Source organism: Hylemonella sp. GW821-FHT12C09, from assembly GCF_058807395.1.
In genome coordinates this window covers 170,790-282,358 of sequence record NZ_JBXAQQ010000007.1, presented here as the reverse complement: position 1 = coordinate 282,358, position 111,569 = coordinate 170,790, and the positions used below count along the sequence as shown (strand labels likewise).

100 protein-coding genes, 1 tRNA gene, 1 other RNA gene and 3 riboswitches (2 of these 105 cut by a window edge) are annotated in these 111,569 nt (G+C 65.3%); of the genes, 52 read left to right on the top strand and 50 right to left on the bottom strand.

The window, feature by feature from the left end:
- Together AC1RRP_RS13740 and AC1RRP_RS13735 are read right to left on the bottom strand one after the other, a co-directional pair.
- On the bottom strand, positions 1 to 807 hold the 5' portion of the coding sequence (locus tag AC1RRP_RS13740; protein WP_493037040.1) for an MmgE/PrpD family protein. 564 nt of this gene lie to the left of the window's left edge; only the first 807 of its 1,371 coding nucleotides appear in the window; the start codon lies at positions 805 to 807; the stop codon falls past the left edge of the window.
- Between the two features lie 68 nt (positions 808 to 875).
- Complete coding sequence (locus AC1RRP_RS13735; RefSeq protein WP_493037038.1) at positions 876 to 1,841, bottom strand: Bug family tripartite tricarboxylate transporter substrate binding protein; 966 nt, start codon at positions 1,839 to 1,841, stop codon at positions 876 to 878.
- A 208-nt stretch (positions 1,842 to 2,049) separates the two neighbouring features.
- On the opposite strand from AC1RRP_RS13735, the gene egtD reads away from it, so the two are divergent.
- The 3 genes from egtD to selD are packed head-to-tail and all read left to right on the top strand — an operon-like array spanning position 2,050 to position 5,052.
- Positions 2,050 to 3,015: an L-histidine N(alpha)-methyltransferase gene (egtD, locus tag AC1RRP_RS13730; protein WP_493037036.1), complete on the top strand. Its 966-nt coding sequence runs from the start codon at positions 2,050 to 2,052 to the stop codon at positions 3,013 to 3,015.
- Position 3,016: 1 nt separating this feature from the next.
- Positions 3,017 to 3,991, top strand: coding sequence for a selenoneine biosynthesis selenosugar synthase SenB (gene senB, locus AC1RRP_RS13725; RefSeq protein ID WP_493037034.1), 975 nt, complete (start codon positions 3,017 to 3,019; stop codon positions 3,989 to 3,991).
- Positions 3,988 to 5,052 carry a selenide, water dikinase SelD gene (gene selD / locus AC1RRP_RS13720; protein ID WP_493037032.1) on the top strand — a complete coding sequence of 355 codons (1,065 nt, stop codon included), beginning with the start codon at positions 3,988 to 3,990 and terminating at the stop codon, positions 5,050 to 5,052. The genes senB and selD overlap by 4 nt, the downstream gene beginning before the upstream one ends.
- A gap of 12 nt (positions 5,053 to 5,064) precedes the next feature.
- On the opposite strand, the gene AC1RRP_RS13715 is transcribed toward selD, so the two are convergent.
- The 3 genes from AC1RRP_RS13715 to ftsY all read right to left on the bottom strand — a co-directional run bounded on the left by AC1RRP_RS13715 (position 5,065) and on the right by ftsY (position 10,304).
- Positions 5,065 to 6,747, bottom strand: coding sequence for a caspase family protein (locus AC1RRP_RS13715; RefSeq protein WP_493037030.1), 1,683 nt, complete (start codon positions 6,745 to 6,747; stop codon positions 5,065 to 5,067).
- A 105-nt stretch (positions 6,748 to 6,852) separates the two neighbouring features.
- Positions 6,853 to 9,153, bottom strand: coding sequence for a putative bifunctional diguanylate cyclase/phosphodiesterase (locus AC1RRP_RS13710; protein WP_493037028.1), 2,301 nt, complete (start codon positions 9,151 to 9,153; stop codon positions 6,853 to 6,855).
- A gap of 107 nt (positions 9,154 to 9,260) precedes the next feature.
- On the bottom strand, positions 9,261 to 10,304 hold the full coding sequence (gene ftsY / locus AC1RRP_RS13705; protein ID WP_493037026.1) for a signal recognition particle-docking protein FtsY: 1,044 nt from the start codon (positions 10,302 to 10,304) through the stop codon (positions 9,261 to 9,263).
- 29 nt (positions 10,305 to 10,333) lie between these two features.
- Here ftsY and AC1RRP_RS13700 point away from each other — a divergent pair, with 29 nt between their 5' ends.
- The 7 genes from AC1RRP_RS13700 to AC1RRP_RS13670 all read left to right on the top strand — a co-directional run bounded on the left by AC1RRP_RS13700 (position 10,334) and on the right by AC1RRP_RS13670 (position 15,890).
- The gene (locus tag AC1RRP_RS13700; protein ID WP_493037024.1) at positions 10,334 to 11,719 is read left to right on the top strand and encodes a M16 family metallopeptidase; all 1,386 of its coding nucleotides are present in this window, start codon (positions 10,334 to 10,336) and stop codon (positions 11,717 to 11,719) included.
- Positions 11,720 to 11,740: 21 nt separating this feature from the next.
- Positions 11,741 to 13,072: a M16 family metallopeptidase gene (locus AC1RRP_RS13695; RefSeq protein WP_493037022.1), complete on the top strand. Its 1,332-nt coding sequence runs from the start codon at positions 11,741 to 11,743 to the stop codon at positions 13,070 to 13,072.
- On the top strand, positions 13,062 to 13,676 hold the full coding sequence (gene rsmD, locus AC1RRP_RS13690) for a 16S rRNA (guanine(966)-N(2))-methyltransferase RsmD (RefSeq protein ID WP_493037020.1): 615 nt from the start codon (positions 13,062 to 13,064) through the stop codon (positions 13,674 to 13,676). Before AC1RRP_RS13695 ends, rsmD begins: the two co-directional genes overlap by 11 nt.
- Before the next feature lie 113 nt (positions 13,677 to 13,789).
- The gene (locus AC1RRP_RS13685) at positions 13,790 to 14,269 is read left to right on the top strand and encodes a cupin domain-containing protein (protein ID WP_493037018.1); all 480 of its coding nucleotides are present in this window, start codon (positions 13,790 to 13,792) and stop codon (positions 14,267 to 14,269) included.
- 42 nt (positions 14,270 to 14,311) lie between these two features.
- Positions 14,312 to 14,701, top strand: coding sequence for a DUF488 domain-containing protein (locus AC1RRP_RS13680; protein WP_493037016.1), 390 nt, complete (start codon positions 14,312 to 14,314; stop codon positions 14,699 to 14,701).
- Entirely contained in the window at positions 14,698 to 14,889 is a 192-nt protein-coding gene (locus tag AC1RRP_RS13675; protein ID WP_493037014.1) for a hypothetical protein, read from the top strand. The genes AC1RRP_RS13680 and AC1RRP_RS13675 overlap by 4 nt, the downstream gene beginning before the upstream one ends.
- A gap of 59 nt (positions 14,890 to 14,948) precedes the next feature.
- Positions 14,949 to 15,890 (top strand): alpha/beta fold hydrolase, encoded by a 942-nt coding sequence (locus tag AC1RRP_RS13670; RefSeq protein ID WP_493037012.1) that lies wholly within the window; start codon positions 14,949 to 14,951, stop codon positions 15,888 to 15,890.
- An 87-nt stretch (positions 15,891 to 15,977) separates the two neighbouring features.
- On the opposite strand, the gene panC is transcribed toward AC1RRP_RS13670, so the two are convergent.
- From panC to AC1RRP_RS13625, 9 genes are all read right to left on the bottom strand, one after another.
- Positions 15,978 to 16,817, bottom strand: a complete 840-nt coding sequence (panC, locus tag AC1RRP_RS13665) for a pantoate--beta-alanine ligase (RefSeq protein WP_493037010.1) — start codon at positions 16,815 to 16,817, stop codon at positions 15,978 to 15,980.
- A gap of 10 nt (positions 16,818 to 16,827) precedes the next feature.
- A complete protein-coding gene (gene panB, locus AC1RRP_RS13660; protein ID WP_493037008.1) occupies positions 16,828 to 17,718 on the bottom strand; it encodes a 3-methyl-2-oxobutanoate hydroxymethyltransferase in 891 nt (296 codons plus the stop codon).
- 35 nt (positions 17,719 to 17,753) lie between these two features.
- Positions 17,754 to 18,776 carry a biotin synthase BioB gene (gene bioB, locus AC1RRP_RS13655; protein ID WP_493037006.1) on the bottom strand — a complete coding sequence of 341 codons (1,023 nt, stop codon included), beginning with the start codon at positions 18,774 to 18,776 and terminating at the stop codon, positions 17,754 to 17,756.
- A 26-nt stretch (positions 18,777 to 18,802) separates the two neighbouring features.
- On the bottom strand, positions 18,803 to 19,228 hold the full coding sequence (panD, locus tag AC1RRP_RS13650; protein ID WP_493037004.1) for an aspartate 1-decarboxylase: 426 nt from the start codon (positions 19,226 to 19,228) through the stop codon (positions 18,803 to 18,805).
- 23 nt (positions 19,229 to 19,251) lie between these two features.
- Positions 19,252 to 20,835, bottom strand: coding sequence for an L-aspartate oxidase (gene nadB, locus AC1RRP_RS13645; RefSeq protein ID WP_493037002.1), 1,584 nt, complete (start codon positions 20,833 to 20,835; stop codon positions 19,252 to 19,254).
- Positions 20,836 to 20,863: 28 nt separating this feature from the next.
- On the bottom strand, positions 20,864 to 21,721 hold the full coding sequence (locus AC1RRP_RS13640) for a segregation and condensation protein A (RefSeq protein WP_493037000.1): 858 nt from the start codon (positions 21,719 to 21,721) through the stop codon (positions 20,864 to 20,866).
- Between the two features lie 299 nt (positions 21,722 to 22,020).
- Complete coding sequence (locus tag AC1RRP_RS13635) at positions 22,021 to 22,230, bottom strand: DUF3460 family protein (RefSeq protein WP_493036998.1); 210 nt, start codon at positions 22,228 to 22,230, stop codon at positions 22,021 to 22,023.
- 77 nt (positions 22,231 to 22,307) lie between these two features.
- On the bottom strand, positions 22,308 to 23,990 hold the full coding sequence (locus AC1RRP_RS13630) for a SulP family inorganic anion transporter (protein WP_493036996.1): 1,683 nt from the start codon (positions 23,988 to 23,990) through the stop codon (positions 22,308 to 22,310).
- 43 nt (positions 23,991 to 24,033) lie between these two features.
- Positions 24,034 to 24,807, bottom strand: a complete 774-nt coding sequence (locus tag AC1RRP_RS13625; protein WP_493036994.1) for a YoaK family protein — start codon at positions 24,805 to 24,807, stop codon at positions 24,034 to 24,036.
- 261 nt (positions 24,808 to 25,068) lie between these two features.
- On the opposite strand from AC1RRP_RS13625, the gene AC1RRP_RS13620 reads away from it, so the two are divergent.
- Together AC1RRP_RS13620 and AC1RRP_RS13615 are read left to right on the top strand one after the other, a co-directional pair.
- Positions 25,069 to 26,205, top strand: coding sequence for a GGDEF domain-containing protein (locus tag AC1RRP_RS13620; protein ID WP_493036992.1), 1,137 nt, complete (start codon positions 25,069 to 25,071; stop codon positions 26,203 to 26,205).
- A 62-nt stretch (positions 26,206 to 26,267) separates the two neighbouring features.
- A non-coding RNA gene (locus AC1RRP_RS13615) (sX9 sRNA) lies at positions 26,268 to 26,341 on the top strand.
- Between the two features lie 206 nt (positions 26,342 to 26,547).
- Here AC1RRP_RS13615 and AC1RRP_RS13610 read toward each other — a convergent pair.
- From AC1RRP_RS13610 to AC1RRP_RS13600, 3 genes are all read right to left on the bottom strand, one after another.
- A complete protein-coding gene (locus AC1RRP_RS13610) occupies positions 26,548 to 26,967 on the bottom strand; it encodes a hypothetical protein (protein ID WP_493036990.1) in 420 nt (139 codons plus the stop codon).
- Between the two features lie 465 nt (positions 26,968 to 27,432).
- On the bottom strand, positions 27,433 to 29,499 hold the full coding sequence (gene metG, locus AC1RRP_RS13605; RefSeq protein WP_493036988.1) for a methionine--tRNA ligase: 2,067 nt from the start codon (positions 29,497 to 29,499) through the stop codon (positions 27,433 to 27,435).
- Between the two features lie 57 nt (positions 29,500 to 29,556).
- Positions 29,557 to 30,822, bottom strand: a complete 1,266-nt coding sequence (locus tag AC1RRP_RS13600) for a patatin-like phospholipase family protein (protein WP_493036986.1) — start codon at positions 30,820 to 30,822, stop codon at positions 29,557 to 29,559.
- A gap of 134 nt (positions 30,823 to 30,956) precedes the next feature.
- On the opposite strand from AC1RRP_RS13600, the gene apbC reads away from it, so the two are divergent.
- The 10 genes from apbC (at position 30,957) to AC1RRP_RS13550 (ending at position 44,223) form a co-directional block, all read left to right on the top strand.
- A complete protein-coding gene (gene apbC, locus AC1RRP_RS13595) occupies positions 30,957 to 32,048 on the top strand; it encodes an iron-sulfur cluster carrier protein ApbC (protein ID WP_493036984.1) in 1,092 nt (363 codons plus the stop codon).
- A 645-nt stretch (positions 32,049 to 32,693) separates the two neighbouring features.
- Positions 32,694 to 33,647: a LysR family transcriptional regulator gene (locus AC1RRP_RS13590; protein ID WP_493036982.1), complete on the top strand. Its 954-nt coding sequence runs from the start codon at positions 32,694 to 32,696 to the stop codon at positions 33,645 to 33,647.
- Between the two features lie 150 nt (positions 33,648 to 33,797).
- Complete coding sequence (locus AC1RRP_RS13585) at positions 33,798 to 35,624, top strand: NAD(P)H-dependent oxidoreductase subunit E (protein WP_493036980.1); 1,827 nt, start codon at positions 33,798 to 33,800, stop codon at positions 35,622 to 35,624.
- Positions 35,621 to 38,593, top strand: a complete 2,973-nt coding sequence (locus AC1RRP_RS13580; RefSeq protein WP_493036978.1) for a molybdopterin-dependent oxidoreductase — start codon at positions 35,621 to 35,623, stop codon at positions 38,591 to 38,593. The genes AC1RRP_RS13585 and AC1RRP_RS13580 overlap by 4 nt, the downstream gene beginning before the upstream one ends.
- 128 nt (positions 38,594 to 38,721) lie before the next feature.
- Positions 38,722 to 39,072 carry an XRE family transcriptional regulator gene (locus tag AC1RRP_RS13575; RefSeq protein ID WP_493036976.1) on the top strand — a complete coding sequence of 117 codons (351 nt, stop codon included), beginning with the start codon at positions 38,722 to 38,724 and terminating at the stop codon, positions 39,070 to 39,072.
- Complete coding sequence (locus AC1RRP_RS13570) at positions 39,062 to 40,291, top strand: type II toxin-antitoxin system HipA family toxin (protein WP_493036974.1); 1,230 nt, start codon at positions 39,062 to 39,064, stop codon at positions 40,289 to 40,291. Before AC1RRP_RS13575 ends, AC1RRP_RS13570 begins: the two co-directional genes overlap by 11 nt.
- A gap of 80 nt (positions 40,292 to 40,371) precedes the next feature.
- Positions 40,372 to 40,932, top strand: a complete 561-nt coding sequence (locus AC1RRP_RS13565; RefSeq protein WP_493036972.1) for a DUF3305 domain-containing protein — start codon at positions 40,372 to 40,374, stop codon at positions 40,930 to 40,932.
- The gene (locus AC1RRP_RS13560; protein ID WP_493036970.1) at positions 40,925 to 41,554 is read left to right on the top strand and encodes a DUF3306 domain-containing protein; all 630 of its coding nucleotides are present in this window, start codon (positions 40,925 to 40,927) and stop codon (positions 41,552 to 41,554) included. Before AC1RRP_RS13565 ends, AC1RRP_RS13560 begins: the two co-directional genes overlap by 8 nt.
- Positions 41,481 to 43,577 (top strand): 4Fe-4S binding protein, encoded by a 2,097-nt coding sequence (locus tag AC1RRP_RS13555; protein WP_493036968.1) that lies wholly within the window; start codon positions 41,481 to 41,483, stop codon positions 43,575 to 43,577. The genes AC1RRP_RS13560 and AC1RRP_RS13555 overlap by 74 nt, the downstream gene beginning before the upstream one ends.
- 7 nt (positions 43,578 to 43,584) lie before the next feature.
- Complete coding sequence (locus tag AC1RRP_RS13550; RefSeq protein WP_493036966.1) at positions 43,585 to 44,223, top strand: TorD/DmsD family molecular chaperone; 639 nt, start codon at positions 43,585 to 43,587, stop codon at positions 44,221 to 44,223.
- A 19-nt stretch (positions 44,224 to 44,242) separates the two neighbouring features.
- On the opposite strand, the gene AC1RRP_RS13545 is transcribed toward AC1RRP_RS13550, so the two are convergent.
- Both AC1RRP_RS13545 and AC1RRP_RS13540 read right to left on the bottom strand, forming a co-directional pair.
- Positions 44,243 to 46,351 carry a sensor histidine kinase gene (locus AC1RRP_RS13545; protein ID WP_493036964.1) on the bottom strand — a complete coding sequence of 703 codons (2,109 nt, stop codon included), beginning with the start codon at positions 46,349 to 46,351 and terminating at the stop codon, positions 44,243 to 44,245.
- A complete protein-coding gene (locus AC1RRP_RS13540) occupies positions 46,348 to 47,745 on the bottom strand; it encodes a sigma-54-dependent transcriptional regulator (RefSeq protein WP_493036962.1) in 1,398 nt (465 codons plus the stop codon). Before AC1RRP_RS13540 ends, AC1RRP_RS13545 begins: the two co-directional genes overlap by 4 nt.
- Positions 47,746 to 48,175: 430 nt before the next feature.
- Between AC1RRP_RS13540 and AC1RRP_RS13535 the strand changes: the two genes are divergently transcribed.
- The 7 genes from AC1RRP_RS13535 to AC1RRP_RS13505 all read left to right on the top strand — a co-directional run bounded on the left by AC1RRP_RS13535 (position 48,176) and on the right by AC1RRP_RS13505 (position 54,675).
- Positions 48,176 to 48,382 carry a formate dehydrogenase gene (locus tag AC1RRP_RS13535; RefSeq protein WP_493036960.1) on the top strand — a complete coding sequence of 69 codons (207 nt, stop codon included), beginning with the start codon at positions 48,176 to 48,178 and terminating at the stop codon, positions 48,380 to 48,382.
- Positions 48,383 to 48,400: 18 nt separating this feature from the next.
- Positions 48,401 to 51,361 carry a formate dehydrogenase subunit alpha gene (locus tag AC1RRP_RS13530; RefSeq protein WP_493036958.1) on the top strand — a complete coding sequence of 987 codons (2,961 nt, stop codon included), beginning with the start codon at positions 48,401 to 48,403 and terminating at the stop codon, positions 51,359 to 51,361.
- A gap of 11 nt (positions 51,362 to 51,372) precedes the next feature.
- On the top strand, positions 51,373 to 51,996 hold the full coding sequence (gene fdh3B, locus AC1RRP_RS13525; protein WP_493036956.1) for a formate dehydrogenase FDH3 subunit beta: 624 nt from the start codon (positions 51,373 to 51,375) through the stop codon (positions 51,994 to 51,996).
- The gene (locus AC1RRP_RS13520) at positions 51,993 to 52,214 is read left to right on the top strand and encodes a hypothetical protein (protein ID WP_493036954.1); all 222 of its coding nucleotides are present in this window, start codon (positions 51,993 to 51,995) and stop codon (positions 52,212 to 52,214) included. Before fdh3B ends, AC1RRP_RS13520 begins: the two co-directional genes overlap by 4 nt.
- Before the next feature lie 14 nt (positions 52,215 to 52,228).
- Positions 52,229 to 53,401, top strand: a complete 1,173-nt coding sequence (locus AC1RRP_RS13515) for a formate dehydrogenase subunit gamma (RefSeq protein WP_493036952.1) — start codon at positions 52,229 to 52,231, stop codon at positions 53,399 to 53,401.
- 22 nt (positions 53,402 to 53,423) lie between these two features.
- On the top strand, positions 53,424 to 53,756 hold the full coding sequence (locus AC1RRP_RS13510) for a hypothetical protein (RefSeq protein ID WP_493036950.1): 333 nt from the start codon (positions 53,424 to 53,426) through the stop codon (positions 53,754 to 53,756).
- Between the two features lie 70 nt (positions 53,757 to 53,826).
- Positions 53,827 to 54,675 (top strand): formate dehydrogenase accessory sulfurtransferase FdhD, encoded by an 849-nt coding sequence (locus AC1RRP_RS13505; protein ID WP_493036948.1) that lies wholly within the window; start codon positions 53,827 to 53,829, stop codon positions 54,673 to 54,675.
- 398 nt (positions 54,676 to 55,073) lie between these two features.
- Here AC1RRP_RS13505 and AC1RRP_RS13500 read toward each other — a convergent pair whose 3' ends face one another.
- Together AC1RRP_RS13500 and AC1RRP_RS13495 are read right to left on the bottom strand one after the other, a co-directional pair.
- The gene (locus tag AC1RRP_RS13500) at positions 55,074 to 55,631 is read right to left on the bottom strand and encodes a hypothetical protein (protein ID WP_493036946.1); all 558 of its coding nucleotides are present in this window, start codon (positions 55,629 to 55,631) and stop codon (positions 55,074 to 55,076) included.
- A 93-nt stretch (positions 55,632 to 55,724) separates the two neighbouring features.
- A complete protein-coding gene (locus AC1RRP_RS13495; RefSeq protein ID WP_493036944.1) occupies positions 55,725 to 56,201 on the bottom strand; it encodes a hypothetical protein in 477 nt (158 codons plus the stop codon).
- Between the two features lie 481 nt (positions 56,202 to 56,682).
- Between AC1RRP_RS13495 and AC1RRP_RS13490 the strand changes: the two genes are divergently transcribed.
- A complete protein-coding gene (locus AC1RRP_RS13490) occupies positions 56,683 to 59,214 on the top strand; it encodes an ABC transporter permease (RefSeq protein ID WP_493036942.1) in 2,532 nt (843 codons plus the stop codon).
- A gap of 55 nt (positions 59,215 to 59,269) precedes the next feature.
- Complete coding sequence (locus tag AC1RRP_RS13485; protein ID WP_493036940.1) at positions 59,270 to 59,674, top strand: group II truncated hemoglobin; 405 nt, start codon at positions 59,270 to 59,272, stop codon at positions 59,672 to 59,674.
- Between the two features lie 7 nt (positions 59,675 to 59,681).
- On the opposite strand, the gene AC1RRP_RS13480 is transcribed toward AC1RRP_RS13485, so the two are convergent.
- From AC1RRP_RS13480 to radC, 3 genes are all read right to left on the bottom strand, one after another.
- Positions 59,682 to 60,371 carry a hypothetical protein gene (locus AC1RRP_RS13480; RefSeq protein WP_493036938.1) on the bottom strand — a complete coding sequence of 230 codons (690 nt, stop codon included), beginning with the start codon at positions 60,369 to 60,371 and terminating at the stop codon, positions 59,682 to 59,684.
- A gap of 86 nt (positions 60,372 to 60,457) precedes the next feature.
- Positions 60,458 to 61,099, bottom strand: a complete 642-nt coding sequence (locus AC1RRP_RS13475; protein WP_493036936.1) for a Smr/MutS family protein — start codon at positions 61,097 to 61,099, stop codon at positions 60,458 to 60,460.
- The gene (gene radC, locus AC1RRP_RS13470) at positions 61,099 to 61,773 is read right to left on the bottom strand and encodes a RadC family protein (RefSeq protein WP_493036934.1); all 675 of its coding nucleotides are present in this window, start codon (positions 61,771 to 61,773) and stop codon (positions 61,099 to 61,101) included. Before radC ends, AC1RRP_RS13475 begins: the two co-directional genes overlap by 1 nt.
- Positions 61,774 to 61,828: 55 nt before the next feature.
- Between radC and AC1RRP_RS13465 the strand changes: the two genes are divergently transcribed.
- The 6 genes from AC1RRP_RS13465 (at position 61,829) to AC1RRP_RS13440 (ending at position 67,809) form a co-directional block, all read left to right on the top strand.
- Positions 61,829 to 62,278 (top strand): FKBP-type peptidyl-prolyl cis-trans isomerase, encoded by a 450-nt coding sequence (locus AC1RRP_RS13465; RefSeq protein ID WP_493036932.1) that lies wholly within the window; start codon positions 61,829 to 61,831, stop codon positions 62,276 to 62,278.
- 2 nt (positions 62,279 to 62,280) lie between these two features.
- The gene (ispH, locus tag AC1RRP_RS13460) at positions 62,281 to 63,222 is read left to right on the top strand and encodes a 4-hydroxy-3-methylbut-2-enyl diphosphate reductase (protein ID WP_493036930.1); all 942 of its coding nucleotides are present in this window, start codon (positions 62,281 to 62,283) and stop codon (positions 63,220 to 63,222) included.
- A gap of 570 nt (positions 63,223 to 63,792) precedes the next feature.
- The gene (gene serS / locus AC1RRP_RS13455) at positions 63,793 to 65,103 is read left to right on the top strand and encodes a serine--tRNA ligase (protein ID WP_493036928.1); all 1,311 of its coding nucleotides are present in this window, start codon (positions 63,793 to 63,795) and stop codon (positions 65,101 to 65,103) included.
- Positions 65,100 to 65,639, top strand: coding sequence for a peroxiredoxin (locus AC1RRP_RS13450; protein WP_493036926.1), 540 nt, complete (start codon positions 65,100 to 65,102; stop codon positions 65,637 to 65,639). The genes serS and AC1RRP_RS13450 overlap by 4 nt, the downstream gene beginning before the upstream one ends.
- Positions 65,640 to 65,660: 21 nt before the next feature.
- Positions 65,661 to 66,224: a GGDEF domain-containing protein gene (locus tag AC1RRP_RS13445; RefSeq protein WP_493036924.1), complete on the top strand. Its 564-nt coding sequence runs from the start codon at positions 65,661 to 65,663 to the stop codon at positions 66,222 to 66,224.
- Between the two features lie 63 nt (positions 66,225 to 66,287).
- Positions 66,288 to 66,377: riboswitch (glycine riboswitch) on the top strand.
- Positions 66,378 to 66,482: riboswitch (glycine riboswitch) on the top strand.
- 55 nt (positions 66,483 to 66,537) lie between these two features.
- Positions 66,538 to 67,809 carry a D-amino acid dehydrogenase gene (locus tag AC1RRP_RS13440; RefSeq protein ID WP_493036922.1) on the top strand — a complete coding sequence of 424 codons (1,272 nt, stop codon included), beginning with the start codon at positions 66,538 to 66,540 and terminating at the stop codon, positions 67,807 to 67,809.
- A gap of 1 nt (position 67,810) precedes the next feature.
- Here AC1RRP_RS13440 and AC1RRP_RS13435 read toward each other — a convergent pair whose 3' ends face one another.
- Together AC1RRP_RS13435 and AC1RRP_RS13430 are read right to left on the bottom strand one after the other, a co-directional pair.
- Positions 67,811 to 68,077 carry a cupin domain-containing protein gene (locus AC1RRP_RS13435; protein ID WP_493036920.1) on the bottom strand — a complete coding sequence of 89 codons (267 nt, stop codon included), beginning with the start codon at positions 68,075 to 68,077 and terminating at the stop codon, positions 67,811 to 67,813.
- Positions 68,078 to 68,094: 17 nt separating this feature from the next.
- Positions 68,095 to 68,679: a glutathione peroxidase gene (locus AC1RRP_RS13430; RefSeq protein ID WP_493036918.1), complete on the bottom strand. Its 585-nt coding sequence runs from the start codon at positions 68,677 to 68,679 to the stop codon at positions 68,095 to 68,097.
- A 390-nt stretch (positions 68,680 to 69,069) separates the two neighbouring features.
- Here AC1RRP_RS13430 and AC1RRP_RS13425 point away from each other — a divergent pair, with 390 nt between their 5' ends.
- Complete coding sequence (locus tag AC1RRP_RS13425; protein WP_493036916.1) at positions 69,070 to 70,305, top strand: tyrosine-type recombinase/integrase; 1,236 nt, start codon at positions 69,070 to 69,072, stop codon at positions 70,303 to 70,305.
- 1,051 nt (positions 70,306 to 71,356) lie between these two features.
- Here AC1RRP_RS13425 and AC1RRP_RS13420 read toward each other — a convergent pair.
- The 6 genes from AC1RRP_RS13420 to AC1RRP_RS13395 all read right to left on the bottom strand — a co-directional run bounded on the left by AC1RRP_RS13420 (position 71,357) and on the right by AC1RRP_RS13395 (position 75,949).
- Positions 71,357 to 71,575 carry a hypothetical protein gene (locus AC1RRP_RS13420; protein WP_493036914.1) on the bottom strand — a complete coding sequence of 73 codons (219 nt, stop codon included), beginning with the start codon at positions 71,573 to 71,575 and terminating at the stop codon, positions 71,357 to 71,359.
- Positions 71,576 to 71,716: 141 nt separating this feature from the next.
- The gene (locus AC1RRP_RS13415) at positions 71,717 to 71,962 is read right to left on the bottom strand and encodes a hypothetical protein (protein WP_493036912.1); all 246 of its coding nucleotides are present in this window, start codon (positions 71,960 to 71,962) and stop codon (positions 71,717 to 71,719) included.
- A gap of 23 nt (positions 71,963 to 71,985) precedes the next feature.
- Positions 71,986 to 72,240, bottom strand: a complete 255-nt coding sequence (locus tag AC1RRP_RS13410) for a hypothetical protein (protein ID WP_493036910.1) — start codon at positions 72,238 to 72,240, stop codon at positions 71,986 to 71,988.
- Positions 72,241 to 72,554: 314 nt separating this feature from the next.
- Positions 72,555 to 73,448 (bottom strand): arginase family protein, encoded by an 894-nt coding sequence (locus AC1RRP_RS13405; protein ID WP_493036908.1) that lies wholly within the window; start codon positions 73,446 to 73,448, stop codon positions 72,555 to 72,557.
- A gap of 43 nt (positions 73,449 to 73,491) precedes the next feature.
- A complete protein-coding gene (locus AC1RRP_RS13400) occupies positions 73,492 to 75,108 on the bottom strand; it encodes a hypothetical protein (protein ID WP_493036906.1) in 1,617 nt (538 codons plus the stop codon).
- Between the two features lie 385 nt (positions 75,109 to 75,493).
- Positions 75,494 to 75,949 (bottom strand): hypothetical protein, encoded by a 456-nt coding sequence (locus tag AC1RRP_RS13395; RefSeq protein ID WP_493036904.1) that lies wholly within the window; start codon positions 75,947 to 75,949, stop codon positions 75,494 to 75,496.
- A gap of 410 nt (positions 75,950 to 76,359) precedes the next feature.
- Positions 76,360 to 76,438: riboswitch (SAM riboswitch) on the bottom strand.
- 295 nt (positions 76,439 to 76,733) lie between these two features.
- On the opposite strand from AC1RRP_RS13395, the gene AC1RRP_RS13390 reads away from it, so the two are divergent.
- From AC1RRP_RS13390 to AC1RRP_RS13380, 3 genes are read left to right on the top strand one after another with little or no spacing between them, the layout of a single operon-like run.
- Complete coding sequence (locus tag AC1RRP_RS13390) at positions 76,734 to 79,985, top strand: site-specific DNA-methyltransferase (RefSeq protein ID WP_493036902.1); 3,252 nt, start codon at positions 76,734 to 76,736, stop codon at positions 79,983 to 79,985.
- Positions 79,986 to 79,996: 11 nt separating this feature from the next.
- Positions 79,997 to 82,801: a BPTD_3080 family restriction endonuclease gene (locus tag AC1RRP_RS13385; protein ID WP_493036900.1), complete on the top strand. Its 2,805-nt coding sequence runs from the start codon at positions 79,997 to 79,999 to the stop codon at positions 82,799 to 82,801.
- Positions 82,779 to 83,261: a DUF3293 domain-containing protein gene (locus tag AC1RRP_RS13380; protein ID WP_493036898.1), complete on the top strand. Its 483-nt coding sequence runs from the start codon at positions 82,779 to 82,781 to the stop codon at positions 83,259 to 83,261. The genes AC1RRP_RS13385 and AC1RRP_RS13380 overlap by 23 nt, the downstream gene beginning before the upstream one ends.
- Before the next feature lie 341 nt (positions 83,262 to 83,602).
- On the opposite strand, the gene AC1RRP_RS13375 is transcribed toward AC1RRP_RS13380, so the two are convergent.
- The 10 genes from AC1RRP_RS13375 to AC1RRP_RS13330 form a co-directional block, all read right to left on the bottom strand.
- The gene (locus tag AC1RRP_RS13375; protein ID WP_493036896.1) at positions 83,603 to 84,427 is read right to left on the bottom strand and encodes a plasmid recombination protein; all 825 of its coding nucleotides are present in this window, start codon (positions 84,425 to 84,427) and stop codon (positions 83,603 to 83,605) included.
- Between the two features lie 290 nt (positions 84,428 to 84,717).
- Complete coding sequence (locus AC1RRP_RS13370; RefSeq protein WP_493036894.1) at positions 84,718 to 85,044, bottom strand: helix-turn-helix transcriptional regulator; 327 nt, start codon at positions 85,042 to 85,044, stop codon at positions 84,718 to 84,720.
- Between the two features lie 360 nt (positions 85,045 to 85,404).
- Positions 85,405 to 86,073, bottom strand: coding sequence for an ImmA/IrrE family metallo-endopeptidase (locus AC1RRP_RS13365; protein ID WP_493036892.1), 669 nt, complete (start codon positions 86,071 to 86,073; stop codon positions 85,405 to 85,407).
- Positions 86,074 to 86,419: 346 nt separating this feature from the next.
- Positions 86,420 to 86,509 (bottom strand) — tRNA-Ser (locus tag AC1RRP_RS13360).
- A gap of 67 nt (positions 86,510 to 86,576) precedes the next feature.
- Positions 86,577 to 86,873, bottom strand: a complete 297-nt coding sequence (locus AC1RRP_RS13355; protein WP_493036890.1) for a hypothetical protein — start codon at positions 86,871 to 86,873, stop codon at positions 86,577 to 86,579.
- Between the two features lie 88 nt (positions 86,874 to 86,961).
- Positions 86,962 to 88,260: a tryptophan--tRNA ligase gene (locus AC1RRP_RS13350; RefSeq protein WP_493036888.1), complete on the bottom strand. Its 1,299-nt coding sequence runs from the start codon at positions 88,258 to 88,260 to the stop codon at positions 86,962 to 86,964.
- Between the two features lie 74 nt (positions 88,261 to 88,334).
- Positions 88,335 to 89,003 carry a site-2 protease family protein gene (locus AC1RRP_RS13345; RefSeq protein WP_493036886.1) on the bottom strand — a complete coding sequence of 223 codons (669 nt, stop codon included), beginning with the start codon at positions 89,001 to 89,003 and terminating at the stop codon, positions 88,335 to 88,337.
- Between the two features lie 46 nt (positions 89,004 to 89,049).
- Entirely contained in the window at positions 89,050 to 89,676 is a 627-nt protein-coding gene (locus tag AC1RRP_RS13340; protein ID WP_493036884.1) for an L-threonylcarbamoyladenylate synthase, read from the bottom strand.
- A gap of 16 nt (positions 89,677 to 89,692) precedes the next feature.
- Positions 89,693 to 90,583, bottom strand: coding sequence for a DMT family transporter (locus AC1RRP_RS13335; protein WP_493036882.1), 891 nt, complete (start codon positions 90,581 to 90,583; stop codon positions 89,693 to 89,695).
- Positions 90,580 to 91,437: a 3',5'-nucleoside bisphosphate phosphatase gene (locus AC1RRP_RS13330; protein WP_493036880.1), complete on the bottom strand. Its 858-nt coding sequence runs from the start codon at positions 91,435 to 91,437 to the stop codon at positions 90,580 to 90,582. Before AC1RRP_RS13330 ends, AC1RRP_RS13335 begins: the two co-directional genes overlap by 4 nt.
- A 145-nt stretch (positions 91,438 to 91,582) precedes the next feature.
- On the opposite strand from AC1RRP_RS13330, the gene AC1RRP_RS13325 reads away from it, so the two are divergent.
- Positions 91,583 to 92,722, top strand: coding sequence for a GGDEF domain-containing protein (locus AC1RRP_RS13325; protein WP_493036878.1), 1,140 nt, complete (start codon positions 91,583 to 91,585; stop codon positions 92,720 to 92,722).
- 10 nt (positions 92,723 to 92,732) lie between these two features.
- Here AC1RRP_RS13325 and AC1RRP_RS13320 read toward each other — a convergent pair whose 3' ends face one another.
- Positions 92,733 to 94,526 carry a single-stranded-DNA-specific exonuclease RecJ gene (locus AC1RRP_RS13320; RefSeq protein WP_493036876.1) on the bottom strand — a complete coding sequence of 598 codons (1,794 nt, stop codon included), beginning with the start codon at positions 94,524 to 94,526 and terminating at the stop codon, positions 92,733 to 92,735.
- Complete coding sequence (locus AC1RRP_RS13315) at positions 94,523 to 95,443, bottom strand: phosphoglycerate mutase (RefSeq protein WP_493036874.1); 921 nt, start codon at positions 95,441 to 95,443, stop codon at positions 94,523 to 94,525. Before AC1RRP_RS13315 ends, AC1RRP_RS13320 begins: the two co-directional genes overlap by 4 nt.
- A gap of 542 nt (positions 95,444 to 95,985) precedes the next feature.
- Between AC1RRP_RS13315 and AC1RRP_RS13310 the strand changes: the two genes are divergently transcribed.
- Together AC1RRP_RS13310 and lolD are read left to right on the top strand one after the other, a co-directional pair.
- A complete protein-coding gene (locus AC1RRP_RS13310) occupies positions 95,986 to 97,242 on the top strand; it encodes a lipoprotein-releasing ABC transporter permease subunit (RefSeq protein WP_493036872.1) in 1,257 nt (418 codons plus the stop codon).
- Positions 97,243 to 97,443: 201 nt separating this feature from the next.
- Complete coding sequence (gene lolD, locus AC1RRP_RS13305; protein WP_493036870.1) at positions 97,444 to 98,130, top strand: lipoprotein-releasing ABC transporter ATP-binding protein LolD; 687 nt, start codon at positions 97,444 to 97,446, stop codon at positions 98,128 to 98,130.
- A gap of 13 nt (positions 98,131 to 98,143) precedes the next feature.
- Here the strand turns inward: lolD and AC1RRP_RS13300 are convergent, their stop codons facing one another.
- The 6 genes from AC1RRP_RS13300 to AC1RRP_RS13275 form a co-directional block, all read right to left on the bottom strand.
- Positions 98,144 to 98,392 (bottom strand): SHOCT domain-containing protein, encoded by a 249-nt coding sequence (locus AC1RRP_RS13300; protein WP_493036868.1) that lies wholly within the window; start codon positions 98,390 to 98,392, stop codon positions 98,144 to 98,146.
- A gap of 32 nt (positions 98,393 to 98,424) precedes the next feature.
- On the bottom strand, positions 98,425 to 98,973 hold the full coding sequence (locus tag AC1RRP_RS13295; protein ID WP_493036866.1) for a Spy/CpxP family protein refolding chaperone: 549 nt from the start codon (positions 98,971 to 98,973) through the stop codon (positions 98,425 to 98,427).
- A gap of 159 nt (positions 98,974 to 99,132) precedes the next feature.
- The gene (locus AC1RRP_RS13290; RefSeq protein ID WP_493036864.1) at positions 99,133 to 100,173 is read right to left on the bottom strand and encodes a VWA domain-containing protein; all 1,041 of its coding nucleotides are present in this window, start codon (positions 100,171 to 100,173) and stop codon (positions 99,133 to 99,135) included.
- Positions 100,170 to 101,147 carry a DUF58 domain-containing protein gene (locus AC1RRP_RS13285; protein ID WP_493036862.1) on the bottom strand — a complete coding sequence of 326 codons (978 nt, stop codon included), beginning with the start codon at positions 101,145 to 101,147 and terminating at the stop codon, positions 100,170 to 100,172. The genes AC1RRP_RS13290 and AC1RRP_RS13285 overlap by 4 nt, the downstream gene beginning before the upstream one ends.
- A 153-nt stretch (positions 101,148 to 101,300) precedes the next feature.
- A complete protein-coding gene (locus tag AC1RRP_RS13280; RefSeq protein WP_493036860.1) occupies positions 101,301 to 102,308 on the bottom strand; it encodes an AAA family ATPase in 1,008 nt (335 codons plus the stop codon).
- A 21-nt stretch (positions 102,309 to 102,329) separates the two neighbouring features.
- Positions 102,330 to 103,229: a S1C family serine protease gene (locus AC1RRP_RS13275; RefSeq protein WP_493036858.1), complete on the bottom strand. Its 900-nt coding sequence runs from the start codon at positions 103,227 to 103,229 to the stop codon at positions 102,330 to 102,332.
- Positions 103,230 to 103,346: 117 nt separating this feature from the next.
- Here AC1RRP_RS13275 and AC1RRP_RS13270 point away from each other — a divergent pair, with 117 nt between their 5' ends.
- The 8 genes from AC1RRP_RS13270 to AC1RRP_RS13235 form a co-directional block, all read left to right on the top strand.
- Positions 103,347 to 104,201, top strand: a complete 855-nt coding sequence (locus AC1RRP_RS13270) for a TatD family hydrolase (protein WP_493036856.1) — start codon at positions 103,347 to 103,349, stop codon at positions 104,199 to 104,201.
- A complete protein-coding gene (locus tag AC1RRP_RS13265; RefSeq protein ID WP_493036854.1) occupies positions 104,198 to 104,716 on the top strand; it encodes a DNA-deoxyinosine glycosylase in 519 nt (172 codons plus the stop codon). The genes AC1RRP_RS13270 and AC1RRP_RS13265 overlap by 4 nt, the downstream gene beginning before the upstream one ends.
- 538 nt (positions 104,717 to 105,254) lie before the next feature.
- Positions 105,255 to 106,013, top strand: a complete 759-nt coding sequence (locus AC1RRP_RS13260; protein ID WP_493036852.1) for a class I SAM-dependent methyltransferase — start codon at positions 105,255 to 105,257, stop codon at positions 106,011 to 106,013.
- A 6-nt stretch (positions 106,014 to 106,019) separates the two neighbouring features.
- Positions 106,020 to 107,810: a type IV pilus assembly ATPase TfpB gene (tfpB, locus tag AC1RRP_RS13255; protein WP_493036850.1), complete on the top strand. Its 1,791-nt coding sequence runs from the start codon at positions 106,020 to 106,022 to the stop codon at positions 107,808 to 107,810.
- A 232-nt stretch (positions 107,811 to 108,042) separates the two neighbouring features.
- On the top strand, positions 108,043 to 108,492 hold the full coding sequence (locus AC1RRP_RS13250; protein WP_493037098.1) for a tripartite tricarboxylate transporter TctB family protein: 450 nt from the start codon (positions 108,043 to 108,045) through the stop codon (positions 108,490 to 108,492).
- Between the two features lie 13 nt (positions 108,493 to 108,505).
- Positions 108,506 to 110,023: a tripartite tricarboxylate transporter permease gene (locus AC1RRP_RS13245; RefSeq protein ID WP_493036848.1), complete on the top strand. Its 1,518-nt coding sequence runs from the start codon at positions 108,506 to 108,508 to the stop codon at positions 110,021 to 110,023.
- 83 nt (positions 110,024 to 110,106) lie between these two features.
- Complete coding sequence (locus AC1RRP_RS13240) at positions 110,107 to 111,066, top strand: Bug family tripartite tricarboxylate transporter substrate binding protein (RefSeq protein ID WP_493036846.1); 960 nt, start codon at positions 110,107 to 110,109, stop codon at positions 111,064 to 111,066.
- Positions 111,067 to 111,210: 144 nt separating this feature from the next.
- On the top strand, positions 111,211 to 111,569 hold the beginning of the coding sequence (locus tag AC1RRP_RS13235; protein ID WP_493036844.1) for a gamma-glutamyltransferase family protein. The gene runs 1,264 nt beyond the window's last position; the window shows 359 of its 1,623 coding nt (coding positions 1–359); its start codon is at positions 111,211 to 111,213; its stop codon lies beyond the right edge, outside the window.

The window sequence follows — 111,569 nt, the reverse complement described above, 5'->3', positions numbered from 1 at the left end:
CTCGAAGCGCTGGCCCAGCTCATCGCTGATCTCGTTCCAGGCGTACTTGGTGGAGATGGTCTGGATCATGCCGCGCGGGGCCTCCAGCGCCTTGGGGCTGGCCGTGAAACCCTGGCTGGCCAGCAGCGCCGACATCAGGCCGGCACGCGCCGCGCCACCCGGATGGAAGGGCTTGGTCATGGTGCCGAACTGTTCGCGCATGCCCACGGGTTGCGAGGCGGCGATGCCCAGTGCCATGGCGGTCTTGTGCTCGTCCAGGCCCAGCAGGCGCGCGCAGCCGGCGGCCGCGCCCAGCATGCCGGTGGAGCCGGTGATGTGCCAGCCGCGGTCGTAGTGCTCGGGGTACATGGTGTTGCCCACGCGGCAGGACACATCGATGCCCAGCACCAGCGCGTCGATCACGGCGCGACCGGACAGGCCCTTGTGCTCGGCCAGCGCCAGCACGGCCGAGGCCACGGGGCCGGCCGGGTGGATGATGGTCTTGAGGTGGGTGTCGTCGAAGTCGAAGGTGTGCGAGGTGATGCCGTTGACCAGCGCGGCACTGGCCATGTCCACCTTGTCGGCGCGGCCCAGCACGCTGGCCTGTTGCGCCGGTTGCAGCATGGCGACAGCACCGAGTGCGGCGTGCGCCGACTCGTGCTGCGCGGCACCCACGGCGCAACCCAGCCAGTTCATGAAAGTGCGGTGGGCTTCGTGATCCACCGCGTCGCTCCAGCCGCGCGAGGGGTGCGTGGCGACATAGCGGGCCAGGGTCTGGGTGACGGCGGGGGCGTTGTGGTCGGCGGTGACCTGGGTATTGCGGGCCATGGGAAATCTTTGTTTGCTATTAAAAGAGGAGCAACCCGATGTCTGTCGGGTTGCCGGTGGGAAAGGGTTCAGCTGTCGAGCTGGATGTTGCGGTCCTTGGCCAGCCGGGTCCAGCGCGCGATGTCCTCGCGCATGAACTTGGCAAAGGCCTCGGGGCTCATGGGCATGGGCTCGATGGCCTCGATCGAGAGCTTCTCGCGCATGTCCGGGGCCTTGAGCACGGTGTTGAGCGTCTCGTTGAGCTGCTTGACGACGGCGGCCGGCATCTGGGCCGGGCCCACCACGCCGTACCACTGCATGGCGTCGAAGCCCTTGTAGCCCAGCTCGTCCAGCGTTGGCGTGTCCTTGAGCTGCGGGTGGCGCGTGCGGCCGGTCACGGCCAGCGCGCGCACGCGGCCCGAGCGGATGTGCGGCAGCGCCGCGGCCAGGCCCGGGAACATGGCCTGGGTCTGGCCGCCGATCAGGTCGGTGAAGGCCGGTGCCACGCCGCGGTAGGGGATGTGCACCATGAAGGAGTCGATCTGCTGCTTGAACAGCTCCATCGTCAGGTGGGTGAGCGAGCCCGCACCGGCCGAGCCGTAGCTGACCTTGCCCATGTTGGCGCGCAGGTAAGCCACGAACTCCTTGACGTCCTTGGCGGGAATGGCCGCGTTGACCACCAGCACATTGGGTGTGCCGCCGATCATGCCCACGGGGCTGAAGTCCTTGATGGGGTCGTAGGGCAGCTTGCGCGTGGCCGGACTGGTGCCGTGCGTGGCCACATAACCCTGCATCAGGGTGTAGCCGTCGGGCGCGGCCTTGGCCGTGTTCTGGCTGGCGATGACGCCGCCGCCGCCGCCCTGGTTGTCGACCACGAAGGTCTGGTTCAGCACCTTGCCCCAGCGCTCGGTCACGGTGCGGCCCACCATGTCGCTGCCGCCGCCGGCGGACACCGGCACGATGTAGCGGATGGGCTTGTTCGGGTAACTTTGTGCGTGCAGCAGGCCGGGGGCCAGCAGCAGGGGGCTGGCGCCCAGCAGGGTACGGCGTTTCATGAAGGTCTCCTATATCGAAGCAGTGCGTGGAGCCGGCCCGCCCGGCTGGGCTGCGCGTGGTCGGTTCCAGACCAGAATTGTCTACACTTTGAAATCTAGTGTAAACAGCTAGACCGGGCATTGTGCGCCAGGATGGCAGGGGGCGCCAACCGTGGAAACCACAATGCCCGAGGCGCCTGGGGCGGGGCGGCACTGCTATATTGGCCGCATGTCATCCACCGGGCTGCGCCAGCCGCGTTTCATCCAGCTCCACCACGAAGACCGCGCGGCACTGCGCCAGGAGCTGGCCCAGGGCCTGCTGGCCACGCCGGCACGGACCTCGCCCAAGTACCTGTACGACCCGCTGGGTTCGCGCCTGTTCGACGCCATCACCGAGCTGCCCGAGTATTACCCCACGCGCACCGAGGCCGCCTTGCTGGCCGCGCATGGGGCAGCCATCGCCGCGGAAGTGCCCCGGGGCGCCACGCTGGTGGACCTGGGCGCCGGCAACTGCGAGAAGGCGGCGCGCCTGTTCGGCCTGCTGCAGCCGGCGCGTTACGTGGCGGTGGACATCTCGGTGGATTACCTGAACAACGCCCTGCAATGCCTGCAGCGCCAGTTCCCCGCGCTGGACATGCTGGGCGTGGGGCTGGATTTTTCGTCGCAGCTGACGCTTCCGCCCGAGGTGGGCGAGGGCCCGCGCCTGTTGTTCTACCCGGGCTCCAGCATCGGCAACTTCACGCCCGACGAGGCGCTGGGCTTCCTGCGCCAGGTGCGCGCGCAGGCACAGGGCGGCGGCCTGCTGATCGGGGTGGACCTGGTCAAGCCGCGGGAGCTGTTGGAGCCGGCCTACGACGACGCGCTGGGCGTGACGGCCGCCTTCAACAAGAACCTGTTGCTGCACCTCAACCGTCTGCTGGGCAGCGACTTTGCCGTGCACGACTGGTCGCACGTGGCCTTTTTCAACGACACGGCCTCGCGCATCGAGATGCATCTGCAGGCCAGGCGCGAGCTCACCGTGCGCTGGCCCGGCGGCGAGCGCCGTTTTGCCCGGGGCGAGCGTATCCACACCGAGAACTCCTGCAAATACGCCCTGGCCGATTTCCAGGCCCTGCTGGCCGCGGCCGGTTTTGCGCGCGTGCAGGCCTGGACGGATGAGCGTGGCTGGTTTGCCGTGTACTGGGCGCAAGCCTGAAATGGCCGCGCCTCTGGTCCTCATCGTCAGCCCGGCGCTGGCCGACGCCAACAACGGCAACTGGCAGACGGCCTGGCGCTGGTCGCGCCTGCTGGCCGGCCACTACCGCACCCGCATCGTCAAGGCCTGGCAGCCGGGTGAGCATCCCGAGGCCGTCGCCCTGCTGGCGCTGCATGCGCGGCGCAGCGCGGCGTCCATCGCGGCCTGGGCGCAGGCGCAGCCGGGCCGTGGCCTGGCCGTGGTGCTGACGGGTACCGACCTCTACCGCGACATCCATGAGGACGAATCCGCGCAGCGTTCGCTGGCGCTGGCGCAGCGGCTGGTCGTGCTGCAGGAGCAGGGGCCGCTGGCCCTGCCTGCCGGGTGCCGCGGCAAGACGCGCGTGATCTTCCAGTCCACCACGGCGCGCCGGCCGCTGGAGAAGACCGGCCGCCACCTGCGCGCCGTCATGGTGGGCCATCTGCGCGAGGAGAAGTCGCCGCAGACCCTGTTCGAGGCAGCGCAGCTGCTGCGCGCACGGCACGACATCCACATCGACCACATCGGCGAGGCGCTCGATCCTGCGCTGGGCGCACAGGCGCGCGCCACCATGGCCGCCTGTCCCAACTACCGCTGGCTTGGCGGCCTGGCACACGAGGCCACCCGCCGGCACATCCAGCGCGCGCACCTGCTCATCCACGCCAGTCGCATGGAGGGCGGCGCGCACGTGCTCATGGAGGCCATCTGCAGCGGCACGCCGGTGCTGGCCTCGCGCATCGCCGGCAACGTGGGCATGCTCGGCCCGGACTATCCCGGCTACTTCCCCTGCGGTGATGCGGCCGCGCTCGCGCAGCAGCTCCAGGCTTGCCGTGCGGACATGGGGCAGGCATCGAGCATGTTTTCGGCCTTGCAGGCAAAATGTCGCCTTCGCGCGCCGCTGTTTGCGCCGGCTGCCGAACGTGCGGCCCTGCTGGCGCTGCTCCAGGATCTCACATGAACAACATGACCCTCCCCAAGTCCGAACCCCGCCTGACCTCGCTTTCGCACGGCGGTGGCTGCGGCTGCAAGATCGCCCCCGGCGTGCTCTCCGAAATCCTCAAGAGCGGCAGCGGCATGCCGGTGCCGGCCGAACTGCTGGTGGGCATCGAGACTGCCGATGACGCGGCCGTCTACCAGATCAACGACGAGCAGGCCCTGATCGCCACCACCGACTTCTTCATGCCCATCGTCGACGACCCCTTCGACTTCGGCCGTATCGCCGCCACCAATGCCATCTCGGATGTGTACGCCATGGGCGGCAAGCCCATCATGGCGCTGGCGCTCGTCGGCATGCCCATCAGCGTGCTCTCCACCGACACCATCGGCAGGATCCTGGCCGGTGGCCAGGCCGTGTGCAAGGCCGCGGGCATCCCGATTGCCGGCGGCCACACCATCGATTCCGTGGAGCCCATCTATGGCCTGGTGGCCATGGGCCTGGTGCACCCGAAGCGCGTCAAGCGCAACGCCGATGCGCGCGTGGGCGATCGCCTCATCCTGGGCAAGCCGCTGGGCGTGGGCGTGCTCTCGGCCGCGCTGAAGAAGGAAAAGCTCGACGCGGCCGGTTACGCGCAGATGATCGCCACCACCACGAAACTCAACACGCCCGGCCCCGAGCTGGCCGAGCTGGCCGGCGTGCACGCGCTGACCGACGTCACCGGCTTCGGCCTGGCCGGCCACGCCCTGGAGCTGGCCCGCGGCGCCAACTGCACCGTGCAGATCGACTGGAACAAGGTGCCGCTGCTGCACGGTGTGCGCGAGCTGGCCACCCAGGGCATGGTCACGGGCGCTTCTGGCCGCAACTGGGCCGGCTACGGCAGCTCGGTCACGCTGCCGTCCGGTTTCGCGGAGGTCGACCAGGCTCTGCTGACCGACCCGCAGACCAGCGGCGGCCTGCTGGTGAGCTGCGCGCCCGAGAGTGTGGCGCAGGTGCTGGCCACCTTCCGCCAGCATGGCTTCGAGGCCGCGGCCGAGATCGGTGAGATCACCGACGCAGCGCCGGGCCGGCTGGTCATCCGCTGAGGCCCTCCGTCTTCAGCTGGCGCAGTTGCTCTTGATCACGAGGTTGCGTTGGGCCGTGCCGCTCAGGGGCGCGGCACAACGCGCGTCGACGCTGCCCTGGCTCAGCGCCACCAGCTCGAAACGGTCCGTGTTCACGTAGTTGCCGCGGCTGTTGCGGGCAATGTAATCGCGCCGAACGACGGTGTTGAGCCCGGGCACCACCCATAGCGTGTGGCTCAGGCTGGTGCCGTAGGTCCGGTTCCAGCCCTGGGCTTCGATCACGAAGGCGTCGAAGGTTCCCGCCGGTACGGTGATGGTTTCCCGTTTCGTGATCTTGTAATCGAAATTGAAGTCTGACGTGGTTCCATTGACGGTGAGGCGGCCGACGCTGGGCCACTTCTTGCCGATCTGCAATTCCGCCGGGAAGTTTTGCACCGGCGCATTGTATTGAACGGGACCGTACTTGACCGGGTTACCCATCAGGTCGGTCACAAACATGCCGTCGTTCATCTCGACCCGGTCGGCACTGAGGTCCACTTTCGTGACGCGCGCCGTCATCACCCTGACTTGCACTCCGGTCAGGGTATCGCTCTGGCGTATCGTGAAAGTATCGTTCACGGAGAAGCTGCGGCCCAGAGGGTAGCGCCCCGCCGAGTAGGGGTTGTCAGCGGGCGCCATGAAAACTGGCACCGGCAGCCCCGGCCCCAACTTGATGGTGGGTGCGCCGTCAGCTGGGGGGGGGATGGTGGAGGTGGCTTGCGGGCGTGCCTTCTCCATCTCCGCCAGCAGGCGGGACAGGCGTACCTGCACGATCTCCGCAAAACGGCCGTTGGGGAACTTGCGCAGGTAATCGGCGTAGTCGTCGATCTTGCCCGATGACTTGATGCGTCCCCATTCGGCCAGGTCCTCTTCCAGCAGTTTTTCCTGCTCGGCCTCGCTGAGCTTGGACTTGCCGCCGTCGAAAATGAAAACATCGTTTTCGAGCGAGGTGGTCTCCCAGGGGATCTGGGCGCCGTTGGACGCGAGGCGCACGTTGAGGCGCACGCGCTTGAGCGCGTCCTCGATCTTGGTGCCCCGCACCGAGAGTTCACGCAGCAGGTTCTCCGTGTACAGACCGTTCTGGCCTGTCCCGTCAGAGGCGACATTGCCTGGCGAGGTGGCATAGGCCAGCAGGCTGCCCACGGGCGCGTCGAATTGCGACAGGCCTTTTTGCTCAGGTCGGTAACTGCTGCCGAAGGGGTTGTTGCGGCAGGCGTCCAGCATGATGATGAAGGTCTTGCCCCTGGACTTGCCGAACTCGCCGATCAGGTAGTTCAGGTCGATGCAGCTCTGGCGCAGCTGGTCGGCGCTGTCGGCCCTGGCGTCCACCGGCAGCAGGTAGTTGCGCCAGTCGAGCTGGGCGCCGTGGCCGGCGAAATAGAACATCACCAGCTTGGTGTCGGATTTGCGCACTTCGGCGGTGAAGCGTTCGATGGCGGCCATCATGTCGTTGCGCCGCGCGTCCAGGTGCGAGGCCACGGTGAATCCGGCCTGGCCCAGCAGGCCGGCCACGGCCTTGGCGTCGTTGACCGGGTTGGCCAGGGGCGCATCCAGGTAGCCGCTGTTGCCGATGACGAGCGCCTGGCGGGATGGGTCGCTGCTGGCCCAGCCGGTGCCCAGCGTCAGGGCCGGGGGCAGGGCGCCCAGAGTCCTGATGAAATTGCGACGCGTTGTCATGCCATGTCTCCAGATCTTGTGAGGTCGAACGTTAGGGGAAATTATTCAGGGTTTGACGGGGTGCGACAAGCTGCATACACCGCAGTGTGTCGTAGATCGGGGAAATCAGGGCAGGCGTGGTTCCAGGATGGGCCAGCCGGGCTGTTGGGCCAACTGCTCAAAAGCTTCGATGGGCAGCGGCCGGCTGTAGAGATAACCCTGGTAGGCGTGGCAGCCCTGGGCGTGCAGGGCCTGCTGCTGTTCGGCTGTCTCCACCCCTTCGGCCATCACTTCCAGTCCCAGGCTTTCGGCCAGCACGATGACCATGCGCGCGATGGCTGCGTCGTTGGGGTCGTCCAGGATATCGCGCACAAAACCCTGGTCGATCTTGAGCTGGTCCAGCGGCAGGCGCTTGAGGTAGGACAGCGAGGAATAGCCGGTACCGAAATCGTCCAACGAAAAACCGACGCCAAGCGCCTTGAGCAGCGCCATCTTCGCGATCACCTCGTCCACATTGGCGATCAGCAGGTTCTCGGTGATTTCCAGCTTGAGGCGCTGTGCCGGCGCTCGGGTGCGCTCCAGCACACCCAGCACCTGCTGTACGAAGTCTTCCTGCTGGAATTGCCGCGGGCTGACGTTGACCGACAGGGTCAGGTGGGCCATGCCCGGCCTGCCGGCCCAGCGTGCCAGTTGCTGGCAGGCCAGCTCCAGGATGGTGGCACCCAGCGGGATGATGAGCCCCGTTTCCTCCGCCAGCGGTATGAACTCGGCCGGTGCCACCTTGCCCCGTTCCGGCTGCGCCCAGCGCAGCAGCACCTCGACCCCGGACACCAGGCCGCCGCGCTGCACCTGCGGTTGGTAGTACAGCGTGAATTCATTGCGCTGCAGAGCCCTGCGCAGGTCGCGCTCCAGGTCCGCGCGTGCCGCCACCATGGCCTGCATGCGCGGGTCGAAGAAGCGGATGGTGTTGCGGCCGGCTGATTTGGCCTGGTACATGGCCAGGTCGGCCCGCTTGAGCGGTTCCTCGATGTTTTCGTGCTGGGCGCCGAACAGGGTCACGCCGATGCTGGGCGTGCTGGAAAAACTCAGCGGCCCGATCGCGTAGCTTTCGCCCAGCGCTCCCATGATCTTGCGCCCCACGATCTCGGCCTGCGTGGCCGCCTCGATGGCGTTGTTGCTGAGATCTTCCAGCATGACCACGAACTCGTCGCCCCCCAGCCGCGCGACGGTATCACCTTCACGCACACAGTGCACCAGGCGCGCCCCCACCTGTTGCAGCAGCAGGTCGCCCTTGTCGTGGCCATGGGTGTCGTTGAGGGTTTTGAAGTTGTCCAGGTCGATGAAGAGCAGGGCCGCCTGGCGCTGGTGGCGCACGCTGGACGCCATGGCCTGGTCGAGTCGGTCCATCAGCAGGCGGCGGTTGGGCAGGGTGGTCAGGGGGTCGAAGAAGGCCAGGCGCTGGATCTGTTCTTCGGCGGCCTTGCGCTCGGTGATGTCGGTGGTGTAGGCCAGGATGCAGGGCTCGCCGTCGAGCTCGATGCGTTCGCCTGCAATGCTGACGTTGCGCAGCTCGCCGTTGCGGTGGCGCCAGATGGTTTCAAAGTTCAGGGTTCGCCCGTGGCGTCCCAGCATCTCTGCCCACTGCTGCCGTTGCAGCGGATCCACCCACAGGCCGACCTTGATGGCCGTTTGTCCTTCCATCTCGGCCCGGGTCCAGCCGAAATCACGCTGGAAATTGTCGTTGACGGCCAGGATGAGCCCCTCACTGGCCGTGACGATCGAGGCCGCCACCGGACTGGAAGTGAAGGCGGTGGCGAACTTGAGTTCGGACTGCTTGAGAACGGCATTGGCGTGCTGCACCGCATCGAGTTGCCGGCGGTAGGCCCGCACCAGGTAGATCACCATGGCGGCAGCCTGGATGCAGATGAAGATCTGCACGATGCCGTACATGGCCGGCGGGGCCAGCACGACCCGTGGCAACCAGCCCACTGCATCGGCGGCGACCAGGCCGATGGTGCTGGCCACCGTCAACACCGTGGTGATCGCCGCCGCACGGGCGCTGACCAGCCAGCCCAGCAGGAAGATGAGCAGGGGGTGGACGTAGTAGATCGGGGCCTGGATGCCGCCGCGAAATATGGCGATTCCGAGCGTGATGAGCCAGATGCCCGAGACCAGCAGCACGATGGCGGTATGGACCTTGCCCCGTTTGAGCAGCCAGGCCGCGAACAGGGCCAGCACAGACAAGGCAATAGGGCCGTAGGCCCGCGCAATGTGCTCGGGTGTGAACCCGAGGACGGCGGCCACATAGCAGGTCGAGCCGACCACGATGGTCAGGATGGCGTAACGCAGGAAGGCCTGCGTCGGTTGCCAGGACGAGGGACTGGCAGCGAATTCTCCGGGGGCGGTGTCCTTGACGGGCAGGGTCACGATGGCGCAGGTAGGGCGTGGCGGGTCTGGTGACCATTCTGCGCGCACCGCGCGACGGGCTCAAGTCAGGGTAAGCCCCTGCCCTGTACCGTGACGGGTGGACAGGCTCAGTCCAGCAGGGCCTGCGCGAATTCCCGCGCCTTGAAGGTCTCCAGCTCGTCGAGTTGTTCGCCCACGCCGATGAAGTAGACCGGGATGGGCTTTTCGCGTGCGATCGCGGCGAGCACGCCGCCTTTGGCTGTGCCGTCGAGCTTGGTGACGATCAGGCCGGTGAGGCCCAGGGCCTCGTCGAAGGCGCGCACCTGGGCCAGCGCGTTCTGCCCGGTGTTGCCGTCGATCACCAGCAGCACCTCGTGCGGCGCGGCACTGTGGGCCCCCACGCTTGCCACTTCGTGTTCTGCGCTGCCCCCCGAGGGGGCTGTGCCACCTTGGGGCGGCCCGGCGGTGGCACTGTCGGCCTTCGCGATGATGCGCTTGATCTTTTTCAGCTCGTCCATCAGGTGCAGCTGGGTGGGCAGACGCCCGGCCGTGTCGACCAGCACCACGTCCTTGCCGCGGGCCTTGCCCGCGCTGACCGCATCGAAACAGACCGAGGCCGGGTCGCCGCCGGCCTGGTGCACGATCTCCACCGTGTTGCGCTCGGCCCAGACCATGAGCTGCTCGCGCGCGGCAGCGCGGAAGGTGTCGGCTGCGGCCAGCAGCACCGTGGCACCGTCGTTGGAGAGGTGGTGGGTGAGCTTGCCGATGGAGGTGGTCTTGCCCGCGCCGTTGACGCCCGCCACCATGATGACCGTGGGCTGGTGCGCGCCGATGACCAGCGGCTTTTCCAGCGGCGCCAGCAGATCGGCCAGCGCATCGACCAGCAGGCCCTTGACGGCCACCGGCTCGGTGGTCTTGCTCTCCTTCACGCGGCGTTTGAGGTCGTCCAGCAGGAACTGGGTGGCCGCCACCCCGGCGTCGGCCACCAGCAGGGCTTCCTCCAACTGCTCATAGAGCGCATCGTCGATCTGCGTGCCCGTGAAAACGGTGCTGATGCTGGTCCCGGTCTTGCGCAGGCCCGCACGCAGCTTGCCCAGCCAGCCCTGACGCGCCGGTTCCGCGGGGCTGGCAGTGGCTTCAGCAGGGACTTTTTTCTTGAAAAAACTGAACATATGGGGCGTTCTTAGAATCAGAGCATTCTATGAAACGCTACACACCCCTCCTTCTGGCCCTCTTTGCCCTGCTGGTGACCCCGGTCCAGGCGCAGCCACGAGCCCAGCAATACACCCTCGAAAACGGCATGACACTCATCGTCCAGCCCGACCGGCGCGCCCCCACGGCCGTGCACATGGTCTGGGTGCGCGTGGGCTCCATGGACGAGGTGGACGGCAGCAGCGGCGTGGCCCACGTGCTGGAGCATATGCTGTTCAAGGGCACGCGCACGCTCAAGGCCGGCGAGTTCTCGCGCCGTGTGGCGGCGCTGGGCGGGCGCGAGAATGCCTTCACCAGCACGGACTACACCGGTTATTTCCAGCAGATCCCGGCCGCCCGTCTGGAAGACGTGATGAAGCTGGAGGCCGACCGTTTTGCCAACAACCGCTGGGCCGATGCCGAGTTCCAGAAGGAAATCGAGGTGGTCAAGGAAGAGCGCCGCATGCGCACCGAGGACAACCCGCGCGCCCTGCTGTACGAGACGCTGAACGCCACGGCCTACACGGCCTCGCCCTACCGCCGCCCGATCGTCGGCTGGATGAGCGATCTGGACAGCATGACCCCCGACGATGCGCGCGAGTTCTACAGGAAATGGTACGTGCCGGCCAATGCCGTGGTCGTGGTGGTGGGCGACGTGGATGCCGCGCAGGTCAAGCGCCTGGCGGACAAGCACTATGGCCGCATCTCGCCCCGCGCCGTGCCCTCGCGCAAGCCGCGCACCGAACCGTTGCAGGCCGGCCTGCGCCGCGTGGAGGTGAAGGCGCCGGCCGAGCAGGCTTATGTGAGCCTGGCCTACAAGGTGCCGGGCCTGCGCTCGCTGAGCCAGGCCGACCCGGCCAACGATGATGCCCTGGCCCTGACCGTGCTGGCCGCCGTGCTGGATGGCTACAGTGGCGCGCGCCTGGAGCGCGCGCTCACCCAGGGCAGCGACCGCGTGGCCGATAGTGCGGGCGCCAGCAACGGCCTGATGGGCCGCGGCCCGCAGATGTTCGTGCTCGACGGCGTGCCCGCCCCGGGCAAGACGGCCGCCCAGGTGGAGGCTGCACTGCGCGAGCAGGTGGCCCGCGTGGCCCGCGAAGGCATCAGCGCCGCCGAGCTCGAGCGTGTGAAGACCCAATGGATCGCCAGCGAGGTCTACAAGCGCGACTCGCTGTTCAACCAGGCGCGTGAAATCGGCACCTACTGGGCGCTGGGCCTGCCGCTGGACACCAACGATCAGCTGCTGGCCCGCTTGCGCGGTGTCAGCGCAGCCCAGGTGCAGTCCGTGGCCGCGCGATATTTCGGGGAGGACCAGCTCACCGTGGCGCACCTGCTGCCGCAGCCACCCGACCCCAACCGCCCGCGCCGCCAGCCCGCCGCCGGCAGCCGTCACTAAAGGACGGTCATGAAAGCCAAGATGATTGCTATCAAAAACGTAGCTGGTGCCATGCTCTTCGGTCTGGCGGGTCTGGTCCAGGCCGGCATCCCCATCCAGCACTGGACCCAGCCCAGTGGCGCCGGCGTCTGGCTCGTGGAGAGCCCCACCGTGCCGATGGTGGATGTGCGCATCGAGTTCGACGCCGGCGGCCGGCGCGACCCGGCGGCCCAGGCCGGCCTGACGGCGGCGAGCGTGGGCCTGATGAGCAAGGGTATCCGTGCCAACGGCAGCGATCCCGCACTGGATGAGAATGCCCTCGGCGAAGCCTGGGCCGATCTGGGGGCGTCGTTCGGCGGCAGCGATGGCGGCGACCGCGTGAGTTTCTCGCTGCGCTCCTTGACCTACCCCGACCTGCTGGCCCGCGCCGCCGCCCTGGCGGCACGCCAGCTGGCCGAGCCCGCCTACCCCCAGGCCGTGTGGACGCGCGAGCGCGAGCGCACGGTGGCCGCATTGCGCGAAGCCAACACCCGCCCGGCCACCATCGCCGGCCGCACCTTCAACCAGGCCGTGTTCGGCAGCCATCCCTATGGCAACGACAGCAACGAGCAGACCCTGGCGCGCATCAGCGTGGCCGACATGCAGGCCTGGCACACGCGTTACCTCAAGCCCTGCCGCGCCAGGGTGAGCATCGTGGGTGCCGTCACGCGCGCGCAGGCTGACGCACTGGTCACGCAATTGCTCGCGCGCCTGCCCGCCGCTGCCTGCGAAACGCTGCCGCCCGTGGCCGAGGTGCAGCCGCTGAGCGCCGCCGTGGAAAAGCACATCCCCTTCGATTCCGCGCAGGCCCATGTGCTGATCGGCCAGCCCGGTTTCAAACGCGACGACCCGGATTTCTTCACCCTGACTGTTGGCAACTACATCCTGGGGGGTGGCGGTTTTGTCTCGCGCCTGACGGAAGAGGTGCGCGAGAAACGGGCCTTAAGCTACAGCGTCTACAGCTACTTCGCCCCCGGCCTGCACGCCGGCGCCTTCACCATGGGCCTGCAGACCCGGCCCGACCAGGCCGCGCAGGCCGTGCAGGTGGCGCGCGAGGTGCTGCGCCGTTTTGTGACCGACGGCCCCACGCCAGCCGAGCTGGAAGCGGCCAAGGACAACCTGGTGGGCGGTTTTGCCCTGCGCATCGACAACAACCGCAAGCTGCTGGACAACGTCGCCAACATCGCCGCCCACAACCTGCCGCTCGACTACCTCGACACCTGGACCCAGCAGGTGGCCAGGGTGACGGTCGCCGACATCCGGGCCGCCTTTGCACGCAAGCTGCAGCCCGAGCGCATGGTGACCGTGGTGGTGGGAGGCCGTGATGGCAAGTAAGAAACCGGCTGGCAAAACTGCCACGAAGCCCGCGGCCAGGACGCCCGCCCGCCCCGCCGGCGAGGTGCGCATCATCGGCGGCCAGTGGAAACGCAGCAAGCTGCCTGTGGCCGACCAAGCGGGTCTGCGCCCGACGCCTGACCGCGTGCGCGAGACGCTCTTCAACTGGCTGGGCCAGGACCTCACGGGCTGGTCCTGCGTCGATGTGTTTGCCGGCACCGGCGCCCTCGGTTTCGAAGCCGCCTCGCGCGGCGCGCAGGAGGTGACGCTGGTGGAGCAGGACAGCTCCCTGGCAGCGCAACTCCGCAAGAGCAAGGAGCAACTGCAGGCGGGCGCCGTGCAGGTGCAGCGCGGTGAAGGCATCGCGGCGCTGAAGGCCTGGCCCGCCGCCAGTGCCGACCTGGTTTTTCTCGATCCGCCCTTTGACGCGAACCTGTTCGAGCCGGCCCTGCAGGCCGCCGCGCGCGCTGTTGCGCCGGGTGGGTACATCTATCTTGAAGCGCCGAGCGCCTGGGGTGAGGAGCAGTTGACGCTGCTGGGGCTCACGCTGTACCGGCATCTGAAGGCGGGGGCGGTGCACGCGCATCTGCTGCAACGCGGCTGAGCCCGATCAGTGTGGCTGGATAGCCTGTCCGCGAGATTGGTTGGTCGGTTCAGGGGCTGAACTTTGGCCGGCGCGAAGATTGAGATGTAAGACTGGCCCCTTGACGGACACCTATGAGCCAACACATTTACCCTGTCGCGATCCACGCCGCTGCAGCCCCGGCGCGTGTGAAGCCCTCCAACTACCCAGAGCCCTTTGCATCGCGGATGGTCGGCCGGCAGAAACATCCCCTGGGGGATCTTTTTGGCCTGGGCAACTTTGGCGTCAACCTCACGCGCCTGGCGCCCGGCGCCGTTTCGGCGCTGCGGCACGCGCATACCCGACAGGACGAGTTCATCTACATCCTGCAAGGGCACCCCACGCTGCACACCGATGAAGGGCTCACGCCCCTGTCGCCCGGCATGTGCGCGGGTTTCAAGTCGGGGACGGGCAACGGGCACCGCCTGATCAATGACACATCGGAAGAGGTGGTCTACCTTGAAGTCGGTGACCGGACACCCGGCGACCAGGGCAGCTACCCGGACGATGACCTCCAGGCCCTGCTGGTTGATGGGCAGTGGAAGTTCGTGCACAAGGACGGCAGGCCCTATTAGGATGGTGGGTTGCTGCAAGGCGCAGCCAGAGGAGAGCCCACCATGACCGTCCACATCATCCGCCTCGGCAGCCCGCGCCTGCCCCTTGAGGGCACCCGCATCGGCACCGTGCGCCGCCCGCCACGGGGTGTGCCCAAGACCGAGTTCGCGCGCCAGAACTGGTACGACGTCTGGTTTCCCAACCTGGCACCCAGCGTGGAGACCATGAAGCTGGGGCAGGAGGCCGAGACCCCCGCGCAGTGGAAGGCCTTCACCCAGCGTTACCGCAAGGAGATGGGCGCACCCGAGGCCAGCCACGCGCTGGCCCTGCTGGCCGCGCTCTCGCAGCAGAGCCATTTCTCGGTGGGCTGCTACTGCGAGGACGAGGCGCACTGCCACCGCTCCGTGTTGCGTGCGCTGCTGGCCGAGCACGGCGCGCGGGTGGCCCCATGAGCGCACGCGCCGACGCCCTCTTCAAGACTGTGTTGCAGATCGTGGCCATCGCGCTGCTGGGGCTGATCATCGCCATCATCCTGCACAAGGGCTATGGGGATGTGTCGCGCCTGGCCAGCGAGCACTCGGGGGCGGATTTCTGGCGGGCGCTGGCGCGGCATCTCTTCAAGAACCTGTCCGGTGCTTGACAGCGGGGAGGGTGAACAGGCCCTAGACTGCCCCCCAGCCCACTAACTCGACACCCTCCATGAAACTCATCCTGCGCATCCTGGCTTACACCGTCCTGGCCTTCGCCCTGCTGGTGGGCGCCTTCATCGCCTGGTCCTGGGCGCCGGATATTCCGGTGGAGCAGCTCAAGGCCCGCTGGGCTCCGCCGCCTTCGCAGTTCATCGACGTGGACAGCCTGCAGGTGCATGTGCGCGATGAAGGCCCGCGCGTCGACCCGCTGCCCATCGTGCTGGTGCACGGCACCGCGGCCAGCCTGCACACCTGGGAGGGCTGGACCAGCGAGTTGAAGAAAACGCGCCGTGTGATCCGCTTCGATCTGCCCGGTTTCGGCCTGACCGGCCCGAACGCGGCCAACGACTACGCCATGGATGTCTATGTGCGTTTTGTCGCCGCACTGATGGACAAGCTGGGGGTGCAGCGTTTTGTGATCGCCGGCAACTCCCTGGGGGGTGAGGTGGCCTGGGCCGTGGCGCATGCGTTACCGCAGCGCGTGGACCGCCTGATCCTGGTGGACTCCGCGGGTTACCGCATCGAGTCTGTTTCCATCCCCCTGGGGTTCCGCGTGGCCGGCACACCGGGCCTGCGCAGCCTGATGGTCAACGTGCTGCCGCCGGGCCTGATCGAGAAGTCGGTGCGCAACGTCTATGGCGACCCGTCACGCGTCACGCCCGAGCTGGTCGCGCTTTACACCGATATCGCCCGGCGCGAAGGCAACCGGGCCGCATTGCGCAAGCGCCTGTCGCAGCGCGATACCGGGCGCGAGGCGGATATCAAGACGCTGAAGCTGCCCACGCTCATCCTCTGGGGCGGGCAGGACCGGCTGATTCCACCAAGCTATGCACAGCGGTTTGCGGCCGACATTGCTGGTTCGAAGCTGGTGATTTTCGAGCAGCTGGGCCATGTGCCGCAGGAGGAAGATCCGGCGACCACGCTGGCGGCGGTGCAGGCTTTCTTGCGTTGACGCACTCTGGAAGTTTCAGACTTCCAGAGGGTGGTTTCGACTCACAAGCTTGCGGCAAGCGTTGGTCTTCACTGCAACATCGAGGTTTCAGACCTCGATGTTGTCAATCAACCGGGTGGTGCCGAGCTTGGCGGCGCCGAGGACGACGAGGCGGTCTGCGTGGGTCAGGTCTTCGGCCTGCGGCGCTTGCAGGTCGTGACGGCGGCGTACCGTCAGGTAGTCGGGTTTCCAGCCGCGCTGGGCCAGGGTGTGCATGGCATGCTGTTCGATGGCGGCGAGGTTGTGCTCACCCGCGCGCAGCATGGCGATCATGCTCTTGAGCGTGCGCGAGAGCTGCACGGCCTCGGCGCGTTCCGATGCGCTCAGGTAGCCGTTGCGCGAGGACAGGGCCAGGCCGTCCTCGGCGCGCAGCGTCGCCCCGGTCACGATCTCGATGGGCAGGGCCAGCTGGGCCACCATGCGGCGGATCACCATCTGCTGCTGGTAGTCCTTGGCGCCGAACAGGGCCACGCGTGGCTGCACAATGTTGAAGAGCTTGAGCACCACGGTGCACACGCCCGTGAAGAAACCGGGGCGGAAATGGCCTTCAAGAATGTCGGCCAGCTCGGCGGGCGGCTGTACCTTGTAGCCCTGGGTCTCGGGGTAGAGCTCGGCTTCACTGGGCGCGAAGACCACGTCGCAGCCCGCAGCTTCCAGCTTGGCGCAATCGGCATCCAGCGTGCGCGGGTAGGTGCCGAAGTCTTCGTGCGGCAGAAACTGCAGGCGGTTGACGAAGATGCTCACCACCGTCACATCACCCAGGGCCTTGGCCTGCTTGACCAAGGCCATGTGGCCCTCGTGCAGATTGCCCATGGTGGGCACGAAGGCCGGGCGCTTGAAGTTGGCGAGGTACGCGCGCAGTTCGGCGACGGTGTGGATGACTTTCATCGCGGTGTCGTCACCAGGCGTGTTGTGCATTGACCGGGAACGAGCCTTCTTTCACGGCCTTCACATAAGCCTCCATGGCGCCGCGCACGCTGCCGGCGTCGGCCATGAAGTTGTGCACGAACTTGGCCATCTTGCCCAGATTCATGCCCAGCATGTCGTGCAGCACCAGCACCTGGCCCGCGCAGTCCACGCCGGCACCGATGCCGATGGTGGCACAGCGCGGCAATGCTTTCGTGACATCGGCCGAGAGGGCGGCGGGCACCATCTCCAGCACCAGCAGGCTGGCGCCGGCGTCCTGCAGCTCCAGCGCGTGGCGCTTGAGTGTGGCGGCGGCTTCGTCGCCGCGGCCCTGCACACGGTAGCCGCCCAGGGCATGCACGGTTTGCGGCGTCAGGCCGAGGTGGGCGCAGACGGGAATGCCGCGCTCGACCAGGAAGCGCACGATCTCGGCCGTCCAGCCGCCGCCTTCGATCTTGACCATGTGGGCGCCGGCCTGCATCAGCACAGCGGCGTTGCGAAAGGCCTGTTCCTTGGATTCATGGAAGGTGCCGTAGGGCATGTCGCCGATGATCCAGGCCGTGCCCTGCACGCGGCGCACGCCGCGCGTGACGCTCTCCACGTGGTAACGCATGGTCTCCAGCGTCACACCCACGGTGCTGCTCAAGCCCTGGCAGACCATGCCCAGCGAGTCGCCGATCAGGATGCACTCCACACCGGCCGCGTCGGCCGTGGCCGCGAAGGTCGCGTCGTAGGCGGTGAGCATGGTGATCTTTTCGCCGCGCGCGTGCAGCTCCTGCAGTCGCGGCAGGCTGATGGGCTTGCGTGTGGCCGGCGCGCTGGCCGGGGGCAGCGTGCCGTAGGGGGAGGCGCCGTTGTTGGGGGTGGAGGTCGGGGTGCTCACGGTGGTCTCCAGTCTCGGTTGGATGGAAGGGAGGCTCAGGTCTTGCCGGGCGGCTGCTGGGCCGGGCTCATGCCCAGGCGTTGCAGCAGCTGCACATCGGCCTCGGTATCGGGGTTGCCGGTGACCAGCAGCTTGTCGCCGTAGAAGATGGAGTTGGCGCCGGCCAGGAAACACAGGGCCTGGATGGCCTCGCCCATCTGCTGGCGGCCGGCCGACAGGCGCACGCGCGCCTTGGGCATGGTGATACGGGCCACGGCGATCATGCGCACGAACTCGAAGGGATCGAGCGGCGCCTGCTTGGCCAGCGGCGTGCCTTCGACGCGCACCAGGTTGTTGATGGGCACGGATTCGGGGTAGGGGTTGAGGTTGGCCAGCTCGGCGATCAGGCCGGCGCGCTGGCGGTGGTTCTCGCCCATGCCGACGATGCCGCCGGAGCAGACCTTGACACCGGCGCCGCGCACCCGCGCCAGCGTGTCCAGGCGGTCCTGGTAGACGCGGGTGGTGATGATGTCGCCGTAGAAGTCGGGGGCGGTGTCGAGGTTGTGGTTGTAGAAATCCAGCCCGGCCTCGGCCAGTTGCTCGGCGTGGCCTTCGTTGAGCATGCCCAGGGTGGCGCAGGTCTCCATGCCCAGCCCCTTCACGCCGCGCACCAGCTCGGCCACCTTCTCGATGTCGCGGTCCTTGGGCTCGCGCCAGGCTGCGCCCATGCAGAAGCGCGTGGCGCCGGCGTCCTTGGCGCGCCGCGCGGCAAACAGCACCTCCTCCAGCTCCATGAGCTTGGAGGCTTTCACGCCGGTCTCGAAGGAAGCCGATTGTGGGCAGTAGCCGCAGTCTTCGGAGCAGCCGCCGGTCTTGACGGACAGGAGGGTGGCGAACTCGACCTGGGTCGGGTCGAAGTGCTCGCGGTGCACGGTCTGTGCGCGGAACAGCAGCTCGGGGAAGGGCAGCTTGAACAGGGCCTCGATGGCGTCCACGCTCCAGCGCTCGGCCTTGGAGGCCGTGGGCGCGGCCGCTTTCGGGCGGTGCAGGGTGATGGTTTGTTCGGTAGCGGTACTCATGGCAATTCCTTTATCTCGGGCGCAATTCAGGCGCTGTCGCCGCCGTGGTGCTCGGCATGCGCCGGCACATGGGAGGCTTCCTGCACCGGGATGTGGCTGCGCTGTTCCTTGATGCGGTTCTGGTCGTCGACGAAGACCAGCTTGGGCTCGAAGCCCTTGCATTGCTCTTCCGGCACCTGGGCGAAGGCCGCGATGATCAGCAGGTCGCCCACGGCGGCGCGGCGTGCGGCCGAGCCGTTGACCGAGATGATGCCCGAGCCGCGCTCGCCGCGGATGGCGTAGGTGATGAAACGTTCGCCGTTGTTGATGTTCCAGATGTGAACCTGTTCGTTCTCCATCATGTTGGCGGCTTCCAGCAGGTTCTCGTCGATCGCGCAGGAGCCTTCGTAGTGCAGCTCGCAGTCGGTGACGGTGGCGCGGTGGATCTTGGATTTGAGCAGGGTGCGGTACATGGCGTCTTTCTCCTCGCGGCCGCTCAGTGGGCGGGCGGGACCAGGAGGGTAGGTTGGGCGGTGGCGTTGGTCTGCGGGTAATCGCGGCTGAAATGCAGGCCGCGGCTCTCATGGCGCGATTGTGCGCTGCGCACGATCAGGTCGGCAACCTGAACCAGGTTGCGCAGCTCTAGCAGGTCGCGCGTGACATGGAAGCTGGCGTAGTACTCCTGGATCTCCGAGCGCAGCAGCTCGATGCGGTGCGCCGCGCGCTCCAGGCGCTTGTTGGTGCGTACTATGCCCACGTAGTCCCACATGAAGCGGCGCAGCTCGTCCCAGTTGTGCGAGATGACCACGGCCTCGTCGGCGTCGGTCACGCGGCTGTCATCCCAGGCCGGCAGAGGGGGCACGGCGACGGCCGGTTCCTGACTGATGGCCTGGGACGCGGCACGCGCGTAGACCATGCACTCCACCAGCGAGTTGCTCGCCAGGCGGTTGGCGCCGTGCAGGCCGGTGTAGGCGGTCTCGCCCACGGCGTAGAGGCCGGGCAGGTCGGTGCGGCCGTCCAGGTCGGTCACCACGCCGCCGCAGGTGTAGTGGGCAGCTGGCACCACGGGGATGGGCTGCTTGGCCATGTCGATGCCCAGTTCCAGGCAGCGCGCGTAGATGTTGGGGAAATGCTCCAGCAGGAATTCCTTGGGCTGGTGCGAGATGTCGAGGTAGACACAGTCCAGTCCGTGCTTTTTCATCTCGAAGTCGATGGCGCGGGCCACCACGTCGCGCGGCGCCAGCTCGACACGTTCGTCATGCGCGGGCATGAAGCGGGTGCCGTCAGGCAGCAGCAGCTTGCCGCCTTCACCCCGCACCGCTTCGCTGATCAGGTAGGACTTGGCGTGCGGATGGTAGAGGCAGGTGGGATGAAACTGGATGAATTCCATATTGCCCACGCGGCAGCCGGCGCGCCAGGCCGCGGCGATGCCGTCGCCGGTGGCGGTGTCGGGGTTGGTGGTGTAGAGGTAGACCTTGCCGGCGCCGCCCGTGGCCAGGAGGGTGTGCGGTGCGCTGAACGTGTCCACCACGTCGGTGGCCTCGTTGAGCGCGTACAGGCCCAGGCAGCGATGGCCGGGGAGGCCGAGCTTGGGGGCGGTGATCAGGTCCACCAGCATGTGGTGTTCGAACAGGGTGATGTTCGGGGTGGCGCGCACCTTTTTCATCAGCGTGTCCTGCACGGCCGCGCCGGTGGCGTCGGTCACGTGCACGATGCGGCGTTCGCTGTGGCCGCCCTCGCGCGTGAGATGCAGGTGGCCGTCTTCTTGCGAGAAGGGCACGCCCAGGCCTTGCAGCCAGCGGATGCTCTCGGGGGCGTTTTCCACGACGAAGCGCGTGGCCGCCGGGTCGCACAGGCCGGCGCCGGCAATCAGCGTGTCCTGCACGTGCGAGGCCAGCGTGTCGCCTTCGCCCATGACGGCGGCGATGCCTCCCTGGGCCCAGCGGCTGGAGCCGTCGTTGAGTTCACGTTTGGTGATCACCGCCACGCGGTGGGTGCTCGCCAGGTGCAGGGCGGCGCTCAGGCCCGCCAGGCCGCTGCCGACGATGAGGACGTCAAAGGAGTGGGATGCCGGCGACACGGTTGTTCAGGATTGGGGGTGAAAGGGATCAGGCGGGCGAATACGCCAGCCGCACATAGATGGGGGCGAAGACCTCGGCCTGGGTGATCTCGATCAGGCTTTCCTTGGCCAGCTCCAGCAGGGCGATGAAGGTCACCACCAGCACGGGTACGCCCTTGGCGGGGTCGAACAGGTTCTCGAACTCGACGAATTTCTGGCCTTGCAGCTGGCGCAGCACGATGCTCATGTGCTCGCGCACCGAGAGCTCCTCGCGCGAGATCTTGTGGTGCTGCACGAGCCGGGCGCGCTTGAGGATGTCGGCCCAGGCCTCCTGCAGGTCCACCACGTGTACGTCGGGAAAACGCGGCTGCAGCGACTGCTCGATATAGACCTGGGCCTTGAGGAAGTCGCGCCCGTACTGCGGCAGGTTGCCCAGCTGGGCGGCGGCGATCTTGATCTGCTCGTATTCGAGCAGGCGGCGCACCAGCTCGGCGCGCGGGTCCTCGGCCTCTTCGCCCTCGGCCGCCTTCTTGGGCGGCAGCAGCATGCGCGACTTGATCTCGATCAGCATGGCGGCCATCAGCAGGTACTCGGCGGCCAGCTCCAGGTTGCGGTCGCGCACCTGATCCACATAGGTCAGGTACTGGCGCGTGACCGCCGCCATCGGGATGTCGAGGATGTTGAAGTTCTGCTTGCGGATCAGGTAGAGCAGCAGGTCCAGCGGGCCCTCGAAGGCTTCGAGAAAGACCTCCAGCGCATCCGGCGGGATGTACAGGTCCTGCGGCATGGCGAACAGCGGCTCGCCATACAGGCGTGCCACGGCCACGTGGTCCACCACCTGGGGCATGGCTGCGGCGTGCGGGGCCTCGGCGGCCTGCAGGCCGGCGCTGTCGTGGGGGTCGCTCATCTAGGGCCTGTTCACACTCATTTCGCAAGTGCGAACGTGATTAAAACCGCGCCAATCTAGGCGCGCGACGACGCCCAGGCTGGCCGCCTGGGCTAGGAGTGCAACAACGAGTGGCGCGGTTTTAACCACGTTCCCGTCGGGTTGCGGCCAAAAAAGCCATGCGGGGCGTTGCGCGGACTTGCCGGAGATCACTCCGGCGGCGTCCACGCGCCTACCGCATGACTTTTTTGATCCGCAACGCATCTTGTGAAATGAGTGTGAACAGGCCCTACTGCTTTGTGGCGGGCGTGGCCCGGCGCTCACTTGGTGCCGCTGGTCTGGTAGACGTAGGGCTGCTGCTGCACGCGGGCGGACCGGTAGCCCTCCCAGGCCTGACGGTCCACGGACGTGTCCCACAGCAACTCACGGCCCTGGCGCTGGCGGGCTTCCAGGTCGGGCTTCTCGGTCTTGAGCTGGTTGATGAACTGGGTGGCGTCGGACTGGTAGTCAGGGCGGCGGAAGAGGTGCATGGGGCTAAACCTTCTGGTGGGACCGGAACGCAACAGGAACCGGCCATTTTAGCCACTCGGAGCAGGCGCTCCCGGGTTCAGGACGCGGAAGCTGCTGCGAGCCCCTGGCCCAGGTCCGCGCAGACGTCGGACGCCGGCAGCGCCGCCAGCAGGCCGCTGCGCCGGGCGATGTCCAGCGGCTGGTGCTGCAGGCCGCAGAGGATCAGGCGCACGCCATGCTTCTGGCAGCCGCGCGCCAGGTCCAGCAGGGTGTCGGCGCCCGAGGAATCCACGTAGATCAGGTTCTTGAGGTCCAGCACCAGGGCCCGGGCGGGCAACTGCTGCTCCATGTCCTCCACCAGCTTGACGGCTCCGAAAAACAGGGCGCCGTAGAGCCGCCAGGCCCGTACCTGCCCGTCCTGGCCGGCCAGCAGGGGCTGGTCCTGCGCGCTGACGGCCTCGGCGCGGGTCAGGCTGGAGATGCGGTAGATGAAGGTCAGGCAGGCGGCGATCAGGCCCACCTCCACGGCCACCGTCAGGTCCACGATGACGGTCAGGCCGAAAACGGCCAGCAGGGTGATGCGGTAGGGCAGGCGGTACTGGCGCAGCTGCACGAATTCGCGCCATTCGCCCATGTTCCAGGCCACGTAGACCAGGATGGCCGCCAGCGCCGCCAGGGGGATGTGTCGGGCCAGCGGGGCCGCCACCAGCACCACGGCCAGCAGGGTCAGCGCATGCACCATGCCCGCCACCGGGCTGAAGGCGCCGCTCTTGGCGTTGGTGACGGTGCGCGCGATGGTGCCGGTGGCCGGCATGCCGCCGAAGAAGGGCGTGACGAAGTTGGCGATGCCCTGGGCCATCAGTTCCTGGTTGGGGTCGTGGCGGTCTTCGGTCAGGCCGTCGGCGATGCGCGCACACAGCAGCGACTCGATGGCACCCAGCAGGGCCAGCGTGAGCGCCGGCATCAGCAGGAAGCGCACGGTGCTCCAGCTGAATTCGGGCCAGACGAAGGCCGGCAGGCTGGCCGGGATGCCGCCGAAGCGGCTGCCGATGGTCTCGACCGGCAGGTCCAGCATCCGGCTGGCGGCGGTGGCCGCCGCCAGCGCCACGATGGTGCCGGGCACGACGCTGAGCTTGCCCGAGAAAGGCAGTTTTTGCGGGCCCAGGCGTGGCGTGGACCGCTGCCAGGCGATGAGCAGGGCCAGTGTGCCCAGCGCCAGGGCCAGGGCCGCCAGGTTCGTGGTGTGCAGTGCCCGGCCCAGGGCTTCCAGCATGGCGAAGAAGCTCGCCGGCATGCTGGCCAGCTCCAGGCCCAGGAAGTCCTTGACCTGGGACAGCATGATGAGCACGGCGATGCCATTGGTGAAGCCGATCACCACGGCGATGGGGATGAAGCGGATCAGGGTGCCCAGGCGGAACAGGCCCATGAGGAAGAGCAGCACGCCCGACATGGCGGTGGCGATGATCAGGTTGGCCAGGCCGTAGCGCTCCAGGATGCCGTAGACGATGACGATGAAGGCCCCGGCCGGCCCGCCGATCTGCACGCGGCTGCCGCCCAGGGCCGAGATCAGGAAGCCGGCAATGATGGCGGTGAACAGGCCCGCTTCGGGCTTGAGGCCGGAGGCGATGGCAAAGGCCATGGCCAGTGGCAGCGCCACGACCCCGACCGTGAGACCGGCGCCCAGGTCCCGACTGAAGTGGGCTCGCGTGTAGCCGGGCAGCGTGTCCAGCAGCTTGGGGCGGAACGCGGCCAGTGTGCGGGCGGATTCGGCAGCGGACATGGCGAATCAGTGTACGCCTGGCCTGCCGGCCCTCGCCCCTTTCTCAGCCGGGTGTTGCCGGCGGCGCCAGCCGACCGTTGCGCAGGTCATACAGCAGCGGGCCCCAAACCAGCAGGCCGAGCAATACCGCCAGCGGCACGGTGGTGACGTAGCCCCAGAGCTTGAAGCCCAAAGCCCCCAGCACGCCACCAGCAAAGAAGGCGGCGACCAGCGCGAGGTGGATGCGCAGCTTGCGCCGGTTGGCCTGCACCTTGACCGGGGCGGGTGAGCGGTTGAAATAGACCAGCTTGCCCAGTTCGATGCCGATGTCGGTCACCAGGCCCGTCACGTGGGTGGTGCGGATCTCGGCGTTGGAGACCTTGGTGATCACCGCGTTCTGCAGGCCCATGATGTAACAGAGCAGCAGCACCGTCAGCGGCGCGAACAGTTCCGCGTGCAGGTTGATGGCCGCGCCGAAGAGGCCGAACACCAGCAGCAGCGCGGTCTCCAGGGCCAGCGGCCGGGCATAGGCGCTGCGCAACTGGCGCCGGTGGCCCCAGTTGACCATCAGGGCGGTGGTCATGGCGCCGCCCACGAAGGCGGCGATGGCGGCCAGGCTGGCCGCCACCAGGGCGAACTGGCCCAGCACCAGGTGGTCCGCCACCGCGGACAGCAGCCCCGTCATGTGCGAGGTGTACTGCCCGATGGCCAGGAAACCGCCGGCATTGGTAGCCCCGGCGATGAAGCTCAGGCTGATGCCCAGGCGCAGGTTGGCCAGCGGGGAACGGTGGACATCGGTCCACCAGTGCGGGTGGGAGGGCGGCCGGGGACTGGGCATGTGTCCAGTTTAGCGGCAGCACCCGCCCCCTTTTTTCGCCTGGCGGAATGGAATGTGTTGCCCTATGACCCTTTTGGGGGATAGGCAGGCCGCCGCAGCTTGCCTAAAGTTCATTGGCTGCTGTCACAGCCATCAGGCAAAAGGGGCGCACCGGCAAGAGGAGTGCCGGTGTGCCCCCTTTTTCTGGATCATCAGGCAGGCCCGCTCAACTCTTCCCTTCCATCAGGTTCTCCGTTGATGCATCTGGCAGATTTCCTAGGCATGAAAAGCCATCGCCGGCTGACAGTGCTGGGCGTGTTCGTGCTACTGGCGGCGCTCGGCCTGAGCGGCGGCCTGGTCCTGCTGGCGCCCTCCGGCTGGCCGACCGCCCTGGCGGCCATGCTGGGTGGGGTGCTGGTCCTGGGCTTGCTGGTGCTGGGCCGCGCGGTCGTGCGCCATGTGCTCGACGACGAATACGAGCGCCAATCCCTGGAAATGAGCCACCAGTGCCTCCAGGAAGCCATCGAGGCCCTGCCCCTGGGCGTGGCCATCTATGACCAGCATGACCGGCTGGTGCTGTTCAACCGCTCGGCCGCCGAGATGGCGCCCTACCGCTACGGGGGCGAGCTGATCGGCCAGACTTTCGAATCCATGATGCGTCGTGCGCTGGAGAACGGCGCCATTCCCGAGGCCCTGGGCCGCGAGGAAGACTGGCTGCGCGAGCGCCTGGCCGGCCGCGGCCAGCTCAACCGGCCGCTGCTGCGTTCACGCCCCGACGGGCGCTGGATGCACCTGTATGAAATCAGCACGCCTTCGGGCTGCCTGGTGATGGCGCGCCTGGACGTGACCGAACTGGTGCAGAAGAGCATGGCGCTGGAGCGCAGCAACCAGCAGCTGGAGCGGCTGTCGGCCACCGACGGCCTGACCGGCCTGGCCAACCGCCGCCAGTTCGACCAGCACCTCTACACCGAATGGCAGCGCAGCATGCGCAGCCGCCAGCCCATTTCGCTGCTGCTGATCGACATCGACCATTTCAAACGCTACAACGACCGCTACGGCCATCTGGCCGGCGACGCCTGCCTGCGCCAGGTGGCCGGGATCCTCTACGACTGCGCCCAGCGCTCGGGGGAACTGGTGGCGCGCTACGGCGGCGAGGAGTTCGCCCTGCTGCTGCCCGGGGCCGATGCCGAGGCGGCCATGACAGTGGCCCAGCGCTGCATGGACGAGATCGTCCGGGCCGACATGCCGCATGAGGATTCACCGGTGGCCGAGTACCTGACGGTGAGCATCGGCGTGGCCACTGTGGTGGCCGTGCAGGAGCTGGTGGCCGAAAGCCTGGTGCGTTGCGCCGACGAGGCGCTGTACCGGGTCAAGAGCAGTGGGCGGGCGCATTACATCGTCGCCCCTTGCCCCGCCTGAAAACTTGCGAATAAACCTACTGCGCAGCCCTCATGCGGCGTTGGGCGGTGCTCGGAATCCTCACGTACCCAAGTACGTTCCGGTTCCTGTGCTCCGTCCGCCTTGCCTGAGGGCTGCTCGCTACGGTTTCTTCGCAAGTTTTGCTTTGATTATCAGAAGGAGGGCTAGGCCCTGGTGGATGCGACAGACGTATGGAAAATGGCAAGGCCCGACCTCGGTGCGCCTGGGCGTCGAAGCGTAAGACCTCTCCGGTTTGACCGCCAAAAACCTCACCATCCCTGCACTTGAGCCAAAGAAAAAGCCCGCGCATGGCGGGCTGTTTTTGGGCGGAGGAGCTGCTTGTCAGGCTGCCTTTGGCATCGGGATAAGTGGCTCCCTTTGGGGTTTTGCTTTTTCCGCTTCGATCTGCTGCTCCAGGATCTCTTTCAATGCGCCTTTGACAAAACGATGCAGGACATCACGCATCAGCGGCTGATAGCCAACCCCATGAAACCCGGCAATCAACTTGTACTGTTTAATCAGTTCTTTTGGCAGGCGAATGGAGATGGCCTGAAGCTCAAGCGCCTCTTCCAACGCGAGTTCATGCGACTCATCGGCAACTGAGACAAACGCTTCTTCTGCACCCAGTTCGCGACTTTCCCAAGCGCCTTCTGTGTCTTTGATTTTTTTCATAGTCATAACTTTCTCCTTGAGGGCATCAGTAGCATTAAATCGATCCGCCGTGCTTCTGGTAAATCGCCAGTTCAACAGCGTTCGGTTCATAAGCGGTCTTCAAGTAGACAACCCTATTTTTCAGTATATACACAATCTTAAGCAAACGATCTTTGTTCGTCTTAGCTATAAACCAGAGTGTGGGTGGGTTGGTCTTGGTTAGTGCCCTGTCGTCTTGAAGAAGTTTCCCGTTCCTATTCAGAAAACACTGCCGAACTTCAGCGAGCTCAACGGAATGCCGCGTTTTGAGCTTCTCCTGGATGGCAGCGGAAACAACCAAGTTCTTCATAGACGACTTATTGTATATACATCGACACTTATTAACTCGGTATTAACCCCTAAAACCGTGTCGCTATGTTGGATTTGGCGGCTTGAGATCAGCGATCTAACGCCACCTAATTGACGGGGGCGTTGCCATGTCGCGACCTTTGAGGCTGGCGTTTCACCGTGAACTGCATCACCTGGCGGCGCCGGAGATAGCTGTCCCGTCACTACCAGTTCAGCAAACGCAGCGTCTCAACGCACCCGCATGCCCGGCTGCGCGCCCGGCCAGGGGTTGAGCACATAGATGCCGGGTTCGGCCTTCTCGTCGGCGTGGCTGGCGGCGAGCACCATGCCCTCCGACACGCCAAACTTCATCTTGCGCGGGGCCAGGTTGGCGACCATCACCGTGAGCTTGCCCACCAGGTCTGCGGGCTTGTAGGCAGATGCAATGCCGCTGAAGACATTGCGGGTCTTACCTTCACCCGCGTCCAGCGTCAGGCGCAGCAGCTTGGTGGAGCCTTCGACGGGCTCGCAGTTCACGATCTTCGCGATGCGCAGGTCGATCTTGGCGAAGTCGTCGATGCTGATCGTCGGTGCGAGCTCTTCCCCGCCGGGCAACGCTTTCTCGGGCTCGGGCGCAGCCGGGGCTTCAAACAGCGCTTCCAGCTGCTTGATGTCCACGCGCTGCATCAGGTGCTTGTACTCGCCGATGACGTGGCCGCCGCCCAGCGTGCGCGACGCGTCGCTCCACATCAGGGGCTGGACCTGGAGGAAGGTCTCGACCTGGGTGGCCAGCGCCGGCAGCACCGGCTTGAGGTAGATGGTGAGCAGGCGGAAGGCTTCGATGCAGACGGTGCAGACATCGTGCAGGTGGCCGTCCATGCCTTCCTGCTTGGCCAGCTCCCACGGTTTGTTCTGGTCGACATAGGCGTTGACGCGGTCGGCCAGCAGCATGATCTCGCGCAGGGCCTTGCCGTACTCGCGCTCGGCATACAGCTCGGCCAGGTTGGTCGCGCCATCGCGCAGGTGCTGCAGCAGGGCGTCCCCGTCACCCGAGATGTCGCTACCCAACTTGCCGCCGAAGCGTTTGCTCAGGAAACCGGCCGCGCGCGAGGCGATGTTGATGTACTTGCCGACCAGGTCGCTGTTGGCGCGCGCCATGAAGTCGTCGGCGTTGAAGTCGATGTCTTCGTTGCGCCCGCTGAGCTTGGCGGCCAGGTAATAACGCAGCCACTCGGGGTTCATGCCCAGCGCGAGGTACTTGAGCGGGTCCAGTCCGGTACCGCGGCTCTTGCTCATCTTCTCGCCGTTGTTCACGGTCAGGAAACCGTGCACAAAGACCTTGTCCGGTGTCTTGCGGCCGCTGAACTTCAGCATGGCGGGCCAGAACAGGGTGTGGAAGGTGACGATGTCCTTGCCGATGAAATGGACCTGCTCCAGCTGCGGGTCGGCCATATAGGCCTCGTAGTCCTGACCGCGTTTGTCCAGCAGGTTCTTGAGCGAGGCGAGGTAGCCCACGGGCGCGTCCAGCCAGACATAGAAGTACTTGCCCGGCGCGCCGGGGATCTCGATGCCGAAGTAGGGCGCGTCGCGCGAGATGTCCCAGTCGCCCAGGCCTTCGCTCTTGCTGCCGTCCGGGTTGGTACGCACGGTGAACCATTCGCGCACCTTGTTGGCGACTTCGGGCTGCAAGCGGCCGTCCTGCGTCCACTCCTCGAGGAAGGCCACGCAGCGCGGATCGGACAGCTTGAAGAAGAAGTGCTCGGAGCTTTTGAGCACCGGCTTGGCGCCCGACAGGGCCGAATAGGGGTTCTTCAGGTCGGTGGGCGCGTAGACGGCGCCGCAGACCTCGCAGTTGTCGCCATACTGGTCTTTCGCGCCGCACTTGGGGCACTCGCCCTTGATGAAACGGTCCGGCAGGAACATGGCCTTCTCGGGATCGAAGAACTGCTCGACCACCTGGCTGGCGATCAGGCCATTGGCCTTGAGGTCCAGGTAGATCTGCTGCGCCAGCTGGTGGTTCTCCGGGCTGTCGGTCGAGCTCCAGTTGTCGAAGGCGATGTGGAAACCATCCAGGTAGGGCTTGCGGCCGGCGGCGATGTCGGCCACGAAAGCTTGCGGTGTCTTGCCGGCCTTTTCGGCGGCAATCATGATGGGCGCGCCGTGCGTGTCGTCGGCCCCGACGAAGTTCACCTCGTGCCCCAGCATGCGCTGCATCCGCACCCAGATATCGGCCTGGATGTACTCCATGATGTGGCCGATGTGGAAGTTGCCGTTGGCGTAGGGCAGGGCAGTGGTGACGAAGAGCTTGCGGGTCATGGGGGTTTTCCGGAGGGAACCCGTAATTTTAGTCGCCCGGGCCGGGCACGGCCTGGGCTAGACGCGCAGCGGGTCGCGCCGGCGTTCCACACGGGTCTCGGCCGGCACCAGTTCCCAGCCGAAGAAACGGCAGACCTCGTCTTCCTGGCGCAGGGTGTCGGCGTGGCCCAGGGCCATGAGTTCACGTGTGTAGGCGGCTTCGAACAGCAGGTAGCTGGTGAGGGCGCCGCCTTTGATGTCGGCCTTCTTCGAGGACACCCCCAGCCCGCCCAGCAGGCTGCGCACGGCGTGCGGCAGCGCGTCGGCATGCCGGGCGGCGATCTGGTCCAGCCGCTCGGAAGGCGAGATCACCAGCAGCTCCACGGGCTTCAAGGCGCTGGCCTGGCGGGCCTCGCGCGGGATCAGGTTGAGGGTCTGGTTGATGCGCCGGATGCGTTCGATATCCACCGCCAGCGCGTCCAGGAAGATGCTGGACATGGCGTGGCCGGCGATCTGCGCCAGCGATGGGTAGGTGGACGGCGCCGCGCGCGTGAGGGTGTCGCGCGGCTCGCTCATGCGGCCGGCGCCCACCACCAGGATGCGCTCGGACCCCAGGTGGATGGCGGGTGCCACCGGTGCGGTCTGGCGCATGGAGCCGTCGCCGAAGTATTCGGTGCCGCCGTTGATGGGCAGGGCCTTGGCCGGGAAGACGAAGGGGATGGCCGAGGAGGCCAGCAGGTGCTCGTGCGTGATGCGGTCGCGCACGGCCAGGCGCTGCGAGCGCACCCAGGGCTGCAACGCTTCGCAGCCCTCGAAGAAGGTGACGTGGTGGCCCGAGCTGTAGCTCGATGCCGTGACCGCCAGCGCCTGCAGGTGGCCCTGCGCGATCAGGCCGGGCAGGCGTTCCAGCGGCACCATGGTGCGCAGCAGTTCTTCCAGCGGACTGTTGTCCAGCAGCGAGCGCGGCTTGATGCGGCGCCAGCGCGCGATCAGCCAGCCCAGGGAGAGCAGGCTCATCCATCGCGCGCCGCTGCGCAGCACGCTCAGCAGGTCGGCCTCGTAGACCTGGCTGGCCTCGAAGTTCTCCCAGACCGAGACGATGCGCTGCACGGCCTGGTCGAAGTCGTCGGCGCCGCAGGCCAGCGAGGCCGCGTTGATGGCGCCGGCCGAGGTGCCGGTGATGATGGAAAAGGGGCTGGCGGACGGAGCACCGGGAACCCGGGTGCGGCGCAGTTCGGCCAGGGCCTGCAGCACACCCACCTGGTAGGCGGCGCGCGCGCCGCCGCCGGTCAGCAGCAGGCCGATGCGCGGCGGGCTCTTGTCGTCGGGGGCATCGCTGACCATGGGGCCATTATGCGGGGCGTGTCAGCGGCCAGGAGGCGAGGGCTGCTGCGGGAAATCCCGGGGTGTGCAATTTGCCCGCTTCGGCGGGGTTATGTCCGCCAAGGCTAGACTACGCCCTCTTCAGGAGTATTCGAATGGCAGTGACAGAACAGGCGTTGCTGGACGCCCTCAAGGTGGTGGTGGACCCGAACACGGGCAAGGATTTCGTTTCCAGCAAGGCCGTCAAGAACCTGACTGTCCAGGACGGCGACGTTGCCTTCGACATCGAGCTGGGTTACCCGGCCAAGAGCCAGATCCCCGGTTTCCGCAAGGCGCTGATCGCCGCGGCCAAGGGCGTGGCGGGCGTCAACAACGTTTCGGTCAACCTCAATGTGAAGATCGTCGCGCACGCCGTGCAGCGCGGCGTGGCCCTGCTGCCCAAGGTCAAGAACATCGTGGCCGTGGCTTCGGGCAAGGGCGGCGTGGGCAAGAGCACCACGGCCGTCAACCTGGCGTTGGCGCTGGCCGCCGAGGGCGCCAGCGTGGGCATCCTGGATGCCGACATCTATGGCCCCAGCCAGCCCATGATGATGGGCATCGACGGCCGCCCCGAGAGCGACGACGGCAAGACCATGGAGCCGCTGGAGAACTACGGCGTGCAGGTCATGTCCATCGGTTTCCTCGTCGCCCAGGACGAAGCCATGATCTGGCGCGGCCCCATGGCCACCCAGGCCCTGGAGCAACTGCTGCGCCAGACCAACTGGAAGGACCTGGACTACCTGATCGTCGACATGCCCCCGGGCACCGGCGACATCCAGCTCACGCTGAGCCAGCGCGTGCCGATGACCGGCGCGGTCATCGTCACCACACCGCAGGACATCGCACTGCTGGACGCCAAGAAGGGCATCAAGATGTTCGAGAAGGTGGGCGTGCCCATCCTGGGCATCGTGGAGAACATGGCGGTGCACGTCTGCAGCAACTGCGGCCATATCGAGCACATCTTTGGTGTCGACGGCGGCAAGAATATGGCGTCCGAGTACGGCATGGACTACCTGGGCGCCTTGCCGCTGAATATGCAGATCCGCGTGCAGGCCGACAACGGCAAGCCCACCGTGGTGGCCGACCCGGACGGCGAGGTGGCCGGCATCTACAAGGCCGTGGCGCGACAGGTGGCGGTGTCCATTGCGGCCAAGAACAAGGACTTTTCGAACAAGTTTCCGAGCATCAAGATCTCGAAGGAAACCTGAACGGTTTGATCGCCTTTTTTGCTGCGGCCTGTTGAGCCTTTCCTCTTACAGCGTTTCCCTGGCGGGGCTTTTAACAACCCCCCACTCACCCCCCCCGCCCCTCTCTGCCCCCCGCCGGGGGCAGAGAGGGGAGCCTTGATTTGGCTTCTTTGCGCCGGCTACGCTACTACGGAGCGTGAGGGCACCACTGCTTCTTCCTTCCCCGATTGGTGCGCTCACGGTCATAGAGAACTCGCACCGACCGGTACGCCACCGCTGGCGGCTGCGCCGGCCAGCAACGAGACAGGCTGCATAAACGTCTGGCACTTCTCCTGTCTCTCCCACAGCAGGCCGCGCCGCGGCCGCTGTCGTTGGCAAGCACAGGCCCTACCCTTTACTACGACCGCAGGCCAGCAATCCTGGCCCACCAGCCACGGCGGCGACGCCTCGCTCCATAGAAGCGTATCCAAGACACCAACCACCAAATCCAGGCGCCCCTCTCTGCCCCCGGCGGGGGGCACTGAGCAACGGCGTTGCCGTTGCGTGCCCCATACGGGGGTATATGCCCCGCACGCGCGACCGCGCGTGCTAGGGGCGGGGGGAGAGTGGGGAGAGAAAAAGAGTTACGCTTATTGAAACGCCTCTGACAAAAGAATAGAAAAAACCATGAACCTCCTGGTCTCCATGCGTTACCTCGTCGCCCTCGACGAGCACAAGCACTTCGCCCGTGCCGCCCAGGCCTGCTTCGTCACGCAGCCGGCGCTGTCCAACGCCATCCGCGCGCTGGAGGAGGAGTTCGGTTCGTCCATCGTCAAGCGCGGCCGCACTTTCGTCGGTTTCACGCCGGAGGGCGACCGCCTGCTGGACAGTGCGCGTCGCATGCTGCGTGAGGAGGAACTGCTCAAGCAGGACTTGAGCAGTGTCAGCGGCCAGCCGCAGGGACGCCTGTCCGTCGGCGTTGTCCCTTCGGCCGAGCCGGTAGCTGCGCGCTTTGCCGCCATGCTGCAGGTGCGCCATCCCGGCATCAAGCCCGTGGTGCGTTCCATGAGTTCGCAGGAAATCGAGGAGGGGCTGGAGCAGCTCACGCTGGACATGGGGCTGGGCTTCATCGAGCGCGTGCGCCCCGGCGTCGGCAAGCTGCAGACGGTGCCGCAATACACCGAGCACTATTTCCTGGTGCGCAAGGCGGCGCAGCCGCCGGAGCCGGACGCACAGGGCATGCATTTCGGCGCGCCCCTTTCCTGGCAAGAGGCAGCCGCGCTGCCCCTGTGCCTGATGACGTCGGAGATGTACAACCGCCACATCGTGGACGGCGCCTTCGCCAAGGTGGGCGTCAAAGTCCAGCCTGTGCTGGAAACCAATTCCCTGTTGACGCTGGCACTCAGTGCGGTGGGCGGGGCTGTTTCGTGCGTGATGCCTGGCGCGCTGGTGGGCGCAGTGCGCGCCTACCGCGAACTGGAGGCCCGGCCCTTGAACAGTCCCGAAGTGCGTACTCCCATCGGATTCATGTTCCAGACGGCCGAGCGGCATTCCCGCCCCCTGGAGGCGGCCCTGACCCTGGCGCAGGATGCGGCGTGGCTGCGCCATGCCGCCGCGCACAGCGGCCTTTTGCACGCCTGAAGCCGCCTGAGGGCGGTTTTGATCACTTTCAAAGCCATTTGCTGCATTGCGTCATTTAATTTTTGAATGACAACATGTCTCTATGCAATTTGACCGGGGCGGGAGCCGGGCGGACACTGCGCCCATAGTTATGAACCGAGGGACCTTCCCATGAACCATCCAGGCCGCAAAGGCGAAGTCCAGGCTGTGGCCGTCGCCACCGTCGACGACCTGCGTGAACGCATCCGCCGCAAGAGCAAGCTCAAGGGCCGCCAGGCCGACGACAAGTCGCTGGCTGAAGTCATCACCCTGATCGGCGCCAAACCGGCCAACGGCCACCGCCGCGACCTGCTGATCGAGCACCTGCACAAGCTCAACGACGCCTACCGCTGCCTGCACGACCGCCACCTGGTGGCGCTGGCCAAGGAGATGAACATCCCCATGGCCGAGGTCTATGAGGTGGCCACCTTCTACCACCACTTCGAGGTGGTCAAGGGCGATGCGCAGGCGCCGGGCCTCACCGTGCGTGTCTGCGACGGCCTGAGCTGTGAGATGGGCGGCGCCCAGAGCCTGATGGCCAAGCTGCAGACCGCCCTGGGCTCGGACCCGTCCAAGGTGCGCGTGATCCCTGCGCCCTGCGTGGGCCGCTGCGAGCAGGCGCCCGTGGCCGTGGTGCACCAGAACCCCGTGCTGCACGCTACCCCCGAGAGCGTGGCCAAGGCCGTCAAGGCCGCAGCCAGCACGCACCCCAAGTCCAATGGCAAGGCCAGCTTCGAGCCGGCGGCACTGGCGCTCAAGTCGGTGTCGCCCGTGCCCAGCCAGCAGCAGGTCTCGCCCGACTACGTGGGTTTCGACGCCTACAAGGCCAAGGGCGGCTACCAGATGATCGCGGACTTGCTGAACGGCAAGCGCGAGGTCGAGCCCGTCATCAAAGCCATGGAAGACTCGGGCCTGCGTGGTCTGGGTGGCGCCGGTTTCCCGGCCGGCCGCAAGTGGCGCATCGTGCGCGACCAGCCCGCACCGCGCGTGATGGCCGTGAACATCGACGAGGGCGAGCCCGGCACCTTCAAGGACCGCACCTACCTCGAACGTGATCCGCATCGCTTCCTCGAAGGCCTGCTGGTGGCCGCCTATGCCGTGGGCGTGGGCGCCTGCTACATCTATCTGCGTGACGAATACCACGGTGCACGTGCCCTGCTCGAAGCAGAGCTCGCCAAGCTGCAGGCCAACCCGCCTTGCGCGCTGCCTCTGATCGAGCTGCGCCGCGGTGCCGGCGCCTACATCTGCGGCGAAGAGTCCGCCATGATCGAGAGCATCGAGGGCAAGCGCGGCGAACCCCGCATGCGCCCGCCCTACATCGCCCAGGTCGGCCTCTTCGGCCGTCCCACGCTGGAGCACAACTTCGAGACCCTCTACTGGGTGCGTGACATCGTGGAGAAGGGCGCGAGCTGGTTCTCCGGCTTCGGCGCCAACGGGCGCAAGGGCCTGCGCTCTTTCAGCGTCAGCGGCCGGGTCAAGCACCCGGGCGTCAAGCTGGCGCCGGCCGGCATCACCATCCGCGAACTGATCGACCAGTACTGCGGCGGCATGCAGGATGGCCATGAGCTCTATGCCTACCTGCCGGGTGGCGCCTCGGGCGGCATCCTGCCGGCCAGCATGGGCGACATCCCGCTGGACTTCGACACCCTGCAGCCCTATGGCTGCTTCATCGGCTCGGCCGCCGTCATCGTGCTGAGCCAGCACGACACGGCGCGCGAAGCCGCCGTGAACATGATGCGTTTCTTCGCCGACGAGAGCTGCGGCCAGTGCACACCGTGCCGCGTGGGCACGGCCAAGGCCGTCAAGCTCATGGAAGCCAAGACCTGGGACAACGAGACGCTGGAAGACCTGTGCCAGGTCATGGCCGACGCCTCCATCTGCGGCCTGGGTCAGGCCGCGCCCAACCCGATCCGCTGTGTCCAGAAATACTTCCCGCAAGAACTGGGAGCCCAAGCATGAACGCACCCGCCAAGCTCAACGAAGTCACCCCGCAGATCGTCGAGTTCACGCTCGACGGCAAAAAGGCCCAGGCCTACGCCGGTGAAACCATCCTGACCGTGGCCAAGCGCATGGGCATGGAGATCCCGCACCTTTGCTACAAGGAAGGCATGCGCGCCGACGGTAACTGCCGTGCCTGCGTGGTGGAAGTCAAGGGCGAACGCACCCTGGCGCCCAGCTGCTGCCGCAGCGCCACCGCCGGCATGGAGGTGCAGAGCAAGAGCGAACGCGCCGTCAAGAGCCAGAAGATGGTGCTGGAGATGCTGCTGTCCGACATGCCCGACACCGGCTACAAGTGGGACGAAAAGGACGAGGCACTGCAGCACGGCGAGCTGTCGCAGTGGGCCGACCAGGTGGGCGTGACGGTACGCCCCGCTCTGAAGGCCCTGCGCCGCGAGCAGCCCAAAGCCGACATCTCGCACCCGGCCATGGCCGTGAACCTGGATGCCTGTATCCAGTGCAACCGCTGTGTGCGCGCCTGCCGTGAAGAACAGGTCAACGATGTGATCGGCTACGCCATGCGTGGCAGCCACAGCGAGATCGTGTTCGATCTGGGTGATTCCATGGGCGACAGCACCTGTGTAGCCTGCGGCGAGTGCGTGCAGGCCTGCCCCACGGGCGCCCTCATGCCCAAGAGCCGTGTCGGTTCGCAGCAGGTCGACAAGAAGGTCGACTCGGTCTGCCCCTTCTGCGGTGTGGGTTGCCTGATCACCTACAACGTCAAGGACAACAAGATCATCAGCGTGGACGGACGCGACGGTCCGGCCAACCACAACCGCCTGTGCGTCAAGGGCCGCTTCGGTTTCGACTACGCGCACAACCCGCAGCGCCTGACCAAGCCGCTGGTCCGCAAGGCCGGTGTGCCCAAGGACCCGGAGGCCATCGACGAACTGAACCGCCAGATGAGCGAGGATCCATCCATCATCGGTACCATGTTCCGCGAAGCCACGTGGGACGAGGCGCTGGACCTGGCCGGTGGCGGCCTCAAGGCCCTGCGCGACAGGTATGGCCTCAAGGCCCTGGCGGGTTTCGGCTCAGCCAAGGGCAGCAACGAGGAGGCCTATCTCTTCCAGAAGCTGGTGCGCACCGGTTTCGGCAGCAACAACGTGGACCATTGCACCCGCCTGTGCCACGCCTCCAGCGTGGCCGCCCTGCTCGAAGGTGTGGGCTCGGGCGCGGTGTCCAACCAGGTCAATGACGTGGAACACTCCGGTCTCATCTTCGTGATCGGCTCCAACCCCACGGCCAACCACCCGGTGGCCGCCACCTGGATGAAGAACGCCGCCAAGGCCGGCGCCAAGATCGTGCTGGCCGACCCGCGCATCACCGACATCGGCAAACACGCCTGGCGCACCCTGCAGTTCAAGCCCGACACCGACGTGGCCATGCTCAATGCCATGATCTACACGGTGATCGAAGAGGGCCTGGTGGACAAGGACTTCGTGAAGAAGCGCGCCAGCAACTTCGAGGCCCTCAAGACCAACGTCAAGGGCTACAGCCCCGAAGCCATGGAGCCTATCTGCGGCATTCCTGCGCAGAAGCTGCGCGAAGTGGCGCGCGAGTTCGCCACTTCCAAGGCCTCGATGATCCTGTGGGGCATGGGCGTGAGCCAGCACGTGCACGGCACCGACAACGCCCGTTGCCTGATCGCGCTGTGTGCGGTGACCGGTCAGATCGGCAAGCCCGGGTCCGGCCTGCACCCGCTGCGCGGCCAGAACAACGTGCAGGGCGCCAGCGATGCCGGCCTGATCCCCATGATGTTCCCGAACTACCAGCGCGTGGACAACAAGGACGTGCACCAGTGGTTCGAGAAGTTCTGGAACACCAAGCTCGACGACCGCCCCGGATACACCGTCGTGGAGATCATGCACAAGGCCTTGGCCGACGACAGCGATCCGCACAAGATCCACGGCATGTACGTGGAGGGTGAGAACCCCGCCATGAGCGACCCGGACCTGAACCACGCGCGTCACGCGCTGGCCGAGCTCAAGCACCTGGTGGTACAGGACATCTTCATGACCGAGACCGCCTGGCTGGCCGACGTGATCCTGCCCGCCACCGCCTGGCCCGAGAAGACCGGCACCGTTAGCAACACCGACCGCATGGTGCAGATGGGCAAGCAGGCCGTCACGCCCCCGGGCGAGGCCAGGCCGGATCTCTGGATCATCCAGGAAATTGCGTATCGCATGGGCGTGAACTGGAACGGCGTTGACGCCGGGCAGCCCCAAGGCAACGCAGCCCCCTCGGGGGGCAGTGCAGCACGCGCAGCGGCAAACGTGGGGGCCTTTTATGCTGGTGAACACGCCGGTGTCGCAGCCGTCTACGAGGAAATGCGCCAGGCCATGCACGCCGTCATCTCGGGCATCACCTGGGAGCGCCTGGAGAAGGAATCCAGCGTGACCTATCCCTGCCTGAGCGCGGAAGACCCGGGCCAGCCCACCGTCTTCATCGAGGACTTCCCCACGGCCGACGGCAAGGTCAAGCTGGTGCCGGCCGACATCATCCCGGCCAACGAGCGCCCCGATGCCGAGTTCCCCTTCGTGCTCATCACCGGCCGCCAGCTCGAACACTGGCACACCGGCAGCATGACGCGCCGTTCGGGTGTGCTCGATGCCATCGAGCCCATCGCCACCGCCTCCATGTGCGGTGACGACATGAGCGAACTGGGCCTGGCGCCCGGTGACGTGGTGACCGTGGCCTCGCGCCGCGGCCAGGTGGCCATCCACCTGCGCCGTGACGACGGCACGCCGCGCGGCGCCGTGTTCATCCCCTTCGCCTACTACGAGGCGGCGGCCAACCTGATCACCAACGCCGCGTTTGATCCGGTCGCCAAGATTCCGGAGTTCAAGTACTGCGCGGTGGCCATCCGCCGCGGCGGTACACCGGCGGTCACGCAGGGCTTTGGTGCGGCGGAGGCCATGCTGGGCTGAACCGCCTGAAGCCCGCGCCCTCTCCCGAGAGGCTGAATTGAACAGGGGAGCCGGGTGACCGGCTCCCCTTGTTTTATTTATGTATACACAAAATTGCACAAAAAGTCTTTATTTGTTAATCTTGTGTTATGCCTAAGCCATCAACTGCCGTCGAACAGCTGCCAGCCTCCGTGCTACGTGCGCTACAGGTCCTGGGCGAAAACCTGGCGCTGGCGCGCCAGCGCCGTAGCGAATCGCTGCGTGCGCGTGCCAGCCGCATGGGGGTATCCGTGCCCACGCTGTCGCGCATGGAGAAGGGTGACCCGGCGGTGGGCATGGGGGTGTATGCCACGGCGCTCTGGCTCATGGGGCAGCACCAGGCCTTGGCCGACATCGCCGCGCCACGGTATGACCTGGGCGCGCTGGAGCTGGACATCCAGGCCATCAAGGGCCGGCGTTTGTCCCGCAAGGCCCAGGCAGGAGAAGACCATGAGCGCTGATTACCAGCCGCAGGACCGCATGAGCCTCTGGTGGCTGGGCGAACCGGCCGCGCCCAGGCTGGTGGGTATGCTTTTGCTCGCCGACAGCGCGCGCAAGGTGGGTTTGCAGTACGCGCCCGAGTGGCAGGCCCGCGGCTCAGGTGGTTTTGCCCTGAGTGAAGACCTGCCCCTGCAGACCGGCCTCTTTCTGCCGCCGCAGCGCGACATGGCGGCGGGCGCCGTGGACGATGCGCGTCCTGACCGTTGGGGTGAGCGTGTCATCCGCCTGATCGACAGGCCGGCCCGCCTCTCCCTGCTGGAATATCTTTATTTCGCGGGGGATGATCGCGCGGGCGCCCTGGGTGTCTCGCTCGATATGCAGGCCTATCGCCCGCGCGAGCGGGGGGGCGTGCCGGTCTTCGCGGGGCTGGAGCAGATGCACGAGGCCGTGCGGCGCGTGCTGGCCGGCGACAAGGTGCCCGAGGCGCAGGCGCGGCTGCTCCGCCCGGGCGCATCGTTCGGCGGCATGCGGCCCAAATCGCTGATGCAGATGGATGACCAGCAGTGGGTCGTCAAGTTTGCCGACAGTGCAGAGATGGATACGCCGTTGATCGAACATGCGGCCATGCGGCTGGCGCAGCGCTGCGGCATACGCGTTGCCGAGACGCGTGCCTTGCCGGTGGCCGGTGGGCATGCGGTGGCGGTGCGCCGTTTTGACAGGGGGGATAGCCGGCGCCGGCACGTCATCTCGGCCCACGTGGCGCTGCGTGCCGCTGGCGAAGACCTGGGCTACCCGGAACTTTCCCAGCTGCTGCGCCGTCTGGGACGCGCCGAGCAGATCAAGATCCAGCAGGAAGAGCTGTTTCGCCGCATGGTGTTCAACATCCTGATCGACAACACCGACGACCACGAGAAGAACCACGCCCTGCTTCGTGGTGAAGACGGGCACTACGAACTGTCCGAGGCCTACGACATCGTGCCCTCGGCCCAGGGCCTGGGCTATCAGCAGCTGCGCGTGGGGCGCAGTGGCACCGAATCCACGCTGGACAATGCCTTGTCGGAATGCAGGTCCTTCGGCCTGGGGCTCGATGCGGCCGTGACTGTCGTGCGCGAACTCTGCCGCGTGGTGGACGGCTGGCGGGACTTCTTCAGGGCACAGGGGGTGATGCCGCGCGACCTGGAGATGCTGGCGCAATACGTCGAAGGGCCGCGCCTGGCTGGCCAGCGCACGGCCGTCTGAAGACAGGAAACGAGTCGCGACAAATTGTCGCAACGGACTCTTATGCAGGGTCTTTCCTATCCGCTACAGTGGCGGCTGTCATGAACACGAAACAGCCTACTCTTCAAGTCGCCGTCATCATGCGCAAGGTGCGCGTCGCCGGCGCTATGAGCCGCTGGCAGACCTGGCGCTGGGAACTGGCCGATGTGGTGATGCACGAGCCCGCTTTCGGCACCGAACCGCGCCGGCTGCGCCAGGATGAGAACGGTGAGCAGTGGCTGCACCCGAACTTCACGGTGGAACTCTTCCGCGACGACGCCGAGGGCTACTACCTCAACGCCACCACGCCGGCGCCCTGCTGGTTCGTGCTCTGGCGCATGGACGAAGAAGCCACGCTGTCCGACGAACCGATCCCCCGCCCCGCCGCCGTATCGGTGAGTTACCACGACGCCGGCCGCTGGCTCGACGCGCAGGAGACGGTGGAGCAGGTGCCGGCGCCGCCCGAGGTGGTCGCCTGGTTCCAGGCCTTTGCCGACGAGCACTACAAGATCGAACCCAAGAAGCGCAAGCGGCCTGACAGCTTCAAGCCGCTGACCGACCGCTTCGGCAACCCGGCCTCGGTGAGCACGGAGAAGAAGTTCGGCGGGGGCGAGCATGGCTGACGGCTTCCTGGGCCGCTGGGCGCAACGCAAGCAGGCGGTGCGCGAGGGCAAGCCCATCGCAGAGCCGGCCGCACCCGTCGCAACGTCGGCCCCGCAGGTGACTGCGCGCAGTGAATCCGTGGCCGCTGCACCGCAGGCCGCGCCCGTGGTCGAGCCGCCACCACCGCCACCCACGCTGCAGGATGCACGGGCGCTGACGCCGCAGTCCGACTTCAGGCGTTTTGTTGCCACCGATGTGGACCCCGAGGTCAGGAACGCGGCCATGAAGCAGCTGTTCACCGATCCGCACTTCAATGTGATGGACCGCATGGACGTCTACATCGACGACTACTCCATTCCCGACCCGCTGCCGCAATCCATGCTGCGCCAGATGGCCAGCGCGAAATTCCTGAACCTCTTTGATGACGAGGAAGAGAAAGACAAAAAGCCCGGGGCAGGGCTGACCCCTAGCCCGGCGCCTGCTGCGCAAACTGATAATCCACCCACGGTGGCAGCAAACACCGGTTTGCCGTCTCCTGCCGCCACGGCCCACCTGAACGATCAAGACCATGTCGACCCTGATTTGCGACTGCAACAAGACCATGCCGCTGGACCCCAAGGGTCTGGGCGCGGTCCTCAATGAGAACCTGACGCTGCACAGCACGCTGTGCCGGCGCGAAGCCGGCGCCTTCCAGCAGGCGCTGGGCCAGGGCGAGGACGTGGTGGTGGCCTGCACGCAGGAAGCCCGTCTCTTCGGCGAGATCGCCGGGCAGACCGAGGGCGCCAAGGCGGTGCCGATCCGCTTTGTCAACATCCGCGAGACCGGGGGCTGGAGCAAGGACGCAGCGAAAGCCATGCCGAAAATGGCCGCGCTGCTGGCCGCCGCGCGCCAGCCCGATCCCGAGCCCGTGCCCACCGTCACCTACAAGAGCGCCGGGCGCCTGCTCATCATCGGCGCGCTGGACGCTGCGGAGCGCGCGGCCGAGTTGCTGGCCGACACCCTGGACGTCAGCATCTTCAGCACCGGCCCCGGGACGGACGGCGGTCTGCAGGAGCGCCGTTACCCTGTGATGGCCGGCAGGGTCGAGGCGCTCACCGGCTGGCTGGGCGCCTTCGAATTCAAGTGGCAACGCAACAACCCCATCGACCTGGACCTGTGCACGCGCTGTAACGCCTGCATCGATGCCTGCCCGGAAAGTGCGATCGGCTTCGACTATCAAATTGATAGCGACCTGTGCAAATCGCACCGGTCCTGCGTGAAGGTTTGCGGCGTAGCCGGGGCCATCGACTTCACCCGCGAGCCGCAATCCGACAGCGAGACCTACGACCTGGTGCTGGACCTGCGCAGTACGCCGGCCTTCACCCAGCACGCCAAGCCCCAGGGTTATTTCCAGTGGGACGGCCAGAACCAGCGCACGCTCATCGAATTGCGCGGTCTGGTGGGCGAGTTCGAGAAACCCAAGTTCTTCGTCTACAAGCAGAAGCTCTGCGCGCACAGCCGCAACGAGAAAGTGGGCTGCAGTGCCTGCATCGACGTCTGCTCGGCCGCGGCCATCAGCTCGGACTACGAGCACCAGCAGATCAAGGTCAGCCCCAACCTCTGCGTGGGTTGCGGTGCCTGCACCACGGTCTGCCCCAGCGGCGCGCTGACCTTTGCCTATCCGCGTGCGGGTGAGCAGGGCGTCAAGTTCAAGACCCTGCTCTCCACCTATCTGCGTGCCGGCGGCAAGCAGCCCGCGCTGCTGCTGCACAGCCAGCAGGGCGGCACAAAGATGATCGGCGACCTGGGCCGCGCCGCGCGCGTGGACCCGGACATGCGGGGCGTGCCGGCGCGTGTGCTGCCGGTGGCGGTCTGGCACACGGCCTCGCTGGGCCTGGATGTCTGGCTCTCGGCCGTGGCCTATGGGGCCAGCAATGTCTGGGTGCTGATGACGGGCGAGGAAGCACCGCAGTATCTGGAGGCCGTGCGCGCCCAGATGGACGTGGCGCAGGCCATCCTCACCGGCCTGGGCTACAAGGGCGAACACTTCCGCATCCTGCACGCGCGCGATGCGCGCGACCTGGCCGCGCTGGACGCCGATCTGCAACGACCGGCCGGGCAGGGCGTGGCCAAGCCTGCCGGTTTTGCGGTGCAGGCCGACAAGCGCGCCACGCTGGAACTGGCGCTTGACCATCTGCTGACGCACGCGCCGCTGGTCGAACCCAGACCCGAGCTGATCGCCTTGCCCGCGCAGGGCTCGCCGCTGGGCGCGCTGGCCATCAACAAGGACAGCTGCACGATGTGCCTGAGCTGCGTGAACGCCTGCCCGGCCAGCGCGCTGCAGGACAACCCGAACGCGCCGCAGCTCAAGTTCATCGAGAAGAACTGCGTGCAGTGCGGCCTGTGCGTCAAGACCTGCCCTGAAAAGGCGCTGTCGCTGATTCCGCAGCTGCGCCTGACGCCGCAGCGCAAGGAAGCCGTGGTGCTCAACGAGATGCAGCCCTACGCCTGCGTGCGCTGCGGCAAGCCTTTCGGCACGCTCAAGGCCATCGAAGCCATGCTGGGCAAGCTGGCTGGCCACGCCATGTTCCAGGGCGAGGCCCTGGAGCGGCTGAAGATGTGCGGCGACTGCCGCGTGATCGACATCTACAGCAACCCGAACGAATCCAGGATCACCGACCTTTGAGCCGACCATGAGCAATCCATCATCATCCAACGATGCCCTGCTGGCCCAGGGCGGCACGCTTGACGAAGAGACCGCACGTGCCGAGGTCTATGGCCTGCTGGCCGCGCTCTACTACGCGCCGCCCGGTGCCGAGCTGCTGGAGCAGTTGCGGGTGGCCGCCACCGAAGCGCCTGCCGAGGGCGGTTTCCTGGAGGAGCCCTGGCGCGGCCTGGTGAGTGCGGCCCGCGATCTGGACCTGCCGACCGTCACGAGGGAATACAACGCACTGTTCGGCGGCGTCGGCAAGCCTGAGGTCTACCTCTTCGGCTCGCACTACCTGAGCGGCTTCCTCAACGAGAAGCCCCTGGCCAAGCTGCGCGATGACTTGGCCGCCCTGGGCCTGGCGCGTGACGAGACCATGCCCGAGACCGAGGACCACATCGCCTACCTCTGTGAGGTCATGCGCTACCTGATCGCTGGCGACGACGTGGCCGTGGCCAACCTGACCAAGCAGCGCGAGTTTTTCGCTGCCCACCTGCAGCCCTGGGTCAACCCCATGTGCGATGCGATCGAGGGCAACCCCTCGGCGCGTTTCTACGCGGCGCTGGCCGGTTTCACCCGGGCCTTCCTGAGCGTGGAGATGCAGGGCTTCGACATGCTCACCTGAGGCGACGCCTCAGCTTCTTTCAGGCCCGGCGTGCTTCCATCGGCCCCGACGAGGCGTCTTGCGGCGCCAGCGGCTCGGTGAGCAGCCAGACGCGGAAGGTGGCACCTGTGGTGTCTTCACCGAGTTCACGCCGGTTCAGACCCTCGATGCCGCCGCCGTAGCGTTCCACCAGGCCCACGCTGATCCACAGGCCCAGGCCGTTGCCATCGTTCTTGGTGGTGAAGAAGGGGCGGAACAGCCGTTCCTTGACGCGGTCGGTCAAGCCCGCTCCACTGTCGCTGATCTCCAGCAGCACCCCGTTCTTGCCGTCCGCCCGGTTACGCGTACGCAGGCGCAGGCGCCCGCCCTCGGGCATGGCCTGGATGGCGTTGATCATCAGGTTGATCACCACCTGCTGCAGTTCCTGGCGGTTCACGCCGGCGCGCGCCGTGGCCAACAGGTCACGCTCCACCTCGATGCGCGTGCGTGCCAGAAGGTGGGCCACCAACACCAGGGAGTTTTCCAGTGTCTGGTTTACGTCCACCGCTTCCACGTAACCCGCGTATTCGGTGGGGCGCGCATACTGCAGCAGCTGGGTGACGATCAGGCGCATGCGCTCGACTTGCTGGTCCAGCAGGGTGAGTTCAGCACGGACCGGGGTGGCCTGCGCGCCCAGGGTCTCGCGCATCAGGTCCAGGTTGCCCTGGATCACGGCGATGGGGTTGTTGATCTCGTGCGCCACGCTGGCCGTGAGCTGGCCGATGGCAGCCAGCTTCTCCGACTTGACCAGCTGCTGCTGCGCCTGCTGCAGCGAGGCATTGCTCTGCGCCAGCTCGTGCGTGCGCTCGACCACTTTGGCGTCGAGCTCCTCGGCCCAGCGCTGCAGGGCGCGGGTCTTCTCGTCGATCACGTCCAGCAGCTGGTCCAGGTGGCCGGCGAGTGCGCCGATCTCGTCGCGCGCGGTGACCAGGCCCACGCGTGCGCCGGTGTCGCCGTCCTCCACGCGCTGCATGGTCTGGTTCATCTGTTCCAGCGGACGAAAGATGCTGCGCGCCCAGCGCAGCGAAAACAGCGCGGCCAGCACCATCACCACCCCGAAGATACCGACGATGAGTGCCAGCATGCCGTACTTCACGTAGCGGAAGGGCTCTTCCAGGTAGCCCACGTAGAGCATGCCCGTGCGCTCGCCTGCGGCGTCCAGCAGCGGCTCGTAGGCCGAGACGTACCAGTCGTTGACCACAAACGCCCGGTCCAGCCAGGTTTCGCCATGCGTGAGCACAGCCTCGCGCACGGCCTGCGAAACGCGCGTGCCGATGGCACGCTCGTCCTGGAACAGTCGCACATTGGTGGTGATGCGCACGTCGTCCATGAACAGCGTGGCCGTGCCGTGGCTGCCGAAGGGCAGGGAGCCCTCGGGGTAGACGATGCGGTTGATGTGGTCGATGAAGGGCAGGTTCTGGTTCAGCAGCACGCCTCCGCGCAACAGCGCCACGATGGTGCCGTCGGCACCGCGCACGGGCGTGGTGGCCAGCATCACCAGGGCGCGGTCTTCCACGCTGCGTGTGGTGGGAATGGCGCTGCGTGTCGGGATCAGCGGGATGTGGATGCGCGGCGCCAGGTGCGGGGCCAGCGCCAGCAGTTCGGCCGGCTCCAGCCGCGCCAGGCTGGCCTGGTCGGTGCTGACGCGGGCCTGGATGGCCCCCGCCCCATGCGCTGGCGCGCGGATCTCCGTGGACGGAACGGCCGAGGGCAGCCAGTCGGCCGTGATGAGCCGGCCGTCGAGCTGGTAGAGGTTGATGAAGTCGAAGCCCAGGCGCTGGCTCTCGCGTGCCAGCAGGGCCTGTACGGCCGGCAGGTTGCGCCGCTGCAGCGGTTGGTAGAGCGCGTACGAGGCCGCCACCGCGTGGGTGCCGGAGCCCACCTCGGAGAGCACCTGCTCAAAGTAGCCGCGCGCCACGGCCAGGTCGCTGCGCACCTTGGTGATCAGCAGCCGGTCGTAGGCGGCATTGCCCCAGATGAGCAGCGCACCGACCAGCAGGGGCAGCACCACCAGCAGCGGCAGCAGCGCCATGGCCAGCAGCTTGTTGCGGATGGAGTGCGTGAGCCAGCGTGGCGCCAGCGCGGCCGGCAGGCTGGCGAGGAGTCTCACGACAGGGCCCATTCGGCGCAGCGCCGCTCCAGTGTGCGGCGCGAGATGCCCAGCAGCTGCGCGGCCTGCGTCTTGTCACCGTGCACCGAATCGAGCACCGCGCGGATATGCTGCTGCTCCAGGGTGTGCAGGTCGGTCACGCCGCGCTCGGCGCCGCTGTCGGCGGGCGCCTTTGTGGCGCGCTGGCCCATGGTGTAGAGCGCCGAGACATTGAGCGTGCCCAGGATCAGCGAACGTTCGATCAGGTTGCGCAACTCGCGCACATTGCCGGGCCAGTCGTACTGCATCAGGTAGTCCATCTCGGCCGGCGTGATCTGCAGCGGCGCGGCGCCCAGCACGGGGGCGAGCCGGGCGATGAAGTGCTGGACCAGGTCGGGGATGTCGTCCTTGTGCTCGCGCAGGGGCGGCAGCGCCAGTTCCACCACCTGCAAGCGGTAGTAAAGGTCCTTACGAAAGCGTCCTTCGGCCACGGCCTGCTGCAGCGAGCGGTTGGTGGCCGCGATGATGCGCACGTTCATCGTCACCAGTTGCTGGCTGCCGACCGGGCGGATCTTGAGGTCTTCCAGTGCGCGCAGCAGTGTGGCCTGCAGCGGCAGCGGAAGTTCGGCCACCTCGTCGAGGAAGAGCGTGCCGCCCTGCGCGTAATAGAACAGGCCGTCGCGCGCGCGCGTGGCGCCAGAAAACGCGCCCTTGGCATGGCCGAAGAGTTCGCTCTCCATGTGTTCGGGCGAGACCGAGGCGCAATTCACCGGAACGAACGGCCCTTGCGCCCGTGGGCTGAGTGCATGCAGGGCGCGCGCCACCAGCTCCTTGCCCGTGCCCGATTCGCCCTGCAGCAGCACGGTGCTGTTGACCGTGGCGATGCGGCGCACCGAGGCGGAGAGCTCGGTCATCTGCGGCGTATGGCCGACCAGGCCGTTGTCGGCGAACTGGCTGCGCGAGAGCGCATGGCGCAGCACGAAGTTTTCGCGCGCCAGCCGGGCGCTCTCATAACAACGGCGTACCGCGTTGAGGATCTGCGGCACGCGAAAGGGCTTGAGGATGAAGTCCGAGGCGCCGGCACGCAGCGCCTCGATGGCGGTGTCCAGGTCGGCGAAGGCCGTGATCAGGATCACCTGGCCGGTGTAGCCGTGTTCGCGCAGTTCCTTGAGCCAGGCCACGCCGTTCATGCCGGGCAGGGCGATGTCCAGGATGATCAGGTCGACATGGTTGCCGCGCAGCAGCTCGGCGCCTTCTTCCGCACTGCCGGCTTCCATCACGGTCTGGCAGCGCGGTGCCAGGGTCTTGACCAGGAAGTTGCGCATGCCCGGTTCGTCGTCGACGACCAGGATGGACCAGTAAGGCCAGCCGTCTGCCAGCTTGTTTGCGTCGGTAGTGGGGGGCGTTGTGGTCACGGCGAGGCGGGAGAGCTTGCGAGATTCTATCGACCACGGCCGAGTGATTTGGTCGGGTATCAAGGTTTTGATGCACTAACAACAAGTCGCGCGGCGGCTGGCTTGCGAACCATTCCCATCTGCGTGACTTGATGTGCGACAAGTTGTCGCGAAGCTGTCGTCAGCTTGTCGTGTCATCAGGCGATTGTGGCGGTGCAGCAATCGCACAAGCCCTTGATTCATGCGGTGTGCTGCCAGTCTGCCCGAGGGCGAGGAGCGCATCTCTATATCAGTGATCTGTGAATTAAAAAATTTCCCCCGTGTGAGTCGCGCTCAGGGTTGGCGCGTACCGAGGGAGACCTCGCTTGCTGAAACCTCGTGGCGTTGCTAAATTCCAGCGAGTTCAGTTATGTAGTTATGTTCCTAAGTGGAACCTTTCAGGAGACCCAGCATGAGCCAATCCCAAGGGAAATTGTCACGACGCACCCTCTTTGCCGGTGCGGGCACCGCCGGTGCCGTGGCCGCCGTGGCCAGCCTGATGCCGGCTGCCAAGCCGGTCGAGCAGGCTGCCCCAGAACCCAAGGTGGCTCCTGCCAAGGGCGGCGGCTACCACCTGTCCGAACACGTCAAGCACTACTACCAGACCACCCGCCTCTAATCAAAGCTGGAGAGAGACATGTTGCTCACCAAGAAATCCCCGGCGACCGAGACCACGGCTCGTTCGCCCTTTGTGCACAGCCTGCGCCGCGGCCTGTCGCAAGCCCTGCCCACCATGGACCGTCGCGCCTTCCTGCGCCGCTCGGGCCTGGGTCTGGGCGTCGGCCTGGCCGCTTCGCAGCTCACGCTGGTGAAGAAGGCCAACGCCGCCAGCAGCGTCGCCGTCGGCGACGGCAAGATCGAAGTCAAGCGCACGGTCTGCACGCACTGCTCGGTGGGCTGTGCCATTGATGCCGTGGTGGAAAACGGCGTGTGGACGCGCCAGGAGCCGGTGTTCGACTCGCCCATCAACCTGGGCGCGCACTGCGCCAAGGGCGCCTCGATCCGCGAGCACGGCCACGGCGAGTACCGCCTGCGTTACCCGATGAAGCTCGTGAACGGCAAGTACGAGCGCATCAGCTGGGATACCGCCCTCAACGAGATCACCGCCCGCATGATGGAGCTGCGCAAGGCCAGCGGCCCGGACAGCGTCTACTTCGTCGGCTCGTCCAAGCACAGCAACGAGCAGGCCTACCTGATGCGCAAGTTCGTCAGCTTCTGGGGTACCAACAACTGTGACCACCAGGCGCGTATCTGCCACTCCACCACGGTGGCCGGCGTAGCGAACACCTGGGGCTACGGCGCCATGACCAATTCGTACAACGACATGCAGAACAGCAAGGTCGCCCTGTACATCGGCTCCAACGCCGCCGAAGCCCACCCGGTCAGCCTGCTGCACATGCTGCACGCCAAGGAAACCGGCTGCAAGATGATCGTGGTCGATCCGCGCTTCACCCGTACCGCGGCCAAGGCCGACGAGTTCGTCCGCATCCGCTCCGGCTCGGACATCCCCTTCCTGTTCGGCGTGCTGTACCACATCTTCAAGAACGGCTGGGAAGACAAGAAGTACATCAACGACCGCGTCTACGGCATGGAAGACGTCAAGAAGGACGTGCTGGCCAAGTGGACCCCGGCGGCTGTGGAAGAGGCCTGCGGCGTGCCCGAGGCCCAGGTGGCCAAGGTTGCCAAGATGCTGCATGAGAGCCGCCCCGGCACCATCGTCTGGTGCATGGGCCAGACCCAGCACACCATCGGCAACGCCATGGTGCGTGCCTCCTGCATCCTGCAGCTGGCCCTGGGCAACGTCGGCAAGTCCGGCGGCGGCACCAACATCTTCCGCGGCCACGACAACGTGCAGGGTGCGACCGACGTCGGCCCCAACCCGGATTCGCTGCCGGGTTACTACGGCATCGTCGAGGGTTCCTGGAAGCACTTTGCCAACGTCTGGGGCGTGGACTTCGAGTGGATCAAGAAGCAGTTCGCCTCGCCGGGCATGATGACCAAACCCGGCATCACCGTGTCGCGCTGGATCGACGGCGTGCTCGAGAAGAACGAGCTGATCGACCAGGACTCCAACCTGCGCGGCGTTTTCTACTGGGGCCATGCACCCAACTCCCAGACCCGCGGTCTGGAGATGAAGCGTGCCATGGACAAGCTGGACCTGCTGGTGGTGGTGGACCCCTACCCCTCGGCCACGGCCGCCATGGCCGCCATGCCCGGCAAGCCGGAAGACCTCAACCCCAACCGTGCGGTGTACCTGCTGCCGGCGGCCACCCAGTTCGAGACCAGTGGTTCGGCCACTGCTTCCAACCGCTCCATCCAGTGGCGCGAGAAGGTCATCGAGCCGCTGTGGGAGAGCCGCACCGACCACATGATCATGCACCAGCTGGCCGAGAAGCTCGGCTTCGCCAAGGAACTGTCCAAGAACTACAAGATGCAGAAGGTCAAGGGCATGGACGAGCCCATGCCCGAGGACATCCTGCGCGAGATCAACCGCGGCGTCTGGACCATCGGCTACACCGGCCAGAGCCCGGAGCGCCTGAAGGCCCACATGCGCAACATGAACGCCTTCGACGTGAAGACGCTCAAGTGCAAGGGCAAGGTGGTGGACAAGGAAACCGGCTACGACATGTCGGGTGACTACTTCGGCCTGCCCTGGCCCTGCTTCGGCACGCCCGAACTCAAGCACCCGGGTTCGCCCAATCTGTACGACACCAGCAAGCACGTCATGGACGGCGGCGGCAACTTCCGAGCCAACTTCGGCGTCGAGCGCGAAGGCAAGAACCTGCTGGCCGAGGACGGCTCCCACTCCAAGGGCGCCGACATCACCACCGGTTATCCGGAACTCGACCACGTGCTGCTCAAGAAGCTCGGCTGGTGGGGCGAACTCACCGAAGCCGAAGCCAAGGCGGCCGAAGGCAAGAACTGGAAGACCGACTCCTCGGGCGGCATGATCCGCGTGTTCATGCAGAACCACGGTTGCCACCCCTTCGGCAACGCCAAGGCGCGCGCCGTGGTCTGGAACTTCCCGGATCCGGTGCCGCAGCACCGCGAGCCGCTCTACGGTACCAAGCCCGAGCTCATGGCCAAGTACCCGACCCACGACGACAAGAAGGCCTTCTGGCGCCTGCCCACGCTGTACAAGAGCGTGCAGCAGAAGAACGTGGCCGACAAGCTGCATGAGAAGTTCCCGCTCATCATGTCCTCCGGCCGCCTGGTCGAGTACGAGGGCGGCGGCGAGGAGACCCGTTCCAACCCCTGGCTGGCCGAACTGCAGCAGGAGTCCTTCGTGGAAATCAACCCGAAGACGGCGGCCGAGCGCGGCATCCGCAACGGCGAGCGCGTCTGGCTGCACAGCCCGACCGGCGCCAAGCTGAACGTGCAGGCCCTGGTGACCGAGCGTGTCGCCCCCGACACGGTCTGGATGCCCTTCCACTTCTCCGGTCGTTGGCAAGGTGCCGACATGCTGGCCTACTACCCCAAGGGTGCGGCGCCCATCGTGCGCGGCGAAGCGGTCAACACGGCAACGACATATGGTTACGACAGCGTGACCATGATGCAGGAAACCAAGACCACGATCTGCAACATCGAGAAAGCCTGAGGAGTAACGTCATGGCACGAATGAAATTTGTTTGTGACGCCGAGCGCTGCATCGAGTGCAACGGCTGCGTCACCGCCTGCAAGAACGAACACGAAGTCCCCTGGGGTGTGAACCGCCGCCGCGTGGTCACCCTCAACGACGGCGTGCCCGGCGAGAAATCCATCTCGGTGGCCTGCATGCACTGCAGCGACGCACCCTGCATGGCGGTCTGCCCGGTCAACTGCTTTTACCGCACCGACGAGGGTGTGGTGCTGCACGACAAGGACATCTGCATCGGCTGCGGCTACTGCTCCTACGCCTGCCCCTTCGGCGCACCGCAGTTCCCTTCGCAGGGTACCTTCGGTGTGCGCGGCAAGATGGACAAGTGCACCTTCTGCGCTGGCGGCCCCGAGGCCAACGGCAGCCAGTCCGAGTTCGAGAAATACGGGCGCAACCGCCTGGCCGAAGGCAAGCTGCCGGCCTGTGCCGAAATGTGCTCGACCAAGGCCCTGCTCGCCGGTGACGGCGACATGGTGGCCGACATCTTCCGCACCCGCGTGCTGCAACGTGGCAAGGGCGCCGAAGTCTGGGGCTGGGGCACCGCCTACGGCTCACGCCAGGCCGGCCAGCCGGCACCCGCAGGAGCCAAGTCATGAAAACAGCACTGATCATCGTTTCCGCTGCGTTCCTGCTGGCCGCTTGCGGCGAGTCCCCCCAGACCAACGGTGGAGCCAAGCAGGATGCAGGTGCTTACACCGGCACCGGCAAGGCCTATGTCGAACCGGGCTGGAAGTCCGGCGACAAGGCCAGCTGGGAGTCCAAGCTCAAGGCGCGCGGCCAATACGGCCAGAACGAGTACAACCGGGTCAACTGAAGATCGGACGCCTCATGAAAAAAGCGCTTGCAGTGGCCATGCTCATGGCCCTGGGCTGGGCCGCAACGGTCCATGCCCAGCAGGACAAACTGAAGCTTGATGTTCCGCCTGCGAAGACGGCACCGGCCCCCGCCGGTGGCATCAAGGGACAGAACATCTTCGAAGTGAAACCCGATGCCAGCGAGGAGCCGGGTTACGCGACGCAGACCAATGCCGAGCGCACCCAGGTGCAGCCGGGCAACAACGCGCCCGTGTGGCGCCAGGTTGGCGGCGGCGTGACGGGTTACAGCAGTCTGCCCAAGGACCAGGCCCCCGAAGCCGGCAACCTGATCCAGCCCTTCGTGCAGTACCCGGGCTCCATGCTCACCAACGCCGGCGAAGCCTGGCGCCAGGTGCGCAACAAGTGGATCATTCCCTACGGCGGCGCGCTGATCCTGATCGCGCTGGGCGCGGTGGGCATCTTCTACTGGCGCAAGGGCACGCTGCAGCTGCACGGTGCCGAAACCGGTCGCAAGATCGAGCGCTTCACCGCCTTCGAGCGCTCGGCGCACTGGGCCAACGCCATCGCCTTCTCCATCCTGGCGATCTCCGGCATCGTCATGGCCTTCGGCAAGTACTTCCTGCACCCGGTCATCGGGGGCACGCTGTTCGGCTGGCTGACTTATGTGCTGAAGAACCTGCACAACTTCGCCGGCCCGGTGTTTGCCGTCTCGCTGGTGGTCGTCATCGGCACCTTCGTCAAGGACAACCTGCCGCGCAAGGAAGACATCACCTGGCTGGTCAAGGGCGGTGGCCTGCTGTCCGGGCACGAGGTTGCCTCGCACCGTTTCAACGCCGGTGAGAAGGTGCTGTTCTGGGGCGGCGTGTTCGTCCTGGGACTGATCGTCGTGGCCTCGGGCCTGTTCCTGGACAAGCTGGTCCCGGGCATGATCTACGAGCGCGGCAGCATGCAGATTGCGCACATGGTCCACGGCGTGGCCACCGTGCTGATGATGGCCATGTTCATCGGTCACATCTACATGGGCACGCTCGGCATGGCTGGCGCCTACAGCGCCATGAAGACCGGTTATGTTGACGAGACCTGGGCCAAGGAACACCACGAGCTCTGGTACGACGACATCAAGGCCGGCAAGATCCCCGCGCAGCGCACCCAGCCGGCCGCTCCCGGTGCTCCCCTCAAAGCCTGACCCTACAACAAGAGAGGCCCACATGAAATCCATCGCCGTATTCATCGCTGCTTGCGCCCTCAGCGTCTCCGCCCTGGCCAAGCTGCCCGCTCCGAACGACGAAGCCAAGGCCAAGGCCGCCGAGGCGGCCGCCAAGACCGCCCACACCGGCAAGGTCGACGGCTACAAGCTGTGCAAGTCCCAGGACAAGGTCGCTGCCCAATACCGCAAGTCGGGTAAGGCCGGCAAGGACGCCAAGCCCGTGGCCACCGCACCGTGTGCCGACCCTGGCCCCTTTGTCTACAAGCCTGCCACGGCAGCGGCACCCGCTGCAGCAGCGCCTGCGCCGGCAGCTGCAAAAGCCAAGAAATCCTGATCCCCGCGAACCTTGCGGTCTAACGGGCCGGGCTGCAAAGCCCGGCCCGTTTTGTTGTACGCTGCCATCCATGCCCCTGCCCCATCTCACCCGAGCCCAGGCGCCGCTCACGCGCGAAGTCACGGCCCTCAACGAGCACGGTGAGGCCACGCCCCTGTTCATCCCCGCAGAGCGGGCGCTCACCGTCTACGTCGATAAGCGCGAACTCGTCACGCTCATGACCTTGGGCGGCCACCCGGAACTGCTGGTGCTGGGCTTCCTGCGTAACCAGCGCCTGGTGCGTTCGGTGGACGAGATCGAGTCCATCACCGTCGACTGGGACGTGGGTGCCGCCGCCGTCAAGACCCGCGAAGGCATCGCCAATGTGGAGGAGCGCACCGCCAAGCGCGTGGTCACCACCGGCTGCGGCCAGGGCAGCGTCTTCGGCGACATGATGGACGAGGTGGACCAGATCCAGCTGCCCGACGCGCGCCTCACCCAGGCCCAGCTCTACGGCATCGTTAACGCCATCCGCCTGCAGGAGAGCACCTACAAGTCCGCCGGCTCGGTGCATGGCTGCGCCCTGTTCCGCGGCGAGGAGATGCTGCTCTTCGTGGAGGACGTGGGGCGGCACAACGCCATCGACACCATTGCGGGCTGGATGTGGCTGCAGGATGCGTCTTCCATGCAGGGGGATGACAAGGTCTTCTACACCACGGGGCGGCTGACCAGCGAGATGGTGATCAAGTCGGCGCAGATGGGAGTGCCTATCGTTGTGTCGCGTAGCGGGATCACGCAGATGGGGCATGCGGTGGCGGAGCGGGTGGGCTTGTGTGCGATTGGGCGGGCTACTGGCAAGCATTTTTATTGCTATACGGCGGCGCAGCGCTTGGTGTTGCAGCCTGAACTGGCGGGGCCTAAGTTGCGGGCTGCGGCTTAGATTCTTTTTCCCGTTCGGCCTGAGCCTGTCGAAGACCTCTCTTTGAACTAACGCTTCTCTTGCGTGGCAAGCCGGGTCTCGCCCCGGCGGGCGAGTCACCTTTCTTTGCTTCGCCAAAGCAAGGTAACCGAAAGAAAGGCGACCCTGGTGTCTGTGACCCCGGCTGCGCCGGGGCACCCTGCGATGCTCGCGTCAGGCGGGAGCCGCGCAAACTCGCTGCGCTCAAACATGCGCGGCTCTTGATCCGCCTGCCGCTGCGCTTCTCGGCACATACACAAGGGTGGGGGAACCCGGAAACCGAATGCAGAGATGACAAGGGCACGCTGTCGCGTGCCCTTGTATTGTGCGAAGAGTTGGAATGATTGCTGTGGCCTGTCCCTCTAGATAGCATTGATATGCTAAATATCGACCACAGAATTGATAACGCATTTGCTATATGGTGAGCACGTGCAGTGTGTTTTCATGAGAGATAGGATATCCGCGCCGAACTCTCGATTTGAATTCTCTTCGCACCAAGAGCACTCACTGCCATCTCCGGCTGTCATGAGGGTGAACCTCTTTATTCCAAGCTTCCGTGCTTTCTCAAAGTTGTCAATTCTGCTCTTGGTGATTGTTGCGCGGTAGTAGATTTCTTCTAGCGCCGCCTTGGGGTTATCAAGGCGGCGCCCTTCGGCAGACAACACTTCGATGAGCTCTCTTGTGATGGCCAATCTTGTGTTGAGTCCAAGGGATTTTTTCTCTTCAACGGTCAAGCTGTTGCTGGTTTTTGTGATGCTACGGACGTGCAGCAAATGATTCAAAACGGTTTGTTTGCACTCGGCCTTAAAGTACGTCGACTTATCCAGATCTTCCGATAAATATTCGGCTATAGGCTTTTCTTGTGGAGCTGCGGGTAGTGTCTTTTGAGGCTGCGAATCTTTGTTGTCAGAGAAAAGTTGGCGCAACGCGTTGAGCATGGGAAATCCTCAGTAGAACAGGGCATAACGTTGAAGCTACGCGGCTTTTCGCGCAGCGTCCAGCGACTGAAAGGAGCGGGGTTGAGCGCCATGTTAGGCTTTGATTTTTTGTTCAAGCAGAGCCGAAGCAATTGAACCCCATTGCTCTTGTATGGCGATTAGGGCTTTTGCTGATCGTTCAAGGCGATTGCGGTCAATGGTGAAATTCTCAATGCGATGATCTTCCTCTCTGCCGTCAATCTTGCCGATTTCGATTTGATGTTGGTCGTAAGAATTGAGTACACCGTGAACACATACATCTCGAATCTTTACGGTAGTTTTTGTCAGCGCCGTCAAGTTTTCGAGTTCTTTCGCATCAACGATTCCGGTCGGCAAGTTGCTCCCGATGAAGCTCAGTTTGGAAGCAAGCCTAATGGGCTTTGCCTTCTTTGACTGGGTTTGCGCATGGATCAAATGAACGCATTGATCGATGCTCCTCTCCACGGGCGACCAAAACATCGTCAGCGCCCCTATAACGGCAAGCCACGAAGTTAGAAGCTGATGGTCTTCTTCAAGGGGTTGTGCGTTCATAGTGATTCCGTTCAGGTCAACTGCGCGAGGGCAATGTCCAACTTGATGTTGGCCGCGACACTGTGGAATGACATGGACGGATGTTCATTCCGACGCCTCCCTTGCTGCAAGCTAAGTGCTTGTTTTATTTGAAGAATTCGGGTCACTATAGCGCAGGGTGGATGTGTTCCGGTATCCGGTCCCCACCGCCGTGTGCGGAGGCGAGTAGCGCAGGAGCGGGCGGATCAAGGGGCGCGCATGTTTGAGGCGTTAGCCGAGTTTGCGCGCACCCCGCCCGGGCCGAGCAACGCAGTGTGCCCGGAGCGAAGCGCAGGGACGACGCACCCGGCTCGCCTTTCTTTCGGTTACCTTGCTTTGGCGAAGCAAAGAAAGGTGACTCGCCCGCCGGGGCGAGACCCGGCTTGTTGGCGTACCAAGGCAGCAGCCAAGACGAAAACCCTGCACGCGCACAGAGACACAGAAATCCCCTAAGCTCACCCCCATGAACATCACCTTCTGGCAACTCGCCTGGAAAACCCTCTGGCGTGACCTGCGTGCGGGCCAGCTGCGCCTGCTGATCCTGGCGGTCACCCTGGCGGTAGCAGCCCTCACGGCCGTGGGCTTTTTTGCCGACCGGCTCAAGGGCGGCATGCAGCGCGATGCGCGGCAGTTGCTGGGGGGTGATGCGGTCATCGTCAGTGACAACCCCACGCCGGCGGCCCTGCTGGCGCTGGCCCGGTCCAGTGGCTTGCAGGTCTCTGCGTCCCTGAGCTTTCCGACCATGGCGCGTGCGCGTGAGGACCAGGGCGGCGCCACGCGGCTGGTGGCGCTCAAGGCGGTGGAGGCGGGGTACCCCCTGCGCGGTCAACTGACGGTGAGCACGTCCGTGGACGCGCCAGCGCTTGCCACGCGCGACATCCCGGCGCCGGGCGAGGTCTGGGCCGATCCGGCCCTGCTCGACGCGCTGGGGCTCAAGCTGGGCGACCGGCTGCTGCTCGGTGAATCGGCACTGCGCATCACGCGCCTGATCGGCGTGGAGCCCGACCGTGGTGCCGGTTTCATCAACTTCGCGCCGCGTGCCCTGATCCACCAAGCCGACCTGGCGGCCACGCAGCTGATCCAGCCGGCCAGCCGCGTGAGTTACCGGTTGGCCGTGGCGGGTGAGGACAGGGTGGTCAACGCCTTCGTCAAGCAGGCCAACGCGGTGGTCGAACGCGAGCAGCTGCGCGGTGTGCGCATCGAGGCCTTGCAGGGTGGGCGGCCCGAGATGGCGCAGACGTTGGAGCGGGCCGAGAAATTCCTCAACCTCGTGGCCCTGCTGGCGGCGCTGCTGAGCGCGGTGGCCGTGGGCCTGGCGGCGCGCTCCTTCGCGCACAGCCATCTGGACGACTGCGCCATGCTGCGTGTGCTGGGCCTGTCGCAAGCCACCATCGCGCGCAGCCATGCGCTGGAGTTCCTGCTGGTGGGCCTGGCGGGTGGTGTGCTGGGCGTGGCCCTGGGATGGGCGGTGCACCATGTCTTTGTGCTGCTGCTGGCCGGCCTGGTGGACACGGCGCTGCCCGCGCCCGGCCTGTGGCCGGTGTTCTTCGGCCTGGGCATGGGCCTCACGCTCATGCTGGCTTTCGGGCTGCCGCCGGTGCTGCAGCTGGCCCAGGTGCCCGCGCTGCGCGTGATCCGGCGCGACGTGGGCAATCTGCGCCCCATGTCGGTGGGGGTGCTGGCCCTGGGCGTACTCGGTTTTGCCGTGCTGCTGCTGGCCGCCAGCAGCGACCTGAAGCTGGGGCTGATCACCGTGGGTGGTTTTGCCGGCGCGGTGGCGCTCTTTGCGCTGGCCAGCTGGGGTGCGGTGCTGCTGCTGCGGCGGGTGGTGCGCGAGAACACCGCGCCGCGCTGGCTGGTGCTGGCCACGCGCCAGCTCTCGGCGCGGCCCATCTACGCGGTGCTGCAGGTCAGCAGCCTGGCCGTGGGCCTGCTGGCGCTCTTGCTGCTGGTGCTGCTGCGCACCGACCTGATCCGCAGCTGGCGCCAGGCCACGCCGGCCGATGCGCCCAACCGTTTCATCATCAACATCCAGCCCGACCAGGGCGAGGCCTTCCAGCGCCAGCTGCGCGAGGCCGGGGTGAGCGGCTACGACTGGTACCCCATGATCCGTGGCCGCCTGGTGGCCATCAACGACCGCCCCGTGCAGGCGCAGGACTACGAGGACGACCGGGCCCAGCGCCTGGTGGAGCGCGAGTTCAACCTCTCGCACAGCGCGCAGCCGCCGGGCCACAACCCCATCGTCGCCGGCCGCTGGACGGCCGAGGACGCGACGGGCATCAGCATGGAAGAGGGCATCGCCAAAACCCTGAACCTCAAGCTGGGCGACAAGCTGCGCTTCGACATCGCCGGCCTGCAGAAGGACAGCACCATCACCTCGCTGCGCAAGGTGGACTGGGGTTCCATGCGCGCCAACTTTTTCGCGCTGTACCCGGTGAGCCAGATGCCCGACCTGCCGGTCACCTACCTGGCCGCGCTGCGCGCACCGGACAAGACGGGGGCGGGGGCGGGTTTTGACAGCGCCCTGGTGCGCCACTTCCCCAACATCACCGTGGTGGACCTCAGCGCCACCCTGGCTCAGGTGCAGCGTGTGCTGGAGCAGGTCAGCCGCGCGGTGGAGTTCCTCTTCGGCTTCACGCTGGCCGCGGGCCTGGTGGTGCTGTTCGCCGCCGTCACTGCCACGCGCGAGGAGCGCGCGCGTGAATACGCGATCATGCGCGCGGTCGGTGCGGGCAGCGGCCTGCTGCGCCAGGTGCAGCGCGCCGAACTGGCGGGTGTAGGCGCGTTGGCCGGCGCCCTGGCCGCCGTGGTCTCGGCCGTGGTGGGCTGGGCCCTGGCGCGTTATGCGTTCAATTTCGAGTGGACCGTGACCTGGTGGCTGCTGCCCGTGGGGGCCGTCAGCGGCGCGCTGCTGGCCTGGCTGGCGGGCTGGTGGGGCCTGCGCAGCGTGCTGCGTCGCCCGGTGGTGCAGACGCTGCGCCAAGCAGCAACCTGAAAGCTATATATTTGATAGCTGCTGACCGTTTTCGTCCGGCTGGGATAATCCGGTCATGACTTCCGAAGAGAACACCAAACCCGCTACCGCTTTTGAATGGATCGGCGGCGAGGCCAAGGTCCATGCCCTGGTCGAACGCTTCTACGACCTCATGGACCTGGAGCCAGGCTACAAGGAACTGCGCGCCGCGCATGGCAGAGAGTTGACGGATGCGCGGCAGAAACTGGCCTGGTTTCTGACCGGCTGGCTTGGCGGCCCCAACCACTACATCGAACGCTACGGCCATCCGCGCCTGCGCGCGCGCCACATGCCCTTCAAGATCGGCCTGGTCGAGCGCGACCAGTGGCTGGCCTGCATGGACCAGGCCATGGGGGAGGTGGGGGTGGATGAAGAACTGCGCGGCAAGTTGCGCGAGTCCTTCTTCGGGACGGCGGACTGGATGAGAAATACGCCGGGGTAAAAGTTAGTTAGGCCACGTAGACAACGGCGCTTCTACCAACGGTACATTTAACGATTCCTACTGTCTGAAATTTCTTGAGTATCCACTCAATTTCAATTTCTATGTAGCCTTGAGCCTGAAGATGCTGGACTAATTCAGCGCGCCGAATCTCATCTTTTCCATCTAAGCCACGAATTACTTTGAGGGCTAATGTGCGACCGCTCTTCTTGGCGCCCGCAGCCTTTCCCGCAAGGACTTTAACGAGAGCCTTTTCAAAGCGTTTGGTGAAATCGTGCTCACGACATAAGCGATGAAGCTCTGATGACAACGTTTGCTCGGTTTTGTACTGCACACGTCGCTGACCATGAAGGTCAGAGATGATTGGTGAAGTCGTTGATCCATTCTGAGCGGCTTTATGTGCGCTAAGAAAGATGGACTTGGGCACGCCGATTCCCTCTGCGAAGCCGTACTCAAGCGAGACGTTTGCATTTCCCCCTGTCGCGTCGAAGATTGCGTAGCTTGACGACTTGATGCGTTGTTTGATGATCTCAAACAGATCTTTTGCATCTTGCCCATCGTTGCGGCCAACGATAGTGAAATACAGCGGATACTTCTTTTCGAGTCCTTGAATGATGCGGTCGTACTTTGGTCGAACATTCTTCCAAGGTAGTCCAACGAAGATTTGATTCGGGATGAATATGCGTTTCGTAGTCGCCATTTGTCGTTCCTCCTTATGGCCATGTATGGCGGCCAATTCTAGGTAGTTACCAACTCGAACGATATCCCCCAGACGAGGGGTTGTAGTCAACCTACCGGCTGCAGCAACACCACGAGCGCCCCCGCACCCCCCTCAGCCGGCCGCGCCTGCACAAAGGCCAGCACTTCCTTCTTCTGCGCCAGCCAGCTCTGCACGCGGCCCTTGAGCACCGGGGTCTTGCCCGGTGAGCCCAGGCCCTTGCCGTGGACCACCCGCACGCAGCGCAGGCCCTGCTGGTGCGCTTCGCGGATGAACTGGCCCAGGGTTTCGCGGGCGTCTTCGGTGCGCAGGCCGTGCAGGTCGAGCTGGCGCTGGATGGACCACTCGCCGCGGCGCAGCTTGCGCGTGACGTCGGGGCCGATGCCGGGACGGCGATAGCTCAGGTGTTCGTCGGTCTCCAGCAGGGTGCTGATGTCGAATTCGTCGCTCAGGGTTTCCTGCAGCGCGGCCTGTTCATCGAGCTGGTGTTGCAGGGGCCGCGGCTGGGGTTTGGCGCTCTTGAGCTGGGCCTTGGCCGGTTGGGCCAGGGGCTGGACCTTGCCGGCGGCTTGCAGGAAAAGGTCCTTGTCGGCCGTGGCCTGGCGGGCTTGTTTTGCCGCCTCGACCTTGCGCTCAGCCTCTGCCCTGGCCTGGGCTTCGATGGCCTTCTTGACCTGTTTCAGGTCCGCGAGCGATTTCACGGTGACCATCAGATCAGGCCTTTCTCGGCCATGGACAGCGCCAGGCCCGGCGCCACGATGACGTGGTCCAGCACGCGCACGTCCACCAGGGCCAGGGCGGCCTTGAGGGCCTGGGTCAGGGCCTCGTCGGCACGCGAAGGCTGCACCGTGCCGCTGGGATGGTTGTGCGCCAGCACCACGGCGGCGGCGTGGTGGTGCAGGGCGCGCAACACCACTTCGCGCGGGTAGACGCTGGTCTGCGCCAGGGTGCCGCGAAACAGCTCCTCCAGCGCCAGCAGCTTGTGCTGGTTGTCCAGGAAGAGCACGGCAAAACATTCGTGTTTCTTGCTGGCCAGCTGCAGCTGCAGGTAGTCCTTGACGGCCTGGGGCGTGTCCAGCGCGGCGCGCTCGCGCAGCTGTTCGGCCAGGGCGCGGCGGGCCAGTTCCAGCACGGCCACCAGTTCGGCGCGTTTGGCCGGGCCCAGGCCCTTGATGCGTTTCAGGTCGTCGGCCGTGGCGTGCAGCAGGCCGGCCAAACCACCGAAGCCGTCCAACAACTCCTGCGCCAGCTGCAGCACGCCCTTGCCGGCCAGGCCGGTGCGCAGCAGCAAGGCCAGCAGTTCGGCATCGGACAGCGCCCCGGGGCCGCGGGCGAGCAGCTTTTCGCGCGGTCGCGCGTCGGGGGGAAGGTCTTTGAGCGGCATGACGGGGGTCAATTGCAGGTCTTTTTACAATGGAGCCCAGTTTATCGGGACTTCCATGACCACCACCCCTGCCCGGGTCCAGCCCGGCTCCTTCCTCACGCTGCATTACCGCCTGTCCGGGCCGGCCGGCGACCTCGTCAACACCTTCGGCGGCAAGCCGGCCACGCTGACCATCGGCACGGGCGAACTGGCCCCGGCCGTCGAAGGCGCGCTGATCGGCCTGGCGGAGGGGGCGCACACCACGCTGGAGCTGCCTGCGGGGGCCTACGGCGAGCGCAACCCCGACATGCAGCAATGGCTCTCGCGCAAGGAATTGCGCGAGCTGGGCGACCCCAACGAACAGTACGCGGTGGGCGATGTGGTGCAGTTCCCCACGCCCGACCGCAAGGGGCAGTTCGGCGGCGTGGTGCGCCAGCTCGGGGAGGAGGCTGTATTGTTCGACTTCAACCACCCGCTGGCTGGCCAGCCGGTGACCTTTGAAGTGCAACTGATCGGGGTGTTATGACCATGGGTTCGCAGGCAGAAATTCTTTTGGCCGAACCGCGCGGGTTTTGTGCCGGCGTGGACCGCGCCATCGAGATCGTGGAGCGGGCGCTGACCAAGTTCGGCCGCCCGATCTATGTGCGCCACGAGATCGTGCACAACACCTATGTGGTCAACGACCTCAAGGCCAAGGGTGCGATCTTCATCGAGGAGCTGTCCGATGTTCCGCCCGGCGCCACGCTGGTGTTCTCGGCCCACGGCGTGAGCAAGGCCGTGCAGCGCGAGGCCGAAGCCCGCGGTTTCCAGATCTTCGACGCTACCTGCCCACTGGTGACCAAGGTGCACGTGGAAGTGGCCAAGCTGCACAAGGAAGGCTACGAGTTCATCATGATCGGCCACAAGGGCCACCCCGAGGTGGAAGGCACCGTGGGCCAGCTCGATTCCGGCATCCATCTGGTGGAGGACGAGGCCGATGTGGCCTGCGTGCAGCCGGCCCAGACGGCCAAACTGGCCGTGGTGACACAGACCACGCTCTCCGTGGACGACGCGGCCAGCATCATGGCGGCGGTGAAGGCCCGCTTTCCCCAGGTGCGCGAACCCAAGCAGCAGGACATCTGCTACGCCACGCAGAACCGCCAGGACGCTGTCAAGCTGCTGAGCCCGCAGGTGGACGTGGTCATCGTGGTGGGCAGCCCCACGAGCTCCAACAGCAATCGCCTGCGCGAAGTGGCCAAGAAGCTGGGCACCGATGCCTATATGGTGGACAGCGCCGACGAGTTGAAACCCGAGTGGTTCGAGGGCCGGGCCCGTGTGGGCCTGACCGCCGGCGCCTCGGCCCCGGAAATCCTGGTGCAGCAGGTGATCGAACGCATCAGGGCCTTGGGGGCTGTGGCGGTGAGGAAGATGGATGGGATTGAGGAGACGATCAAGTTTCCTTTGCCTAAGGGGTTGAAGCAGGAAGTTTGACTTTCCTCTCTTCCTATTCTTCTTCCGTTTCTTCGTTTCTTCTTCCCCCCCTATCCCCCCAGCCCCCTTCCCACCCCCGCCGGGGCGGGAAGGGGGAGCCAGATTTGAGTTTTGGACTCCGGCCAGGCTTCTATGGAACGAACCGTCGCCACCGTCGCTTCGAGCGGAGACTTCGGGGTGCCGGTCGTAGTGAATGGCGCGGAAGTTGCCTGCCAACGGCGATGGTCGTTCCGACCTACCGCTCTCGAGTCCGAAAGTCCTCGTCTCGTCTCGTCGCTGGCGCGCAGCTGCCAGCTGGAGCCGAACCAGCCCAGTGCCGTTTACTGCGACCGCCTCCAGAAAATGCAGGTGCCCAAACCCAGACCGCGACCTAAACCCCGTAGAAGCGTCGCCGGAGTCCAGAAACAAAATCCAGGCTCCCCTTCCCGCCCCGGCGGGGGTGGGAAGGGGCGGGGGGGATAGGGGGGGACTACAAAAGCCCGCGCAGCGAAAAAGCAGAGAAAAGCAGAGAAAAGACCAAGGAAAAGCGAAGAAAACCAGAGCCAGGAAAACGAAAACTACAATACCCAAATGCTAGACCTCACCCTGCTCCGCAAAGACCTGGACGGCGTGCTGGCGCGCCTGCAGACGCGCAAGAACCCACAGCCCTTCCTGGACGCCGACGCCTTCCGTACCCTGGAAGCCGAACGCAAGACCCTGCAGACCCGTACCGAAGAACTGCAGAACAAGCGCAACACCCTGAGCAAGCAGATCGGTGCGCTCATGGGCCAGGGTAAAAAGGACGAGGCCGAAGCGGCCAAGGCCGAGGTCAATGCGCTCAAGGGCGAACTCGACAGTTCGGCGGCACGCCTGGAGCAACTGCAGGGCGAGATGGCGGCCCTGCTGCTGGCTGTGCCCAACCTGCCGCACGAAAGCGTCCCGGTAGGCAGCGATGAACACGGCAATGTGGTGGCCCGGACCTGGGGCACGCCGAAGAAATTCGATTTCGCGGTCAAGGACCACGTGGACGTGGGCGAACCGCTCGGCCTGGATTTCGACACCGGGACCAAGCTCACCGGTTCGCGCTTCACGGTGATGAAGGGCGGCATCGCCCGCCTGCACCGTGCGTTGGCCCAGTTCATGCTGGACGTGCAGACCCAGGAGCACGGCTATACCGAGTGCTACACACCCTACATCGTCAACGCCGACACGCTGCGAGGCACCGGCCAGCTGCCCAAGTTCGAAGAGGACCTGTTCGCGGCCAAGAAGGGTGGGCAGGAAGGCGCGGCCGAGGACGTGGCGCTCTACCTGATTCCGACCAGCGAGGTCACGCTGACCAACTTCGTGCGCGACGAGATCGTGGCCGAGGCCGATCTGCCCCTCAAGCTCACCGCCCACACCCCCTGTTTCCGTTCCGAGGCGGGCTCTTATGGCCGCGACACGCGTGGCATGATCCGCCAGCACCAGTTCGACAAGGTCGAGATGGTGCAGATCGTGCACCCCGAGAAAAGCTACGCGGCGCTGGAAGAGATGACGGGCCACGCCGAGGCCATCCTCCAGAAGCTGGGCCTGCCCTACCGCGTGATGAGCCTGTGCACCGGCGACATGGGCTTCGGTGCCGCCAAGACCTACGACCTGGAAGTCTGGCTGCCCGCGCAGAACACCTACCGCGAGATCAGCTCGGTCTCCAACTGCGAGGCCTTCCAGGCCCGCCGTCTGCAGGCGCGTTTCAAGAACGCCCAGGGCAAGAACGAACTGCTGCACACCCTGAACGGCTCCGGCCTCGCCGTGGGCCGCACCCTGGTGGCTGTGTTGGAGAACTACCAGCGCGCCGACGGTAGCGTTGAGATCCCCGCTGCCCTGCAGCCCTATATGGGCGGCCTCAAGGAGCTGCGGCCGTGACCTCGCGCCTGCGCCGCGCCCTGTGCCTGCTGCCCGCCAGCGTGGTGCTGCCGGCCGCTCTGGCGCAGGCCGCGGTACCGGAGGCAGGCCAGCCCGCCCCGGACTTTGCGTTGCCCGACCAGCAGGGCAAGACGCGCCGCCTGGCCGACTGGCGCGGCAAGTGGCTGGTGCTCTATTTCTATCCCAAGAACGACACGCCCGGGTGCACCGAAGAGGCTTGCACCTTCCGCGACGACTGGCTGCAGCTGCAGGCCCTGGGTGCCGAGGTGGTGGGCATCAGCGTGGACAGCAGTGCCTCGCACGCGGCCTTTGCGCAGAAATACAAGCTGCCTTTCCCCCTGCTGGCCGACGAGAAGGGCGAGGTCGCCGCGCGCTACGGCACGCTGTCGGACTGGGTGGTCTTCAAATACGCCCGGCGCTACACCTTCGTGATCGACCCACAGGGGCGTTTGGCCAAGGCCTACCGCTCGGTGGACACGGCCAAGCATTCCGCCGAGATCGTGGCCGATCTCAGGCAGCTGCAACAGCCCCGTTGAGCCCGGCCTCCCGGTCAGCCCATGCCCGCCAAGCCCAGCGATCAGAAGCAGCGGGACGCGGCGCAGCCTGCCGCCGGCAGCCCGGATGAGCTGACCGGTGTGATGAGCCGGGCCGGTTTCGACGAGCGGCTGGCGGTGGAATGGGGCCGCGCCCGGCGCGAGCAGACGCCGCTGTCCCTTTTGCTCATCGACATCGATCATTTCCGTGCCTACGTCGACTCGCACGTCGCGACCCTGGGGCCCGACCGCCTGAAGAAGATTGCGGCTGCCCTGGGCCGCGCGGTGTTCCGCCCGGCCGACGTGGTGGCGCGTTATGACGACGACGAGTTCGCCATCCTGCTGCCGGCCGTGCACGAAGTGGGTGCGCGCGTGGTGGCGGCGCGTGTGCGCATGCTCATCAACACCCTGGCCATGCCGCACAGCGGCGGCGAGGGCGGCATCGTCACCGTCAGCATCGGCGTGGCCGCGGTCACACCTGCCGTCGAGGCCGGCCCCGAGGCGCTGGTGGACCTGTGCGTGGCAGCGCTGGAGCAGGCCAAGCGCATGGGGCGCGACAGCATCGTCTCGCAGGACTGGATGGCCTGAGATGCTGAGCGTCGTTCCGGTGCGGCGCCGATCGCGCTAGAATGCAGCCAGGCCCTACGTGGCCAGACCCGATCGGGAGAGACTGCCGCAACTGGCAGCGCCGAAGGAGCAACCGCCCCGGAAACTCTCAGGCAAAAGGACCGATCAGGTGATTTGAACTCTGAAGAGCTGCCGGGATTCGTCGTCCGGCACACCGCAGGAGCAAGCGCAGCCGACACGGCGGCGTGAATCTCTCAGGTACCAAACAGAGGGGGCGTGCATGGCACATGGTGTGTCGCGCACCCCACCCCCATGACGTTTGGAGCCTGATCTCATGAAGTCGATCGCCATCATTGGCGCCGGTATTACCGGCGTCACCACTGCCTACGCCCTGGCCAAACGCGGTTTTGCCGTCACCCTGTTCGAGAAGCACCGTTACGCGGCGATGGAAACATCGTTCGCCAACGGGGGGCAGCTGTCTGCCTCCAACGCCGAGGTCTGGAACCACCCGTCCACCATCCTCAAGGGCCTCAAGTGGATGCTCAAAAGCGATGCGCCGCTGCTGGTCAACCCCAAACCCAGCTGGCACAAGCTGAGCTGGTTTGCCGAGTTCATTGCCAGCATCCCGAACTACCGCAAGAACACCATCGCCACCGCGCAACTGGCCGTGGCGGCGCGCGAGCACCTGTTTGCCTGGGCCGAGGCCGAGGGTGTGGACTTCGACCTGAAGCAGCGCGGTATCCTGCACATCTACCGCGACAGAAAAGGTTTTGACCACGCGGGCGAGGTCTCCAGGCTGCTGGCCGCCGGCGGCCTGCCCCGGCGTGCCGTGACGCCCGAGGAAATGCGCGCCATCGAGCCCACCCTGGCCGGCAGCTACTACGGCGGTTATTACACCGAGAGCGACGCCACCGGCGACATCCACAAGTTCACCGTGGGCCTGGCTGCCGCGGCCGAGCGGCTGGGCGTGCGCACGCTTTATGGGCAGGACGTGCAGCAACTCAGCAGCGACGGGCGCAGCGCCTGCGTCACCGCCAGCGTGGATGGCCTGCCGCAGACGCATCGCTTCGACGGTGTGGTGGTCTGCGCCGGCGTGCTCAGCCGCAGCTTTGCGGCGCAGCTGGGCGACCGCGTCAACGTCTATCCGGTCAAGGGCTACTCCATCACGGTCAACCTGCCCGACGCGCAGAGCCAGGCGGCGGCGCCCATGGTCAGCCTGCTGGACGACGAGACCAAGCTGGTCACCAGCCGCCTGGGCCTGGACCGCTTCCGCGTGGCCGGCACGGCCGAATTCAACGGCTACAACAAGGACATCCGGGCTGACCGGATTCGCCCGCTCATTGACTGGGTGCAGCAATGTTTCCCCGGCGTGAGCACCCGGCAGGTGGTGCCCTGGGCCGGTCTGCGTCCCATGATGCCGGACATGATGCCGCGCGTGGGCCGCGGCCATGCCGCCAATGTGTTCTACAACACGGGCCACGGGCACCTGGGCTGGACACTGTCGGCCGTGACGGCCGACATGGTGGCTGGGGTGGTGCAGCAGGCCTATGCGGGCACGGCGCCGGGCGTGCGTGTGTCGGCTGCGGCGCTGCCGCAGCGGGGCTGAGTTACCTGCGTCCGACCAGGTAGCTCACGCCCTGCGGGCCGTAACGCTCGGTGTGCGGTTCGGCCATGGCGAGGTGAAACACCTCACCGGGCCGGTACCGCTGCTCCAGTCCCTGGCAGACGAGCGTGATCTCGCCGCTGAGGATCAAGGCCTTGGCCTCGAAGGGATGGGTGTGGGTGTCGAGGAAGCCGTTGGGCGCGCGCGTGACGGTGGTGACCTGCTCGAAACCTTGCTCGCGCAGCTGCAGGGCAAAGCGCTCGGGGTCCATGCCGCTGTCTCCGATGCTCAGGGGCGCTGCTGCAGCGCCGCTTCGATGGCCGCCACCAGCGCCTTGCTGCCTGGTTCGACCGAGCTGGCAAAGCTGCTCACGGCCTTGCCATCACGCGCGACCAGGTACTTGTGGAAGTTCCATTGCGGTACGGCCTTGGTGGCCTGGTAGAGCTGGCTATAGAGGGCATTGCGCTTGGGGCCCACGACGCCGGTCTTGTCGAACATGGGGAACTTGACGCCGTAGGTGTTGAAGCAGAGGTCGGCAATCTGCTTGGCATCACCCGGTTCCTGCTGGCCGAAGTCGTTGGACGGAAAGCCCAGGACGACCAGGCCACGCTTCTCGTACTTCGCGTACAGCGCCTCCAGCCCTTCGTACTGTTTCGTGAAACCGCAGTAGCTGGCCGTGTTCACCACCAGCACGACCTTGCCCGCGTACTGGCAGAGGTTTTGCGGGGCGTCGTCCTGCAGGCGGGGGAACTGGTGTTGCAGCAGGGCGGGGCAACTGGCGCCGCTTGCGCTTTGCGCGGAAGACGTCATGGGCAGCAGGGCCGCGGCCAGGGTGGTGGCGAGCAGAAGGAGCGGGTGGCGCAGAAGGTTCATGCGGCCATTCTGGGGGAAGGCGGGAATCCCTGCTGGCGGTGCGGGCACCAGGGTGGGGCGGAGAGGGGGGGCTGCTCGAAATTCGTCTGACGCGAATTCCTCGGGGCTACGCCCCCGCGCTACGCGCGTCCTGAAACAGTCCCCCGGACTGTTTCAGGGCGAACCACGTAGGTTCTCACCCGCCCGCTGCGCCAAAAACAAAGCCCCGCAATGCGGGGCTTGTTCTTGGCGGAGAGGGTGTCCTCCAAAAACAGTCATCTAGAAGCCTCATGCGAACTCTGATTTCTAATATTCTCCTCTGAAAATTGAATTTCTTGATGATTATTGATTTCGTGCTGTATCATCCGGTCTCAAATTTTTTGGTACAAAATTTGGTACATAAAGGATGCAATGCCGATAAAAGCAGAAGAGCTCGGGGCGCTTGGACTCAAGAGGCTGAACAAACCTGGGTTCCATGCCGTGGGCGGTGTCGCTGGGCTGGGTCTGCAGATCGCCCCGTCGGGGAGCAAGAGTTGGGTTCTGCGCGCGACGGTGGGTGGGATGCGCCGCAAGATGGGGCTCGGCGGCTTTCCGGATGTCTCGCTCGCCGCTGCGCGTGACGCCGCTCGCGCGGCGCGCCAGCAAATCAAGGGCGGGGTGGATCCTATCGACCACTCAAAGGCTGCCAGGAAGGCACTGGCAGCCAGCCGCGCCAAGGACGTGACGTTCAGGGCCTGTGCGGAGGCCTATATCGAAGCGCACAAGGCGGCCTGGAAAAACGCCAAGCACGAAGCCCAGTGGCAGAGCACCCTGCAGTCCTACGCCTATCCGGTCGTGGGCGACATGTGGGTGCGGGACGTCAAGCTGGCCCATGTCATGCAGATCCTGGAGCCGATCTGGCAAACCAAGACAGAAACGGCGACCCGGCTTCGCGGCAGGGTCGAGTCCGTTCTGGACTCGGCCATTACCAAAGGGCTGATGGAGGGGCTGAACCCGGCACGCTGGAAGGGCAATCTCAGCACACTTCTGGCAGCGCCCAGCCGTGTGAAGAAGGTGGAGCACTTCAAGGCGCTGCCTATCGGTGAGACCCCGAAGTTCATGGTGCGCCTGCGCAAGCAGGAGGGGATCGGTGCACGGGCGCTGGAGTTTCTGATCCTGACCAATGTCCGGTCGCACAACGTCAGGCATGCAAGCTGGAGCGAGATCGATGAGGTCGGCAAGACCTGGGTGATTCCTGGGGAGGATGTCGAGGGTGGCTCCAAGCAGCGCATGAAGACCGGCGTGAGCCATCGGGTGCCCTTGTCCGGCGACGCCGTTCGTCTGCTGAAAAGTCTGCCCAAGGTCGCCGGCACGGACTTGCTGTTCCCGTCGCCAAGAAAGAGCGCCCCTCTGTCGGACATGGCGATGAACAAAGTCATGCGAGATATGGGCGCGGAAGGCGTCCCCCACGGATTCCGGTCCACCTTCCGGGACTGGGCCGCGGAGAACACCAATTTCTCGCCCGAGGTGACGGAGCGTGCCATGGCGCACAAGGTTGGCGACAAGGTCGAGGCGGCCTACCTGCGGAGCGACGTGTTCGACAAACGGCGCAAGCTGATGCAGCGCTGGGCTGAGCATTGCGCCTCAGCCGAACAGCGCAGTAAATAGGCACACCGCTCGCTAGGCGGCGCGCCCTCGTTGTATGCGCGTCATGCTCTGCTTGACGCATGCGCGCCTAACCACTAACGCAGAACACGTTACAGCTGCGCCCCATCAGGAATCAGCTTCGTGTTGCAATGCTTGCAGAGCCGGGCGTCAGCACGCACAAGTTCCCGGCATTCAGGACAACGGACGTGAGTCTCCGGGGTCGGCCGATCATCTGCAACTACGCCGTCTGGCACAAACTTCAAGAGCTTGATCCCCCACCAGCCCAAAAGCCCTGGAATCGCAAATGCGCCCAATAAGCTCCCGATAGATGGCGCGACGGTCTTCTCCAAAACGGAAATTGCCAACAACATAGCAGCGCCACTCAAAGCCAACAGCACGTAACCTAGAACTCTCATCTGAACTCCCTTTTGTAGTTTGCCTTTGCTGATCGGGCATGCCTTAGCGACAATGCCCACGATTCACATCTATAGACGTCAGTTGATTGCCCGCCGAGTTCAGCATGCTGTATCGAACGGTAGCTCCCGCCTCAAGTAGGGATCGCGTTCTCGCACCTCCGCAAAGCGACTGGATCGCCTCCAGACGTCCTTGAGAGTTGATCTGCGCTAGCAACTCCCGACTCACCGGATAGAGCACCGTGTAATTCATTACGAGCACACCTCCCGGCCTGACAAACAACTTCTCTTGTCGCAAACCCTCACCCCGCATTCGGGGGAGGACTTTATTAACTTCGTCAATATATGGCGCCAAGTATTGCGACAGCTGATCCGGAGTCGCAGGCGAGCTTCCCGCCAAGACTGGCACTGCAACAAAACAGCCCATCGTCGCGAGCATGATCGTTTTAACCACCATATTCGAAGCTGCGTTAAATATTTTCAATTTATTGATCCCTTGTACTAGCTGATATATGTGCTTTGGTGGGCTGCTGCCGTTACGCGGAAAGCAGCCCGTGGTGCCTGGACCGTTCGCGCGTGGTCGCCTGCAGGCAGCGGTTGTCGTTTGCGATTTTTCCCGCTGGGAAATTGGCCAAAGTTAGCAAATTTCAGGTGGAAACTCACCTTCGCGGGCTGACTACCTTGTCGTGCCGGCCGGCCTTGTAAAACAGCCAGGCCACGCCATAGACGATCGGCGGGTAACCGAACATCATCATGAGCGCAGCCAGCTGCAACGGTTCGCGCCAGCCCTCCACAACGAAAGCTGGTAGCAGCATGAAGAAAACAAGCCAGCCTGCCATGGCGAGACCCAAGGCGGTCAGGTGTTGATGCCATTTCATCCCTATGCTCCTTCAATCTTGCGACTTCGACTGCCGGTTCAGTTCGTCGGTCGAGGTGGTATTGGTTAGTCATATCGCGCGCGTCAGCGACGACCTCACCAAGCGTCGCCAGACTGTCCTGAACGGCCCCATCAGCTTCGTTCAGGCCGCCCCTTCGGTCTCGCCGGGCTTGTCCGTAGCTTCGCTCTGCTTGTTGGCCGCGTCCAGCGTCATCTGCGCGATGTCGAACGGTTGGGTTGGCGGCGTAGTGCTCGACCCACTTGCGGGTTTTTGCGTCGACGTCTCGGGCGAGACGTTCGAGCGCCTGCCGAGGAAGATGACCCCTCTGCCGCCCCCGAACACCGTCTCCCCGTTGGCTCTGTCCAGCTTGCGTGTCGTGACCACCATAGCTCTTTCCTTTCAAATCCTGATCACGGCCGATCGCCATCTGCGCTTTTGATAACGGCTCCAGCCATGTCGCCGGCAGCCCGTTGTAGCGCGCCAATCAGCGCCTGGAGATCCGCGCTGTCCAGCGTGACGCTGAACTGGGTCTGTTCTTCATCGGGCTTGCGAGCGTTCAGGTACTGGCTGGAGATGCGGATGTGGCAATGCCCCGGCAACGCGGCAACCGGTTGCGCGTCGATCAGATAGCGAAAGCTATCGGTACTGAGAAAAGTTGTTTTCATGAGTTGCTCCCTTTAAAGTTGAATTGCAAGGTTCCAGTGTCCTGGCGATGGGGTGTCCGGGTCGCCTTCGACAAGAAGTGCTTCCTCAGGTCGAAGCTGCGCATGCGCGGCTCGCAACCTGGAGAAAGCCCCTCGTTGAAAGCACTTTTCATGGTTTGATTTCCCGGTTTCGTTCGGTCAAGGTGGCGTGTCGCCAGCACTGCCACAGCAGATCGATATGCGAGCTGCGATAGCTGCAGCCCGCAGGCGGAGCTTGCTGGGGTGCGAAGCCTTGTTCGACGAGCCAGGCATGGAACTGCTGGCGCAGCTGGCCTCTATCCATGTTGGCGCTCCAGGTAGTGCTGATGACGGATGGCATTGGCCATGTTGGCCTCGGCCATAGTCTGGCGGTGCAGCTCCAGCACAGGGTCTTTGTAGACGTCCTCTCCCGCGGCAGGCTGGTAGCCGCCGGCCAGGTTCCACACCAGCGGTGCCTGCACGTCGCGCATGACCATGCGGTCCCGGCTTCCCATCTCTTCCGTGCTGAGCAGGCCGCCCAGCGGGTCCTTGATGTGCATGTCTGCGCCGGCCTGGTACAGCACGAGGTCCACGCCCAGACTGTTGAGGTCGTCGATGGCCTCACCCAGCCAGTGGAAGAACTCGATCGGCTGGCCCTCGGGGCAGAAGTATTGCCCGGCCGTGTGGTGCACGACGCGCGCCTTGAGTCCGGGGCGGTGGTCCAGGATGTCCTGGGTGCCGTTGCCGTAGTGGAAGTCGCAGTCCAGGATGCCGACGGTGGCGCCGGGGTGGGCCTGGATGAACTTGGCCGCCGCCACCATGAGCCCGTTGAAGGTGCAGTAACCCTCGCTGAAGGCGTAGCCGGCATGGTGGAAGCCCGAGGTGGGTGAGCACACGGACTGCGCGCAGCTGGGGGCATGCAGCGCGGCCGCCACCATGGAGCCCACCGTCCACAGGCAGGCCTGGGCCACGCGGGGGTCGGTGTTGCCGAAGCCGTTGGGCGTGTCGCCTGCAAACACGGCGTCCACATGGGCCGGGTCGTGCACCAGGCACAGGTCATCTCGCGTGACGGGCTGGAAGCTGCGCTGCGGCAGGGGCCGGTAGTGCTGGAGCATCAGCTCCATGAAGCGCGCCGGCTTGGCCGCCGAGGGCGAGAAGGACTCCACGCCGGTGATGGACTGGCGTGGGTCGTAGAAGATGGGGCTGATCATGGATTTTCCTGTTGGAGATAGTGATTGCGATGTGTGCGGCCCATCAGGCGGCGCGGCGCGCCTCATCGTTGGCAGCAGTCTTGGGTGTCTTTTGTTTGCGCCTGGCGTTCTCGATAACTTGGGTCTGCAACTGCTGCAGGCAGTCCTGCAGCATGGCTTGCACCTCATCGCTCAACAGAGAATTGGCGAAGCCAGAGGCACTTCGCAGGCTGACATGGCCGTTGCTGATATCGAATCCTGCCGTAGCCAGAGGCCGCGAGGCAGCCCTGCTGCGCAGAGACACCATCACCATCTTCCTGCTGGCGCATGCGCTGATAAATTTGGCGGCACAGTGGCGCATGGTCCGGGCTTCCTCCCAGATGGCCAGAGCACTGGTCAGCATGACGGGCTCCACATCGCCCTGCAGGGGCTCCAGGGAGTAAGGCAGGTGCCAGGGCTTCAGGTCCCGGACCCGGAGTTGTTCGCGCCGAGCCTGCTCCTCGACCTGTCTGACCAGCCAGCGTGCGCTGGCGCGGCGCAATACCTCGGGCGGGATATCCACCAGAAAGTCAGATGCCCACAGGAAGATGTCATGGGCCCGATCCACGATCAGGGTCCGGCTCGCTTCATCACTTTTTTCCATGAGGTGGCCGATCCTGGCGCACAGCGGAAACAGATCCGCGAGACGGCGCGCATAGTCCAGCTGGGGGCGGTTGGGGTTGCCGCCGATCTGCAGGCAAGCCCGCACGAGTTCGGCGTTGACCGGTTGCTGGGTGCCAAATGCCTGGGCGACCTTCAGGAGATCAATGGCAACCAGGACCGGGTTGCATTCCTCGTCTGAAAAGTTGTAGAACACGAGCAGGTCTTGCATCCACTCCGTGCCATCCTTGCAAAGACGACGCCAGCACGCGGGGCGAACCCCACGAGAGACCAGGGTGGATTTCATCGTTTGCACCGGCTGCGAGTCACCTTCCAACTCTTCAGCGAGCAGGTGGAACAGGGGCAGCAGCTGACGTGCCTCTGAAATGACCCTGGCGTAGCCAGCACGCTGGCGAACGATCTGGTTGTAGGCCAGCAGCCGAACAGGGTTACTCGAATACGAGAGATGGCGGATCTGCCGCGCCAGATCAAGCAGGTCAGGGTCAAGCCCCAGTTCACGCGCAACCTCCGCCCGGACTCGGGCTTGTGTCCTGGCGCTCCACAGCAGGCGGATCAGCTGCCGCGAGGCCCACTGCACATACTGCCGGCACAACTCGACTTTATTGGAATGCCTGGCCCGCAGGGCAAGGAGGGCCCCCAGGCGGAAACCTGACATCCAGCCGTTCCCGTTGGGGATGTTCTCCACACCCACCACGCCATGCTCAAGCATCTCCAGCTCGGGCAGGCCGCCGCTGCTGAAAATCCATTGATACGGATAGACGACGCCGGACGGCCCCCGCTCCAGAACCAGGACCCCCAGGACCTGCACGCGGCGTCTGTCCTTGCGCACCTCGACCTCCACCGGCTGCGTCAGCACGCTCACCAGCCGCTGCTCCCACGCCCGCAGAAGCTCCGGCACGTGAACAGCCGCCAGTTCAGGTGGCGGTTCCCCGATCAGGGTGGGCCTGTGCCCGGCGCCATTTGCCAGCCTCAGGTCTATGGCCGGGCGCAGGCGAGTGAAGTTTCTTCCGATTTGATACATGCGAGGATCTCCTGTTCAGCGCCAGTACGTCGGATGGGTGGCTTTGTTGCGGGGGCTGCGGAGCATCAACGTGAGCCGCCTCCATCACCTCCTGCTTTGCGGTGCGCCGCGTCCAGCGTCATCTGCGCGATGTCGAACGGTTGGGTGGGCGGCGTAGTGCTCGACCCACTTGCGGGTTTTTGCGTCGATGTCTCGGGCGAGGCGTTCGAGCGCCTGCCTAGGAAGATGACCCCCCGTCCGCCCCCGAACACCGTCTCGCCCGGATGTAGCTTCCTGCTGATTGCCGGCATATCGCGTTCCCTCCTAATACTTGTCCCGACCCTGCGGGTCGTATGCATCGTTCGTTGGCGCGAGACCCCGGCCTTCACCAGGGCCTCGCTGCTGTTTAGACCGCCGCAGAGGTCTTCGTCAAACCAAGCTCCCTGCGGCGCTCGGCGATCGGGTCCTTGCGAGCCCGGTGCTTTGCGCCTTTCGGCGCATGGGCCAGGCAGAAGCCCGGCTGGTTGGCAGCCATCCCTTGTGGCGCCGTGCCGGCGTCCAGCCAGATGAAGCTGCGGTTTGCACTCAGGGTGCCCACCTGCACCCGTCCCTCGGCGACCATGATGCTTCTGGCCTGCTGCCCCCTGGGCAGCTTCAGGGCTGCCGTCTGCTCCTGCAGCTTCTTGCGCTGCTCTTGCTGCTGACGGTGACGAAGCAGGTCCCGCTGCGCTTTCTTCACCAGGTCGACACGCTGTTGGCGGTCCAGCGTGTGGTCATTCATGATCCTTGTCACCTTGCGGGCGATCGCTTGCTCGACCGGATCGGTGGACTGGGATTCGATGAAGGTTTGGGTGTTCGACATATCTATTCCTTTCGTAAGCGTCTGAACACACCGCGACGGCTTCTGAACGGCAACAGCCATTCAGCCGCGCCGGATGGCGGCCTGTGCGAGCGCGTTGCAGATGCAACAGGCACACGCAGGCACACCACCGCTGTCGCGGTGAAGCTAAAAGTCGGCTTTTTTCAGAGGGTCAGCGCTGCATACGCTGATGGAATAGATGCAGTGTCATGAAAGCTCTCCAAGTCAATTCAATGTCATACCGAAAAGGCTTCCGGTCCCCCGGAGAGCCGCCTCTTTAGCCAGCATTTATGAGTCGCCCAGGCAATTTGTCGATCAAATCCGGCGACGGCCATTTCTGGCCAGAAAACAAAAAAGCCCGCTTTATCTGTCTTGAACGTCTTGGGTCTTCAAGGACTCAAGGGGCTCAAAATAGCCAAAGCGGGCTGCACGCTTTAGCTGAATATTTAACGTGCCCGCAAGCTGAAAACTCAAATCGGCACAGTCGCTAATGTAGCGGCCCTGGCCTTTGTAGTCAAGAGAGCGGGTCGGGGGATGTTGTCACATTGACACGCCGCGAGGCGGCGGCGCCCTTGCAGATGCCCCCGCACAATGCGGCACGATCTCTCCTGTAAAGCTTGAGGTCGTACGCTTGCTAAAGTCAGTCTTCACGGACGACATCTATTGCACCTCAGGATTTATCGCGCCAAGCGACAACATTGCCACCTGTTCTATCCCCGCGCCTGGCGGAAAGGTCTACCCCTGATCGTGTAATCTCGCAAGTTAGAAAATAAATAAGGAGGCGCCAGTGGCGACGAATCGACAGCAGCGTCTGCAGACCATCCTTCTGCAGCTACTTCCCACCGATCATTCCGCCGTTGGCAACCAGACCCTCTGGCCCCAATTTCAGGCTGCAGCAAATGCGCAAGGCGAAAAGACCGTCACGGAGGACGACTTCTCCTCCGCCCGCGACGCCCTGGTGGAATCCGGCCAAGCCACCAAAGGCAAAGGCCGAGGCGGATCGACCGCCCGCGCGACCACCCAGACGCCTGAGTTTGAACTCAAGGCGGAGTCCGTCACGCCCGATATGCTGACCAGCGACGCCGCCAAGAAGGCCGCAGCCAAACCCCGCCAGGCCAAGACCAGCGGACCGGCCGCGCCGGGTGAACCCCAGGTGTTGAGCTACCGCCACCCAGACCGCCGCAAGAACAACCCGGAAGTGGGCCTGGTCAACGAAGCAAGCGACCCGGAGCAGCCCAAGACCGCTTGGTCTTACGACCCCCATCTGGACCCCGCCCTTCAATTCGACTCTGCCCGCGCCCAGGCGGAGAAGCTGATCGAAGACGCCCTGGCTGGAGACGACCCGGTTGCCATGCGCCACGCCCTTGAAGAGCTGCGCCGCATGAGCAGCCCTTACCTGCAATGGACCGGCAAAGCTGAGCGCACCACGTTTGCCGTGGACACCGTCAGCCTGCACGTGCATGAGCGCATCGACGCCATGAGCATCCTCTCTGCCGTCAGCAAGCGCCAGGGCAAGAAGGGTGACAAGGCGTCGTCGGCCGGCATCCAGCCCAGCCTGTTCGATGCGCCGTTCGAGAGCGTGCCGCTACGTACTGCGCTGGACTTCTACAAGCATGATCGGGGCTGGGCCAACCGCCTGGTGGCAGGCGACAGCCTGCTGGTCATGAACAGCCTGCTCAAGAAGGAGAGTATGGCCGGGCAAGTGCAGATGATCTACATCGACCCGCCATATGGCATCAAGTACGGAAGTAATTTTCAGCCGTTCACTAACAAGCGTGACGTGAAGGACCGCTCAGACGCCGACCTGACGCAAGAGCCTGAGATGATCAAGGCGTTCCGCGACACATGGGAGCTAGGTGTTCATTCATACCTAACGTACTTGCGAGATCGCCTATTGCTTGCGAAGGAGCTGTTAAGCGAGACAGGGAGCGTAATTGTTCAGATCGGTGATGAGAATCTTCATCGTGTGAGACAACTGCTTGACGACGTATTTGGTGCTGAAAATTTTGCCGCGCAAATCGCGTTTAAAGCTACGGATCCGCTCGGCCAGAAAGGTGTTGCAAAGGTCTACGATTACCTGGTCTGGTATGCACGAGATATCTCTCGTATGAAATTTCGCCAAATTTATCGCGAGCGCGACATCACAGACGACAACGAGTATCGGTTCTTTGACCTATCACCCGGAGAGTCGGAGCCAGAGGACAGAAAATCAAAAGCGTTTCTTGAAGCGGTGTACAGACGCAGAAATGCGACCTCTTCTGGATTTACTGAAAGCTGTACGTTCGATCTTCCATTCCAAGGAGGTTCGTTTCCTCCACCAGGCAAGAAGAGCTGGTCGAGCAATCGCGAAGGCATGACGCGAGTAATCAAGGCAAACCGTTTCTTTCTCCTTGGGAAAGACCCGTACTACAAGCAATTTCATAGAGACTTCCCACTGTCTCAGTTTGAAAACTGCTGGACAGACAAGCCTGCTGCCAGAGGGAAGCAATACGTTGTTGAAACAGCTGACAAGTTTGTTGAACGGTGTATTCTCATGACGACTGACCCAGGCGACTTGGTTCTCGACCCGACATGCGGGAGTGGAACGACCGCCTACGTTGCAGAGAAGTGGGGACGTCGCTGGATCACGTGTGACACTTCACGCGTCGCTGTTACGTTGGCCAAGCAGCGACTGATGACTGCCAGTTATGACTATTTCGAGCTACGTTACCCACACGAAGGCTTGAAAGGTGGCTTCATCTACAAGACGGTTCCGCATGTCACACTCAAGTCCATTGCTCAGAATCCGGGAATCGACGCGATCTACGCGCGCATGCGTCCGACAATCGAGTCAGCACTCGGTGCTTTGAATTCAGCGCTGCATCAAGAAGCCCCGCCGTCGCCGTGGACCGTGACCGAGGGCGTACGGAAAGGTCAGCAGATCGTCCTTGGTAAAAATGGGGTGGATCTGCTGGAGTGGGAGGTGCCATTCGACTTCCCGGAGTCCTGGCCTGCCTCGGCGCGTCAAGCATTTGATGACTTCCACACGGCGCGACAGAAGATGCAGGCCGAGATGGACCGCAGCATTGCGACCAATGCTGACAGCGAGACCCTATACGACAAGCCGGAGATCAGTAAGAACAAGCTGCGCATCACTGGCCCCTTCACCGTGGAGGCGGTGCCGTTCCCGACAGTGCTCTCGCTCGATGAGCAGAACGCCCAGGGTTCCCAGATCGAGGCCGATGCCGCTGTAGCGCGCAGCGGAGCCACCAGCCGCCAGCACACCTGGCGCGACGAGCTACTGAAGACAGGCATCCGTGGCAAAGGCGGGCAGCAGCTCAAATTTTCCGAGCTGGAGGTATTGCCAGGCGCAGTTTGCCTGCACGCCAGCGGCCACTTGGACAGCGGAGAGCGGGTGGTAGTGAGCTTTGGCCCGGAGTATGGCGCGCTGGAGCAGCGCCAAGTGGAACATGCCTTGCGTGAGGCAGGCGAATTGTTCCCTTTGCCCAAGATGATTGTGTTCTGCGCTTTCACCTTCGACCCCGAGGCTGCCAAGGACATTGATGCGATGAAAGGCATCACTGCCCTCAAAGCGCAGATGAACACCGACCTGCTGACAGATGACCTGAAGAAGGCCCGCTCCAGCAACCAAAGCTTTTGGCTCATGGGCCAGCCTGATGTGCACTTGCACCCGACGAAGGATGGCAAGTGGCAGGTCGAGGTCAACGGCTTTGACTACTTCGACATGGTCAAGGGCGAACTTGTGTCAGGAGGCAAGGGCAAGATTGCCGCGTGGTCGCTGGACACGGACTACGATGGCCGCAGCCTGTTCCCGCACCAGTTCTTCTTCCCAATGGCAGGCAAGGACGATGGCTGGATGAAGCTGAAGAAGGACATCCGCGCCGAGCTGGACGAGAGCTTGCTCAAGCACTTCACCGGGACGGTCTCCTTGCCGTTTGAGGCCGGCGAAAACCGCATGGTGGCGGTGAAGATCGTGGACGACCGAGGGATTGAGTCGCTCAAGGTGATGAAGCTGGCCGATTCCGGCACTGCGGCCTGAGGAAGAACGGCATGAGCGCGCCTTCTTCACTCATCATCAATTCGCCGTTTGTCGAGCCGCAGCAGTTTTGGGCTGAAAACACCGACCGAACCCTGCGCATCGAGGCGAAGCGCCGCCCGGCTGGCTACGAGATCATCGACACCCGGGAGAACACCCGTCGCCAGGTGCCTATCCCCTTGGTGGACGACATTCGCCAGCGTGTAGCCGATTGGCGCAGCGCGGGCTGGCCAGGCGCCACCGCCGTGACGATAGAGCTGCTGAATCATTGGTGGGATCTGGAGCGAAACTCTGGCCGGCAGTACCCTTTTTACTTCTGCCAGCTAGAGGCCATTGAGACCCTGATCTGGTACACCGAGGCGCAGCCTGAATATCGGCAAGGCATCCATGTGCAGGGGGACGGCGGGCCGTTTGAGCGCCTCTGCAACAAAATGGCCACGGGTGCGGGCAAGACCACGGTGATGGCCATGGTCATCACCTGGCAGGTGCTGAATGCGTTGACTTATCCAAAGTCGCCTCGCAAATACTCCTCGGCCGTCTTCCTGGTTGCACCAGGCTTGACGGTGAAGGACCGGCTGCGCGTACTGCAACCTGGCGACACTGAAAACTATTACGACAGCTTCCTGCTGTGCCCGTCCGAGAGTCTGCGGCAAAAGCTCAACCAGGCCGACATCCTGATCGAGAACTGGCACACCCTGATGCCACTCAAACAGCAGGACCGGTCGGTCGTGAAAAAGGGGGCCGAGGGTGACGAAGCGTTTACCCGCCGCGTGCTGGGCAAGCTGGCGACCTACAAGGACATCGTCGTTATCAACGACGAAGCCCACCACGCCTACCGCACGCCGGCCGACATCAAGATCAGCAAGGCCGAGGCCGATGCCTTGGGCCTAGACCTGGACGAGGCGACCCGCTGGGTGGAGGGGCTGGACCGCATCCATAAGACTCGCCGCATTTCGCGTTGCTTCGACCTGTCTGCCACGCCGTTTGCACCGACGGGGCGGACCAATACCGAAGCTGGCCTGTTCAGTTGGGTGGTCTCAGACTATGGCCTGAACGACGCCATCGAAGCCGGGCTGGTGAAGACTCCCCGCGTCGTTGTACGAGACGACGCCCTGCCGAATGCCCAGACACTGCGGCCCAAGCTTTATCACATCTACCGTGAGCTGGAGGTGGCGGAGGATCTGAACCGCCGTGGTGCCGAGCCGCACGAGCCGCTGCCCACCCTGGTGCAACAGGCGTACACGCTGCTAGGCGCTGACTGGCGCGCCACAGCCCAGGAATGGAAAGCTGCAGGCCACACCTCGCCGCCCGTGCTGTTGACCGTCTGCAACCGCACCGAGACGGCCGCCCGCGTGGAACACTTTTTTTCCACCGGCAAGGCGCACTGGCCGGAGTTGCACAGCCCTAACCGCACACTGCGCGTGGACTCCAAGGTGCTGGAGAAGGCGGAGATTGGCGAGGCCGCTGCGTCCGACAAAGATTACGACCAACGACTGAAGCAGATCGTCGAGTCGGCGGCTATTCCGCAAGATCGCAAGGAACGGCTCCAGGGGCTTAAAAAGGAAGAGCTTCTGCGAGAGCTGGTCGATACGGTGGGCAAGCGCTGGCAGCCCGGCCAAGACCTGCAAAACGTGATCTCGGTGGCCATGCTCTCCGAAGGCTGGGATGCCAAGAACGTAACCCACATCATGGGTTTGCGCGCCTTCACAAGCCAACTGCTGTGCGAACAGGTGATTGGGCGCGGTCTGCGCCGAGTCTCATATGACATGGACGAAAACGGCCTCTATCTGCCGGAGTTCGTCAACGTCTTCGGAGTACCTCTGTCGATCGCCTTGCAGCCAGGTGAAGGTGGCGCCAGCCCTCCTCCGCCCAAGCCAAGCACCCAGATCGAATCACTCACAGCGCGCAACGTCCACGAAATCAAGTGGCCGAACATCCTGCGCGTGGACCAGGTGGTGCGGCCTCAACTGGTGGTGGAGTGGAGCAAGGTCCAGCCTCTGACGATAGACCCGTCCACGATTGCCCTGCACGCCGACATCGCGCCCGCCCTGGGTGGCGCAGCCGACTGGAGCCAGGTCCGCAGCATTGATCTGGAGAAACTGCCCGAAGAGTTCCGGATGCAGCGCATGGTCTTCAAGGCCGCCCAGCGCGCCTTCGAGCGACTGCAAGAGCAGTTTCATGGGCAACGAGAGTACCTTCTGTTTCAGCTGGTCAAACTGGTTGAGCAGTTCCTGAGTTCCGACAAGATCGTAATTCCGTCGCTCTTCCACCAAGATCCACTGCGCAAACGCATCTTGCTGTCTCTGCACATTGACCAGATCACCCAGCACTTGATGCAATATGTGATCGAGCAAAACACGGCGCGCCTAGAGCCCGTTTTTGATGGCGAACGCCCCATCGGTTCAACCCGGGACATGCGGACCTGGTACACCACCAAGGTGACGGAGCCGACCCAGCGCTGCCAGATCAGTCACATCGTTGTGGACAGCAGCTGGGAAAAGTACACAGCCAATCTCGCGGAAGCGCATCCGAAAGTCGCCGCCTGGGTCAAGAACGACCACTTAGGCTTCAACATCTTCTACCTGTGGAACGGGTCTAAGCGCAAGTACATCCCGGACTTCATCATCCGCTATACCTCCGGCAAGCACCTGGTACTGGAGATCAAGGGAGTTGATTCTCCTCAGGATCAGGCCAAGCGAGCAGCCCTGGATCAATGGGTCAAGGCAGTGAACGCACACGGCGGCTTTGGCACCTGGGCGTGGGATGTTGTGGTGGGTGAAGCTGCGGGGATGCGGGATGCGATCGACCGGCATGCCTGAGCTGGCTGGCCGCGACCTCACTGCTCTGACCAGCCCTGAGCAAAGCAGTATCAACCCGAGTCTGCTGCTGGCTTTCCGGGAGACCGATTTCCCGGTGCATGCCAAGCCCCCTTTCGTCCTGAAAATCGGCGTAGCCAGCACACAACTGACCGAGCTATATCTACAGCACAACTGCACCTGCGCTGCCTTTCTGACCGCCTGCAACCCCTACAGCGAGGACGTGGGCGATGCAGAAAATGCAGCGCTTCAGCGCAAACTCAGTCGCGAACTAACAAGCCGTGGCCTGACCTTCATCCCCGGCATAGGCCAAGACAGCCAGGGCCAGTGGCCGGGCGAGCTCAGCTTCCTGATCCTTGGGCTGGGGTTGGAGACTGCCATAGACCTGGGGAATCAATGCTGCCAGAACGCACTGGTGTGGTGTGGCCCGGATGCCATTCCGCAGCTGATCTTGCTGCGCTGACTGTTAACCCCGCTGGTAAGCAAAGTATCCAGCTTGGTATCCGGGCGATGCATGGTTCGTGCCGCGGCCATGGCGTATCCCGTGGACCATCGGGTTGGCGAACGGGCGGCTGATCGGTCTGCCGGCGGGCGCACGTTGTCCTGGTTTTGTCCTTGTTTTGTCACGCTGTGAGCGTGACATTGACCAGATCTCCCCTCCAGATGTGCCAGGCTTGCTGTTCGGCGTGCGGCACATGCAGCCCCTTCTGCTCCGGCCGAGCTGCGCACTGCATGCTTGGCATTTCTGCGAAGGCTACACAGGATAGCTTTCGTCGGTTCCGTAGGCTGCCGCAACGACGAAGGCTATAGCCTTGTCTCAGTGGATGGCAATTTTGAGCCTTTGCCCGGGCTGGTGAAGATCTCTGCCATGGTGCGTCGCTTCCTTCTCGCAATGGCTGGCAGGCCGACATCCACGCCCAGCGCCACCGAAAATGGCACCGGGTCTGCCTCTATGCAGTCACGGATGACCTGCCATGCTGGACTTTGCGTGCAGGGATCGCGGCTTTTGTTCATGCTGGACAGCACTGCATCTGTGAGGATCCGGCGCTGTGCCGCGGTCAAACGCTCGCCCCCTCGGCTCAAGCCGAAGGCATCGGCGACTTCTGCAAAGAAGGAGGCGCGCATCGCCGACAGGTCCTTTATTCGCTTCAGGGTACTACCGACCAATCGACCGCCCACAAGCGGCAGCACCAGCAGGTGGCAATGCCGCGTGGGCTCATCCCGGTGAATCACGCCGCTCAGCAGGTTCTGCTGCCCGAAGCGCTTCGCCGTCCAATCCAGGCAGGCCATGAAGAAGGCCGATTCATCCACCTCGGATCGGGCGGGCAGGCTGAACAACAGCTCGATCGCCTGCACATGATCGCGACGTAATTTGGTCGCATCCACCCCCGCCTGCAACATCAGCTCCGCAGAGAGCGCGACGACGCCCTGTGCGTCGCTAGGGCCGGCAATGACCACGTTCAGGTGCGCCCGGCTCGGGTCAACGTGCGCACGCCCTCCGCGTTCATTCTGCTCATCGCGCAAGTTGTGGCGGGCCGCCTGGGAAAGGGTGCAGGGCTTGCGCCCGCCCAGCTTGGAAAGGCCCACCGACTTGATGCGAATCAGGCCGGAGGCATCAGCGCCGGCCATAGGGCGGTCCCAGGTATTCGCTGGCGAGCGGCAGACCTCTCCACCCCAATCTGGAGCGTCTTGGAACACGAGGAGGCCCGTCCCTGATCGGCATCTGGATGTGCTCCGCAAGGATCTCCAGCCCCAGCCCCTGGCGTTTGACGATGACGCCTGGGCCGCTCGATGTAGCCGTAACTGCACCAAACCCTTTGCACATCATCCACCCGCTGGTGATCTGGCACCTGAGCCCCGGGCTCCCCCGGGGAGACCGGGGACCCATGCTTGAGGAAAATGGCTTGGCTCGAATCCTCTCAGCCATGCTGCGCCGCCAGCTTGCTCGCGAACCGTACTTGCAACCATTGCCGAACCTCACCCCAGCGCCACACGGTGACCCCCACCGACAGCTTGACCGGGCGAGGAAATGCCCCGGATGCCACCATGCGCCAGAGCTGAGCCTTGCTGACACCAACGACGCCCATGCGCTCGCCACGGTTTGCAAGGAACGACTCACGCACGAAGGCCTCGTCGGGAATCGGGCCGGGGAAATTTTGAGTTGCTGCCATTTTTGTCCTTTCGTAATGGCAAGGCCCACGCGGCGAGGTGCTGCCGGGCGGGCCTGAAATGAAGAAGGCCAGCACGTGGCTGGCCTGGTTGTCTGGGGCTGGGGTTAGGTGCTACATGGCATCACCTCCGCGCGGGCAAAGAAAAACCCGCCGCGATTGCTCGGGGCGGGTTGGGTCGATCGTGCCAGCACCCATGGTGACGGCAGCGGTCCGGAAATGAAAAAGCCACCGAGGTGGTGGCTTTAGAAATTTTGGGCGAGCTCATCCATCGAAATGAGCCGCTTGTTTTAATGTGGGGTCTGTCTGTCCCACTTTGTTGCGTGAGGTGAATGTACCCGGGTTAGAGAATCTCTAACTGCATCTAGGCGAATCATGTCGTCCAGCCGCAGGTCAAATGATCTCGGCGCAGCGAAGGCCAATAGCCGCAACTGCTGATCAGTGTACTAGTCCAAGTTCTTGAAGTCGGATCGCCATGGACTTTGGCGAAACATTGAACAGGCTTGCCAGCGACTTGAATTGCTTGCCGTTGAACGATTGCGTGCGGGCAACAGCCAAAGCAAACTCGATGGAACCCGCAGGCAAGCTCTCCAAGTATTGGTAGTCTCGTAAGGACAAGTTGTAGCAAATCGCCCCGGTGTTCGTCATCGGCTCACGCACAGGGAAGTAAGTCCGGAACGCTCCCACGACCAATTTAGGCGGCGCAAGAAAGCAGGCAGCGAAATGATCTGCTTCTTGCTCTATGAGCGGGCGCCCCGGTCCGCCTGGCTGCGTCAACGACCGATCCCTGAATAAAGTCTCTTCAGGGTGGAGTAGGTAGTGGCCAACCTCGTGAGCAGCTGTGAAGCGCAAGGCCTCGAAACTCTGCTTGGACGACAGCATCACCGCCATGTTGTTGCGATCAAGCATTCCTGCAGTTGCTGTGCTCCCGAAACTTCCTAGATGGCTTTCGGGTAGGTATTTCAATCCGAGCAGACGACAAGCTGCCTCGGGGTCGCACATATACAGCCGGTCCGGAGGCGTGTTGGGCCATAGGCGGTTGGCATTCCGCTCAATTTCCGCGAGCAGCTTGCGCGCTTCAAGTTCGATTTGATCAGTCGACCACATGATGTGCCTCGATCGAGTTGGCTGAAAACACTATATGTAGTGTTTGTGAGCATGTCAATACACCATGGGTAGTGTACTGCCGACTATGGCAAATGAATAATTGCCGTTCAGAGCGGGGCTGCTGGGGTTGGTGAGCCTTAGGCTTCCGTCGAGGAAGATTGAGGACCCGAAAACGCAAAAGCCACCTCTACAGGTGGCTTCCAGTGTTCAAGGCAAGGGGGCGGTGAAGGCGCTTCGTCGGCTAGACACCGTCTCAGCGAATCTCAACAAGTCTACCTGCCAAAGGCGCACGGGTTGGTACATTTTCAAGTCCATCAGGCTGGAACCCGCATGAATACTGATGGTCTGGCGGAGAGGGTGGGATTCGAACCCACGGTAGTGTTGCCACTACGCCTGATTTCGAGTCAGGTACATTCGACCACTCTGCCACCTCTCCGGCTTTGTGGAGCGCGTATTGTAGCAGCGTGCCAGAGGCTGTTTGCGGCGCCGGGCCGCCCAGGCGTTCAGGCCCGGGCGGAGGCGGCACGCAGCAGGCGGTGCGATGGGATCTGGCGCGGCAGTGCTGCCGCTTGACCGAGTCCGCGGCGCTTGCGGATCCACGCCATGGGCGTGGTGCTCAGGAACTTGAAGAAGAGCGCGTTGAGCGTCTGATGGTCCAGGCCGCTCCTGGCCATGAGTTCCTGCCAACCTATGGGCTCATCCAGATGGGCTTCGATCCAGGCGCACAGGTCCTCGAAGGTCTGGCGGTGGTCCGACAGGGGGGTTTGCTTGCGCGTGACGGCGGGACGGACGAAAGACATGGCTACAGCACTCCTCTGAGCTGGGGTAGCCGCAGTCTGCAAGAACCGTACCCGCACAGCTCAGAGGGTCACGGTCGCGGGGCAGGGGTCAGTCCCGGGCGGCCAGCAGCTGTTGTAGCGCAGACTCGAGCTCCTGCGTGGTAACCAATTGTTTCACTGGTATCTCTTGGATTACGGAGGCCAGGGGTTCTGCCAGTTCCTGCAGCCGTTTGACCGTCTGCCCGGCCTCCTTGGGGCTGGCAAAACCGCCACTCTGCAGCAGCAGCCTGCCCTGGGCATCCACGAACTTGAAATAGAACTGGCCATCGCTCTCGCGGTATTGTTTGAAGCTGGGCAGCGCGGCGGCCTTGGCCGCCTTGTCCTTTTTCTCGCCCGCCTGGGCACGCAGGTCGCGCAGGCCGACGGCGTGGCGCAGCCTGGTGGTGAAGGGGGTGGCGATCCTGCGGGCCTTGGTCGCGCCGGCTTGTAGCAGTTCTTCGAGGCGCTCGGGGTGGCGCATCAGGGACTCATAGGCCTCACGCTTGGGCGCAATCTCGTGGTCGATGCGCTCGAACAGGATGGTCTTGGCCTCGGCCCAGGCGATGCCGTCGGCATAGGCCTGCCGCAACTGGTCGGTCTCGGCGGGCGTGGCGAAGGCCTGGTAGATCTGGAACAGGGCCGAGCCTTCGGTGTCCTTGGGCTCGCCAGGCGCGCGCGAATCGGTCTTGATGCCGGCGATCAGCTTCCTGAGCTGCTCGCGCGGGGCGAAGAGCGGGATGGTGTTGTCGTAGCTCTTGCTCATCTTGCGTCCGTCCAGACCGGGCAGCGTGGCCACGCTTTCCTCGATCTGCGCCTCGGGCAAGACGAAGTGCTCACCGTAGAGATGGTTGAAGCTGGCGGCGATGTCGCGCGCCATCTCGATGTGCTGGATCTGGTCACGCCCCACGGGCACGCGGTGCGCGTTGAACATCAGGATGTCGGCCGCCATCAGCACCGGGTACATGAAGAGGCCGGCGGTCACGTCGGCATCCTCGTCCGCGCCAGCGGCCTTGTTCTTGTCCACCGAGGCCTTGTAGGCGTGGGCGCGGTTGAGCAGGCCCTTGCCGCAGACGCAGGTCAGGAACCAGGTGAGCTCGGGGATCTCGGGCACGTCGGACTGGCGGTAGAACGTCACGCGCTCGGGGTCCAGGCCGCAGGCGATCCAGCTGGCGGCAATCTCCAGCGTGGAACGCTGGATGCGTGCGGGATCATCCACCTTGATGAGCGCGTGGTAGTCCGCCAGGAAGTAGAAGCTCTCCACCCCGGCGGCGCGGCTGGCGGTGATGGCCGGGCGGATGGCGCCGACGTAGTTGCCCAGATGGGGCGTGCCCGAGGTGGTGATGCCGGTCAGGACGCGGACAGTGCTCATTGGATAACCTTCGTGCTGCGCACTGCGGTGCGAGCTTGCTTGGGACGGCCCGGCGCGGTGCTCATGGCGTGGTGTCAGTGCAGGAGGAGGGACAGGGGCGTGAGCAGGATATCCAGCAGGCCGTAGGTCAGGCCCATGACGGGCTGCATCCACAGCGTGCTGACGATGCCGGTCAGCACCAGGGCCATCACGATGAAAAAGCCCCAGGGCTCGATGCGCGAGACCATGGCCGCCTGCTTCCAGGGCAGCAGGCCGACCAGGATGCGTCCGCCGTCCAGCGGCGGCAGCGGGAAGAGGTTGAAGGCGAACATCACCACGTTGACCAGCACGCCGGCGCGGCCCATCTCCAGGAAGAAACGCTCCTGTACGCCGACGGCCACCAGCAGGTACATCAGCGCGCCCCACAGCAGGGCCTGCAGCAGATTGGCGCCCGGGCCGGCCAGGGCCACCCAGACCATGTCGCGTTTGGGGTGGCGCAGCAGGTCGAAGCGCACCGGCACCGGCTTGGCGTAGCCGAACAGGAAGGCGCCGCTGGTGGCGAAGTACAGCAGCAGCGGCATCAGGATGGTGCCCACCGGGTCGATGTGCTTGATGGGGTTGAGCGTGATGCGACCCATCATGGCGGCCGTGTTGTCGCCGAAATGGCGCGCGGCATAACCGTGGGCGGCCTCGTGCACGGTGATGGCGAACAGCACCGGCAGGGCGTAGATGAGAACGGTTTGAATCAGGTTGGCGGGTTCCACGGGGGTCATTGTCTCAGAGTGCAGGGCGCTGGCGAGGCCGGCGCGGCTAGAGGCCGAGCTCGGCCGGGTCGCCGCGGCCGCGGCGCAGCACCTCGGGCTCGTCGCCGCTGAGGTCGATCACCGTGGTGGGCTCGTGCGGACAGGCACCGGCGTCGATGACGGCGGCCAGCTGGTGCTCGTAGCGCTCGCGGATCTCGTGGGCGTCGTTGAGCGGGTCGGTCTCGCCGGCCGGGATCAGGGTGGTGGCCAGCAGGGGGCCGCCGCTGTGCTGGGCCAGCAGTTCGTGCAGCACCCGGTGCTCGGGTACGCGCAGGCCGATGGTCTTGCGGGAAGGGTGGCTCACCCGGCGCGGTACCTCCTTGGTGGCCTCCAGGATGAAGGTCCAGGGGCCCGGGGTGGCGGCCTTGAGCAGGCGGTACTGGCGGTTGTCCACGCGGGCGTAGCTGGACAGTTCGGCCAGGTCGCGGCAGAGCAGGGTCAGGTGGTGTTTGTCGTCCACGCCGCGGATGCTGCGCATCTTGTCGGCGGCGGCCTTGTCGTCCAGGTGGCAGACCAGGGCGTAGCTGGAATCGGTGGGCACGGCCACCACGCCGCCTTTTTCCAGCAGGGCGGCGGCCTGCTTGAGCAGACGAATCTGCGGGTTCTCGGGGTGGACTTCGAAGTACTGGGCCATGGGTCTGTCTGCCGGTTCACACTTCCATCGGTTCGAGCTTGATGCGGCTTTCCCGCAGGGCCAGCCAGGCGCTGGCGGCGCCGCAGCCGGCGATCAGGATCATGCCCAGCAGGGACCAGCCGTCGGCCATGTGGCCGAAGACGAGCCAGCCCGCGAACATGGCAAAGGCAATCTGCACGTACATCAGCGGCATCAGCGTGGCGGCCGGCGCACGCCGGTAGGCCAGGATGAGCACGAAGTGCCCGATGGTGCCCATGAGGCCCATGAGGCAAAGCGCGGTCCATTCGGGCAGGGTCTGCGGCGTGACCCAGATGAAGGGCAGGGCCAGCGAGGCCAGGATGGCACCGACCCAGCCGGTGTAGAAATGCATGGTCACGCCGTCTTCGGTCCTCACCATCTTGCCGGTCAGGATCTGGAAGGTCGAGTGGGTGGCCACCTGGGCCAGCGGCAGCAGCACGTGCCAACCGAACAGGTCGCCACCGGGCCGGATGATCACGAGTGTGCCCGCGAAGCCGCCCGCCACGAGGACCCAGCGTGTGCGCGAGACATGTTCGCCCAGCAGGGTGGCCGCCAGCAGCGTGACCACCAGCGGCGCGATCATGGCGATGGCCGTGAATTCGCCCACGGGCATGTAGGCCACGCTCAGGAAGGTCAGCAGGCTGGTGGTTGCGAGCAGGGCCCCGCGCAGGACATGCAGGCCCAGGTGCCGCGTATGGAAGATGGCACGCCCACGCTGCGGCAGCATGACGGCCGTGGTCAGCACGGCCTGGAAGATGTAGCGGAACCACAGGCCGAGCAGCACGGGAAGGGTGAGCGAGACGACCTTGGCCGAGGTGTCCAGCGTGGCAAAGCAGGCCAGGGCGGCAAGCGCGAACAGCATGCCGCTCAGGGTGTGGGGATGTCTCATTGCCGGATGCGATCTGCCAGCAGCTCCCACACCGGGGTGAGCTGGCCGGGCAGGAAGGGCAGGGCGCCGAGGTCGGTGTGTGATTCGTCGGGGCTGTGGAAATCGCTGCCGCGCGAGGCGGCCAGGCCGAATTCGCGTGCCATGTCGGCGTATTTGACGTACTCGGCAGCGCTGTGGCTGCCGGTCACCACTTCGACCGCGCGCCCGCCGTGTGTCTTGAATTCGGAGAACAGGGCGTATTCCTCGGTGGGGGTGAAGCCGTAGCGCGCCGGATGGGCGATCACGGCCAAACCGCCGGCATCCCCGATCCAGGTGACCGCGTCGCGCAGCGTGGCCCAGCGGTGCGGCACGAAGCCGGGCTTGCCTTCGGTCAGGTACTTGCGGAAGACTTCGTTGGTCTCGCGACAGATGCCGGCCTCGACCAGATAGCGCGCGAAATGCGTGCGCGAGATCAGCTCGGGGTTGCCGGCGTATTTCAGCGCCCCTTCGTAGGCGCCTTGTATGCCCACCGCTGCCAGGCTGGCCGACATTTCGCGGGCACGCTCGCCGCGCCCGCCGCGTGTCTGGCGCAGGCCCTGCTGCATGCGCGGGTCTTCGGCGTCGAAACCCAGGCCGACGATGTGGACCGTGTGCCCGGCGAAGGTGATGGAGATCTCGGTGCCTGTCAGGTAGGGCAGGCCGTGGGAGCGGGCGGCCGCCATGGCGCGCTGCTGGCCGCCGACCTCGTCGTGGTCGGTCAGGGCCCAGAGTTCGACCCCGTTGGCGTGTGCCCGCGACGCCAGTTCCTCGGGCGTGAGGGTACCGTCGGAGACGACAGAATGGCAATGCAGGTCGGCGTTGAGGATGGAGCTCACTCAGGCATTTTAGGTGCTGGGCCGTTTCCCCGCTGGCCGCGGCGGTGCTGGCACAATGGACACATGCGGTTTCCCACCGATCCTCGATGCGTCTTCTCAATCGGCATCCGGGATGCCGCCCAGCTTTCCAACTGATGTCGTTCACATGCTTTCGCTCGATCTGCGCTCCCTGATCATCATGAGCGGCATCATGGGCCTGCTGCTGGGCGGCATGATGTTCTTCCTGCGCCTGAGCTATCCACGCAGCATCCGCGGGCTCGGCCTGTGGGCTGCCGCACACGCCTGGATCTTCCTGTCCGCCATCCTGTTTGCCGGGCGCGGTTTTCTGCCGGATTTCCTCACCATCGTGGTGGCCAACCTGGTCCTGCTGACCGGCATGGTCTGCTATCACGCGGGTGTCGAGCAGTTCTTCGGGCGGCGCCCGGCCTGGACGCGCTGGATCGCCGCCCTGGTGCTGCTCGCACCTCTGCTGTACTGGTATGCCCTGGTCGAGCCGAGCTACAACGCCCGCCTGGTCCTGGTCTGCCTGGTCTGGGCCAGCATCTTCCTGCACATGTCCTGGGCGATCTGGCACCAGGGCCCCGAGAATTTTTCCACGCGCTTCACGGCCGTGGTGCTGCTGATCCATGCCACGGTGCTGCTGCTGCGCTTTTTCTCGGCCTGGATGCCGCTGGCCGAAGAGGGCCTGCTCACGCCCACGCGGGTGCAGAGCCTCTACGTGGGGTCCAACGCCATCATGCTGCTGGCCCTGGGCATGGGCCTCATCCTCATGGCGGGCGATCGGCTGCGCGCGGAGTTCGAGCACATGGCCTCGCACGACGCGCTGACCAATGTGCTGACACGGCGTGTTTTTCTCGAGGCCTGCGAGCAGGAGCTGGCGCGGTGCCGCCGTCATGGGCGCAGCATGGCCCTGCTGCTGCTGGACGTGGATCACTTCAAGGCCATCAACGACACCCACGGCCACCAGACGGGTGACCGTGTGCTGGTGGACCTCGTGGAGCGCATCGCCTCCCTGCTGCGCCGGCCCGACCAGCTGGCGCGCTTTGGCGGCGAGGAATTCGTGCTGCTGCTGCCGGAGACCAGCCAGGAGGAGGCCGTCACCGTGGCCGAGCGCATCCTGGCCCATGTGGCCGAACCGCGCGATGGCCTGCCACCCATCACGGTGAGCATCGGCGTTGCCACCAATCGGCCCGACGAGGACCAGATCGATACCCTGCTGGCGCGCGCCGACAAGGCGCTCTACAAGGCCAAGGACGAAGGGCGCAACTGCATCGCCCTGGCCTGAGGCCCCCGGTTCAGATCTGGGCGCCTTCGACCAGGAACCGCACGCGCCGCAGGCCCTGCCATTCGTCGGCATCGAGCCGGAAGGCCAGCAGCACGCGCGCAGGCAACGGCTCGGTGTGGCCGAACCAGATGCCGTCCACGGGCTGGCCCTGGTGCTTGAGTTTCAGCGCCAGGTGTTTCTCACCCACCAGGCGTTGCGAAATCACTTCCACCTCTTCGCTGAAGGTCGGCGGCGCAAAACCCTGGCCCCAGACCTCGCGCTGCAGCGTGTCCACCATGTCGGCGCGGCGGTACTCCACGGGCAGGGCACCGTCGGTCTCCAGGCGGCGCGTCAGCGTGGCGGCGTCCAGCCACTCCTGAGCCACCTGGGCCAGGCCCTGTTCGAAGGTGTCGAAGTGCTCCTCGGCAATCGTGCAACCCGCCGCCATGGCGTGGCCGCCGAAACGCAGCAGCACGCCGGGGTAGCGCTTGGCCACCAGGTCCAGCGCGTCGCGCAGATGAAAACCGGGGATGGAGCGGCCCGAGCCCTTGAGCTCGTGTTCCTTGCCCGGGGCCTGGCTGGCCGCGAAGACGAAACTCGGACGGTGCAGCTTGTCCTTGAGGCGTGAGGCCACGATGCCCACCACGCCCTCGTGGAAATCCGGGTCGAACACGCACAGCGCCGGCGGCGGTTCCTCGGTCTCGTCGAACATGGACTCGACGATGGCCATGGCCTGCTCGCGCATCTCGCCCTCGATCTCGCGGCGTTCGCGGTTGATGCCGTCCAGCGTGCGCGCCAGTTCGGCGCCGCGTACCGCATCGTCGGTCAACAGCAGCTCGATGCCCAGCGTCATGTCGGCCAGGCGCCCGGCTGCGTTGATGCGCGGGCCGAGGGCAAAGCCGAAGTCGAAGGTGGTGGCCACGGCGGCCTTGCGCCCGGCCACCTCGAACAGCGCGGCCAGGCCCGGCGGCAGCGCGCCGGCGCGCACGCGTCGCAGGCCCTGCGCCACCAGGCGGCGGTTGTTGGGGTCCAGCTTCACGACGTCGGCCACCGTGCCCAGGGCCACGAGCGGCAGCAGGGCATCGAGCTTCGGTTGGCTTTCGGCCGTGAACACGCCTCGCTGGCGCAGTTCGGCGCGCAAGGCCAGCAGCACGTAGAACATCACGCCCACTCCGGCGATGGACTTGCTCTCGAAGGTGCAGCCTGGCTGGTTGGGGTTCACGATGACCTCGGCCTCGGGGAGGATGACGGCCCCCACGCTCGGCACTGACGTGTCCTCGCTGCCCCCCGAGGGGGCGCTCGCCGTCTTGGGGCGGCCCGGCGACGGCGCGGTCGCGGGCAGGTGGTGGTCCGTCACCAGCACCTGCAGGCCCAGCTCGTTGGCGGTGCGCACGCCCTCCACGCTGGCAATGCCGTTGTCCACGGTGATCAGTACATCGGCGCCACTGTCCTTCACGCGCCGCGCAATCGGCGGCGTCAGGCCGTAGCCGTCCACCACACGGTCGGGCACCAGATAGCTCACGTGTTGCGCGCCCAGCATGCGCAGGCCGCGGATGCCCACCGCGCAGGCGGTGGCGCCATCGCAGTCGTAGTCGGCCACGATGCAGAGCTTCCTGTTCTGGCCTATGGCGTTGGCCAGCAGCGCGGCCGCCTCGGCAGCGCCCTTCATCGTCGCGGGGGGCAGCAGGCGCGCGAGCGCGTCGTCCAGCTCGTCCTTGCCGGTCACGCCGCGCGCGGCGTACAGGCGCGCCAGCAGCGGGTGCACGCCGGCCTGTTCCAGCGCCCAGGCGGCGCGCGGCGGGATGTCGCGGGTAACGATGTTCATGGGAGCACGAGTATGTCAGAGGGCTGCTGCGGTCTGAAACGCTGCAGCAGGCGGGTCCAGGCGCTGCGTGGCGCGGGCGTGTAGCGGCGCGCCTGCAGTTCGCTGCAGAGCGTGAGCGTGACATCCTGGCCCGCGTCCAGCGCAGCGGCCAGCGGCGCGAACTGGGCGTCCTGCCCCTGCCAGGCGTGGGCCCAGGCGGCCCAGTCGCCGCGCACGGCGGGCTGCACCAGCGCATCCAGCACGGTCAGCTTGTGCGCAGGGGCGGGCGCCGCAGCCAGGGCACCGCAGCCGCTGAGCCAGAAGGAGTTGACGGCCAGGGCCCGGCGTTCGGCGCGCGCATCGGTCACGGCGTGGGTGTAGAGCAGCATCTGCATCTCGTTCTGCAGGCGGCGCAGCAGGGGCGAAGCGGGCAGCCAGGCCGCCACGTTGCGGCCGATCACCCGTTCCACCGTTGCGCCACCCAGGCCCCGCAACGGCTCGCCGCTGACCAGCCAGCGCAAGGGCTGTTCATAGTGCAAGGTGAGGCCGTCCTCGGCAAAAAAAGGCGCCATGGCCGCCAGCAGCGCGCGCGCCTCGTCCTCGCGCAGGTCCAGCTCCTGCGGGTCGCGCAGGCTCACGCGGGCCTGGCCCACTTCCCAATGCACGGGGGTCAGGTAGCCCCAGGTCTCGCGGCCCGCGCCGGGCAGTTGCAGCTCGTGCGCGCGCAGCGCGGCCCAGGCCGGCGCCTGGGGGTCCAGGCCACGCGCAGCGGCCAGCAGTTGTTCGTGGGCGCTGAGCGGGCTGTGTTCCGGCAGCTGCAGCAGGGTCTGCGGCGTCATTCGCTGCAACAGTCTCTGCAGCTGCGGGAGCTGCAGCGCGCGCAAGGGCGCGCGTGCGGCCTCATCTTCACTCAGGGCATGGGGGATCAGGAGGTGCATGGGGTGTATTTTCGGCTTCTTTCGCTTGCATGCCTTTTTGCCTGGCGGCGCTTTTGTAACCCCCACTCATCCCCCCGCCCTTCTCTACCCCCGCCGGGGTAGAGAAGGGAGCCTGGATTCGACTGCTTCGCGCCGGTGACGCTTCTAAGGCACGAACCGGCGCTACCACCTCTTTCAGCCGAGACTCTCATGGAGCCGGTCGTAGTCAACGGCTCCGCGGCAGCAGGCCACGAGCGACGGTCGTTCCGACCCGCCGCATCCGAGTCAGAAGCCATCTTTCTCGCCGCTGGCGCGTCGCCGCCAGCCTGGGGAGTGCAAGCCCAGGGCCGTTGACTACGACCGGCTCCCGGAAATGCTGGCCCTCAAGCTCAGTTCGCGACCTCCCGCGCCATAGAAGCGTCGCCGGCGCGAAGCAAGCAAATGAGGCACCCCCTTCCCGCCCCGGCGGGGGTGGGAAGGGGGCTGGGGGGATAGGGGGGGAAGAAAAGGAAGCATCCCGGAGAGGCCGCAACAAGAAACCCAGATAATCCACAACAAGCAAAATGCAAATCCCTTACGAACTCCTCCTCGGCTGGCGCTACACCCGCGCCGGCCGCGCCACCCGGCGTAACGGCTTCATCTCCTTCATCTCGGGCGTGTCCATGCTGGGCATTGCGCTGGGCGTGGCCGCGCTCATCATCGTGCTCAGCGTGATGAACGGCTTCCAGAAGGAAGTGCGCGACCGCATGCTGGGCGTGGTCTCGCACATCGAGATCTTCTCGCCTTATGGTCAGGCCCTGCCCGACGTGGCGAAGACCCTGGCCGAGGTCAAGACCAACCCGCAGGTCATCGGCGCCGCGCCCTTCATCGGCACCCAGGCCCTGCTGGCGCGCGGCGAGGACATGAAAGGCGCCATCGTGCGCGGCATCGACCCGGCGCTCGAAGGTGAGGTGACCGACCTGGCCGCCGGCCTGAAAAACGGCGCACTGGCGCGGCTCATTCCGGGTGAATTCGGCATCGTGCTGGGGCGCGACCTGGCGCGCCAGCTCGGCGTGCAGCTAGGTGACAAGGTCACCCTGGTGGCACCCAGCGGCCAGGTGACCCCGGCAGGCGTGGTGCCGCGCATGAAGCAGATGACGGTGGTGGGCACCTTTGATTCCGGCCACTATGAATACGACGCGGGCCTGGTCATGCTGCACGTGGAAGACGCCGCGCGCATCTTCCGCCTGGAAGGGCCCACGGGCATACGCCTCAAGCTCAAGGACCTGCACCAGGCGCGTGAGGTGGGCGCGCAGCTGGCCGGCACGCTCAGCGGTGAGCTGCTGATCCGCGACTGGACGCGCCAGAACCGCAACTGGTTCGCCGCCGTGCAACTCGAAAAACGCATGATGTTCATCATCCTCACGCTCATCGTGGCCGTGGCCGCCTTCAACCTGGTGAGCACGCTGGTGATGACGGTGACCGACAAGCGCGCCGACATCGCCATCCTGCGCACCCTGGGCGCCAGCCCGGGCAGCATCATGGGCGTCTTCGTGGTGCAGGGCGCCGCGGTGGGTGTGATCGGCACGCTGTCCGGCCTGCTGCTGGGCCTGGGCGTGGCCTTCAACATCGACGTCATCGTGCCCGCGCTGGAAAGCCTGCTGCAGGCCAGCTTCCTGCCCAAGGACATCTACCTCATCAGCCGCATGCCCAGCGAACCTCTGGCCGGCGACATCGTGCCTATTGGTGTGATCTCGCTGGTGCTGGCTTTCGTCGCCACCATCTATCCGAGCTGGCGCGCCAGCCGTGTGAACCCGGCGGAGGCGCTGCGTTATGAATAAATTGGCTCACCCCCAGGCTGCGCGCACTGCGTGTCGCTACGCCAGACGTGCCAGCGCCAGAGGCGCAGGCTCTTCGGTCTGTCCAAGCCTGCACAGGCAGGCTTGGAGCCGCAGCCCTCAGCCCCTTGCAGGGGGCAACACCAGCGGCCCGGCAAAGCCGGTTCCGCGGTGTTCCCCGGTTTCTGTGATTTGGAGTGCGGTATGAGTGGTGTATCTGCCCGCGTTGTCCTGCATGCCACGGGCCTGGACAAGCGCTACACCGAAGGCCGGCTGGACGTGCACGTGCTGCGCGGCGTGGACTTGCAGGTGCACGCCGGTGAGATCCTGGCCGTGGTGGGTGCCTCGGGCTCGGGCAAGAGCACCTTGCTGCATCTGCTGGGCGGGCTCGATGCGCCCACGAGTGGCCGGGTGCAACTCATGGGCCGGGATTTCTCCACGCTCACGCCGGCCGTGCAGGGCCAGCTGCGCAACCAGCATCTGGGTTTTGTCTACCAGTTCCACCACCTGCTGCCCGAGTTCAGCGCGCTGGACAACGTGGCCATGCCGCTGTGGATACGTCGGATGGACCGCGCCCAGGCCGCACAGGTGGCGGCCCGCATGCTGGAAGCCGTGGGCCTGAAAGAGCGCCTGCATCACCGACCGGCCGAACTCTCGGGTGGTGAACGCCAGCGCGTGGCCATCGCGCGTGCCCTGGTTACGCAGCCGGCCTGCGTGCTGGCCGACGAACCCACGGGCAACCTGGACCGTGGCACCGCCGAGGGTGTGTTCGAACTCATGCTCAAGCTGGCGCGCGAGCAGGGCACGGCCTTCATCGTCGTCACACACGACGAGACGCTGGCGGCGCGGTGCCAGCGGACACTGCGGCTGGATCAGGGGCGGCTGGTCTAGGGTCGGGATCGTGTCAGAGAGCGCCCAAGTCGCGGCGCTTCTGTTCGAACTCTTCGCGATCGATTTCGCCGCGAGCGTAACGCTGCGCCAGGATGTCCAGTGCCGAGGTGCCCTCGGTAGGCGGTGCGCGTCGACCGGGCCCGGCGGTCAACCAGCGCAGCAGCACGATCACGACCACGATCAGCAGCGCCCAGAACAGCAGCATGCCGAAGCCCATGCCGAAAAACCACGGACCACCATAACCCCAGTTGCCGTACATCATGAGGATGCTCCGATGTGTTCCACCGCCCGGGCTCAGTCGTCGTCGCCCATCATCCAGCCGCGGCGGTAGCTGCGTAACTGGTCTTTCTGCTCCTTGCTGAGCAGGGCTTCGATGCGGTTGTGGGACTCGATCGAGGCTTCCAGCAGCTGGCGACGCAGGTCGGCGATCTTCATGGACTGTTTGCCGATGGCGGCCGGGTCGCGCTTCTCGGCCGCGAAGAGGTCACGCAGCCGGGCTTGCTCGTCCATCAGCTTGCCCATGGTGTCCCAGTTCTTGCGCCGCGTTTCGTCCCGGATCTGGTTGATGCGGGTCTGCTGCTGTTCGTTCAGGTCCAGCGCTTGCAGGGGGCCGAGGCCCATGCCGCCCATCATCCCGGGCCCATAGCCATAAGCCTGGCCCTGGCCGCGCATCATGCCCGGGCCATAGCGGCCCTGACCGGGGCCGCCGTAGCCGCCCATCATGCCGGGGCCGTAGCTTTCCCGCGGAGATTCGCTGCGCGCGGGCTGGGCCTGCACTTGCGGGACTGCGGTACCGAGTGCAGCCAGTGCGGTCAGCGTCATCAGAATATGCCTGTATTTCATGAGTCGCTCCTTGGAGAGTGGAATGCGGCACATGCGCCGCCTGTGTGCGAAATCGCCACCGCACCAGCATAGGAACTGCTGGTGTGGAATACCAGAGAATTCAGCGCCGGAATGCACCGGTATTGACGGACATCAAGTATCCGTGCCCACCGGCTGGCCTCAGGCGACGCGGTGGTACCAGAGCATCGAGAGGCCGGCGCCGGCCAGCATCAGCACCGCGGCCAGCAGGGCCAGCAGGGCCGAGACCTCGGTTTCCTTCTTCTCCACGCTCAGGCGTGAGCTCAGCGTCTCGTAGACCTTCTTCAGGTCCTCGGCCGTGGCGGCGTGGAAGTACTCGCCCTGGGTGCGGTGGGCGATGGCCTTGAGGGTCTCCTCGTCCAGGCGCACGTGCATGGACCAGCCTTCGAAACCGATGGTCTCGCCGTTCACCGTGCCCACGCCTACGGTGTAGATACGCACGCCGCGGTCGGCGGCCATCTTGGCGGCTTCCATGGAGTCGATGCCGGTGGTGCGCTGACCGTCGGTCAGCAGGATGATGGCGGCCGAGCCGTAGGAGCCGGGCGCCACCGGTATGAACTCCTTGACGGCGGCCGCCGGCTGGTCGATGGAGACACCACGCCAGCGCTCGCGCCCGTAGGTCAGGTTGCCGATGTCGATGCCGGCATCCGGAAACAGCGTGGCCAGCGAGAGCACGATGCCGTTGCCGATGGCGGTGCCGCGCTGCAGCTGGAAGCGGTCGATGGCCGAGACCAGGTCTTCGCGGTTGTGCGTGGGGATCTGCGCGACCTGGGCCGAGCCGGCAAAGGCCACGACGCCCACCTTCACGTTGCGCGGCAGTTCGGTCAGGAAGGCCTTGGCCGCGTTCTGCGAGGCGACCAGCCGGTTGGGCAACACGTCGGCCGCGCGCATGCTGCCCGAGACGTCCATGGCCAGCATGATGGTTTCCTGCTGCGTGGGCAGCACGATCACTGCCAGCGGCCGCGCCGCCGCCAGCAGCAGGGCGGTGATGGCCAGCAGCAGCAGGGCCGGCGGCAGATGGCGCCGCCAGGTGGATTGCTGGCCCATGGCCTGCCTGACCAGGCCCAGGCTGGCGTAGCGCAGCGCCAGCTTGTGCTTGCGCCGCAGCAGCCAGAGGTAGAGCAGCACCAGCAGCGGCACGATCAGCAGCAGGAGCAGCATATGGGGCCAGAGAAAGTTCATGGCGACACCTCCGCAGGGGTGCTGCGCACCAGCCGCAGGTGGGCCGGTGGCGGGGCTGACCGCGCCCGGCTGCGCTGGCGGCGCAGCTCGGCAAAGCGCAACAGGGTGGACACCAGATCGTCGTCGGTGGCCAGCTCCAGCGTGTCCACACCGGCGCGTGCGAGCGTCTGGCGCAGGGCCTCCTCGCGTTGCGCGGCCAGCTGCGCAAAACGCGCGCGAAAGCCCGGGTCGTGCGTGTCCACCAGCAACTGCTCGCCGGTTTCGGCGTCGCGCATGGGCAGCAGGCCCAGGTCGGGCAGTTCCTGTTCCAGCGGGTCGTACAGGCGCACGGCCAGCACCTCATGGCGCAGGGCCAGGCGCGCCAGCGGCTGTTCCCAGCCACCTTCACTGATGAAGTCCGAGAGCACGAAGACCGTGCTGCGCCGGCGCATCAGCGCGGCGCTGTGTTGCAGCAGGTCCTGCAGTCGGGTGACGCCGGGGTAGTTGTTGTTGTCCGGCGCGGCAGGGGTTTGCAAGCGTTGCAGCAGCTGCAGCACGTGGCGCCGACCGCTGCCCGGCGGCAGCACGGCCTGGAGGCCACCGTTGTAGAGCACGGCGCCCACCCGGTTGCCGTGGCGCGTGAGCAGGCGCGCCAGCACCGCCACGAAGTCGGCCAGCACCTCGCGCTTGGCGCGCTCCCCCGAGCCGAAATCCACCGAGGGGCTGAGGTCCAGCAGGAACCAGGCGCTCATCTCGCGGTCTTCGGTGTAGACGCGCACATGCGGCACCTGCAGCCGGGCGGTGACGTTCCAGTCGATGTGGCGCACGTCGTCGCCGGGCTGGTACTCACGCAGGTCGGCCAGGTCCAGGCCGGCGCCGCGCAGCAGGGTGCGGTAGTCGCCCTGCAGCAGGCCGTCGAGCCGGCGCAGCACCGTCCACTCCAGGCGGCGCAGCGACTGCTCGGCGGATTCGGGGGTGGGGTGGGCGTTTTGCATCTCAGAAACTCCAGCCCGCCATTTGCGAGTTGCAACGCATGAGGCGATCCAAGCGGGGAACGCCGTGGAACCGGCTTCGCCGGGCTACTGGCGTTGCCCCATTGAGGGGGGGTGCGGCTACACGTAGTGAGCAAGTAAGGGGGGGGAGCATATTTATGCGGCTTTCGGTTCGTGCTCCAGGACCTTGACCGGCAGCGGTACATGTGCCATGAATTTGTCGATCAGCGCATCGGCGTCCAGCGCTTCGGAGAGCGCTTCGTAGGACAGCACCAGGCGATGGCGCAGCACGTCGTGCGCCAGGTCGCCCACGTCTTCGGGCAGGGCGTAGCTGCGCCCGCGCAGCAGCGCCAAAGCGCGCGCGCCCTCGATGAGGCTGATGGTGGCGCGCGGGCTGGCGCCGTAGCTCAGGTAACGCGTCAGGTCCTTGAGGCCGGCGCGCACGGGTTCGCGCGTGGCGGCCACCAGCTTGACCGCGTACTGCACCAGGGCCGGGTCCACATAGACCTCGCGGCAATGGCGTTGCAGGGCAGCCAGCTGGTCCGTGGTGCTGACGGCGCTCACGGCCACGGCAGCGCCGGTGACACGCTGCACGATGACGAATTCTTCTTCTTCGCTGGGGTAGTCCACCTTCACCTTGAACATGAAACGGTCCACCTGCGCTTCAGGCAGGGGGTAGGTGCCTTCGGTCTCGATGGGGTTCTGCGTGGCCATGACCACAAAGGGGGCGGGCACCGGGTAGCTGGTACCGGCGATGGTCACCTGGTGTTCCTGCATCACCTCCAGCAGCGCGCTCTGCACCTTGGCCGGCGCGCGGTTGATCTCGTCGGCCAGCAGCAGGTTGGCGAAGACCGGACCCAGCGCGGTGCTGAACTCGCCGCTTTTCTGGTTGTAGATGCGGGTGCCCACCAGGTCGGCCGGCACCAGATCGGGCGTGAACTGGATGCGGCGGAACTGCCCCTGCACCACCTGGGCCAGGGTCTTGATGGTCAGGGTCTTGGCCAGGCCGGGCACGCCTTCGACCAGCAGGTGGCCCTGGGCCAGCAGCGCCACCATGACGCGCTCCAGGAAACGGTCCTGCCCGACGACCACGCGCTTGACCTCGTAGAGGATCTGCTCCATGAGGCGGGAGGTCTCGGCAGCGGTGTGGGAGCTCTTGTCCATGAGGGCCTTTCCAGCGTCTGTTCAGAAGGGATGCATGCCGACGGCCGAGGCCGCGTTCTCGATGGGCACGGCAAAGCCGATGCCGATGAAGGTGCGTTGTTCGGACGGGTTGAGGATGGCGGTGACGATGCCGACCACCTCGCCGTCCATGGTGACCAGGGGCCCGCCCGAGTTGCCGGGGTTGGCCGCCGCGTCGAACTGGATCAGGTTGCCGATCTGCTGCTTGCCCTCGTGCGAGCGGAAACTGCGCCCGAGCCCCGAGACCACGCCGCTGGAAACCGAGGGGCCGATGCCGAAGGGAAAACCCACAGCCACCACGCCGTCGCCGGGCTGCAGATCGGCGGTGGAGCGCAGGGTGGCGGCGTGCAGGTCGTCGGGCAGCTTCTGGGCCTGCAGCACGGCCAGGTCGTTGTGGATCTGCGCGCCCGTCATGTGGGCGCCCGATCGGGTGCCGTCATGGAAGGTGAGTTCGATGCGGTTGGCGCCGGCCACCACGTGCAGGTTGGTGAGGATGACGCCGCTGTCGACGATGACCACGCCGCTGCCCAGGCCGTGTTCCTTCTCTTCGCCGTCCTTGTCCGTCACGAAGCCGGCGACGCGCACCACCGAGGGTGCCACGGCGGCAGCGGCCCGGGCGGCCGGGGAGGGCAGGTTGGCCGTCTCCAGCGTCTTGAGCACGGCCGCGTCGATGTCCTTCTGGGTCAGGCGGCGTTGTGGGGTGGCCGGAAAGAAGGTCTGTACCAACAGCGCCAGCAGGGCGGCCAGGGCCAGCCAGCGCCAATGCTGCTCCTGCCAGCGCGGCAGTCGCTCGCGCCAGCGACGAGTGGAAACGAGAGGGGTGTCGTCCGCAGCAGGCAAGGCCGGGTCTGGCGCGGCGGCGGGGCCGCGCGGCGAACGGCTGTACAGGGCAGGCTGGCGCATGCGTACACCTGGGGTGTGAAACCGCCGGGGCGGCGTTGATCAGACGGTAGCACGGCTGGCCGTTTTTTGCATGCGTACCGACCCGCGGCGTACCGCTGTTTGCGGCATCATCCGTTTATGACTGGATGGATCGACACCCATTGCCACCTCGATGCGCCTGAATTCGCCGCCGACGTGGCCGCCGTGCGGGCCCGTGCACGAGAACGGGGCGTGGTGCATTGCGTGCTGCCGGCCGTGCAGGTGCCCCACTTCGCCGACGTGCGCCGCCTGGCCCATGCCTTCGGCGACAGCTATGCCCTGGGCATCCATCCGCTGTACGTCAAACAGGCACAGGACGAGGACCTGGCACGCCTGGACGCCGCCCTGGCCGAGTACCGAGACGACCCACGCCTGGTGGCCGTGGGCGAGATCGGGTTGGACTATTTCGTGCCAGAACTGTCTGAGAGACCGTTGCGCGAGCGCCAGGAACACTTTTATGTGGAGCAGCTCAAGCTGGCCCGCAAGCATGGCCTGCCGGTGATCCTGCACGTGCGCCGATCCGCGGACATGCTGCTCAAGGGCCTGCGCGCCGTGGGGAATGGCAATCCATGGCAGGGCATCGCCCATGCCTTCAACGGCAGCCTGCAGCAAGCCCAGGCCTTCATCGACCTGGGGCTCAAGCTGGGTTTTGGTGGGGCGCTGACCTACGAGCGCGCGCAGAACCTGCGCCGGCTGGCGACCGAGCTACCGCTGGAGGCCATCGTGCTGGAGACCGACGCGCCGGACATGCCGCCGCATTGGCTGTACGCGACGGCAGAGCAGCGAGCGGCGGGGGAAGCGCAGGGGCGCAACGAGCCAGGGGAATTGCCGCGGATTGCGGAGGTGCTGGCTGGATTGCGAGGACTGGACCCGGCAACGCTGGAGCGACAGACGCGCGAGAATTCAAAGGTGGCCTTGCCGCGCCTGCAGGCGGCGAGCGCAGCGTCGGCATGAGTTCTCGACGCCTGCATGGCCTGCCGCCGCTGGTGGGCCCTGGGACCCGACTGCTCGTCCTCGGCAGCTTCCCCGGCATCGCTTCCCTGCGGGCGCAGCAGTACTACGGGCATCCGCAGAACCATTTCTGGAAGATCCTGCAGGCCTTGTGGCCGCAGCATCCTCTGCCTGGACCGGACGCGTATGAGCGGCGTTGTGCCTGGTTGCTGGCACGCGGCGTGGGCGTCTGGGACGTGTACGCGAGTTGCGAACGCGAGGGCAGCCTGGACACGGCCATCCGCAATGCCGAGGTGAACGACTTCGCACGCCTCAAGGCGCACTGCCCGCAGCTGCAGTTGATCGTGCACAACGGGGGTGAGAGCTATAAGCACGCGAAGCGGGTGCGCGGCAGTCTGGGCGTGGACCATTTCCCGCTGGTGAAGCTGCCGTCCACGAGTCCGGCGAACGCGAGCTGGAGCTTTGAGCGCAAGCTGGCGGCCTGGCGGGAGGCGTTTTTGCAGGCGGAGTTGTTGTGATTCGTTAGTTTTTTTGACTGGCGTCGCTTGATCTGCCCCCCACTCATCCCCCCGCCCTTCTCTACCCCCGCCGGGGTAGAGAAGGGAGCCTGGATTTTGCTTTTGGCTTTCTGGCTACGCTTCTAAGGTGAGTGAGGTCGCGATACGGGTTGGAGCGCCTCGATTGCCTGCTAACGGTCGTAGAGAACTCAAAGGAATCTGAAAACCACGGCTGGCTGCTGCGCCAGCCAGCAACGAGACAGGAAGACGCAGCGTAATCTTGCCTCGTGCACGGCAGGCCGCATGCGGCTACCGTTCTGGGCGTAGCGATCAGCCACTTTTGACTACGACCGTAGATCCGAAATTCAGGCGCCCCAAAAGCGGTGGCGGCGTCACGCGTCGTAGAAGCGTAGCCGGCGCGCCCAGGTCAAATCAAGGCCCCCTTCTCTACCCCGGCGGGGGTAGAGAAGGGCGGGGGGATGAGTGGGGGGCAGACCAAGCGACGCAGTCAAAACTCGCAGCCATCGTGCAAAAAAGTCAAAGCGATAATCCTCCCACCTTGACCAAGAAGCACCCCCCCCTCCCCGAAGTCCAGTTCTCCGACGAGGGCCCCATCCGTCATCTCCACCTGGATTCGATCTGGATCCAGGGCTCCATGGACACGCGGGACCCGACGCGCCTGGTGCACGAGTACATCCAGCGCATGATGGCCTGGACCTTGTTCGTCGAGCCCGACACGGTGGCGAAGCGCCAGGCCATGCAGCTGGGCCTGGGGGCGGGGTCGCTCACCAAGTTCTGCGCCAAGGTCCTGCGCATGAAGACCACCGCCATCGAACTCAACCCGCAGGTGTTGCACGCCTGCCGCGGCTGGTTCAAGCTGCCGGCGGACACGGCGCGCATGCAGGTGATCCTGGCCGATGCCGCGCAGGAAATCCAGAAGGCCGAATGGTTTGGCACGGTGGACGCCTTGCAGGTGGACCTGTACGACCACGAGGCCGCCGCGCCGGTGCTCGACAGCGCCGAGTTCTATGCCCATTGCCGCCGCCTGCTGACGGAGGAGGGCTGCATGACGGTCAACCTCTTCGGGCGCTCCTCCAGCTACACGAAGAGCGTGGACAAGATCACCGCTGCCTTCGGCAAGGAGGCCGTCTGGGCCTTCAAGGCGACGCGCGAAGGCAACACCGTGGTGCTGGCCCAGCGCACGCCTTCGCGCCCGACGCGCGCCATGCTTGCCGAGCGGGCCGAAATCATCCAGACTCAGTGGGGCCTGCCGGCGCCCAAATGGCTGCGCGGCTTCAAACCGATTGCTGACCTGTAAACACCCATGAGCGCCCAGCCCAAACTCAAGAGCCTGTCCAAGTCCGAGCACGTGGGGCCGGTGGACTGGCGCCGCCTGGTCGAGTGGCTGCTGGCCGACGGCGTGATCGCCGAGGATGAGGCGCAGCGCACCATCGCGCGCTGCTCGCAGGCCGAGAGCGCCCAGCATCCGCTGCTGCGCCTGGCCAGCGTCTCGATCCGTCGTGCCGTGGACCACAAGCCCCTGGACGTGGAAAGCCTCACGCAGTGGCTGGCCGGGCGGGCCGGGCTGGATTACCTGCGCATTGACCCGCTCAAGGTCGACGTGGGCAAGGTGGCCGACGCCATGAGTGCGGCCTACGCCGAGCGGCACCGCGTGCTGCCGGTGCAGGTGCTGCCCACCGAGGTGGTGGTGGCCACGGCCGAGCCCTACATCACCGATTGGGTGGGTGAGGTGGAGCGCCAGACCCGCCGCAGCGTGCGACGTGTGATCGCCAGCCCGGGCGAGATCACGCGTTACACCGCCGAGTTCTTTGCCCTGGCCAAGTCGGTGCGTTCGGCCATGAAGTCGGGCAGCGGCAATACCGGCTCCAGCTTCGAGCAGCTGGTGGAGCTGGGCAAGAGCAACAAGCAGCTCGACGCCAACGACCAGAGCGTGGTGCAGGTGGTGGACTGGCTGTGGCAGTACGCCTTCGACCAGCGCGCCAGTGACATCCACCTGGAGCCACGGCGCGAGCAGGGCGTGATCCGTTTCCGCATCGACGGCGTGCTGCACCCGGTCTACCAGATGCCCATGGGCGTGCTCACCGCCATGACGGCGCGCATCAAGCTGCTGGGCCGCATGGACGTGGTCGAGAAACGCCGTCCGCAGGACGGCCGCATCAAGACGCGCAACCCTGGCGGCGACGAGGTGGAGATGCGGATTTCCACCCTGCCCACGGCCTTCGGCGAGAAGATGGTCATGCGCATCTTCGACCCGGACACCACGGTCAAGGACCTGGCCGAGCTGGGGTTCAGCCCGCACGACGCGCAGCGCTGGGAGGCGCTGGTCAAGCGGCCGCACGGCATCATCCTCGTCACCGGCCCCACCGGCTCGGGCAAGACCACCACGCTGTACTCCACGCTGAAGCGCGTGGCCACGGAGGAGGTCAACGTCAGCACGGTGGAAGACCCGATCGAAATGATCGAGCCGGCCTTCAACCAGACCCAGGTGCAGCCGCAGCTGGACTTCGGTTTCCCCGAGGGCCTGCGCGCGCTGATGCGGCAGGACCCGGACATCATCATGGTGGGCGAAATCCGCGACCTGGAAACCGCCGAGATGGCGGTGCAGGCCGCGCTGACCGGCCACCTGGTCTTCTCCACCCTGCACACCAACGACGCGCCATCGGCCATCACACGGCTGATGGAGCTGGGCATCCCGCCCTACCTGCTCAATGCCACCGTGCTGGGTGTGCTGGCGCAGCGCCTGGTGCGTACCCTGTGCGCGCAGTGCAAGGTGCGCGACGAGGCGGCCACCAGGGAGCACCTGGCCGAGATGGTCAAGCCCTGGAACATCAGCGGCGGCTACAAGCCCTTCAAGCCGGTGGGCTGCGTGGACTGCCGCATGACGGGTTTCCAGGGACGCATGGGCCTGTACGAGCTGTTGGTCATCTCCGAAGCCTTCAAGGACAGGGTCAGCAAGGAGCCCAACATCGAAGCGCTCAAGCGCCAGGCCGTGGCCGACGGCATGCGCCCGCTGCGCCTGGCCGGTGCACTGCGCGTGGCCGAGGGGCTGACGGTGATCGATGAGGTGCTCGGCGCCACGCCGCCGCTCACCTGAGTCAGGCCGCTGCCTGACCTGCGCCTGACCGGTGCACCGCTACGGCGCACACCGGTCCTCAACCTAGGGTATTCCCTGCTGGCTGCCCCGTGCTACCGGGGGAGGCATAGGTGTAATCCACATCCGGCATGAGCGTTATTCCGGGGCAGAATCCCGTGTGTTTCGGGCGCGGCCCGTAGGAGACAATTTCGTGAGATTCATCAAGAGTGAAAAAGATTTTTACTCCGGCCTGATGTTCACCATCGTGGGTGGTGCATTTGCCATCGGGGCAACCACCTACAACATCGGCACGGGCGCCCGCATGGGCCCCGGTTACTTCCCGCTGCTGCTGGGCATCATCCTGGCCGCCCTGGGTGCGCTGATCATGTTTCAGGGCGTGGTGTCCAAGTCGGAAACGGGCGACAAGCTGGGCGGCATGGCCTGGCGCCCGCTGCTTTACATCATTGGCGCCAACGTGCTCTTCGGCATCCTGCTCGGCGGCCTGCCCAAGTTTGGTATCCCCGCCATGGGCCTGATCGCTGCCATCTACGGGCTCACCATCACGGCCAGCCTGGCCGGCGACGTGTTCAAGCTGCGCGAAGTGCTGATCCTGGCCACCATCCTGGCGGTTGTCAGCTATGGTGCGTTCGTGAAACTGCTCAACCTGCAGTTCCAGGTCTGGCCTGCTTTCATCACGGGTTGAGGAGTACAAGACCATGGAATTCGAACTTTTCAACAACCTTGCGCTGGGTTTCGGTGTCGCCTTCACCTTCCAGAACCTGCTGTATGCCTTCATTGGCTGTCTCCTGGGCACGCTGATCGGCGTGCTGCCGGGCGTGGGCCCGGTGGCCACCATTGCGATGCTGCTGCCGGCCACCTATGCGCTGCCGCCGGTGGCTGCGCTGATCATGCTGGGCGGCATCTACTATGGCGCCCAGTATGGCGGCTCCACCACCGCCATTCTGGTGAATCTGCCGGGTGAATCATCCTCGGTGGTGACCGTGATCGACGGTTACCAGATGGCGCGCAAGGGCCGCGCCGGTCCGGCGCTTGCTGCGGCCGGCATGGGTTCCTTCTTTGCCGGTTGCGTGGGCACGCTGATCCTGGCCGCTTTCGCGGCGCCGCTGACGGAAGTCGCCTTCAAGTTCGGTCCGGCCGAGTATTTCTCGCTGATGGTGCTGGGCCTGATCGGCGCCGTGGTGCTGGCCTCGGGCTCGCTGCTCAAGGCCGTTGCCATGATCATCCTGGGCCTGCTGCTGGGGCTGGTCGGCACCGACGTGAACTCGGGTGTGGCGCGTTACTCCTTCGACATCCCGGAGTTGACCGATGGCATCGGCTTCATCGTGATCGCCATGGGTGTGTTCGGCTACGGCGAGATCATCGCGAATCTCTCGCACCCCGAGGACAAACGCGAGGTGTTCACCTCCAACATCACCCACATCTATCCGTCCAAGGAAGACTTCAAGCGCATGGTCCCGGCGGTGCTGCGTGGCACGGCCCTGGGCTCGATGCTGGGCATCCTGCCCGGCGGCGGCGCGCTGCTGTCGGCCTTTGCGGCCTATTCCATCGAGAAAAAGACCAAGCTCAAGCCGGGCGAGGTGCCTTTCGGCCAGGGCAATATCCGCGGCGTGGCCGCGCCCGAAGCCGCCAACAACGCCGGTGCGCAGACCTCCTTCATCCCGTTGCTGACGCTGGGCATTCCCCCCAATCCGGTGATGGCGCTGATGGTCGGTGCCATGACCATCCACAACATCCAGCCCGGCCCGCAGGTGATGACCAGCAACCCCGAGCTGTTCTGGGGCCTGATCGCTTCCATGTGGATCGGCAACCTCATGCTGATCGTCCTGAACCTGCCGCTGATCGGCATCTGGATCAAGCTGCTGTCCGTGCCCTATCGCTGGCTGTTCCCTGCCATCGTGCTGTTCTGCGCGGTGGGCGTCTACTCCACCAACAACAACACCTGGGACGTGTGGATGGTGGCCATGTTCGGCGTGATCGGTTACGGCTTCATCAAGCTGGGGGTCGAACCCGCCCCGCTGCTGCTGGGCCTCATCCTGGGGCCGATGATGGAAGAGAACCTGCGTCGCGCGCTGCTGCTGTCGCGTGGTGACTGGAGCGTGCTGGTCACGCGTCCCCTGTCGGCTGGCCTGCTGGCTGCGGCGCTGTTGCTGCTCATCATCGTGACGCTGCCATCGATCAAGTCCAAGCGCGAGGAAGCGTTCGTCGAGGACTGAGTTTTCAGCCCTTCCCCGACCAGAACGGCACCCATGGGTGCCGTTCTTGCCTTTCCGGAACCCCCTTCAGAGGAGCGACCCAGATGAAGTTCAAAACCCTGCTCGGCCTGCTGGCCGTCGGTCTGAGCCTGTCGGTCTCGGCCCAGACCTGGCCGGCCAAGCCGGTGCGCCTGGTCGTGCCTTTTCCCGCGGGCGGCGCCACCGACATCCTGTCGCGCGCGCTGTCCCAGGAGCTGGCGAAGAAGCTGGGCCAGTCCATCGTGGTCGACAACAAGCCCGGCGCCGGCGGCACCATCGGTGCGCTGGCCGCGGCGCAGGCCCCGGCCGATGGCTACACCCTGCTGCTCACGACCTCCAGCACGCACAGCATCGGCCCGGCCATCAACCCCAGGATGCCCTACAACGCCGAGGCGGACTTCACGCCCATCGTCTATGTGGCCAGTTCACCGCAGGTCATCCTGGTGCCCATGAGTTCACCGGCCAGGACCCTGCGCGAGTTCATCGAGCATGCGCGCAAGAACCCGGGGCGGCTGAACTACGCCTCCAGTGGCAACGGCACCATCTCCAACCTCTCCACCGAGAACTTCAAGGCCCAGTCCGGCACCTTCCTCGTGCACATTCCCTACCGCGGCACCGGCCTGTCGATTGCCGATCTGATCAGCGGCAAGGTCGACGTGCTGTTCGACTCCGTGGTCTCGGGCATGCCGCATGTGCGCGACGGCAAACTGCGTGCCCTGGCCGTGACCAGCCCCAAGCGCAGCACGCTGGCGCCCGAGCTGCCGGCGGTGTCCGAGCTGCTGCCGGGCTTCGAGTCCGTCACCTGGTTCGGCGTGTACGGCCCGCGCGGCCTGCCGCCCGAGATCGTGGCGCGCGTCAATCAGGCAGTGAATGCCGCCCTGGCCGAGCCGGAACTCAAAGAGCGTTTTGCCCGTCTGGGCGCTGAAACCACCGGTGGCACGCCGCAGGCCTTCGCGGCCGTGGTGAAGGCGGAGTCGGTCAAATGGAAAAAAGTCATCACCGAACGAAAGATCACCGCGGATTGATGAAGCCCCCCTGTGTCGCCCCTGAGGGCGCCTTCCCCCGGTGGGGGACAACGCCAGCAGCCCGGCGAAGCCGGTTCTGCGGCGTTCTCGAAAAAGCCCGTGCGTTCATGTGAATGAACGGAGCAAAACAGGACCCATGACATCATGAACTTCAACTACAGCACCCCCTATCCCAGCACGCGCCTGCCCGTCTTCGCGCGCAACGTCGTCTCCACCTCGCACCCGCTGGCCGCGCAGGCCGGCCTGCGCATGATGCAAAAGGGCGGCAATGCGGTGGACGCGGCCATTGCCGCGGCGGCGGCCATGATGATCTGCGAGCCGGTCAGCAACGGCCTGGGCAGCGATGCCTTTGCCATCCTCTGGGATGGCAAGGAACTGCACGGCCTCAACGCTTCCGGTCGCGCGCCGCAGGGCTGGACACCCGAGTACTTCAAAAACAAGTACGGCGACGGCGCCAAGACACCCCCGAAGCGCGGCATCGACGCCGTCACCGTGCCCGGTGC

What these genes read in the sequence shown, in the direction of transcription:
- AC1RRP_RS13735 (WP_493037038.1), bottom strand. Translation starts at nt 1,841, where the DNA reads ATGAAACGCCGTACCCTGCTGGGCGCCAGCCCCCTGCTGCTGGCCCCC.
- egtD (WP_493037036.1), top strand. Translation starts at nt 2,050, where the DNA reads ATGTCATCCACCGGGCTGCGCCAGCCGCGTTTCATCCAGCTCCACCAC.
- senB (WP_493037034.1), top strand. Translation starts at nt 3,017, where the DNA reads ATGGCCGCGCCTCTGGTCCTCATCGTCAGCCCGGCGCTGGCCGACGCC.
- selD (WP_493037032.1), top strand. Translation starts at nt 3,988, where the DNA reads ATGAACAACATGACCCTCCCCAAGTCCGAACCCCGCCTGACCTCGCTT.
- AC1RRP_RS13715 (WP_493037030.1), bottom strand. Translation starts at nt 6,747, where the DNA reads ATGACAACGCGTCGCAATTTCATCAGGACTCTGGGCGCCCTGCCCCCG.
- ftsY (WP_493037026.1), bottom strand. Translation starts at nt 10,304, where the DNA reads ATGTTCAGTTTTTTCAAGAAAAAAGTCCCTGCTGAAGCCACTGCCAGC.
- AC1RRP_RS13700 (WP_493037024.1), top strand. Translation starts at nt 10,334, where the DNA reads ATGAAACGCTACACACCCCTCCTTCTGGCCCTCTTTGCCCTGCTGGTG.
- AC1RRP_RS13695 (WP_493037022.1), top strand. Translation starts at nt 11,741, where the DNA reads ATGATTGCTATCAAAAACGTAGCTGGTGCCATGCTCTTCGGTCTGGCG.
- rsmD (WP_493037020.1), top strand. Translation starts at nt 13,062, where the DNA reads ATGGCAAGTAAGAAACCGGCTGGCAAAACTGCCACGAAGCCCGCGGCC.
- AC1RRP_RS13685 (WP_493037018.1), top strand. Translation starts at nt 13,790, where the DNA reads ATGAGCCAACACATTTACCCTGTCGCGATCCACGCCGCTGCAGCCCCG.
- AC1RRP_RS13680 (WP_493037016.1), top strand. Translation starts at nt 14,312, where the DNA reads ATGACCGTCCACATCATCCGCCTCGGCAGCCCGCGCCTGCCCCTTGAG.
- AC1RRP_RS13675 (WP_493037014.1), top strand. Translation starts at nt 14,698, where the DNA reads ATGAGCGCACGCGCCGACGCCCTCTTCAAGACTGTGTTGCAGATCGTG.
- AC1RRP_RS13670 (WP_493037012.1), top strand. Translation starts at nt 14,949, where the DNA reads ATGAAACTCATCCTGCGCATCCTGGCTTACACCGTCCTGGCCTTCGCC.
- panC (WP_493037010.1), bottom strand. Translation starts at nt 16,817, where the DNA reads ATGAAAGTCATCCACACCGTCGCCGAACTGCGCGCGTACCTCGCCAAC.
- bioB (WP_493037006.1), bottom strand. Translation starts at nt 18,776, where the DNA reads ATGAGTACCGCTACCGAACAAACCATCACCCTGCACCGCCCGAAAGCG.
- panD (WP_493037004.1), bottom strand. Translation starts at nt 19,228, where the DNA reads ATGTACCGCACCCTGCTCAAATCCAAGATCCACCGCGCCACCGTCACC.
- AC1RRP_RS13640 (WP_493037000.1), bottom strand. Translation starts at nt 21,721, where the DNA reads ATGAGCGACCCCCACGACAGCGCCGGCCTGCAGGCCGCCGAGGCCCCG.
- AC1RRP_RS13635 (WP_493036998.1), bottom strand. Translation starts at nt 22,230, where the DNA reads ATGCACCTCTTCCGCCGCCCTGACTACCAGTCCGACGCCACCCAGTTC.
- AC1RRP_RS13630 (WP_493036996.1), bottom strand. Translation starts at nt 23,990, where the DNA reads ATGTCCGCTGCCGAATCCGCCCGCACACTGGCCGCGTTCCGCCCCAAG.
- AC1RRP_RS13625 (WP_493036994.1), bottom strand. Translation starts at nt 24,807, where the DNA reads ATGCCCAGTCCCCGGCCGCCCTCCCACCCGCACTGGTGGACCGATGTC.
- AC1RRP_RS13620 (WP_493036992.1), top strand. Translation starts at nt 25,069, where the DNA reads ATGAAAAGCCATCGCCGGCTGACAGTGCTGGGCGTGTTCGTGCTACTG.
- AC1RRP_RS13610 (WP_493036990.1), bottom strand. Translation starts at nt 26,967, where the DNA reads ATGAACCGAACGCTGTTGAACTGGCGATTTACCAGAAGCACGGCGGAT.
- metG (WP_493036988.1), bottom strand. Translation starts at nt 29,499, where the DNA reads ATGACCCGCAAGCTCTTCGTCACCACTGCCCTGCCCTACGCCAACGGC.
- AC1RRP_RS13600 (WP_493036986.1), bottom strand. Translation starts at nt 30,822, where the DNA reads ATGGTCAGCGATGCCCCCGACGACAAGAGCCCGCCGCGCATCGGCCTG.
- apbC (WP_493036984.1), top strand. Translation starts at nt 30,957, where the DNA reads ATGGCAGTGACAGAACAGGCGTTGCTGGACGCCCTCAAGGTGGTGGTG.
- AC1RRP_RS13590 (WP_493036982.1), top strand. Translation starts at nt 32,694, where the DNA reads ATGAACCTCCTGGTCTCCATGCGTTACCTCGTCGCCCTCGACGAGCAC.
- AC1RRP_RS13585 (WP_493036980.1), top strand. Translation starts at nt 33,798, where the DNA reads ATGAACCATCCAGGCCGCAAAGGCGAAGTCCAGGCTGTGGCCGTCGCC.
- AC1RRP_RS13580 (WP_493036978.1), top strand. Translation starts at nt 35,621, where the DNA reads ATGAACGCACCCGCCAAGCTCAACGAAGTCACCCCGCAGATCGTCGAG.
- AC1RRP_RS13575 (WP_493036976.1), top strand. Translation starts at nt 38,722, where the DNA reads ATGCCTAAGCCATCAACTGCCGTCGAACAGCTGCCAGCCTCCGTGCTA.
- AC1RRP_RS13570 (WP_493036974.1), top strand. Translation starts at nt 39,062, where the DNA reads ATGAGCGCTGATTACCAGCCGCAGGACCGCATGAGCCTCTGGTGGCTG.
- AC1RRP_RS13565 (WP_493036972.1), top strand. Translation starts at nt 40,372, where the DNA reads ATGAACACGAAACAGCCTACTCTTCAAGTCGCCGTCATCATGCGCAAG.
- AC1RRP_RS13560 (WP_493036970.1), top strand. Translation starts at nt 40,925, where the DNA reads ATGGCTGACGGCTTCCTGGGCCGCTGGGCGCAACGCAAGCAGGCGGTG.
- AC1RRP_RS13555 (WP_493036968.1), top strand. Translation starts at nt 41,481, where the DNA reads ATGTCGACCCTGATTTGCGACTGCAACAAGACCATGCCGCTGGACCCC.
- AC1RRP_RS13550 (WP_493036966.1), top strand. Translation starts at nt 43,585, where the DNA reads ATGAGCAATCCATCATCATCCAACGATGCCCTGCTGGCCCAGGGCGGC.
- AC1RRP_RS13535 (WP_493036960.1), top strand. Translation starts at nt 48,176, where the DNA reads ATGAGCCAATCCCAAGGGAAATTGTCACGACGCACCCTCTTTGCCGGT.
- AC1RRP_RS13530 (WP_493036958.1), top strand. Translation starts at nt 48,401, where the DNA reads ATGTTGCTCACCAAGAAATCCCCGGCGACCGAGACCACGGCTCGTTCG.
- fdh3B (WP_493036956.1), top strand. Translation starts at nt 51,373, where the DNA reads ATGGCACGAATGAAATTTGTTTGTGACGCCGAGCGCTGCATCGAGTGC.
- AC1RRP_RS13520 (WP_493036954.1), top strand. Translation starts at nt 51,993, where the DNA reads ATGAAAACAGCACTGATCATCGTTTCCGCTGCGTTCCTGCTGGCCGCT.
- AC1RRP_RS13515 (WP_493036952.1), top strand. Translation starts at nt 52,229, where the DNA reads ATGAAAAAAGCGCTTGCAGTGGCCATGCTCATGGCCCTGGGCTGGGCC.
- AC1RRP_RS13510 (WP_493036950.1), top strand. Translation starts at nt 53,424, where the DNA reads ATGAAATCCATCGCCGTATTCATCGCTGCTTGCGCCCTCAGCGTCTCC.
- AC1RRP_RS13505 (WP_493036948.1), top strand. Translation starts at nt 53,827, where the DNA reads ATGCCCCTGCCCCATCTCACCCGAGCCCAGGCGCCGCTCACGCGCGAA.
- AC1RRP_RS13500 (WP_493036946.1), bottom strand. Translation starts at nt 55,631, where the DNA reads ATGCTCAACGCGTTGCGCCAACTTTTCTCTGACAACAAAGATTCGCAG.
- AC1RRP_RS13495 (WP_493036944.1), bottom strand. Translation starts at nt 56,201, where the DNA reads ATGAACGCACAACCCCTTGAAGAAGACCATCAGCTTCTAACTTCGTGG.
- AC1RRP_RS13490 (WP_493036942.1), top strand. Translation starts at nt 56,683, where the DNA reads ATGAACATCACCTTCTGGCAACTCGCCTGGAAAACCCTCTGGCGTGAC.
- AC1RRP_RS13485 (WP_493036940.1), top strand. Translation starts at nt 59,270, where the DNA reads ATGACTTCCGAAGAGAACACCAAACCCGCTACCGCTTTTGAATGGATC.
- AC1RRP_RS13480 (WP_493036938.1), bottom strand. Translation starts at nt 60,371, where the DNA reads ATGGCGACTACGAAACGCATATTCATCCCGAATCAAATCTTCGTTGGA.
- AC1RRP_RS13475 (WP_493036936.1), bottom strand. Translation starts at nt 61,099, where the DNA reads ATGGTCACCGTGAAATCGCTCGCGGACCTGAAACAGGTCAAGAAGGCC.
- radC (WP_493036934.1), bottom strand. Translation starts at nt 61,773, where the DNA reads ATGCCGCTCAAAGACCTTCCCCCCGACGCGCGACCGCGCGAAAAGCTG.
- AC1RRP_RS13465 (WP_493036932.1), top strand. Translation starts at nt 61,829, where the DNA reads ATGACCACCACCCCTGCCCGGGTCCAGCCCGGCTCCTTCCTCACGCTG.
- ispH (WP_493036930.1), top strand. Translation starts at nt 62,281, where the DNA reads ATGGGTTCGCAGGCAGAAATTCTTTTGGCCGAACCGCGCGGGTTTTGT.
- serS (WP_493036928.1), top strand. Translation starts at nt 63,793, where the DNA reads ATGCTAGACCTCACCCTGCTCCGCAAAGACCTGGACGGCGTGCTGGCG.
- AC1RRP_RS13445 (WP_493036924.1), top strand. Translation starts at nt 65,661, where the DNA reads ATGCCCGCCAAGCCCAGCGATCAGAAGCAGCGGGACGCGGCGCAGCCT.
- AC1RRP_RS13440 (WP_493036922.1), top strand. Translation starts at nt 66,538, where the DNA reads ATGAAGTCGATCGCCATCATTGGCGCCGGTATTACCGGCGTCACCACT.
- AC1RRP_RS13435 (WP_493036920.1), bottom strand. Translation starts at nt 68,077, where the DNA reads ATGGACCCCGAGCGCTTTGCCCTGCAGCTGCGCGAGCAAGGTTTCGAG.
- AC1RRP_RS13430 (WP_493036918.1), bottom strand. Translation starts at nt 68,679, where the DNA reads ATGAACCTTCTGCGCCACCCGCTCCTTCTGCTCGCCACCACCCTGGCC.
- AC1RRP_RS13425 (WP_493036916.1), top strand. Translation starts at nt 69,070, where the DNA reads ATGCCGATAAAAGCAGAAGAGCTCGGGGCGCTTGGACTCAAGAGGCTG.
- AC1RRP_RS13420 (WP_493036914.1), bottom strand. Translation starts at nt 71,575, where the DNA reads ATGAAATGGCATCAACACCTGACCGCCTTGGGTCTCGCCATGGCAGGC.
- AC1RRP_RS13415 (WP_493036912.1), bottom strand. Translation starts at nt 71,962, where the DNA reads ATGGTGGTCACGACACGCAAGCTGGACAGAGCCAACGGGGAGACGGTG.
- AC1RRP_RS13410 (WP_493036910.1), bottom strand. Translation starts at nt 72,240, where the DNA reads ATGAAAACAACTTTTCTCAGTACCGATAGCTTTCGCTATCTGATCGAC.
- AC1RRP_RS13405 (WP_493036908.1), bottom strand. Translation starts at nt 73,448, where the DNA reads ATGATCAGCCCCATCTTCTACGACCCACGCCAGTCCATCACCGGCGTG.
- AC1RRP_RS13400 (WP_493036906.1), bottom strand. Translation starts at nt 75,108, where the DNA reads ATGTATCAAATCGGAAGAAACTTCACTCGCCTGCGCCCGGCCATAGAC.
- AC1RRP_RS13395 (WP_493036904.1), bottom strand. Translation starts at nt 75,949, where the DNA reads ATGTCGAACACCCAAACCTTCATCGAATCCCAGTCCACCGATCCGGTC.
- AC1RRP_RS13385 (WP_493036900.1), top strand. Translation starts at nt 79,997, where the DNA reads ATGAGCGCGCCTTCTTCACTCATCATCAATTCGCCGTTTGTCGAGCCG.
- AC1RRP_RS13380 (WP_493036898.1), top strand. Translation starts at nt 82,779, where the DNA reads ATGCGATCGACCGGCATGCCTGAGCTGGCTGGCCGCGACCTCACTGCT.
- AC1RRP_RS13375 (WP_493036896.1), bottom strand. Translation starts at nt 84,427, where the DNA reads ATGGCCGGCGCTGATGCCTCCGGCCTGATTCGCATCAAGTCGGTGGGC.
- AC1RRP_RS13365 (WP_493036892.1), bottom strand. Translation starts at nt 86,073, where the DNA reads ATGTGGTCGACTGATCAAATCGAACTTGAAGCGCGCAAGCTGCTCGCG.
- AC1RRP_RS13355 (WP_493036890.1), bottom strand. Translation starts at nt 86,873, where the DNA reads ATGTCTTTCGTCCGTCCCGCCGTCACGCGCAAGCAAACCCCCCTGTCG.
- AC1RRP_RS13350 (WP_493036888.1), bottom strand. Translation starts at nt 88,260, where the DNA reads ATGAGCACTGTCCGCGTCCTGACCGGCATCACCACCTCGGGCACGCCC.
- AC1RRP_RS13340 (WP_493036884.1), bottom strand. Translation starts at nt 89,676, where the DNA reads ATGGCCCAGTACTTCGAAGTCCACCCCGAGAACCCGCAGATTCGTCTG.
- AC1RRP_RS13335 (WP_493036882.1), bottom strand. Translation starts at nt 90,583, where the DNA reads ATGAGACATCCCCACACCCTGAGCGGCATGCTGTTCGCGCTTGCCGCC.
- AC1RRP_RS13325 (WP_493036878.1), top strand. Translation starts at nt 91,583, where the DNA reads ATGCTTTCGCTCGATCTGCGCTCCCTGATCATCATGAGCGGCATCATG.
- AC1RRP_RS13320 (WP_493036876.1), bottom strand. Translation starts at nt 94,526, where the DNA reads ATGAACATCGTTACCCGCGACATCCCGCCGCGCGCCGCCTGGGCGCTG.
- AC1RRP_RS13315 (WP_493036874.1), bottom strand. Translation starts at nt 95,443, where the DNA reads ATGCACCTCCTGATCCCCCATGCCCTGAGTGAAGATGAGGCCGCACGC.
- AC1RRP_RS13310 (WP_493036872.1), top strand. Translation starts at nt 95,986, where the DNA reads ATGCAAATCCCTTACGAACTCCTCCTCGGCTGGCGCTACACCCGCGCC.
- lolD (WP_493036870.1), top strand. Translation starts at nt 97,444, where the DNA reads ATGAGTGGTGTATCTGCCCGCGTTGTCCTGCATGCCACGGGCCTGGAC.
- AC1RRP_RS13300 (WP_493036868.1), bottom strand. Translation starts at nt 98,392, where the DNA reads ATGATGTACGGCAACTGGGGTTATGGTGGTCCGTGGTTTTTCGGCATG.
- AC1RRP_RS13295 (WP_493036866.1), bottom strand. Translation starts at nt 98,973, where the DNA reads ATGAAATACAGGCATATTCTGATGACGCTGACCGCACTGGCTGCACTC.
- AC1RRP_RS13290 (WP_493036864.1), bottom strand. Translation starts at nt 100,173, where the DNA reads ATGAACTTTCTCTGGCCCCATATGCTGCTCCTGCTGCTGATCGTGCCG.
- AC1RRP_RS13285 (WP_493036862.1), bottom strand. Translation starts at nt 101,147, where the DNA reads ATGCAAAACGCCCACCCCACCCCCGAATCCGCCGAGCAGTCGCTGCGC.
- AC1RRP_RS13280 (WP_493036860.1), bottom strand. Translation starts at nt 102,308, where the DNA reads ATGGACAAGAGCTCCCACACCGCTGCCGAGACCTCCCGCCTCATGGAG.
- AC1RRP_RS13275 (WP_493036858.1), bottom strand. Translation starts at nt 103,229, where the DNA reads ATGCGCCAGCCTGCCCTGTACAGCCGTTCGCCGCGCGGCCCCGCCGCC.
- AC1RRP_RS13270 (WP_493036856.1), top strand. Translation starts at nt 103,347, where the DNA reads ATGACTGGATGGATCGACACCCATTGCCACCTCGATGCGCCTGAATTC.
- AC1RRP_RS13265 (WP_493036854.1), top strand. Translation starts at nt 104,198, where the DNA reads ATGAGTTCTCGACGCCTGCATGGCCTGCCGCCGCTGGTGGGCCCTGGG.
- tfpB (WP_493036850.1), top strand. Translation starts at nt 106,020, where the DNA reads ATGAGCGCCCAGCCCAAACTCAAGAGCCTGTCCAAGTCCGAGCACGTG.
- AC1RRP_RS13250 (WP_493037098.1), top strand. Translation starts at nt 108,043, where the DNA reads ATGTTCACCATCGTGGGTGGTGCATTTGCCATCGGGGCAACCACCTAC.
- AC1RRP_RS13245 (WP_493036848.1), top strand. Translation starts at nt 108,506, where the DNA reads ATGGAATTCGAACTTTTCAACAACCTTGCGCTGGGTTTCGGTGTCGCC.
- AC1RRP_RS13240 (WP_493036846.1), top strand. Translation starts at nt 110,107, where the DNA reads ATGAAGTTCAAAACCCTGCTCGGCCTGCTGGCCGTCGGTCTGAGCCTG.